The organism is Pseudomonas sp. SMV71 (genome assembly GCF_052042015.1).
GTDB lineage: Bacteria > Pseudomonadota > Gammaproteobacteria > Pseudomonadales > Pseudomonadaceae > Aquipseudomonas.
The window spans coordinates 55,310-166,737 of sequence record NZ_JBKGGU010000007.1 but is presented as its reverse complement, the minus strand read 5'-3'; the positions used below and the strand labels follow the sequence as shown (position 1 = coordinate 166,737).

The 111,428-nt window shown below is 61.1% G+C and carries 108 protein-coding genes, 5 tRNA genes and 1 pseudogene (2 of these 114 running past the window's edge); 86 read left to right on the top strand and 28 right to left on the bottom strand.

The window, feature by feature from the left end:
* The 3 genes in view from ACLEJQ_RS09350 to ACLEJQ_RS09340 are tightly spaced (each overlapping or abutting the next) and all read right to left on the bottom strand, a layout consistent with a single transcriptional unit that may run on beyond the window.
* Positions 1–1,343: the 5' portion of an ATP-binding protein gene (locus ACLEJQ_RS09350; RefSeq protein WP_440794263.1), read on the bottom strand. Its footprint begins 559 nt before the window's first position; 1,343 of the gene's 1,902 nt are visible here — the first part of the coding sequence; the start codon lies at positions 1,341–1,343; the stop codon falls past the left edge of the window.
* Entirely contained in the window at positions 1,340–2,272 is a 933-nt protein-coding gene (locus tag ACLEJQ_RS09345) for an ABC transporter substrate-binding protein (RefSeq protein WP_440794261.1), read from the bottom strand. The genes ACLEJQ_RS09350 and ACLEJQ_RS09345 overlap by 4 nt, the downstream gene beginning before the upstream one ends.
* Positions 2,273–4,396 carry a TonB-dependent receptor plug domain-containing protein gene (locus tag ACLEJQ_RS09340; RefSeq protein WP_440794260.1) on the bottom strand — a complete coding sequence of 708 codons (2,124 nt, stop codon included), beginning with the start codon at positions 4,394–4,396 and terminating at the stop codon, positions 2,273–2,275.
* Between the two features lie 199 nt (positions 4,397–4,595).
* Here ACLEJQ_RS09340 and ACLEJQ_RS09335 point away from each other — a divergent pair, with 199 nt between their 5' ends.
* The 9 genes from ACLEJQ_RS09335 (at position 4,596) to pyrF (ending at position 11,698) form a co-directional block, all read left to right on the top strand.
* Entirely contained in the window at positions 4,596–5,621 is a 1,026-nt protein-coding gene (locus ACLEJQ_RS09335) for an NAD(P)H-dependent glycerol-3-phosphate dehydrogenase (RefSeq protein WP_440794259.1), read from the top strand.
* A gap of 30 nt (positions 5,622–5,651) precedes the next feature.
* Positions 5,652–5,999 (top strand): DUF4389 domain-containing protein, encoded by a 348-nt coding sequence (locus ACLEJQ_RS09330; protein WP_440794257.1) that lies wholly within the window; start codon positions 5,652–5,654, stop codon positions 5,997–5,999.
* Positions 5,996–6,448: a phosphohistidine phosphatase SixA gene (gene sixA / locus ACLEJQ_RS09325; protein ID WP_440794255.1), complete on the top strand. Its 453-nt coding sequence runs from the start codon at positions 5,996–5,998 to the stop codon at positions 6,446–6,448. Before ACLEJQ_RS09330 ends, sixA begins: the two co-directional genes overlap by 4 nt.
* Positions 6,449–6,493: 45 nt before the next feature.
* Complete coding sequence (locus ACLEJQ_RS09320) at positions 6,494–6,937, top strand: hotdog fold thioesterase (protein WP_440794253.1); 444 nt, start codon at positions 6,494–6,496, stop codon at positions 6,935–6,937.
* Between the two features lie 290 nt (positions 6,938–7,227).
* Positions 7,228–8,022, top strand: coding sequence for an alpha/beta fold hydrolase (locus tag ACLEJQ_RS09315; RefSeq protein WP_440794251.1), 795 nt, complete (start codon positions 7,228–7,230; stop codon positions 8,020–8,022).
* Entirely contained in the window at positions 8,019–8,870 is an 852-nt protein-coding gene (locus ACLEJQ_RS09310; protein ID WP_440794249.1) for an alpha/beta hydrolase, read from the top strand. The genes ACLEJQ_RS09315 and ACLEJQ_RS09310 overlap by 4 nt, the downstream gene beginning before the upstream one ends.
* 129 nt (positions 8,871–8,999) lie before the next feature.
* Positions 9,000–9,818 carry a DUF4892 domain-containing protein gene (locus tag ACLEJQ_RS09305; protein WP_440794247.1) on the top strand — a complete coding sequence of 273 codons (819 nt, stop codon included), beginning with the start codon at positions 9,000–9,002 and terminating at the stop codon, positions 9,816–9,818.
* Between the two features lie 62 nt (positions 9,819–9,880).
* Positions 9,881–10,918 carry an AI-2E family transporter gene (locus ACLEJQ_RS09300; protein WP_440794246.1) on the top strand — a complete coding sequence of 346 codons (1,038 nt, stop codon included), beginning with the start codon at positions 9,881–9,883 and terminating at the stop codon, positions 10,916–10,918.
* Positions 10,919–10,999: 81 nt separating this feature from the next.
* On the top strand, positions 11,000–11,698 hold the full coding sequence (pyrF, locus tag ACLEJQ_RS09295; protein WP_245138620.1) for an orotidine-5'-phosphate decarboxylase: 699 nt from the start codon (positions 11,000–11,002) through the stop codon (positions 11,696–11,698).
* Between the two features lie 134 nt (positions 11,699–11,832).
* Here the strand turns inward: pyrF and ACLEJQ_RS09290 are convergent, their stop codons facing one another.
* On the bottom strand, positions 11,833–12,837 hold the full coding sequence (locus ACLEJQ_RS09290; protein WP_440794243.1) for an NADP-dependent oxidoreductase: 1,005 nt from the start codon (positions 12,835–12,837) through the stop codon (positions 11,833–11,835).
* Between the two features lie 223 nt (positions 12,838–13,060).
* On the opposite strand from ACLEJQ_RS09290, the gene ACLEJQ_RS09285 reads away from it, so the two are divergent.
* From ACLEJQ_RS09285 to ACLEJQ_RS09270, 4 genes and pseudogenes are all read left to right on the top strand, one after another.
* The gene (locus ACLEJQ_RS09285) at positions 13,061–13,822 is read left to right on the top strand and encodes an SDR family oxidoreductase (protein WP_440794241.1); all 762 of its coding nucleotides are present in this window, start codon (positions 13,061–13,063) and stop codon (positions 13,820–13,822) included.
* 207 nt (positions 13,823–14,029) lie between these two features.
* Positions 14,030–15,427, top strand: a complete 1,398-nt coding sequence (locus ACLEJQ_RS09280) for a PLP-dependent aminotransferase family protein (protein ID WP_440794239.1) — start codon at positions 14,030–14,032, stop codon at positions 15,425–15,427.
* Positions 15,428–15,537: 110 nt separating this feature from the next.
* A pseudogene (locus ACLEJQ_RS09275) lies at positions 15,538–16,644 on the top strand (HAMP domain-containing protein); the annotation flags it as partial.
* Positions 16,624–17,505 carry a methyl-accepting chemotaxis protein gene (locus ACLEJQ_RS09270; protein ID WP_440794414.1) on the top strand — a complete coding sequence of 294 codons (882 nt, stop codon included), beginning with the start codon at positions 16,624–16,626 and terminating at the stop codon, positions 17,503–17,505. The pseudogene ACLEJQ_RS09275 and the gene ACLEJQ_RS09270, both read left to right, overlap by 21 nt.
* Before the next feature lie 258 nt (positions 17,506–17,763).
* Here ACLEJQ_RS09270 and ACLEJQ_RS09265 read toward each other — a convergent pair whose 3' ends face one another.
* Positions 17,764–18,522, bottom strand: coding sequence for a hypothetical protein (locus ACLEJQ_RS09265; RefSeq protein ID WP_440794237.1), 759 nt, complete (start codon positions 18,520–18,522; stop codon positions 17,764–17,766).
* A gap of 361 nt (positions 18,523–18,883) precedes the next feature.
* Between ACLEJQ_RS09265 and ACLEJQ_RS09260 the strand changes: the two genes are divergently transcribed.
* The 4 genes from ACLEJQ_RS09260 to ACLEJQ_RS09245 all read left to right on the top strand — a co-directional run bounded on the left by ACLEJQ_RS09260 (position 18,884) and on the right by ACLEJQ_RS09245 (position 19,297).
* Positions 18,884–18,959 (top strand) — tRNA-Glu (locus ACLEJQ_RS09260).
* 2 nt (positions 18,960–18,961) lie between these two features.
* Positions 18,962–19,037, top strand: a tRNA-Gly gene (locus tag ACLEJQ_RS09255).
* A gap of 105 nt (positions 19,038–19,142) precedes the next feature.
* Positions 19,143–19,218, top strand: a tRNA-Glu gene (locus tag ACLEJQ_RS09250).
* 3 nt (positions 19,219–19,221) lie between these two features.
* Positions 19,222–19,297, top strand: a tRNA-Gly gene (locus ACLEJQ_RS09245).
* A gap of 255 nt (positions 19,298–19,552) precedes the next feature.
* Here ACLEJQ_RS09245 and ACLEJQ_RS09240 read toward each other — a convergent pair.
* Together ACLEJQ_RS09240 and ACLEJQ_RS09235 are read right to left on the bottom strand one after the other, a co-directional pair.
* The gene (locus ACLEJQ_RS09240) at positions 19,553–19,960 is read right to left on the bottom strand and encodes a PA2817 family protein (RefSeq protein WP_440794235.1); all 408 of its coding nucleotides are present in this window, start codon (positions 19,958–19,960) and stop codon (positions 19,553–19,555) included.
* Between the two features lie 273 nt (positions 19,961–20,233).
* On the bottom strand, positions 20,234–22,681 hold the full coding sequence (locus tag ACLEJQ_RS09235) for an acyl-CoA dehydrogenase (protein WP_440794233.1): 2,448 nt from the start codon (positions 22,679–22,681) through the stop codon (positions 20,234–20,236).
* 516 nt (positions 22,682–23,197) lie between these two features.
* Between ACLEJQ_RS09235 and ACLEJQ_RS09230 the strand changes: the two genes are divergently transcribed.
* From ACLEJQ_RS09230 to ACLEJQ_RS09220, 3 genes are all read left to right on the top strand, one after another.
* Positions 23,198–23,821 carry a glutathione S-transferase family protein gene (locus ACLEJQ_RS09230; protein WP_440794231.1) on the top strand — a complete coding sequence of 208 codons (624 nt, stop codon included), beginning with the start codon at positions 23,198–23,200 and terminating at the stop codon, positions 23,819–23,821.
* Between the two features lie 132 nt (positions 23,822–23,953).
* On the top strand, positions 23,954–24,886 hold the full coding sequence (locus tag ACLEJQ_RS09225; RefSeq protein WP_440794229.1) for an ABC transporter ATP-binding protein: 933 nt from the start codon (positions 23,954–23,956) through the stop codon (positions 24,884–24,886).
* Positions 24,883–25,662, top strand: coding sequence for an ABC transporter permease (locus tag ACLEJQ_RS09220; protein ID WP_072347169.1), 780 nt, complete (start codon positions 24,883–24,885; stop codon positions 25,660–25,662). The genes ACLEJQ_RS09225 and ACLEJQ_RS09220 overlap by 4 nt, the downstream gene beginning before the upstream one ends.
* A 139-nt stretch (positions 25,663–25,801) precedes the next feature.
* Here ACLEJQ_RS09220 and ACLEJQ_RS09215 read toward each other — a convergent pair whose 3' ends face one another.
* A complete protein-coding gene (locus tag ACLEJQ_RS09215) occupies positions 25,802–26,317 on the bottom strand; it encodes a DUF2062 domain-containing protein (RefSeq protein WP_440794227.1) in 516 nt (171 codons plus the stop codon).
* A 144-nt stretch (positions 26,318–26,461) separates the two neighbouring features.
* On the opposite strand from ACLEJQ_RS09215, the gene ACLEJQ_RS09210 reads away from it, so the two are divergent.
* The 12 genes from ACLEJQ_RS09210 (at position 26,462) to ACLEJQ_RS09155 (ending at position 37,965) form a co-directional block, all read left to right on the top strand.
* The gene (locus tag ACLEJQ_RS09210; protein ID WP_440794225.1) at positions 26,462–28,708 is read left to right on the top strand and encodes a DNA internalization-related competence protein ComEC/Rec2; all 2,247 of its coding nucleotides are present in this window, start codon (positions 26,462–26,464) and stop codon (positions 28,706–28,708) included.
* Positions 28,709–28,802: 94 nt separating this feature from the next.
* Positions 28,803–29,438 (top strand): MotA/TolQ/ExbB proton channel family protein, encoded by a 636-nt coding sequence (locus ACLEJQ_RS09205; protein WP_440794223.1) that lies wholly within the window; start codon positions 28,803–28,805, stop codon positions 29,436–29,438.
* Positions 29,435–29,863: an ExbD/TolR family protein gene (locus tag ACLEJQ_RS09200; protein ID WP_440794222.1), complete on the top strand. Its 429-nt coding sequence runs from the start codon at positions 29,435–29,437 to the stop codon at positions 29,861–29,863. The genes ACLEJQ_RS09205 and ACLEJQ_RS09200 overlap by 4 nt, the downstream gene beginning before the upstream one ends.
* Positions 29,863–30,873 (top strand): tetraacyldisaccharide 4'-kinase, encoded by a 1,011-nt coding sequence (gene lpxK, locus ACLEJQ_RS09195; protein WP_440794220.1) that lies wholly within the window; start codon positions 29,863–29,865, stop codon positions 30,871–30,873. The genes ACLEJQ_RS09200 and lpxK overlap by 1 nt, the downstream gene beginning before the upstream one ends.
* Before the next feature lie 21 nt (positions 30,874–30,894).
* The gene (locus tag ACLEJQ_RS09190) at positions 30,895–31,080 is read left to right on the top strand and encodes a Trm112 family protein (protein ID WP_003179363.1); all 186 of its coding nucleotides are present in this window, start codon (positions 30,895–30,897) and stop codon (positions 31,078–31,080) included.
* Entirely contained in the window at positions 31,077–31,841 is a 765-nt protein-coding gene (gene kdsB, locus ACLEJQ_RS09185; RefSeq protein ID WP_440794217.1) for a 3-deoxy-manno-octulosonate cytidylyltransferase, read from the top strand. The genes ACLEJQ_RS09190 and kdsB overlap by 4 nt, the downstream gene beginning before the upstream one ends.
* Entirely contained in the window at positions 31,841–32,305 is a 465-nt protein-coding gene (locus tag ACLEJQ_RS09180; protein ID WP_440794215.1) for a low molecular weight protein-tyrosine-phosphatase, read from the top strand. The genes kdsB and ACLEJQ_RS09180 overlap by 1 nt, the downstream gene beginning before the upstream one ends.
* Positions 32,302–33,321 carry a UDP-N-acetylmuramate dehydrogenase gene (gene murB, locus ACLEJQ_RS09175; protein WP_440794213.1) on the top strand — a complete coding sequence of 340 codons (1,020 nt, stop codon included), beginning with the start codon at positions 32,302–32,304 and terminating at the stop codon, positions 33,319–33,321. Before ACLEJQ_RS09180 ends, murB begins: the two co-directional genes overlap by 4 nt.
* Positions 33,322–33,600: 279 nt before the next feature.
* Positions 33,601–34,071, top strand: a complete 471-nt coding sequence (locus ACLEJQ_RS09170) for a (2Fe-2S)-binding protein (RefSeq protein WP_440794211.1) — start codon at positions 33,601–33,603, stop codon at positions 34,069–34,071.
* On the top strand, positions 34,068–36,383 hold the full coding sequence (locus tag ACLEJQ_RS09165; RefSeq protein ID WP_440794209.1) for a molybdopterin cofactor-binding domain-containing protein: 2,316 nt from the start codon (positions 34,068–34,070) through the stop codon (positions 36,381–36,383). The genes ACLEJQ_RS09170 and ACLEJQ_RS09165 overlap by 4 nt, the downstream gene beginning before the upstream one ends.
* Positions 36,383–37,354, top strand: a complete 972-nt coding sequence (locus ACLEJQ_RS09160; RefSeq protein WP_440794207.1) for an XdhC family protein — start codon at positions 36,383–36,385, stop codon at positions 37,352–37,354. Before ACLEJQ_RS09165 ends, ACLEJQ_RS09160 begins: the two co-directional genes overlap by 1 nt.
* 20 nt (positions 37,355–37,374) lie before the next feature.
* Positions 37,375–37,965: a nucleotidyltransferase family protein gene (locus ACLEJQ_RS09155; protein WP_440794205.1), complete on the top strand. Its 591-nt coding sequence runs from the start codon at positions 37,375–37,377 to the stop codon at positions 37,963–37,965.
* Between the two features lie 453 nt (positions 37,966–38,418).
* On the opposite strand, the gene rne is transcribed toward ACLEJQ_RS09155, so the two are convergent.
* Positions 38,419–41,652 carry a ribonuclease E gene (gene rne / locus ACLEJQ_RS09150; RefSeq protein WP_440794203.1) on the bottom strand — a complete coding sequence of 1,078 codons (3,234 nt, stop codon included), beginning with the start codon at positions 41,650–41,652 and terminating at the stop codon, positions 38,419–38,421.
* 698 nt (positions 41,653–42,350) lie between these two features.
* Here rne and rluC point away from each other — a divergent pair.
* From rluC to ACLEJQ_RS09135, 3 genes are read left to right on the top strand one after another with little or no spacing between them, the layout of a single operon-like run.
* Positions 42,351–43,307, top strand: a complete 957-nt coding sequence (gene rluC, locus ACLEJQ_RS09145; RefSeq protein WP_440794201.1) for a 23S rRNA pseudouridine(955/2504/2580) synthase RluC — start codon at positions 42,351–42,353, stop codon at positions 43,305–43,307.
* On the top strand, positions 43,297–43,959 hold the full coding sequence (locus ACLEJQ_RS09140) for an HAD-IIIA family hydrolase (RefSeq protein ID WP_440794199.1): 663 nt from the start codon (positions 43,297–43,299) through the stop codon (positions 43,957–43,959). Before rluC ends, ACLEJQ_RS09140 begins: the two co-directional genes overlap by 11 nt.
* A gap of 20 nt (positions 43,960–43,979) precedes the next feature.
* Positions 43,980–44,969: a S49 family peptidase gene (locus tag ACLEJQ_RS09135; RefSeq protein ID WP_440794197.1), complete on the top strand. Its 990-nt coding sequence runs from the start codon at positions 43,980–43,982 to the stop codon at positions 44,967–44,969.
* Positions 44,970–45,135: 166 nt separating this feature from the next.
* Here the strand turns inward: ACLEJQ_RS09135 and ACLEJQ_RS09130 are convergent, their stop codons facing one another.
* Positions 45,136–45,714 (bottom strand): Maf family protein, encoded by a 579-nt coding sequence (locus ACLEJQ_RS09130; RefSeq protein ID WP_440794195.1) that lies wholly within the window; start codon positions 45,712–45,714, stop codon positions 45,136–45,138.
* Positions 45,715–45,818: 104 nt separating this feature from the next.
* On the opposite strand from ACLEJQ_RS09130, the gene ACLEJQ_RS09125 reads away from it, so the two are divergent.
* The 23 genes from ACLEJQ_RS09125 to araH all read left to right on the top strand — a co-directional run bounded on the left by ACLEJQ_RS09125 (position 45,819) and on the right by araH (position 66,257).
* Positions 45,819–46,346 (top strand): YceD family protein, encoded by a 528-nt coding sequence (locus ACLEJQ_RS09125; RefSeq protein ID WP_003204262.1) that lies wholly within the window; start codon positions 45,819–45,821, stop codon positions 46,344–46,346.
* A gap of 13 nt (positions 46,347–46,359) precedes the next feature.
* Positions 46,360–46,542 (top strand): 50S ribosomal protein L32, encoded by a 183-nt coding sequence (rpmF, locus tag ACLEJQ_RS09120; RefSeq protein WP_003179396.1) that lies wholly within the window; start codon positions 46,360–46,362, stop codon positions 46,540–46,542.
* Positions 46,543–46,545: 3 nt separating this feature from the next.
* On the top strand, positions 46,546–47,556 hold the full coding sequence (plsX, locus tag ACLEJQ_RS09115) for a phosphate acyltransferase PlsX (protein WP_440794193.1): 1,011 nt from the start codon (positions 46,546–46,548) through the stop codon (positions 47,554–47,556).
* A 266-nt stretch (positions 47,557–47,822) separates the two neighbouring features.
* Entirely contained in the window at positions 47,823–48,761 is a 939-nt protein-coding gene (gene fabD, locus ACLEJQ_RS09110; protein WP_440794191.1) for an ACP S-malonyltransferase, read from the top strand.
* Positions 48,762–48,776: 15 nt separating this feature from the next.
* The gene (fabG, locus tag ACLEJQ_RS09105; RefSeq protein WP_440794189.1) at positions 48,777–49,520 is read left to right on the top strand and encodes a 3-oxoacyl-ACP reductase FabG; all 744 of its coding nucleotides are present in this window, start codon (positions 48,777–48,779) and stop codon (positions 49,518–49,520) included.
* 191 nt (positions 49,521–49,711) lie between these two features.
* The gene (gene acpP, locus ACLEJQ_RS09100; protein ID WP_440794187.1) at positions 49,712–49,948 is read left to right on the top strand and encodes an acyl carrier protein; all 237 of its coding nucleotides are present in this window, start codon (positions 49,712–49,714) and stop codon (positions 49,946–49,948) included.
* A gap of 108 nt (positions 49,949–50,056) precedes the next feature.
* A complete protein-coding gene (gene fabF, locus ACLEJQ_RS09095) occupies positions 50,057–51,301 on the top strand; it encodes a beta-ketoacyl-ACP synthase II (protein ID WP_440794186.1) in 1,245 nt (414 codons plus the stop codon).
* On the top strand, positions 51,301–52,116 hold the full coding sequence (pabC, locus tag ACLEJQ_RS09090) for an aminodeoxychorismate lyase (protein WP_440794184.1): 816 nt from the start codon (positions 51,301–51,303) through the stop codon (positions 52,114–52,116). The genes fabF and pabC overlap by 1 nt, the downstream gene beginning before the upstream one ends.
* A 3-nt stretch (positions 52,117–52,119) precedes the next feature.
* Positions 52,120–53,280: an endolytic transglycosylase MltG gene (mltG, locus tag ACLEJQ_RS09085; RefSeq protein WP_440794182.1), complete on the top strand. Its 1,161-nt coding sequence runs from the start codon at positions 52,120–52,122 to the stop codon at positions 53,278–53,280.
* 19 nt (positions 53,281–53,299) lie between these two features.
* Entirely contained in the window at positions 53,300–53,932 is a 633-nt protein-coding gene (tmk, locus tag ACLEJQ_RS09080; RefSeq protein ID WP_440794180.1) for a dTMP kinase, read from the top strand.
* The gene (locus ACLEJQ_RS09075) at positions 53,925–54,911 is read left to right on the top strand and encodes a DNA polymerase III subunit delta' (protein WP_440794178.1); all 987 of its coding nucleotides are present in this window, start codon (positions 53,925–53,927) and stop codon (positions 54,909–54,911) included. The genes tmk and ACLEJQ_RS09075 overlap by 8 nt, the downstream gene beginning before the upstream one ends.
* Before the next feature lie 42 nt (positions 54,912–54,953).
* A complete protein-coding gene (locus tag ACLEJQ_RS09070; RefSeq protein ID WP_440794176.1) occupies positions 54,954–55,310 on the top strand; it encodes a PilZ domain-containing protein in 357 nt (118 codons plus the stop codon).
* A gap of 11 nt (positions 55,311–55,321) precedes the next feature.
* Positions 55,322–56,116: a TatD family hydrolase gene (locus ACLEJQ_RS09065; protein ID WP_440794174.1), complete on the top strand. Its 795-nt coding sequence runs from the start codon at positions 55,322–55,324 to the stop codon at positions 56,114–56,116.
* A gap of 383 nt (positions 56,117–56,499) precedes the next feature.
* Positions 56,500–57,138 carry a TetR/AcrR family transcriptional regulator gene (locus ACLEJQ_RS09060; protein WP_440794173.1) on the top strand — a complete coding sequence of 213 codons (639 nt, stop codon included), beginning with the start codon at positions 56,500–56,502 and terminating at the stop codon, positions 57,136–57,138.
* 138 nt (positions 57,139–57,276) lie between these two features.
* Positions 57,277–58,245, top strand: a complete 969-nt coding sequence (locus ACLEJQ_RS09055) for a GTP 3',8-cyclase MoaA (protein ID WP_440794171.1) — start codon at positions 57,277–57,279, stop codon at positions 58,243–58,245.
* 214 nt (positions 58,246–58,459) lie between these two features.
* Positions 58,460–59,065, top strand: a complete 606-nt coding sequence (locus tag ACLEJQ_RS09050) for a DUF4823 domain-containing protein (protein WP_440794169.1) — start codon at positions 58,460–58,462, stop codon at positions 59,063–59,065.
* Between the two features lie 14 nt (positions 59,066–59,079).
* On the top strand, positions 59,080–59,640 hold the full coding sequence (locus ACLEJQ_RS09045) for a DUF1285 domain-containing protein (protein ID WP_440794167.1): 561 nt from the start codon (positions 59,080–59,082) through the stop codon (positions 59,638–59,640).
* Between the two features lie 178 nt (positions 59,641–59,818).
* A complete protein-coding gene (locus tag ACLEJQ_RS09040; RefSeq protein WP_440794165.1) occupies positions 59,819–60,565 on the top strand; it encodes a FadR/GntR family transcriptional regulator in 747 nt (248 codons plus the stop codon).
* Complete coding sequence (locus ACLEJQ_RS09035) at positions 60,562–61,437, top strand: SMP-30/gluconolactonase/LRE family protein (RefSeq protein ID WP_440794163.1); 876 nt, start codon at positions 60,562–60,564, stop codon at positions 61,435–61,437. Before ACLEJQ_RS09040 ends, ACLEJQ_RS09035 begins: the two co-directional genes overlap by 4 nt.
* A gap of 235 nt (positions 61,438–61,672) precedes the next feature.
* Positions 61,673–62,491 (top strand): SDR family oxidoreductase, encoded by an 819-nt coding sequence (locus ACLEJQ_RS09030; protein WP_440794161.1) that lies wholly within the window; start codon positions 61,673–61,675, stop codon positions 62,489–62,491.
* A gap of 173 nt (positions 62,492–62,664) precedes the next feature.
* A complete protein-coding gene (locus tag ACLEJQ_RS09025; RefSeq protein ID WP_440794159.1) occupies positions 62,665–63,669 on the top strand; it encodes a substrate-binding domain-containing protein in 1,005 nt (334 codons plus the stop codon).
* A gap of 65 nt (positions 63,670–63,734) precedes the next feature.
* Positions 63,735–65,279, top strand: a complete 1,545-nt coding sequence (araG, locus tag ACLEJQ_RS09020; protein WP_440794157.1) for an L-arabinose ABC transporter ATP-binding protein AraG — start codon at positions 63,735–63,737, stop codon at positions 65,277–65,279.
* A 9-nt stretch (positions 65,280–65,288) separates the two neighbouring features.
* Positions 65,289–66,257, top strand: a complete 969-nt coding sequence (gene araH / locus ACLEJQ_RS09015) for an L-arabinose ABC transporter permease AraH (RefSeq protein ID WP_440794156.1) — start codon at positions 65,289–65,291, stop codon at positions 66,255–66,257.
* A 258-nt stretch (positions 66,258–66,515) separates the two neighbouring features.
* On the opposite strand, the gene ACLEJQ_RS09010 is transcribed toward araH, so the two are convergent.
* The 3 genes from ACLEJQ_RS09010 to ACLEJQ_RS09000 all read right to left on the bottom strand — a co-directional run bounded on the left by ACLEJQ_RS09010 (position 66,516) and on the right by ACLEJQ_RS09000 (position 68,009).
* A complete protein-coding gene (locus ACLEJQ_RS09010; protein WP_440794154.1) occupies positions 66,516–66,896 on the bottom strand; it encodes a Rho termination factor N-terminal domain-containing protein in 381 nt (126 codons plus the stop codon).
* Positions 66,897–66,929: 33 nt separating this feature from the next.
* Positions 66,930–67,271: a hypothetical protein gene (locus tag ACLEJQ_RS09005; RefSeq protein ID WP_440794152.1), complete on the bottom strand. Its 342-nt coding sequence runs from the start codon at positions 67,269–67,271 to the stop codon at positions 66,930–66,932.
* 81 nt (positions 67,272–67,352) lie between these two features.
* Complete coding sequence (locus ACLEJQ_RS09000; RefSeq protein ID WP_440794151.1) at positions 67,353–68,009, bottom strand: HD domain-containing protein; 657 nt, start codon at positions 68,007–68,009, stop codon at positions 67,353–67,355.
* Between the two features lie 115 nt (positions 68,010–68,124).
* Between ACLEJQ_RS09000 and ACLEJQ_RS08995 the strand changes: the two genes are divergently transcribed.
* Positions 68,125–68,607: an N-acetyltransferase family protein gene (locus ACLEJQ_RS08995; RefSeq protein WP_440794149.1), complete on the top strand. Its 483-nt coding sequence runs from the start codon at positions 68,125–68,127 to the stop codon at positions 68,605–68,607.
* On the opposite strand, the gene ACLEJQ_RS08990 is transcribed toward ACLEJQ_RS08995, so the two are convergent.
* The 8 genes from ACLEJQ_RS08990 to ACLEJQ_RS08955 form a co-directional block, all read right to left on the bottom strand.
* The gene (locus ACLEJQ_RS08990) at positions 68,604–69,830 is read right to left on the bottom strand and encodes an MFS transporter (RefSeq protein ID WP_440794147.1); all 1,227 of its coding nucleotides are present in this window, start codon (positions 69,828–69,830) and stop codon (positions 68,604–68,606) included. The two genes, ACLEJQ_RS08995 and ACLEJQ_RS08990, sit on opposite strands and share 4 nt — an antisense overlap.
* 18 nt (positions 69,831–69,848) lie before the next feature.
* The gene (locus ACLEJQ_RS08985) at positions 69,849–70,457 is read right to left on the bottom strand and encodes a thiamine pyrophosphate-dependent enzyme (protein WP_440794145.1); all 609 of its coding nucleotides are present in this window, start codon (positions 70,455–70,457) and stop codon (positions 69,849–69,851) included.
* Complete coding sequence (locus tag ACLEJQ_RS08980) at positions 70,454–70,981, bottom strand: thiamine pyrophosphate-binding protein (protein WP_440794143.1); 528 nt, start codon at positions 70,979–70,981, stop codon at positions 70,454–70,456. Before ACLEJQ_RS08980 ends, ACLEJQ_RS08985 begins: the two co-directional genes overlap by 4 nt.
* A 9-nt stretch (positions 70,982–70,990) precedes the next feature.
* Positions 70,991–72,316 carry a hypothetical protein gene (locus ACLEJQ_RS08975; RefSeq protein WP_440794141.1) on the bottom strand — a complete coding sequence of 442 codons (1,326 nt, stop codon included), beginning with the start codon at positions 72,314–72,316 and terminating at the stop codon, positions 70,991–70,993.
* 101 nt (positions 72,317–72,417) lie between these two features.
* Positions 72,418–73,545, bottom strand: a complete 1,128-nt coding sequence (locus ACLEJQ_RS08970) for a hypothetical protein (protein WP_440794139.1) — start codon at positions 73,543–73,545, stop codon at positions 72,418–72,420.
* The gene (locus ACLEJQ_RS08965) at positions 73,542–74,570 is read right to left on the bottom strand and encodes a hypothetical protein (RefSeq protein ID WP_440794137.1); all 1,029 of its coding nucleotides are present in this window, start codon (positions 74,568–74,570) and stop codon (positions 73,542–73,544) included. Before ACLEJQ_RS08965 ends, ACLEJQ_RS08970 begins: the two co-directional genes overlap by 4 nt.
* Positions 74,567–75,331 (bottom strand): TauD/TfdA dioxygenase family protein, encoded by a 765-nt coding sequence (locus ACLEJQ_RS08960; protein ID WP_440794135.1) that lies wholly within the window; start codon positions 75,329–75,331, stop codon positions 74,567–74,569. Before ACLEJQ_RS08960 ends, ACLEJQ_RS08965 begins: the two co-directional genes overlap by 4 nt.
* The gene (locus ACLEJQ_RS08955; RefSeq protein WP_440794133.1) at positions 75,328–76,674 is read right to left on the bottom strand and encodes a DUF6002 family protein; all 1,347 of its coding nucleotides are present in this window, start codon (positions 76,672–76,674) and stop codon (positions 75,328–75,330) included. The genes ACLEJQ_RS08960 and ACLEJQ_RS08955 overlap by 4 nt, the downstream gene beginning before the upstream one ends.
* Positions 76,675–77,071: 397 nt before the next feature.
* Between ACLEJQ_RS08955 and ACLEJQ_RS08950 the strand changes: the two genes are divergently transcribed.
* The 7 genes from ACLEJQ_RS08950 to ACLEJQ_RS08920 all read left to right on the top strand — a co-directional run bounded on the left by ACLEJQ_RS08950 (position 77,072) and on the right by ACLEJQ_RS08920 (position 83,726).
* Positions 77,072–77,512, top strand: a complete 441-nt coding sequence (locus tag ACLEJQ_RS08950) for a ParB N-terminal domain-containing protein (RefSeq protein WP_440794131.1) — start codon at positions 77,072–77,074, stop codon at positions 77,510–77,512.
* A 19-nt stretch (positions 77,513–77,531) separates the two neighbouring features.
* A complete protein-coding gene (locus ACLEJQ_RS08945) occupies positions 77,532–78,398 on the top strand; it encodes an alpha/beta hydrolase (protein WP_440794129.1) in 867 nt (288 codons plus the stop codon).
* 168 nt (positions 78,399–78,566) lie between these two features.
* On the top strand, positions 78,567–79,538 hold the full coding sequence (locus tag ACLEJQ_RS08940) for a 2-dehydro-3-deoxygalactonokinase (protein WP_440794127.1): 972 nt from the start codon (positions 78,567–78,569) through the stop codon (positions 79,536–79,538).
* Positions 79,539–79,557: 19 nt separating this feature from the next.
* Entirely contained in the window at positions 79,558–80,178 is a 621-nt protein-coding gene (locus ACLEJQ_RS08935; protein WP_440794125.1) for a 2-dehydro-3-deoxy-6-phosphogalactonate aldolase, read from the top strand.
* A 48-nt stretch (positions 80,179–80,226) separates the two neighbouring features.
* Complete coding sequence (gene dgoD / locus ACLEJQ_RS08930; RefSeq protein WP_440794123.1) at positions 80,227–81,375, top strand: galactonate dehydratase; 1,149 nt, start codon at positions 80,227–80,229, stop codon at positions 81,373–81,375.
* Positions 81,376–81,552: 177 nt separating this feature from the next.
* Positions 81,553–82,863: an MFS transporter gene (locus tag ACLEJQ_RS08925; RefSeq protein ID WP_440794122.1), complete on the top strand. Its 1,311-nt coding sequence runs from the start codon at positions 81,553–81,555 to the stop codon at positions 82,861–82,863.
* Positions 82,864–82,922: 59 nt separating this feature from the next.
* Positions 82,923–83,726: an IclR family transcriptional regulator gene (locus ACLEJQ_RS08920; RefSeq protein ID WP_440794120.1), complete on the top strand. Its 804-nt coding sequence runs from the start codon at positions 82,923–82,925 to the stop codon at positions 83,724–83,726.
* A gap of 55 nt (positions 83,727–83,781) precedes the next feature.
* Here the strand turns inward: ACLEJQ_RS08920 and ACLEJQ_RS08915 are convergent, their stop codons facing one another.
* The gene (locus tag ACLEJQ_RS08915; protein ID WP_440794118.1) at positions 83,782–84,834 is read right to left on the bottom strand and encodes an NAD(P)-dependent alcohol dehydrogenase; all 1,053 of its coding nucleotides are present in this window, start codon (positions 84,832–84,834) and stop codon (positions 83,782–83,784) included.
* A 179-nt stretch (positions 84,835–85,013) separates the two neighbouring features.
* On the opposite strand from ACLEJQ_RS08915, the gene ACLEJQ_RS08910 reads away from it, so the two are divergent.
* Positions 85,014–85,904: an AraC family transcriptional regulator N-terminal domain-containing protein gene (locus tag ACLEJQ_RS08910; protein WP_440794116.1), complete on the top strand. Its 891-nt coding sequence runs from the start codon at positions 85,014–85,016 to the stop codon at positions 85,902–85,904.
* 183 nt (positions 85,905–86,087) lie between these two features.
* On the opposite strand, the gene ACLEJQ_RS08905 is transcribed toward ACLEJQ_RS08910, so the two are convergent.
* The gene (locus tag ACLEJQ_RS08905; RefSeq protein WP_440794114.1) at positions 86,088–87,752 is read right to left on the bottom strand and encodes an electron transfer flavoprotein-ubiquinone oxidoreductase; all 1,665 of its coding nucleotides are present in this window, start codon (positions 87,750–87,752) and stop codon (positions 86,088–86,090) included.
* Positions 87,753–88,295: 543 nt separating this feature from the next.
* On the opposite strand from ACLEJQ_RS08905, the gene ACLEJQ_RS08900 reads away from it, so the two are divergent.
* Both ACLEJQ_RS08900 and ACLEJQ_RS08895 read left to right on the top strand, forming a co-directional pair.
* Positions 88,296–89,045 carry an electron transfer flavoprotein subunit beta/FixA family protein gene (locus ACLEJQ_RS08900; protein WP_007908338.1) on the top strand — a complete coding sequence of 250 codons (750 nt, stop codon included), beginning with the start codon at positions 88,296–88,298 and terminating at the stop codon, positions 89,043–89,045.
* Positions 89,046–89,047: 2 nt separating this feature from the next.
* Positions 89,048–89,977 (top strand): electron transfer flavoprotein subunit alpha/FixB family protein, encoded by a 930-nt coding sequence (locus ACLEJQ_RS08895; protein WP_440794112.1) that lies wholly within the window; start codon positions 89,048–89,050, stop codon positions 89,975–89,977.
* 83 nt (positions 89,978–90,060) lie between these two features.
* Here the strand turns inward: ACLEJQ_RS08895 and ACLEJQ_RS08890 are convergent, their stop codons facing one another.
* The gene (locus ACLEJQ_RS08890; protein WP_440794110.1) at positions 90,061–92,019 is read right to left on the bottom strand and encodes a hypothetical protein; all 1,959 of its coding nucleotides are present in this window, start codon (positions 92,017–92,019) and stop codon (positions 90,061–90,063) included.
* Between the two features lie 271 nt (positions 92,020–92,290).
* On the opposite strand from ACLEJQ_RS08890, the gene ACLEJQ_RS08885 reads away from it, so the two are divergent.
* The 12 genes from ACLEJQ_RS08885 (at position 92,291) to ACLEJQ_RS08830 (ending at position 102,048) form a co-directional block, all read left to right on the top strand.
* Positions 92,291–93,115 (top strand): substrate-binding periplasmic protein, encoded by an 825-nt coding sequence (locus tag ACLEJQ_RS08885; protein WP_440794109.1) that lies wholly within the window; start codon positions 92,291–92,293, stop codon positions 93,113–93,115.
* Between the two features lie 9 nt (positions 93,116–93,124).
* A complete protein-coding gene (locus tag ACLEJQ_RS08880) occupies positions 93,125–93,484 on the top strand; it encodes a DUF4398 domain-containing protein (protein WP_440794107.1) in 360 nt (119 codons plus the stop codon).
* Positions 93,481–94,290, top strand: coding sequence for an OmpA family protein (locus ACLEJQ_RS08875; protein ID WP_440794105.1), 810 nt, complete (start codon positions 93,481–93,483; stop codon positions 94,288–94,290). The genes ACLEJQ_RS08880 and ACLEJQ_RS08875 overlap by 4 nt, the downstream gene beginning before the upstream one ends.
* Positions 94,291–94,487: 197 nt before the next feature.
* Positions 94,488–95,930, top strand: a complete 1,443-nt coding sequence (locus tag ACLEJQ_RS08870; RefSeq protein ID WP_440794103.1) for a PLP-dependent aminotransferase family protein — start codon at positions 94,488–94,490, stop codon at positions 95,928–95,930.
* 85 nt (positions 95,931–96,015) lie between these two features.
* Entirely contained in the window at positions 96,016–96,486 is a 471-nt protein-coding gene (locus ACLEJQ_RS08865) for a translation initiation factor 2 (protein WP_440794413.1), read from the top strand.
* Positions 96,487–96,634: 148 nt separating this feature from the next.
* Complete coding sequence (locus tag ACLEJQ_RS08860; protein WP_440794101.1) at positions 96,635–96,889, top strand: YkgJ family cysteine cluster protein; 255 nt, start codon at positions 96,635–96,637, stop codon at positions 96,887–96,889.
* A 51-nt stretch (positions 96,890–96,940) separates the two neighbouring features.
* Positions 96,941–97,549 carry an START domain-containing protein gene (locus ACLEJQ_RS08855; protein WP_440794099.1) on the top strand — a complete coding sequence of 203 codons (609 nt, stop codon included), beginning with the start codon at positions 96,941–96,943 and terminating at the stop codon, positions 97,547–97,549.
* 138 nt (positions 97,550–97,687) lie between these two features.
* Entirely contained in the window at positions 97,688–97,924 is a 237-nt protein-coding gene (locus ACLEJQ_RS08850) for a hypothetical protein (RefSeq protein ID WP_440794097.1), read from the top strand.
* 204 nt (positions 97,925–98,128) lie between these two features.
* Complete coding sequence (locus tag ACLEJQ_RS08845; protein ID WP_003179463.1) at positions 98,129–98,470, top strand: ribonuclease E inhibitor RraB; 342 nt, start codon at positions 98,129–98,131, stop codon at positions 98,468–98,470.
* Between the two features lie 405 nt (positions 98,471–98,875).
* The gene (locus ACLEJQ_RS08840; protein WP_440794095.1) at positions 98,876–100,285 is read left to right on the top strand and encodes a circularly permuted type 2 ATP-grasp protein; all 1,410 of its coding nucleotides are present in this window, start codon (positions 98,876–98,878) and stop codon (positions 100,283–100,285) included.
* 12 nt (positions 100,286–100,297) lie between these two features.
* Positions 100,298–101,248 carry an alpha-E domain-containing protein gene (locus ACLEJQ_RS08835; RefSeq protein ID WP_440794093.1) on the top strand — a complete coding sequence of 317 codons (951 nt, stop codon included), beginning with the start codon at positions 100,298–100,300 and terminating at the stop codon, positions 101,246–101,248.
* The gene (locus tag ACLEJQ_RS08830) at positions 101,245–102,048 is read left to right on the top strand and encodes a transglutaminase family protein (protein WP_440794091.1); all 804 of its coding nucleotides are present in this window, start codon (positions 101,245–101,247) and stop codon (positions 102,046–102,048) included. Before ACLEJQ_RS08835 ends, ACLEJQ_RS08830 begins: the two co-directional genes overlap by 4 nt.
* 15 nt (positions 102,049–102,063) lie before the next feature.
* Here the strand turns inward: ACLEJQ_RS08830 and ACLEJQ_RS08825 are convergent, their stop codons facing one another.
* The gene (locus tag ACLEJQ_RS08825; RefSeq protein WP_440794089.1) at positions 102,064–102,876 is read right to left on the bottom strand and encodes a c-type cytochrome; all 813 of its coding nucleotides are present in this window, start codon (positions 102,874–102,876) and stop codon (positions 102,064–102,066) included.
* Positions 102,877–103,479: 603 nt separating this feature from the next.
* On the opposite strand from ACLEJQ_RS08825, the gene ACLEJQ_RS08820 reads away from it, so the two are divergent.
* The 3 genes from ACLEJQ_RS08820 to ACLEJQ_RS08810 all read left to right on the top strand — a co-directional run bounded on the left by ACLEJQ_RS08820 (position 103,480) and on the right by ACLEJQ_RS08810 (position 107,663).
* Positions 103,480–104,685, top strand: coding sequence for an acetyl-CoA C-acetyltransferase (locus ACLEJQ_RS08820; protein WP_440794087.1), 1,206 nt, complete (start codon positions 103,480–103,482; stop codon positions 104,683–104,685).
* 26 nt (positions 104,686–104,711) lie between these two features.
* The gene (locus ACLEJQ_RS08815; RefSeq protein WP_440794085.1) at positions 104,712–106,856 is read left to right on the top strand and encodes a 3-hydroxyacyl-CoA dehydrogenase NAD-binding domain-containing protein; all 2,145 of its coding nucleotides are present in this window, start codon (positions 104,712–104,714) and stop codon (positions 106,854–106,856) included.
* 87 nt (positions 106,857–106,943) lie between these two features.
* Entirely contained in the window at positions 106,944–107,663 is a 720-nt protein-coding gene (locus tag ACLEJQ_RS08810) for an amidotransferase (RefSeq protein WP_440794083.1), read from the top strand.
* 77 nt (positions 107,664–107,740) lie between these two features.
* Here ACLEJQ_RS08810 and ACLEJQ_RS08805 read toward each other — a convergent pair whose 3' ends face one another.
* The 3 genes from ACLEJQ_RS08805 to ACLEJQ_RS08795 all read right to left on the bottom strand — a co-directional run bounded on the left by ACLEJQ_RS08805 (position 107,741) and on the right by ACLEJQ_RS08795 (position 110,766).
* Positions 107,741–108,712, bottom strand: a complete 972-nt coding sequence (locus tag ACLEJQ_RS08805; protein WP_440794081.1) for a magnesium and cobalt transport protein CorA — start codon at positions 108,710–108,712, stop codon at positions 107,741–107,743.
* A 275-nt stretch (positions 108,713–108,987) separates the two neighbouring features.
* Positions 108,988–109,710, bottom strand: coding sequence for a lysophospholipid acyltransferase family protein (locus ACLEJQ_RS08800; RefSeq protein ID WP_440794079.1), 723 nt, complete (start codon positions 109,708–109,710; stop codon positions 108,988–108,990).
* 366 nt (positions 109,711–110,076) lie between these two features.
* Positions 110,077–110,766, bottom strand: coding sequence for a crotonase/enoyl-CoA hydratase family protein (locus ACLEJQ_RS08795; protein ID WP_440794077.1), 690 nt, complete (start codon positions 110,764–110,766; stop codon positions 110,077–110,079).
* Between the two features lie 304 nt (positions 110,767–111,070).
* Here ACLEJQ_RS08795 and ACLEJQ_RS08790 point away from each other — a divergent pair.
* Both ACLEJQ_RS08790 and uvsE read left to right on the top strand, forming a co-directional pair.
* Positions 111,071–111,160 (top strand) — tRNA-Ser (locus ACLEJQ_RS08790).
* 201 nt (positions 111,161–111,361) lie between these two features.
* Positions 111,362–111,428, top strand: the start of a protein-coding gene (uvsE, locus tag ACLEJQ_RS08785; RefSeq protein ID WP_440794075.1) for a UV DNA damage repair endonuclease UvsE. It continues 971 nt past the right edge of the window; only the first 67 of its 1,038 coding nucleotides appear in the window; it begins with the start codon at positions 111,362–111,364; the stop codon falls past the right edge of the window.

The following is a 111,428-nucleotide window of genomic DNA, read 5'->3' as shown; positions in this document are numbered from 1 at the left end:
ATCGAGCTGTCGGCCTGTTGGAAAGCGTCGAACATCCGGTCCAGGCTTTCGGTGGCAATGCCGATACCACTGTCGCGCACGGTGCAGGTGAACCACAGCAGTTCGTGGTCCAAGGCCTGCCATTGGCATTGCACAGTGATCCGCCCCTGTTCGGTGAACTTCAGCGCGTTGCCGATCAGGTTGACCAGGATCTGCCGGATCCGCGTCGGATCGCCCTGGACCTGCAAGGCCTGCATGTCTTCAGGGATCTGCAGTTCCAGCTCCAGCTTGCGTTGCGCAGCGCTGTGTTGGAACGACTGGGCGCAACTGCCCACCAGTTCGGCCAGGTTGAACGCAATATGTTCCAGCTCCAGGGCCGAGCGTTCGATGCGCGAGAAGTCGAGGATGTCGTTGATCACCTTCAACAGGTGCTCGGTGGATTGCGAAGCCAGCGCCGTGTACTCGTGCTGCTCGTCGGTCATGCGCGTGGTTTCCAGCAGTTGCAACATGCCCAGCACGCCATTCATGGGCGTACGCAGTTCATGACTCATCATCGCCAGGAACTCGGACTTGGCGCTGTTGGCTTTCTCCGCTTCCTCCCGGGTCTGGATCAGTTGCGCCATGGCTTGGTGCTGTTCCCGGCTGGCCTGCTGCAAGCCTTCGGCCAGGTTATTGATGTGCCGCGACAACGCCCCCAACTCGCCGTCATCGACGATGGGCAGCGGTGTGCTGTAGTCCCCTTGTTGGATCGCCTTGACCGCGTTGCCGATGTCACGGATCGGTTGGGACAGGCTGGACGCCAGCCGCCGCGCCACCAAAAACGTGAACAGCAGTGCGAACAGCGCCAGGATTGCGGCCTTGAGCAGGATTTCCTGCTGACGCTGGCTGAACGCGTCGTTAGACATGCCGACAATGACCCGACCCAGATAATCCTCGAGCGGTGCCTCGATGGATGTGCTGGTGCCCTGCAGGAAATCATTGTTCAGGGCGATGCGTTGCAGGCGCACCGGCGCCTGGAACACTTCGACCTGCTGGGCGCGGCTGCGGGTCTGTTCGGGTTGCTCGACATACACCAACACTTTCCCGGCGCTGTCCTGGACTTCCAGAAAACGCACGTGAGGCGTCGCCAGGGTCGCGGTGAGCAGGCTTTCCAGGACCTCGTTGTTGCCGGAAATCACCCCGTACTCCGTGGCAGGAGCCAGTTGGTTGGCGATCAGTTGCCCGGTGTGATTGAGCTCCTGGCGCAGGTCCTGGATCCGCACGAAGGTAAAGAAGCTGATCAACAGTACGGTCAGCAGCAACGCCGGGCCGAGGGCGATGACCTGAGTGCGGGTGTTGATGTCCCAACGGCGACGCAAGGTCATGGGCGTTGTTCTCCTTCGGCCAGCATTGCCGCGACGGATTCGGCTTCGATCGGTTCGATCCCCAGCGAGCGGGCGACCTGGCGGTTGCCCAGGACTTTGAAGCGGGTCGGATAAAGGGTGCGCGGCCAACTGGCGGCGGGACGGTCGAGCAACTCGTCGAGAATCGCCAGCCAGTCTTCCTGGTCGCTGTAGCTGCTGGCCAGGCTGCCGGCCTTGACGAACGCAGCGCTCGGGCCGATCAGCGCACGCTGCCGGGCGTAGCTGCTGAGCAACAGGTTCTTGACCGTCTTGGGGTTGTACAGGTCGGGGTCATCGAGGCCCAGCAGCACATCGCTCTGGCCCAGCAGGTTTTGCAGGGGGCGGCTGTCGCTGGTGTCGTCCCAGCGCTCGGCGACGATCTCCAGGGCCAGTGGTGCGGCGGCCTGGCGAATGTCCTTGAGCAGGAATTCGCTGTGCCGGTCGTACAGCACGCCGACCCGCCGCACTTGCGGCAGGATCGTGCGGATCAGCCGCAATTGTCGCGCCACCGGCGGGTCGCTCCACAGCAGACTCAGATGCTCGGGTGTGGCGTCGCCGAGGCGCTCCCGGGCTTGCTGGCGACTGATGCGTAACACCAATGTCGCCGGTCCGCGGGCGTCCTGCAAACGCCAGTCGAGGCTGGGCATATCAAGCAGGATCAGGCGGACGCCGGCCGGCAGCTTGTCCGGCGCCGGCAGGCTGGCCAATGGCGTGAATCGCACCTCATCCTCGGGCCGCAGCGCTCTGAGGGCCTGGGTGAAGGATTGCACGCCGGGGCCGTCCTCGGCGCCGGTCAACAGAATGTCGGCGGCGCGGGCCTCGAACATCGCCAACCAGCCGGCCAGCAGCAGGCATAACGCCAGTGGCAGGCGGCCAGACAATGGCGTCTTGCGTGAGCGGCCCCGGGCCATCTAGAAGGACAACTCCGCACTGAAGTACAGGGTATGGCGCGAGTCGTAGCGGTTGTCGATGAACGTGGTGGGTTGATTATCCAGGCGCTCTTGCAGGACGCCGGCCAGCTCCAGGCTCGCCTTGCCCAGGGGGATGCGCCGGGCGAGGCGGGTGTCGACCCGTTCGAAGCGATAACCGTTGATGGCATCGGCGGCGTAGTAGAACACAGCGCTGTTCCAGCCTTGGCCCCAGTCCCGCAGCCAGCCGGCCGAACCGCTGTTGCGGGCTGTCAGTTGTTCGTCGAGCGGGTTGCTGGCCTTGGCGTCGACGTAGGCATAGGTCAGGCGCAGGCGGTCGGCGCTGGTCATGCGCCAGTCGAATTGGGTTTCGGCGCCGGAAAACTCTGACCGATTGCTGTTGCTGGCGATGTACTGATTGTTGCGCAGCGGTTCGCTGATCATGCCGGTTATTTCGTCATGGAACAGCTTTACGTCCATCGCCAGGCCCAGGTCCATGAAGAAACCGTTGTAGCCCAGTTCTCGGGAGCGCATGTGTTCCTGCTCCAGGTCGCCCGGGCCACGGGTTCGGACGAAGTAACGGGCACTGCGCTGGCCGAAGGCGGCGGGCTGCAGGCTGGTGACCTGATAGCTCCAGTTGACGTTGTTCTCGAACATGTCCGGCGAACGCACGGCTTCGGAGTACACCGCCCGCAGGCCGTGGCGCGGGGTGATCAGGTAATTGACCGCGACCCTCGGGGTCAGCGAGCTGCCGGTCAGGCGGGTGTCTTCGAACATCGCGCCGCCTTGCAGCAGCCAGTGTTCACTGGCTCGCCATTCGAGCTGGCCGAACAGCCGCCAGGTGGTGTCGTCCACGGTGCCGTTGAAATAGGTCTCGGAGTCGGCCCGGTCGTAGCGATAGTTCGCCCCGGTGACCAGGCGCAGGCTGTCGGACAAGCTCAGCGTGTCCTGGATTTCCAGGTCGTAGCGCGACTCCCGGGCGCTCTGGTCGATGTCCCCGCAGAGCGTGCGCGAAGCGCCGTTGCGCCACTGGTCGAGCACCTGGTTGCCGAGCGCCTGTTCTTGCGCGGTGCCGGGCGGCGCGCCGCTGGCGGTGAAGCTGGGCATATTGCGCGCCAGCTTCTCGGCGTAATAAGGGTTGAGTTGCCACAGGTCCGTCAGTTGCGGGCTGAAGGACACTTCGGCATCGCAGGCGCGCCAGGTCTGCTGGCGATCCCAGTGCTGGGCCGAGCCTTGTACATAAAGGCTGTGCTCGGGATTCAGGTCCAGGTTCCAGCGCAGGGAACCGGCATAGTCCTTGGCAATGACGTCGGAGTTATCCCCAGCGGCGGTGATCCCGGCAAATACCGGGCGGTAGGTGTAGGGCCGCTGGTTGGTCCCGTCCTTGGCATTGAGCTGCCAGTCGATGCTTTGCCGCTCATCGAGGGTCTGGCTGACGGACAGGTTGAAGCGGTTCAGGCGACGGCTGTCACGGTAGTCGGCGCCGTTGCGGTTGCTGTCAAAACCGTCGTCTTCCTGGCCGGACAATGACAGTCGCAGGTCGCCGCCGTCCCAGCCGCTGCCCTGGCTGGCGTACCAGTCGCTGATGCCGCGCTGGCCCCGGGTGATTTTCATCCGGGTGCCGTGGCTGTCGGCAGGCGCGCGAGTGATGATGTTGACCACCGCCATCAGCGCATTGGCGCCGTAGCTGACGGTATTGGGACCGCGGAAGACTTCGATTCTCTCGATGTCCTCCATGGCTACCGGAATATCGCTCCAGTCCACGGTCGCCAGGCCGGCGCGATACACCGAGCGGCCATCGATCAGCACCTGCATGCGCCGTGCTTCGCTGGCGTTGGTGCCGTGATAGTTCACGGCGGCCTGGTTGCCGCTGATATTGCCGACCATCATGCCCGGCACCAGGCGCAACAGTTCGCTGATGTCCCGGGCACCGCTGGACTTGATCAACTCGCTGTCCAGTACCGTCATGCTGCCTGGCACCGCCGCCGGCGATTGCTTCAGGCGCGTGGCCGTCAGCACTTGCGGCAACGGCTGGCTGTCGACAAACAGGTCGTCAGCCAGCACCGGCGGGCTGATGATCAGCGCCAGTAACAGCGACGAGCCTGGACGGAGGGGGCCAACTGACACGGCACAGCCTTCGGTAATGGAGGAATGGCGGGCATGGTAACTGAGCTGAACGACTTTTCCATTCACGTTGATGGCATTTTCCCAAGAGCTGAGAGTCAGCTTTCTACCATTGCAGGTAATTTTTGCCGGGGCTGGTCGCGCTCCGGCCGCTCCGTATAATGCCCCGCATTGCCACTTGGTATGGATGAACGGATTGCATATGACTGAACAGCGCCCGATTGCGGTCCTGGGAGGCGGGAGTTTCGGTACCGCCGTGGCCAACCTGCTGGCCGAGAATGGCCTTGTAGTGCGCCAATGGATGCGCGACCCGGAGCAGGCCGAGGCTATCCGGGTCAACCGCGAGAATCCGCGTTACCTCAAGGGCATCAAGATCCGCCCGGAAGTGGAGCCGGTCACCGATTTGCAGGCGACCCTGGAGGACAGCGAGCTGTTTTTCGTCGCCTTGCCGTCCAGTGCCTTGCGCTCGGTCCTGGCGCCCCATGCCGAACGCTTGAGCGGCAAGCTGCTGGTGAGCCTGACCAAGGGCATCGAGGCCCAGAGCTTCAAGCTGATGAGCGAAATCCTCGAAGAAATCGCCCCCAAGGCGCGGATCGGCGTGATCTCCGGGCCGAACCTGGCGCGGGAGATCGCCGAGCACGCGCTGACCGCCACCGTGGTCGCCAGTGAAGACGAAGCGCTGTGCCAACGAGTCCAGGCCGCGCTGCATGGCCGTACCTTCCGGGTCTATGCCAGCGCCGATCGTTATGGGGTGGAGTTGGGCGGGGCCCTGAAGAACGTCTATGCCATCATCGCCGGCATGGCAGTGGCACTGGGCATGGGCGAAAACACCAAGAGCATGCTGATTACCCGGGCGCTGGCGGAAATGACCCGGTTTGCCGTGAGCCAGGGCGCCAATCCGATGACCTTCCTGGGATTGGCCGGAGTGGGCGACCTGATCGTCACCTGTTCTTCGCCCAAGAGTCGTAACTATCAGGTCGGTTTCGCCCTCGGCCAGGGCTTGAGCCTCGATGAAGCGGTGTCGCGCCTGGGGGAAGTCGCCGAGGGCGTGAACACCCTCAAGGTGCTCAAGGCCAAGTCCCAGGAGGCGGGCGTCTACATGCCACTGGTCGCCGGGCTGCACGCGATTCTGTTCGAGGGGCGCACGCTGGAGCAGGTCATCGAACTGTTGATGCGGGGCGAACCGAAGACCGATGTCGATTTCATTTCCACCAGCGGTTTCAACTGAACCTTTACTGACCGCGAGCAGGAGCGAGCCATGAACGATCCGAAAGGGCAACCCCAATACGAGTCCATCCTGTTGCGTGTGCTGTGGATGGTGATCTACCTGCTGGTCTGGCAGGTGGCGCAGTTCATCCTCGGCGCCGTGGTGCTGGTGCAACTGGTTTATCGGCTGATCTACGGCGCCCCCAGCGCCAGCCTGATGAATTTCGGCGACAGCCTGAGCCAGTTCCTCGCGCAGATCGGTCGTTTCGGCACGTTCCACAGCGACCAGAAGCCTTGGCCGTTCGCGGACTGGCCGACCCCACGCGCACCGGACGGCGAAGCACCGCACGCCGTGGCGCCGGCGCCGCACCCGGTCCGCGATGAAGAGCCGAAGCTATGAAACTGTGGATATTGCGCCATGGTGAGGCCGAGCCTTACGGCGCTCGACCGGATCCTGAGCGAACCTTGACCTCCCACGGCCGCGAAGAAGTGCTGCGCAGTGCCGCCGGGTTGATCGGCCAGCCGCTGCTGGCGATTTACGCCAGCCCTTACCGGCGCGCCCAGCAGACGGCGCAACTGGTGCGCGAAGCGCTGGGGTTCGAGCCGGAACTGGTCACCGTGGATTGGCTGACGCCGGACACCCGGCCCCAAGCGGTGCTGGAGCACCTCGGGGACCAGGGCGATGTGCTGCTGGTCAGCCATAACCCGTTGGTGGGCAGCTTGCTGGGATTGCTGCAGCACGGTCATCTGCAACAACCCGAACAGGTGAAGACGGCCGGCCTGGCCGAGCTGGAAGGCGAGCTGCCGCTGGCCGGGGCGATGACGCTCAAGGGCCTGCGTCATCCGTGAGGTGGCACAATTGAATGCAACAAAAACAACAAAGGAAAGGCAACGATGAGTCTGTGGCGCACCACCCCCAACATCGAACAACTGAACGCGGCTGGTAAAAATACCATCAGTGAAGTCCTGGACATCCGTTTCGAGTCGTTCGACGACGAGTCCTTGACCGCCAGCATGGTGGTCGACCATCGCACCCACCAACCGTTCGGCCTGCTGCACGGCGGCGCTTCGGTGGTACTGGCCGAGACGGTCGGTTCCATGGCTGCCTACCTGTGCGTGGACACCAGCAAGTTCTATTGCGTGGGCCTGGAGATCAACGCCAACCACCTGCGCGGCGTGCGCAGTGGCCGGGTCACCGCCACCGCCCGGATGGTCCACCTGGGCCGCACCACCCAGGTCTGGGACATCCGCTTGACCAACGATGACGGCAAGGTCAGCTGCGTATCGCGCCTGACCATGGCCGTGGTGCCACTGGGCGAGCAGCCGCCGGCGCGTTGAGGTTTTGTGGCTGCCGAAGGCCGTATGGCTGGCAAATCCACCGTGGCGAGGGAGCTTGCTCGCGCTGGGCTGCGAAGCGGCCCCATACCTACCAACTCCATTCCCCTGGTACAGCGCGCATCCTGAAATAGGGCCTGCTACGCAGGCCAACGGGAGCAAGATCCCTCGCCACGGGGGATTCTGGGGCCATAGCCCAACCCCGCCTGTCATCATTCCTGTCACTTACGGTCATTGCCGCGCCAACGGCTTGTGCGGACAATCAGCCGCAGTTCCCCAATGGATCGGCTGTCATGTCGCAACAGGTATTTTTCGCCCACGCCAACGGTTTTCCATCGGCCACCTACGGCAAATTGTTCGCCGCGCTGGCGCCGCAGTACGAAGTCGCACACCTGGAGTTGCACGGGCATGACCCACGCTTTCCGGTGGACGACAACTGGCACAACCTGGTGGACGAGCTGATCCATCACCTGGAGCTGCAACCGGCACCGGTGTGGGGCGTCGGTCACTCCCTGGGCGGCGTGCTGCATCTGCACGCGGCCTTGCGTCGTCCGCAGCTGTACCGTGGCGTGGTCATGCTTGATTCACCGGTGCTGACCCGAGCCGACCAATGGGTGATCCTGGCCGCCAAGCGCCTCGGTTTCATTGATCGCCTGACCCCGGCCGGCCGGACGCTGGGGCGACGCGAGGAATTCGCGGACCTGGCGTCGGCCCGGCAGTATTTCGCCGGCAAGACCCTGTTCCGTGGTTTCGATCCGGATTGCTTCGACGCCTACTTGCAACATGGCCTGCGGCAGGACGGTGATCGACTGCGACTGCGTTTCGACCCTGCCACGGAAATCAGCATCTATCGCGGCGTACCGCACACCAGCCCCGGACGGGCGCGCAAGCTCAAAGTGCCGTTGGCGGTGGTGCGCGGGCGGCAGAGCCGGGTGGTGATGCGTCACCACACTCGTTCGGTGGGCCGCATGCCCCAGGGCGAGGCCTTGAGCATGCCCGGCGGTCACATGTTTCCCCTCGAACGTCCGCAGGACACCGCCAACCTGCTCAAGGACCTTTTCCAACGCTGGGAAGGGCGCAGCGCATGAGTGTGGTCGAAGAGGTCCGCCTGAGCCTGCCCCATATCGAACTGGCGGCGCATCTGTTCGGCCCGGAAAATGGCCGGCCGGTGATCGCCTTGCACGGCTGGCTGGACAACGCCAACAGCTTTGCCCGCCTGGCGCCGCGCCTGGAGGGCCTGCGGATCATTGCCCTGGACATGGCCGGCCACGGTCACTCCGGGCATCGGCCGCCCGGTGCCAGCTATTCCCTTTGGGATTCGGCCCACGACGTCCTGCAAGTCGCCGAACAATTGGGCTTGAAGCGTTTTGCGCTGCTGGGGCACTCCATGGGGGCCATCGTTGCGCTGGTGCTCGCCGGCTCTTTGCCGGAGCGGGTGACACACCTGGCACTGATCGACGGATTGATCCCTCCTACCGCCAAGGGTGATAACGCGGCCGAGCGCATGGGCATGGCCTTGCAAGCGCAGCTGGATTTGCAACACAAACGCAAACCGGTCTACGAGACCCTCGAGCGCGCCATCGAAGCGCGCATGAAGGGACTGGTCGCGGTGAGCCGCGAGGCTGCCGAGTTGTTGGCCCAGCGCGGCCTGATGCCGGTGCCCGGCGGGTATACCTGGCGCACCGACAACCGCCTGACCTTGCCGTCGCCCGTGCGCCTGACCGATGAGCAGGCCATGGCATTCGTGGCGCGGATCGGTTGCCCTGCACATCTGGTGGTGGCGTCCGGCGGCTTGCTCGTGCAACACCGTGCCCTGCTGGAGCGTCTACCCTTCAGTCATGAACAGCTGCCAGGCGGCCATCATTTGCACGTGAACGACGAGGCGGGTGCCGCGCTTGTAGCAGACTGTTTCAATCGGTTCTTCAGCGATTCTTGACTTGCGCCGGGCAACTGTCGAGGCTGGGCGGGTTGAAAGGGAGACAACCATGACAGATCTCTGTTTACTCGCCTCACGCTGCGTCGATGCCACCCGCCGTATCCAAGCCTTTCGGGCCAAGTCGACCCGATGAAATTATCCATTCGTATCTTTGTCCTGCTGATGCTGCCCTGCATCAGCCCGGCCTCGTTCGCCGCCGATGTGCCCGGCAGTCGCGACCTGGAACCTGTACCCCGCATGCCCGATGCGCAGATTGTCGATTATCGGCAATCCAGCGACGTGGAGCGGGTCTATCCCATGAGCGCGATCCGCAAGATCAGCGGCCAGTTGCGTTTCGACGGTCAGGTCGACAGCCGGGGTAATGTCACTTCGGTGACCTACGAGCTCCCGCCTGAGCATTCGGCCACCCACGGCTTTACCGCCGCTCGCGAAGCCTTGCAGAAGCAGGGCGCGCAGGCGTTGTTCTGGTGCCAGGCCCGGGATTGCGGCGAGAGCAGCCTGTGGGCCAATGAAGTGTTCGGCAATGCCAAGCTCTACGGCGCCGACAACGGGCAGGCCTACCTGCTGCTGCGCCTGGCGCCGCCGGCGGACAACACATTGATGGCGCTGTACGCCATCACCCGCGGCAACCGCAAGGCCTACCTGCACGTCGAGCAGTTCGAGGCCGGTGCACCGCTGGGAGAGCTGCTGCCAACCTCGGCCACGCTGCTGCGCCAGCTCAAGGACACCGGGGTGCTGGATCTGCCGCGCCTTTCCGGCGCGCCGGACGACGCCTGGGTTCGTCTGTTGTCCCGGGCACTGAACCTGAACACGGGCCTGCGGGTCAGTATCGCCGGACCCAACGCCGAGGACTGGCTGCAGGCCCTGGCGGCGCAGGGCGTGCGACTGGCGCGCATGGAGACCGCAGCGGGCGATGCGGTGGGCCTGCACCTAGAGTTGCTGCGCTAAGCTGTTGCGAGGCGACGAATACCACGCCGTTGCCTCGACCCTGTTCATTTCCGAGACCCTACATGCTCAATAACGATCGACTGTTGGTGCAGATCCTGCTCCTTGTATTGTTCGGCGCAAGCCTCTGGGTGATGGCGCCGTTCTGGTCGGCGCTGTTCTGGGGCGCGGTGCTGGCATTTGCCAGTTGGCCATTGATGCGCCTGCTGACCCGTTGGCTCAACGGTCGCGAATCTCTGGCGGCGGCACTGCTGACGGTGGGCTGGATGCTGCTGGTGGCGGTGCCGCTGGTATGGCTGGGTTTCAACCTGGCCGATCATGTGCGCGACGCCACGTCCTTCATCAGGGATGTCCAGGTCGATGGCCTGCCCGACGCCCCGGTATGGCTGGCCGACCTGCCACTGGTGGGCGGTCGACTGGTGGCGATCTGGAACAGCGTCGATCAGCAGGGCGCGGCGATGATGGTGTCCATCAAGCCGTACCTGGGGCAGGTCGGCAACTGGCTGCTGGCCCGCAGCAAGCAGATTGGCGGCGGCATGCTCGAACTGACCCTGAGCATCGTGTTCGTGTTCTTTTTCTATCGCGACGGCCCGCGCCTGGCGGCGTTTGTCCACGGGTTGCTGGAACGCTTGATCGGCGACCGTGCCGGTTACTACATCGAACTGGTAGCCGGTACGGTCCAGCGGGTGGTCAATGGCGTGATCGGTACTGCGGCGGCCCAGGCCTTGCTGGCACTGATCGGCTTCCTGATTGCCGGGGTGCCGGGCGCCCTGGTCCTGGGGATCGTCACGTTCCTGTTGAGCCTGATTCCGATGGGACCGCCGCTGGTCTGGATCCCCGCCACGGCCTGGTTGGCCTGGAAGGGTGAATACGGGATGGCGGTGTTCCTCGGCATCTGGGGCACGTTCATCATCAGCGGCGTGGACAACGTGCTCAAGCCCTATCTGATCAGCCGCGGCGGAAACCTGCCGCTGGTCATCGTGCTGCTGGGTGTGTTCGGCGGCTTGATCGCCTTCGGCTTCATCGGCCTGTTCATCGGCCCAACCTTGCTGGCCGTGGCGTACAGCCTGTTGACCGACTGGAGCAAAAGCCAGGCACGCTAGTTTTACCGATTACCGGGTCCCGCAAGGGCACCGGTTCCGCTACAATGCGCGCCGATTTCGACCTTGCCTGAGAGCCCGCTCATGTCCGCCTGCCAGACGCCCATCATCGTCGCCCTGGATTTCCCTACCCGTGACGCCGCCCTGAAGCTGGCCGACCAGTTGGACCCCAAGCTGTGCCGGGTCAAAGTCGGCAAGGAACTGTTCACCAGCTGCGCTTCGGAAATTGTCGGCACTTTGCGCGACAAAGGGTTCGAAGTATTCCTGGACCTGAAATTCCACGATATCCCCAACACCACCGCGATGGCGGTCAAGGCGGCGGCCGAGATGGGCGTGTGGATGGTCAACGTGCATTGCTCCGGCGGCCTGCGCATGATGGCGGCCTGCCGTGAAGTGCTGGACCAGCGCAGCGGCCCGCAACCGTTGCTGATCGGCGTGACCGTGCTGACCAGCATGGAGCGCGAGGACCTGGCCGGAATCGGCCTGGACATCGAGCCCCAGGAGCAAGTGCTGCGCCTGGCGGCGCTGGCACAGAAGGCGGGCCTGGATGGTCTGGTCTGTTCGGCGTTGGAGGCCAATGCCTTGAAGACCGCGCACCCGTCGCTGCAACTGGTGACCCCGGGTATTCGCCCGGCGGGCAGCGCCCAGGACGACCAGCGGCGCATCCTGACCCCACGCCAGGCCCTGGACGCCGGTTCCGATTACCTGGTGATCGGCCGTCCGATCAGCCAGGCGGCCGACCCGGCCAAGGCATTGGCAGCGGTGGTGGCAGAGCTGGCCTGAGCAAGTACCAGGCCCTGTCTGGCGCAAATCAACTGTGGGAGCGAGCCTGCTCGCGATGGCGATGCATCAGTCAACTTTAATGTGTCTGATAAACCGCTATCGCGAGCAAGCTCGCTCCCACCGTTGTTTGTGTGTCAGACCTTCAATACCAGTTTCCCGAAATTCTCCCCACTGAACAATTTGGTCAATGTCTCGGGGAACGTCTCCAGTCCTTCGACGATGTCCTCCTTGCTCTTGAGCTGCCCCTTGGCCATCCAACCGGCCATTTCCTGCCCGGCAGCGGCGAATTGCGAGGCGTAGTCCATTACCACGAAGCCTTCCATGCGTGCCCGGTTGACCAGCAGCGACAAATAGTTGGCCGGGCCTTTTACCGCTTCCTTATTGTTGTACTGGCTGATAGCGCCGCAAATCACCACGCGAGCCTTGAGGGCCAGGCGGCTGAGCACGGCATCCAGGATGTCCCCGCCGACGTTATCGAAATACACGTCTACACCCTTGGGGCATTCGCGCTTGAGCCCGGCCTGGACGTCTTCGCTCTTGTAGTCGATGGCGCCGTCGAAGCCCAGTTCATCAATCAGGAATCTGCATTTGTCGGCGCCACCGGCAATGCCCACCACGCGACAGCCTTTGAGCTTGGCGATCTGCCCGGCGATGCTGCCCACCGCACCTGCGGCGCCTGATAACACTACGGTTTCACCGGCCTTGGGCGCGCCGACATCCAGCAGTGCGAAATAAGCGGTCATGCCGGTCATGCCCAGCGCGGACAGATAACGTGGCAGCGGGGCCAGTTTCGGGTCGACCTTGTAGAAACCTCTTGGCTCACCCAGGAAAAAATCCTGCACGCCCAGCGCACCGTTGACGTAGTCCCCGACGGCGAACCCCGGATTGTTCGAAGCGATCACCTGACCGACACCCAGGGCCCGCATCACTTCACCGATGCCTACCGGCGCAATATAGGACTTGCCTTCGTTCATCCAGCCGCGCATGGCCGGGTCCAGGGACAGGTACTCGTTCTTTACCAGGATCTGGCCGGCGGCCGGCTCGCCGACCGGTACTTGCTGATAGGTGAAAGTCTCGCGGGTCGCCGCACCCACCGGGCGCTTGGCGAGCAGGAACTGGCGATTGGTCTGGGCAGTCATGGCTGGCACTCAAGATGAATGAAGCTTTGTTGATAGACCTTCGGCGCACTGGCCGCAAGGTTTGCCGACCCAGCGAATGCACGCCAATCCAACGCAGTGATAGTGCCTGCCGTCCCGTTATCACCGGCGCCCATGATCCCTTAACCGGTATCTGGATAGTGCTGCCGCGCTGCCCGGGGCTATGACTACACTTCGTCGATCCCGCATTTTCGAGGAACTGGCAATGAGCATGACGTTTTCCGGACAGGTCGCCCTGGTGACGGGCGCCGCCGCTGGCATTGGCCGCGCCACCGCCCAGGCGTTCGCGGCAGAAGGCTTGAAAGTCGTGGTGTCCGATCTGGACGCCGCCGGCGGCGAGGGCACCGTGCAAGCGATCCGCGAGGCGGGCGGTGAAGCGGTGTTCGTGCGCTGCGACGTGACGCTGGAAGCCGACGTGCAGCACCTGATGAGCGAAGTGATCAGTACCTACGGCCGCCTGGATTACGCGTTCAACAACGCCGGGATCGAAATCGAAAAGGGCAAGCTCGCCGATGGCACCCTCGACGAGTTCGACGCGATCATGGGCGTCAATGTGAAAGGCGTCTGGCTGTGCATGAAGTATCAGTTGCCGTTGTTGCTGGCCCAAGGCGGCGGGGCCATCGTCAACACGGCCTCGGTGGCCGGCCTGGGGGCGGCGCCGAAGATGAGCATCTATGCCGCCTCCAAACATGCAGTGATCGGCCTGACCAAATCGGCCGCCATCGAATACGCCAAGAAAAAGATCCGCGTGAATGCCGTGTGCCCGGCGGTGATCGATACCGACATGTTCCGGCGCGCCTATGAGTCGGATCCGAAAAAAGGCGAGTTCGCCAACGCCATGCACCCGGTAGGGCGGATCGGCAAGGTCGAAGAAATCGCTAGTGCCGTGTTGTACCTGTGCAGCGATGGTGCGGCATTTACAACCGGCCATTCCCTGGCGGTGGATGGCGGAGTCACTGCGTTCTGACGATGCACGCTGTTGAGTTTGCAGGAACAAGCCCGCACTGGTTGCGGGCTTTTTCTTGGGCGATGGCAAAACGATTGGATCGAGCAGCCATTGTGTTTCAAAGGTTGAAAATCAGCACTTTTGGCGACGTTGTCGTACATCGCCCTGCGACGGCCTGTGCTTAACTGTTTCCAGAAATAAAACAAATGCTTAGGAGTTTGGTTACTCATGGAATTGAGAATCGACCGACAGGCCCTGGTGCCAGTCGTGCAGCAAATCGTCGACGCCTTGATCGGATGGATCCGACAGGACGCAGTCGAGCCTGGGACACGCCTGCCCTCCATCCGCCAGTTGGCACGGGACAATCTGCTCAGCCAGTCCAGCGTCAGTGAGGCGTGCGAGCGTCTGGTGGCTCAAGGGCTATTGGCGTCCCGCCATGGGTCGAGCTTTTTTGTGGCGCCGCCCCCTTCGCCCGGGCCAGTGTCTGCCAGCAGTAATCAGCGCAAGAATCTACATCTCAACCGCCTCGACCTCGATGACGGCTCGCCATGGGAGCTGAAGCTGGGTGATGGCGGGCTGCCGGAGAGCTGGCGTGAAAGCGACGACTTGGGCTACGCGATTCGCCAGGTCACGCGCACCGACATGGCGGGGTTGTTCAATTACAGCACGCCGCTGGGGCTGCCCGCCTTGCGCGAGCAATTGTCCAGGCGCCTGAAGCAGTTCAATATCGACGTCGACAAAGACCTGGTCCTGACCACCTCCGGGGCCACCCAAGGGCTCGATCTGATCGTGCGGACGCTGTTGTCGCCCGGGTCCTGCGTGGTGGTGGAAAGCCCCGGTTATCCGAATCTGTTCGACCTGCTCCGACTGCACCGGATTGAAATGCTCGAACTGCCCAGGACCCCGCGCGGCCCGGACGTCGAGGCGCTGAAAAACCTGTTGGCGACTCGCCGGCCCAGTGCCCTGTTCATCAACAGCGCCTGCCACAATCCGACCGGCAGCAGCCTCGCTCCGGCAGTGGCTCAACGGCTGTTGGAACTGACCAGGCAATACGCCGTGCAGGTGATCGAAGATGACGTCTATGCCGACTTCCAGAGTTCGACGCGCACCCGCCTGGCGGCGCTGGACCCGGAGGTGATCTACCTGGGCAGTTTTTCGAAAACGCTCAGCAGCTCGTTGCGAGTCGGATTCATCGCGGCGCCGTCACCGATCATCACACGCTTGAGCGAGGTCAAGGGGGTGACCAGCATGGGCGGCTCGCGGTTCTGTGAGTCGGTGCTGGCCAGCCTGCTGGCCAATGGTGCCTACCGCAAGCTGGTCCAGCGCCAGCGCCAACGTTTGGCGGGCGATATGGCCTCTGTGTTGCAAGTACTGGAGGATGCCGACTGGGAGGTGTTCGGCAAGCCGGCCGGTGGGCTTTTCATCTGGGCACGTCCGCCATTGTGTGACTACGCTGGATTACAGCGCCTGGCCAAGCGGTTCGGCGTGCTGCTGTCTTCGCATACCGCTTTCAGCCCTTCAGGTGCCGACAGTGACTGGCTGCGGATCAACGTAGCGTGTGCCCACGATCCGAGGGCCAAGGCGTTTTTCCAGGCCGCGGCTCTGGATCGACCTCAAGCGTTCTGAAAACGACGAAGCTGTAGCTTTTTGCCATTATTCCGACGCCAGCATCTTGTGTTGCAGGGCGTCTCGTTGCGAATCTGCGAACAACACACACTGGCAGAGGACTGAGCGCAATGAATTCGGCCGTGCAAGGACGTTTTGCCAACCTGGGTATGGCAAAGAAACTGGGTATCGGATTTGTCCTGGTGCTGCTGCTGACTGCTGTAGTCGCGGCGATCGGCGTCTGGTCCCTGCAGACCATCAGTCAGCGTTTCGAGGGGCTGAAGCAGATGTCCTCCCTCAACAGTGGTTTGCTCAAGGTCCGGTTGCTGGAACAGGAATTCGCCTCGCGCTCGGACCCCAAGACGGCCGATGCTTTGCGCCAGGGCGTTGACCAGCTGGTTGTCCTGGCCGGCGAGCTCAAGGCCCAGTCGGCCGCCAATGTGCCGGTGATGAACGATGTGGAGCAGGCGCTGACGGCGTATCGCAAAGCGTTCGACGAATTTGTCGGTTTGAGTCAGAGCAAGGATCTGGCGCTGGAGATGGCGAGCTGGTCGGTGTCCAGCGTGGCCAATAACCTGGATGTTTTACAGGCAGGCCTGGCGGACGATGGCGCCTATACCTTGAAGGATTCCGAAGGCAAGGAAGGTGCCGAGTTCATCGAGCAGGCCAATCAGGTCAGCGAGGTTTCGCGGCTGATGCTGCAGGCCATGAACGAGGCGCGGGTCCGCTTGGACCAGAGCCGCAAAGGCAACGCCGAGGGCGCCGGCCAAGGCACCATCGAACAGGCCGAGCAGGCCATGAAGCAGGCCGAAGCTCTCAAGACGACCGTCAAGGATCCAGGCTACCAGACTGTGCTCAACGAAGTGGCTGGACACATCGCCGGTTTCAATCAGCAACTGGCTGAGTACACCGGCCTGTTGGACAAGGAAAAGGCTGTCTACCAGCAATTGCACGAGCGGGCCGCCCAAGTGGTGGAACGGGTTGACCAGGCCTACGCCGCCGAAGACCACGCCATGCAGGCCGAGCTGAAAAAGAACTCACTGCTGATCATTGGATCGTCGGCGCTGGCGCTGTTGGTGGGCTTGATTGCCGCCTGGGTCATCACCCGGCTGATCGTGGGGCCGCTGCGTAGCGTGATTCGTGTGGCCCAGCGAATCGCCGCAGGCGACTTGAGCGCCACGGTCGAAGTGACGCGGCGGGACGAGATCGGTCAATTGATGCTGGCGATGCAGCAGATGGGCGCTGGCTTGAGTGGCATTGTCAGCGGCTTGCAGGCGGGTATTGAACAATTGGCCAATTCGGCCCAATCGCTGTCGGCCGTGACGGAGCAGACCAACCTCGAAGTGAGCAGTCAGAAAGAGGAAACCGAACAGGTCGCCACGGCGATGAACCAGATGACCGCCACCGTGCACGATGTGGCGCGTAATGCCGAAGAAGCGGCCCAGGCGGCTCAGACCGCCGACGATAAGGTCGAGAGCGGACAACAGGTGGTGCGCCAGAGCATGGCGCGCATTGAGCAATTGGCCGATTCGGCCACGTCGGCCAGCTCCAGCATCGAAAGCCTCAGCGCCGAGATCCAGAACATCGGCACGGTGCTGAGTGTGATCAAGAGCGTGGCTGAGCAAACCAACCTGCTGGCGCTCAACGCCGCCATCGAGGCCGCACGGGCCGGGGAGCAGGGCAGGGGCTTTGCCGTCGTGGCCGACGAAGTGCGAGCCCTGGCCAGGCGTACGCAACAGTCCACCGAGGAAATCGAGCGGTTGGTCAGCGCCTTGCGTGCAGCGGCCCAGGCTTCCGTGCAGCAGATCCAGGGCAGCGGTGAGCTGGTGAAGATGGCGGTCAGCGATGCCTTGCAGACCGAAAGCGCCTTGGGCAGCATTGCGGCGGCGGTGTCGTTGATCCAGCAAATGAATCAACAGATTGCCGCAGCGGCCGAAGAGCAGAGCTCTGTGGCCGAAGAAATCAACCGCAGCGTCACCAGCATCCGCGCCAGCGCTGATCAATCGTCCCTGGCGATGCGCGGTAACGCGGCGTCCAGCATCGAGCTGGCGCAGTTGGGCGTTGAGCTGAAGGGGATGGTGGGGCATTTCAAGTTGTGAGCCGGCGATAGCCGATTCAACACAAAAGCAGTTTTGTCTGCCAGGAGTGAATGCGGGCATAACTGCGGGGAACACAACCCCCCGTGGCGAGGGAGCTTGCTCCCGCTGGGGCGCGTAGCGGCCCTGAAACCTGATGGCGCGATGGATCAGGTTGAGGAGGGGATTTTCTTGGGGCTGTTGCGCCCGAGGCGTCGGACCGGCCCAGCGGGAGCAAGCTCCCTCGCCACAGGAGCTCTACCGCCACAGGGTAGCGCCGTATCAGTCGTAAACCTTCTTCTTCTTCCACTCGTCGTTTATTTCGTCTTCCTTCAAGCCTTCGGTCAATTGGTTGACTTCGCCTTCGACCGGCTGGGTGCTGGCCAGGACCATTGCGTTGGCGCGGGCCAGGAGTTTTTCCAGGTAGGCCAGTTGTTCGGCGTAGGCCTGTGGTTCCTGCTGCTTGCGCAGATACTGCACGCCGCGTTCGAACGCCAGGCGCGCTTGCCCCGGTTGTTCCTGTTGCAAGGCTTGTTGGCCGAGGTTGTTGAAGAACTCGATGTGCAGCAGTACCAGGATGTGCCGCACTTCACGGATCCAGCGCTTGGCTTCGTTGGGCGGCAGAAAACCGTCCTGGGCGGCGCGGGTGATCTGGCCATGCAAGGCTTCGAGCAGGAATCGCACATCCTTGGCCTTGGCTTCGGTCAGGATCGGGGCGGGCGGGTTGGACACAGGGATCGATTCACCCTGGGCGGCCAGAGCGCTCAACTCGTCCAGGCGTGCCTTGACCGCGGTATTGTTCTTCTCCAGGTTCAGCAGGCGCTGGCAGACGTTCATCTCCAGACGTGTCATCAGCAATTTCAGGGCTGGGGTCATCAACTGCCCGGGGAAGGTTTCGGTGAGCTCGCCGCAGCGACGCATGCGGTCATTGAGTTCGACCTTGGTGCGGACCTTTTCCAGCTTATTGTTTTCCACCACATGGTTCATGTAGCCAATGGCGATCAACAGTGCGATCCCGGCTACGACGAGCAGGGTGATCATGAGTGGTGTCACCGGTAAGACCTCTTTATTGGGGTACGCATGTCATGAGTGTAGTGGCTAGGCTATTAGGCGCATAGGCCGATTAGACGGGCGTCGCGCTGTTTATGGGCTGGATCGTCAGATGAATGCACATTGCCACCATTTCCTGGAGGCAACTATAGCGTCTTGGCGGGCGACAGAATATAGGCGCCAGAGACCGGGCGGGGGAAATCTGCGAATCACCTGCAAACCGGGCGAAGTCATTGATTTAAATAAATTTATATCTGGGGGTTGACGACCCCCCAATCCATCCATAGAATGCGCGCCACTTACAGCGTAAAGCACTCAGCGAAACGCGGTAGGGAGTGAATGTAGTACGTGTGTCCCCTTCGTCTAGTGGCCTAGGACACCGCCCTTTCACGGCGGTAACAGGGGTTCGAGTCCCCTAGGGGACGCCAATGCGGGAATAGCTCAGTTGGTAGAGCACGACCTTGCCAAGGTCGGGGTCGCGAGTTCGAGTCTCGTTTCCCGCTCCAATTTTAAACAGCGTTGCCTTTGGGCAGGGCTGAGTGAAACCAGAACCGCCATCTTCGGATTCGGATCTGGGCACTGGAACACACACCATGTGTTCCGGGCAGCGTGTCCCCTTCGTCTAGTGGCCTAGGACACCGCCCTTTCACGGCGGTAACAGGGGTTCGAGTCCCCTAGGGGACGCCATTTGCGGGAATAGCTCAGTTGGTAGAGCACGACCTTGCCAAGGTCGGGGTCGCGAGTTCGAGTCTCGTTTCCCGCTCCAAATTCAAAAAAACGCCGCTCATCGAGCGGCGTTTTTTTATGCCTGTGGAAAGCCGCTCCAGTCCTCCAGGCTGTGCACTAGGTTCTCTGTTTTTTCCGACCTCATCGCGCGGGTTGTGGGTCCTCATTCTCCTTCGCAGCCATTCTCCTGTGGGAGCAAGCCTGCTCGCGAACGGATGCATGAACGCCCCCTTCGACCGGGCAGAAAAAAGCCCGCCGGGTCAACCATGCGGGCTTTTGAACAGCGCTTATAAAATCAGTGCTTGCTGTCTTGGTCCGACATCGCCAGCAACTGCTTTTCCTGGTTCCAGTCGAAGGGCTCGTCGTTTTGTTCGGCTTCGAAGCGACGCTCCTCCAGGGCCTGGTACAGGGCGATTTCGTCGTCGGGCATGTAATGCAGGCAATCGCCGCCGAAATACCAGAGCAGGTCGCGAGGCACCAGGTGGGCGATCTGTGGGTAACGGACGATGACCTGGCACAACAGATCCTGGCCCAGGTACTGGCTTTCGATAGGGTCTACAGGCAGTTGGGCACGCAGTTCGTCGAAACGCTCCACAAACAGGGCATGGCTTTCTTCGGGAACCTGTTCGGCCTCACCCACGGCGACCAGGATGCTGCGCAAGTGGTCGAGCAAGACGAGGTGATCGGCAACGACGTTGGACACGAGATAAGTCCTCAAGAGCAAAACGGGCGCAGGAGTATAAGGGGCCCGCGCGCGGTTTTATAGGGTTGGGCGGATTGGGCCGATGAGAGTCATGTGTGTTGGCTCCTGACAAAAGGGGATTGTGGCGAGGGAGCTTGCTCCCGCTCGGTCGGTCCGACGCCTCGGGCGCAGCAACCGCAAAAGTCGGGTGCCGCTACGCGCCCCAGCGGGAGCAAGCTCCCTCGCCACATAAAGTACAAACCCTCGACACGGGGTGTTTGAAATTCCTCTCTGTCAGCGCACTTTAGCCTCGGCGGGTGTCAGTTGCTCCTTGTCGAAGTCGTCCACGTCAATGACCTTGCGCCGGGCCGCTTCGGCCGCACGCAGGGCCTGGGCTTCGCCCGCCTGCAGTACACCCGCCTCAAGCGCAGTGTCGATCAGCGGTTCGCCAGGTGCCGGATTGAGCTGACCATGTTTGAACGCCTCATGCAGTTTCTTGTGCAAGGGACGGGCAGCCTCCAGCAGGTTACAGGCATGCTGCAGGGCTCCGACCGGATCTTCAGGCGATTGCGGGCGATAGCAGCCCTGCAGCAACTCTTCGAGGGTCGGGTCGCCTTTGGATCGACCGATGACCGCAGCCACCTCTGCATCCAACCTGTCGCTAGGTCCCTTGTGGCGACGGCCGAAGGGGAATACCACCAGGCGCAGCAGGCAACCGAGCACGCGGCTGGGGAAGTTGGCCAGCAATTCGTCCAGGGCCCGCTCGGCCTGGCCCAGGCTTTCTTCCATGGCCCAGGTGAACAGTGGCGTCATGTGATCCGGCGAACCGAGATCGTGGTAACGCTTGAGCGCGGCGGAAGCCAGGTACAGGTTGCTCAGCACATCGCCCAGGCGCGCCGATAACCGTTCCCGGCGCTTGAGCTCGCCCCCCAGCAGCATCATGCTCAGGTCTGCCAGCAAGGCGAACGCCGCCGCTTGCCGGTTGAGCGCTCGGAAATAACCTTGGCTCAAGCCGTTGCCGGGCGCCCGCTCGAAGTGGCCCAGGCCCAGGTTCAGTACCAGGGTACTGGCGGCGTTGCTGACGGCAAAACCGATGTGCTTGAGCAGCAACCCGTCGAACTCGATCAGCGCCTGGTCCTTGTCCTCGCGGGTGGCCAAGGCCATTTCCTTGAGCACGAACGGATGGCAGCGGATGGCACCCTGGCCGAAGATCATCAGGTTGCGTGAGAGGATGTTCGCGCCTTCGACAGTGATGAAGATCGGCGCGCCTTGCCAACTGCGCCCCAGGTAATTGTTCGGGCCCATGATGATGCCCTTGCCGCCGTGCACGTCCATGGCGTGGCTGATGCACTCGCGGCCGCGCTCGGTCAGGTGATACTTGAGGATGGCCGACAGTACCGAGGGCTTTTCCCCTAGGTCGACCGCATTGGCGGTCAGCATGCGCGCGGCGTCCATCAGCCAGGCGTTGCCACCGATACGCGCCATGGCCTCCTGGATGCCTTCGAAGGCGGACAGCGGTACGTTGAACTGTTCGCGCACCTGGGTGTACTGGCCGGTTACCAAGCTGGTGAACTTCGCCGCCCCGGTGCCCACCGCCGGCAGCGAGATCGAGCGGCCGACCGACAGGCAGTTCATCAGCATCATCCAGCCCTTGCCGAGCATCTCCTGGCCGCCAATGAGGAAATCCAGGGGAATGAACACATCCTTGCCCCAGTTCGGACCGTTCATGAACGCGGCGCCGAGCGGCAGGTGGCGCCGGCCGATCTGCACGCCGGGCGTGTCGGTGGGGATCAGAGCGAGGCTGATGCCCAGGTCTTCTTCGTCGCCCAGCAGATGATCCGGGTCATACGCCTTGAAGGCCAGGCCCAGCAAAGTAGCTACCGGGCCGAGGGTGATGTAGCGCTTTTCCCAGTTCAGGCGCAGCCCTAGGGTTTCCCGGCCTTGCCATTCGCCCTTGCAGACGATGCCGGTGTCGGGCATCGCCCCGGCATCGGAGCCGGCCAGCGGCCCGGTCAGGGCGAAGCAGGGGATGTCATCGCCACGGGCCAGTCGCGGCAGATAATGGTCGCGTTGTTCGTCGGTGCCGTAGTGCAACAGCAGTTCCGCCGGGCCGAGGGAGTTGGGGACCATCACCGTAGAAGCGAGGTCGCCGCTGCGGGTCGCCAGTTTCATGGCGACCTGAGAGTGGGCATAGGCGGAGAAGCCCTTGCCGCCGTATTCCTTGGGAATGATCAGTGCGAAGAAGCCATGTTCCTTTATGTGCGCCCAGGCTTCGGGCGGCAGGTCCATGGCCTGGCCGATCTGCCAGTCGCTGACCATGGCACAGAGCTCTTCAGTGGGCCCGTCGAGGAATGCCTGTTCTTCTTCGGTCAGTTGCACCTTGGGATAAGACAGTAGTGTGTCCCAGTCCGGACGGCCGCTGAACAGTTCGCCGTCCCACCACACCGTACCGGCGTCGATGGCGTCGCGCTCGGTCTGGGACATGGGCGGCAAGGTTTTCTGGAACCAGTCGAACATCGGTGCACTGAAATAGCGCCGACGCAGGTCCGGCAGCAGTAGCGGGGCTGCAACGGCGGCGAACAAAATCCAGAGGACCAGCATCAGCCAACCGGGCGCGTGGCTGAAAATTCCCATGGCCAGCAGGTAGACCGCGACGATGCCCAGCGCGGGCAGCGGGTCGGTGCGCCGATGCGCGAGCCAGGCGACCCCGACGACCAGGACCAGTATCCACAACAACAGCATATGTAATCCTCCGTGAACCAAGGCAAGCCGACCTTCAGAGCTTAGACGGCATCTGCAAAGCCGGCGGTAGGCGCGATGTGATTGAAATCGTGGGAAACCCTGGATGTATTGCGCCAGTCTGGTTGGCAACAGCCGTAGGAAATCGTTCGTCGCTGAGGTGAGAAAACGCCATTGTTTGGCTGAAATGTCGTGATTGCTGGGGCAGGGCTGTGGATGGACTCGAGCTGCACTGGTGCAGGTCAGCGCAGGCCCGCTTTGTGGCGAGGGAGCTTGCTCCCGTTGGCTGCGCAACAGCCCCGGGCTTTTTTGCGGTCGCTGCGCCCGAGGCGTCGGACCGACCGAGCGGGAGCAAGCTCCCTCGCCACAAAGGTAGCGCCAACTTCACCCATGCAGGTGCTGTTCAAGAGGCACCCCAATAGCTGAATCCTGTTTGCTACCGGTGTCATGCAGACCGATTTGAGTCACACCAGATCCGGCGTATGCTGCTGCGGCATTTCATCCATAGAGGAAGCCGTGATGCTGAAGATTTGGGGCCGGAAGAATTCATCGAACGTGCGCAAGGCGCTGTGGTGCGCCGAGGAGCTGGGGTTGGCCTACGAGGCGATTGACGCCGGTGGGGCGTTCGGTGTGGTGGACACCCCCGAGTACCGGGCGAAAAACCCCAATGGCAGGGTACCGATGATCGAAGACGACGGCTTCGTGCTGTGGGAATCCAATACCATCGTGCGTTACCTGGCGGCTCGCCATGCGTCGGGAACGACCTGGTATCCCGCTGACCTGCAGGCGCGGGCCAGCGCCGAAAAATGGATGGACTGGACCACTTCGACCTTTGCCGCACCGTTTCGCACGGTATTCTGGGGCGTCTTGCGTACCCCGGCCGAGCAACAGGACTGGGCGGCGATCAACGAGGCGATCAAGGTTTGCGACGAGTCGCTGGTCATGGTAGATCAGGCGTTGAGCCAGCAGCCGTACCTTTCGGGCGATGAAATCGGCATGGGTGATATCCCCCTCGGCTGTTTCATTTATGCCTGGCTGGAGATGCCTATCCAACGCGCCCCACTGCCTCATGTAGAGGCCTGGTACGCCCGGTTGCAACAACGTCCGGCCTACCGCAAGGCGGTCATGACCGCGTTGACTTAATACTTACTATCGACACGCTTGACTGTACTTGCGCGGCGACGCCACGCACCATGCCCTTCGTGCGCCATGGTTGTATTGCTCGCTGCGCGCCCTTATCTATCTTTTTCATCCCTTCTTGGTGCGTAATCCGATATGAGTTCCGCTCTGTCCATCCGGCAGCTAACCAAAACCTACGGCAACGGTTTCCAGGCCTTGAGTGGTATCGATCTGGACGTCGCCGAAGGTGACTTTTTCGCCTTGCTCGGCCCCAACGGTGCCGGCAAGTCCACCACCATTGGCATTCTTTCCACACTGGTGAACAAGACCAGCGGCACGGTAAATGTCTTCGGCCATGACCTGGATCGCCAGCCTGCCGCCCTCAAGCGGAGCATCGGCGTGGTGCCTCAGGAATTCAACTTCAACCAATTCGAAAAGACCTTCGACATTGTCGTGACCCAGGCCGGTTACTACGGCATCCCGCCGAAGATCGCCAACGAGCGTGCCGAGCAATACCTGACTCAACTGGGGTTGTGGGACAAGCGCGACGTGCCGTCCCGTTCGTTGTCCGGCGGCATGAAGCGGCGACTGATGATTGCCCGTGCGCTGGTGCATGAACCGCGACTGCTGATCCTCGACGAGCCGACGGCGGGCGTGGACATCGAGTTGCGCCGTTCGATGTGGACCTTCCTGACCGAGCTGAACCAGAAGGGCATCACCATCATCCTCACCACGCATTACCTGGAAGAGGCTGAACAGCTGTGCCGCAACATCGGCATCATCGACCACGGCACCATTGTCGAGAACACCAGCATGCGCCAGTTGCTCAGCCAACTGCATGTGGAGACCTTCCTGCTGGACCTCAAGCACGACCTGAAAGTCGCGCCGCAGATCGTCGGCTATCCGGCACGCCTGGTGGACAGCCGGACCCTGGAAGTCCAGGTGGATAAATCCGTAGGCATCACCGGACTGTTCACCCAGCTGGCATTGCAGAACATCGAAGTGCAAAGCCTGCGCAATAAAACCAATCGCCTCGAGGAGTTGTTCGTGTCCCTGGTGGAAAAAAACCTGGCGAAGGTGGCGGTATGAGTTCCGAGCTACGCCCCAACCTGATCGCCCTCAATACTATCGTCTACCGTGAAGTCCGGCGCTTCATGCGAATCTGGCCGCAGACCCTGCTGCCGCCGGCCATCACCATGGTTCTGTACTTCGTGATCTTCGGCAACCTGATCGGTCGGCAGATCGGCGACATGGGCGGCTTCACGTACATGGACTACATCGTGCCGGGGTTGATCATGATGTCGGTGATCACCAACTCCTACGGCAACGTGGTTTCGAGCTTCTTTGGCAGTAAATTCCAGCGCTCCATCGAAGAATTGATGGTCTCGCCGGTTTCGCCCCACACGATTCTTATCGGCTATACCCTGGGCGGTGTGTTGCGCGGCCTCGCGGTGGGCCTGATCGTGACCCTGCTGTCGCTGTTCTTCACTCATCTGCAAGTGCATCACCTGGGCGTGACGGTGCTGGTGGTGGTACTGACGGCCACGATCTTTTCGTTGCTGGGTTTCATCAATGCCGTGTTTGCGCGCAATTTCGATGACATCTCCATCATCCCGACCTTCGTGCTTACGCCGTTGACCTACCTGGGTGGGGTGTTCTACTCGATCTCGCTGCTGCCCCCGTTCTGGCAGACCGTGTCCCTGGCCAACCCGGTGCTGCACATGGTCAACGCCTTTCGCTACGGCATCCTCGGGGTCTCGGACATCAAGATCAGCATCGCGATTACCTTCATGCTGGTGGCGACCGTGGTGCTTTATATTGGCTGTGCGCGGTTGTTGGTCAGTGGGCGGGGGATGCGTACCTGATCCCCTGTTGGAGCGAGCTTGCTCGCGATGGCGTCGGCTCATTCAGTAAACTGTTGCCTGACACACCGCTATCGCGAGCAAGCTCGCTCCCACATTGAAATGCAAAAAAGGCCTCCATTCACTGGAGGCCTTTTGCATCTCACATCCGGCTTTTCTTGCGCCGCTTCCATTGCCGGGTCACCCACCAGCGCCAATAGCTCATGGTCATGAAGTAGGCCAGGGCACCCAGCACCAGTCCCGTCACTACCGAACCCAGCAGGAACGGCTGCCACAAGGTAGACAACTGGCCGCTGATCCATTCCCAGGTCAGTTCGTCCGGGAGCGTGCGGGCTGGCACGTCCATCAGCCAGGCGCCGGTCTGGTAGGTGCAGAAGAACACCGCCGGCATGGTGATCGGATTGGTCAGCCATACCAGGCTCACCGCAATCGGCATGTTGCCCCGGACGGCGACGGCCAGGGCGGCGGCCAGCAACATCTGCAGCGGGATGGGCAGAAAGGCGGCAAACAGGCCTACCGCCATCGCCCGGGCGACCGAATGCCGGTTGAGGTGCCACAGGTTGGGATCGTGCAGCAAGGTGCCGAGAAAGCGTAAGGATTTGTGTTCCCGAATGCTCTCTGGGTCTGGCATGTAACGTTTGAATAAGCGCCGGGGCATAAGGCTTCTCGGTCGGGTGCAAAGCAATAAGCGGCAAGTATGTCTGGATTCTACGATTGGCTGATTCAGACTTTGTGACAATTGATAACGTCCGCGGTGCCCCAGAGCGGCTAAGCCTGTAGAGGGCACTTTCAAGGATGGGTTATGCGCACAGGGTTGGTCGCGCTTGCACTGGGGTTGCTGACCCCGGTTTTTCTGCCGGCGCTGCCGCCGTTGTGGTTGATGGCGGCCATGCCGGTGCTGGCGCTGATGGTGTTGCCATTTCGAACTTACCCCCTGGGTTTGTTCCTGCTGGGGTTGGCCTGGGCCTGCCTGTCGGCGCAACTGGCCCTGGACGAGCGGTTGCCTGTCGCGCTGGATGGAGAGACCCGCTGGGTCGAAGGTCGCGTGGTCGGCTTGCCGCAGTACGGTGGCGATGGGGTGCGCTTCGAACTGGCCGATGGACATTCACGGCGTACCCGCCTGCCGAAGTCGATGCGCCTTGCCTGGTTCGGCGGTCCGCCGGTCAACAGCGGCGAGCGGTGGCGACTGGCGGTCAAGCTCAAGCGGCCCGTCGGGCTGCGCAACCCGCACGGTTTCGACTATCAGGCCTGGCTGTTGAGTCGCGGCATCGGCGCGACCGGTACGGTCAAGGACGGTCATCGCCTGCAACCGGCCCATGGCGCCTGGCGCGATGGTGTGCGCCGGGCGCTGGCGCACGTCGATGCCCAGGGCCGCTCCGGTGCGTTGGCCGCGTTGGTGCTGGGCGACGGCGCCGGGTTGAGCCGCGAGGATTGGCAGTTGCTGCAAGACACCGGCACCGTGCATCTGCTGGTGATCTCCGGGCAGCACATTGGCCTGCTTGCCGGCCTGATGTACCTGTTGGTAGCAGGCGCGGCGCGCTATGGATTATGGCCAGCGAGGCTGCCCTGGTTGCCGTGGGCCTGCGCACTGGCCTTCGGCGCTGCCCTGGGCTATGGCTTGCTCGCCGGGTTCGAGGTGCCGGTACGGCGGGCCTGCGCGATGATCGGACTGGTGTTGCTCTGGCGTTGGCGCTTCAAACATCCTGACCCCTGGTGGGCCTGGCTGCTGGCGTTCAACGGGGTGTTGCTGTTCGATCCGCTCGCCTGCCTGCGGCCAGGGTTTTGGTTGTCGTTTGCCGCCGTCGCGGTGTTGGTGTTCACCTTCGGCGGACGCCTGGGGCCCTGGCGTTGGTGGCAGACCTGGACCCGCGCCCAATGGCTGGTGGCGGTCGGGCTGTGTCCATTACTACTGATACTGGGCTTGCCGGTCAGCCTCAGCGGGCCGTTGGTGAACCTGCTGGCGGTGCCCTGGATCAGTCTGTTGGTGTTGCCACCGGCACTGCTCGGCACGGCATTGCTGCCGGTGCCCGGGGTCGGCGAAGGATTGCTGTGGGTCGCCGGCGGCTTGCTCGATCTGCTGTTCAAGGGCCTGGCGTTGATTGCCGGACGCCTGCCCGCCTGGGTTCCGGCTTCGGTGCCGTTGTGGGCCTGGTGCATTGCAACTCTCGGTGCTGGCTTGTTGCTGTTGCCCAAGGGCGTGCCGCTGCGCGTACTCGGCTGGCCGATGGTGTTGCTGATGGCGTTCCCGCCCAAGGAATCTCCATTGCCCGGGCAAGCGCAGGTCTGGCAATTGGACGTGGGCCAGGGACTGGCGGTGCTGGTGCGGACTCACGGTCACACTCTGCTGTACGACGCCGGGCCGCGGTTTGGCGAGGCCGATGTCGGTGAGCGCGTGGTGCTGCCGACGTTGCGCAGGCTCGGCGTGCGCGGGCTGGACCTGATGTTGCTCAGCCATGCCGACGCCGATCATGCCGGCGGTGCCCAGGCCGTGCGCAACGGGCTGCCGACGCTGCGGGTGATCAGCGGCGATCCGGCCGCACTACCTGAGGAATTGCAGGCCGCGTCATGCGACAGCGGGACTACCTGGGAATGGGACGGCGTCAGGTTCCAACTGTGGCGCTGGCCAGCGGCCCTCGAAAGCAATCAGAAGTCCTGCGTCCTGCTGGTGGAGGCGGGCGACGAGCGATTGCTGCTGACTGGCGACATCGACGTCCATGCCGAACGCGCCTTGCTCGACGGGCCCCTGGCCGTGCCCATCCACTGGCTGGCGGCGCCTCATCACGGCAGCCGCAGTTCCTCGTCGATGCTCCTGCTGTCGCGCCTCAAACCGCACTCTGTGCTGATTTCGCGAGGGCATGGCAATTCGTTCGGCCATCCTCATCCACAGGTCATGGCACGCTATCGTCGCTCGGGCATGGCGATTTATGACAGCGCCGAGCAGGGCGCCATTCGTCTGCAACTGGGTGCCTTCGAGCCGCCGCACACCCAGGCAGGTGTGCGGCGGTACTGGCGCGACCCGCCGCACACAGGGCCAGCGGGCGGGCGTTGATCCAGCTCAACGGGCAAGGTGCTTGTCGGCGTCGCGGGTCTCCAAGGCGAGTCGGTGTGATAAAGTGGCGCACTTTTTCGAGGGGGCAGTCACTGTGTGGGAATTGGTCAAATCCGGCGGCTGGATGATGTTGCCGATCATTCTGAGTTCCATCGCGGCACTGGGTATTGTTGCCGAGCGGCTGTGGACCTTGCGGGCCAGCCGAGTGGCCCCGGACCATCTGGTCGGGCAGGTATGGGTCTGGATCAAGGACAAGCAACTGAACAAGGACAAGCTCAAGGAGCTGCGCGCCAGTTCGCCCCTGGGGGAAATCCTTGCCGCCGGCCTGGCGAACTCCAAGCATGGCCGCGAGATCATGAAGGAATGCATCGAGGAGGCCGCTGCCCGGGTCATCCACGAGCTGGAGCGCTACATCAACGCCCTTGGTACCATCGCCGCGATGTCGCCGCTGCTGGGCCTGCTGGGTACGGTGCTGGGCATGATCGACATTTTCAGTGCATTCACCACCTCCGGCACAGCCACGAACGCCGCCGTGTTGGCGGGCGGTATCTCCAAGGCGCTGATCACCACCGCTTCCGGCCTGATGGTGGGGATTCCGGCGGTGTTCTTCCACCGGTTCCTGCAACGCCGTGTCGATGAGCTGGTGGTGGGCATGGAGCAGGAAGCTATCAAGTTGGTCGAGGTGGTGCAGGGTGATCGTGACGTGGACCTGGCCGGGGGCAAGAAGTGAAATTCCGCCGCAAGCCACGGGAAACCATCGACATCAACCTCGCGTCGCTGATCGACGTGGTGTTCATCCTGCTGCTGTTTTTTGTCGTGACGACCACCTTCACCCGTGAAACCCAACTCAAGGTCGAGTTGCCTCAAGCCGTCAGTGGCTCGCCGGCCGAAGACCAGCAGCTCAAAAGCATTGAAATCACCATCAGTGCCGAAGGCGCGTTCTCGGTGAATAACCAACTGCTGCCCAAGAGTGACCTGGCGAGCCTGATCGAGGCCCTGCAGAAGGAATCCGGCGGCGATACCAATCTGCCGCTGTCCATCAGCGCCGACGGCAAGACTCCCCATCAATCGGTGATCACCGCCATGGACGCGGCCGGCAAGCTCGGTTTCAGTCATCTGCGCATGACCACGGTCGAGGCGGCGCCGGCATCCTGATGGCCATTTCCGATCGATTGCTCGGCGCGTGGTATGAAGGTCATCCGGCCCTGGCCCTGTTGCGACCGCTGGAGTGGTTGTACCGGCGGGTGGTGGTCGGCAAGCGCGAGCGCTTCCTGGCGGGCGAGGGCAGCATTTATCAGCCGCCGGTGCCGCTGGTGGTGGTCGGTAATATCACGGTCGGCGGCACCGGCAAGACGCCGTTGATCCTGTGGATGATCGAGCATTGCCAACGCAGCGGCCTGCGGGTTGGCGTGGTCAGCCGGGGGTATGGCGCCAAGCCGCCGCAGTTGCCATGGCGCGTCGAAGCCGAGCAGGGCGCCGACGTAGCGGGTGACGAGCCGCTGCTGATCGTCCAGCGCACCGGTGTGCCGCTGGTGATCGACCCCGACCGCAGCCGTGCGATCCAGGCGCTGGTGGACGCCGAGCCGCTGGACCTGATCCTCTCCGACGACGGCATGCAGCATTACCGCATGGCCCGCGACCTTGAACTGGTGCTGATTGACAACGCCCGCGGCCTGGGCAACCAACGTTGCCTGCCCGCCGGGCCGTTGCGCGAACCTGTAGAGCGCCTGCAGTCGGTGGACGCCGTGCTGTTCAACGGCGCCAGCACGGATCGCGAGGACGGTTTCGCCTTCGAGCTACGACCGACTGCGCTGGTGAACCTGCTCAGCGGTGAACGGCGCGCCCTTGACCACTTCCCGGCAGGCCAGGCCTTGCACGCCGTGGCCGGTATCGGCAATCCCCAGCGTTTCTTCAAGACCCTCGAAACGCTACACTGGCGCCCCATACCGCACGGTTTCGCCGACCACGCCGAATACACGGTCCAGGCCCTGAGCTTCACGCCGCCGTTGCCCGTGGTCATGACGGAGAAGGACGCAGTCAAATGCCGAGCCTTCGCGGCGCCGGACTGGTGGTACCTGGCCGTGGACGCTGCACCATCGCCGGCCTTCGCAGCCTGGTTCGATACGCAGCTGATGCGCCTGTTGCCGGATCGACTTCTGCCTTAAACCTTTATTCAAGGGAATCTCATGGACACCAAATTGCTCGACATCCTGGCCTGCCCGGTCTGCAAAGGCCCGCTCAAGCTCAGCGCCGACAAGACCGAACTGATCAGCAAGGGCGCCGGCCTGGCCTATCCGATTCGCGACGGCATCCCGGTGATGCTCGAAAGCGAAGCCCGTACCCTGACCACCGATGAGCGCCTGGATAAATGAGTGCCGCCTTCACCGTTGTGATTCCGTCGCGTTTCGCCTCGACGCGCCTGCCGGGTAAACCGCTGTTGTCGATCGCCGGCAAGCCGATGATCCAACACGTGTGGGAACAGGCCAGCAAAAGCAGCGCCCAGCGCGTGGTGGTGGCGACCGATGATGCGCGCATCGTCGAGGCCTGCAAGGGGTTTGGCGCCGAGGTGGTCATGACCCGTGAAGACCATAACTCCGGTACCGACCGCCTGGCTGAAGTCGCGGCGAAACTGGGCCTGGCGCCCGACGCCATCGTGGTGAATGTGCAGGGTGACGAACCGTTGATCCCGCCGAGCGTGATCGACCAGGTCGCGGCGAATCTTGCCGCCCACACTGAGGCGCGCATGGCCACCCTGGCCGAGCCGATCGAAGATGTGCAAACCCTGTTCAACCCCAATGTGGTCAAGGTGGTCAGTGACCTCAACGGCCTGGCGTTGACCTTCAGCCGCGCCACGTTGCCCTGGGCCCGGGACGCATTCGCCCAAAGCCGTGACGTGATGCCCGAGGGCGTGCCGTATCGCCGTCACATCGGCATCTACGCCTACCGTGCCGGCTTCCTTCAGGACTTTGTCGCCTGGGGGCCGTGCTGGCTGGAAAACACCGAATCCCTTGAACAATTGCGTGCGCTCTGGCACGGCGTGCGGATTCATGTCGCCGATGCCGTGATTGCCCCGCCGACCGGCGTCGACACCCCTGAAGACCTCGAGCGCGTTCGTCGCCTGCTGGAGGCCTGATGCGGGTTCTGTTCGTCTGCCTTGGCAACATATGCCGCTCGCCCACCGCCGAAGGCATCCTGCGGCACAAGCTGCGCGAGGCCGGTTTGGCGGAGCAGGTGGAGGTTGCCTCCGCCGGCACCGGCGACTGGCACGTGGGCAAAGCCCCGGACAAGCGCAGCATGGCGGCGGCCTTGAAGCGCGGCTACGATCTGTCGGCCCAGCGGGCCCGGCAGGTGAGCCGCGCCGACTTCTCGGCCTACGACCTGATCCTGGCGATGGACAGCAGCAACCTGCGCAACCTCAAGGCGCTGCAACCGGCCAACGGCAGGGCCGAGCTGGACCTGTTCCTGCGGCGCTACGAAGCTGAACTCGATGACGTGCCGGACCCTTATTACGATGGCGAGCAGGGCTTCGAACAGGTACTGGACCTGATCGAGCGCGCCACGGATCGCCTGGTGATCGAATTGAAGGGGCGGTTATGACCTTACAGGTGCGGGCGGGCGTCAGCCTGAAGCCTTTCAACAGTTTCGGCGTGGATGTCAGCGCCCGACTGTTCGCTGAAGCCCATAGCGATGACGACGTTCGTCAGGCGCTGGCTTATGCTCGCGGCCATGACCTCCCGTTGTTGGTGATTGGCGGCGGCAGCAACCTGCTGCTGACCGGCGACATCGACGCCCTGGTGCTGCGCATGGCCAGCCAGGGAGTACGCGTGCTCGGTGATGACGGCGAGCGGGTGGTGGTCGAGGCCGAAGCCGGGGAGCCGTGGCATCCGTTTGTCCAGTACACGCTGGCCCAAGGCTGGTCGGGCCTGGAAAACCTCAGTCTGATTCCTGGAACCGTAGGCGCAGCACCGATGCAGAACATCGGCGCCTATGGCGTGGAGATCAAGGACGTATTCGCCGGCCTCACCGCTCTGGACCGCCAGACCGGCGAGCTACGGGAGTTCAGTCTCGAGGAGTGCTGTTTCGCCTACCGTGACAGCCTGTTCAAACAGCAGGCCGGTCGCTGGTTGATCCTGCGGGTACGCTTTGCGCTCAGTCGTGCCGCGCATCTGCATCTGGAATACGGCCCGGTTCGCCAACGCTTGACCGAGCAAGGTGTCGATCAGGCGACGCCCAGCGATGTCAGCCGGGCTATCTGCAGCATCCGCAGCGAGAAACTCCCCGATCCGGCCGTTCTGGGCAACGCCGGCAGCTTCTTCAAGAATCCGCTGGTGCCGGCCGCGCACGTGGCCCGGCTCAAGGAGCAATACCCGGACCTGGTGGCTTATCCACAGCCTGAGGGCCAGATGAAGATCGCCGCCGGCTGGCTGATCGAGCGGGCCGGTTGGAAGGGATTCCGCGAAGGCGATGCCGGTGTGCATAAGTTGCAGGCGCTTGTCCTGGTCAACTATGGCAGCGCCACGGGCCCGCAATTGTTGGACCTGGCCCAGCGCATCCAGAAAGACATCGCCGAGCGTTTCCAAGTTGAACTGGAAATGGAGCCCAACCGGTACTGAGCGAGTGAGAGTAAAGCTTGCTCGCGATCAACTGAAAAACGCCCTGTCTCAATCAGGCACACGATCATTTGTGCAGGATTGTGCAGGGCGTTTTGCTTCATCCTGGGTTAATTTAGCGAGCTGAAGATGCCATCATCGCATCATAGAAGGCCCGGTGCAGACGCCTTGCGTATCTGCACAAGAGAGCCCGATCAGCCTGAGCCAGTCTGCGACAACCGAACCGTTACCCACGCGGCAGATTGCTCGACCCCATAACTCCAAGACTATGCGGGCGTGCCCATGATTACCCTGAAACTCAATGGAAAAGACCATCAACTGGATGTGACCGAGGACATGCCGCTTTTGTGGGCGATCCGCGACGTCGCCGGTTACAACGGCACCAAATTCGGCTGCGGCATGGGCCTGTGCGGCGCGTGCACCATCCACATCGACGGTGCCCCGGCACGCAGCTGCATCACGCCGATCGGCTCGGTGAAAGGGCAGGCCATCAGCACCATCGACGAGCTTCATGCCGACCCGGTCGGGCAAATCGTCCAGAAAGCCTGGCTCGATACCGCCGTGGCCCAGTGTGGTTACTGCCAGGGCGGGCAGATCATGTCCGCGACCGCCTTGCTCAAGACCAACCCCAACCCGAGCGACGAGCAGATCGAAGAAGCCATGGTCGGCAACCTCTGCCGCTGTGGGACCTATAATCGGATCAAGACCGCCATCCGCCAGGCTTCCACGCATCTGAAGGAGGCCAAGGCATGAGCCGTCTGCCCAATGATTTTGTGCTGAGCAACCTCAGTCGTCGCGGCTTTCTCAAAGGCGCCAGCGCCACCGGGGTATTGGTACTGGCCGCCAGCTGGGGCTTGCCGGACGCCTTCGCCGAAGAGAAAAAATACGGTGCCGAGGGCATGCCCCACGGCGCGGTCGACGACCCGAAGGTCTATGTCAGCATCGCTGCCGACGGCAGCGTGACGGTGATTTGCAACCGCTCGGAAATGGGCCAGGGCATCCGCACCAGCTTGAGTATGGTGGTGGCCGATGAACTGGATGCCGACTGGGCGCAGGTCAAGGTACAGCAGGCGCCGGCGGATGAAGCGCGCTTCGGCAACCAGGACACCGATGGTTCGCGCAGTATGCGCCACTGGTACGAGCCGATGCGCCGCTGCGGCGCTGCCGCCCGGGCCATGCTGGAACAGGCCGCCGCTGCGCAGTGGAACGTCCCGGTGACTGAATGCCGGGCGCAATTGCACAAGGTGCTGCACCAACCGTCCGGGCGTGAACTGGGCTATGGCGCGTTGGCTGCCGCCGCCAGCGCCTTGCCGGTGCCGGCCCGTGACAGCTTGCGCCTCAAGCAGCCGTCGGAGTTCCGCTACATCGGCAAGGAAGCGAGCCGGGCCATCGACGGTGCGGACATCGTCAATGGTCGCGCGGTGTTCGGCGCCGATGTGCATCTGGAGGGCATGCTCTCTGCCGTCGTGGCCCGCCCACCGGTCTATGGCGGCAAGGTCAAGTCGGTGGACAGCAGCGCCGCGCTGAAAATACCCGGCGTGGTCAAGGTGGTGCAGATCGAGGGGCGGCCGTTGCCCTCGGAGTTCCAGCCCCTGGGCGGCGTGGCAGTGGTGGCAAAAAACACCTGGGCGGCGATCAAGGGCCGCGAAGCGTTGAAGATCGAATGGGACGACGGTCCGAATGTCGGCTATGACTCCGTTGCCTATCGCAAGGAGCTGGAGGCGGCAGCCCTCAAGCCCGGGAAAGTCGTGCGCAGCGCCGGTAACCTGGACGACGCATTGAGCAAGGCCGATTCGACCCTCGAAGCGACCTATTACCTGCCGCACCTGTCCCAATCGCCGATGGAACCCATGGTCGCCGTCGCCCGGTTCAAGGATGGCCAGCTCGAAGCCTGGGCGCCGAGCCAGGCTCCGCAGGTCACTCGCGAGCGTCTCGCTGAACGGTTGGGTATCCCCTTTGAAAAGGTTACGGTGAATATCACGCTGTTGGGGGGAGGGTTCGGGCGCAAGTCCAAACCGGATTTCGTCGTCGAGGCGGCAGTGTTGGCCAAGGAGTTTCCGGGCCAGCCCATACGGGTGCAGTGGACCCGCGAGGACGACATCCATCACTCGTATTTCCACACCGTGTCGGCGGAATACCTGAAAGCCGGGTTGAACCAGGACGGCATGCCCTCCGGTTGGTTGCACCGCACCGTGGCGCCGAGTATCACCGCGCTGTTTGCGCCGGGCATGACTCACGAGGCGCCGTTCGAGGTGGGAATGGGCCTGACCAACCTGGCCTACGCCATTCCCAATCTGCGCCTGGAGAACCCCGAAGCCGTGGCGCACGCCCGGGTGGGCTGGTACCGCTCGGTGTCGAACATCCCTCATGGTTTCGCGATCCAGAGCTTCATTGACGAGTTGGCCCACAAGGCCGGTCAGGATCCGCTGAAGTACCAGATCAAATTACTCGGCCCGGACCGCAGGATCGATCCCCGTACGTTGAGCGAAGAGTGGAACTACGGCGAATCCCCCGAGCGCTATCCCATCGACACGGCGCGGATCCGCACGGTGCTGGAGACCGCCGCCAAGGCCGCCGGTTGGGGGCGTCAACTGCCCAAGGGTCGCGGCCTTGGGCTGGCGGTGCACTACAGTTTCGTCACCTACGTGGCGGCAGTGCTCGAAGTCGAGGTCAAGGACGATGGGACGGTGATCGTGCACAAGGCCGACATCGCCGTGGATTGCGGCCCGCAGATCAACCCGGAGCGGATCCGCTCGCAATTCGAAGGCGCCTGCGTCATGGGCCTGGGCAATGCGATGGTCGGCGAGATCAGCTTCAAGGACGGCAAGGTCCAGCAGGACAACTTCCACATGTACGAAGTGGCGCGCATGTCCCTTGCGCCGAAGGAAGTGGCGGTGCACCTGGTCACGCCATCGGGCGAGGTGCCGTTGGGTGGTGTCGGTGAGCCGGGCGTGCCGCCGATCGCGCCGGCGCTGTGCAATGCGATTTTCGCCGCCACCGGCAAACGCATCCGCAACCTTCCCGTGCGTTACCAGCTGCAAGGCTGGCAACAGGCCCAGGCCTGATGGACAGCGTTGATCTGAACGTGCTGCGCAGCGTGCTTGAATGGCGCCGCGCCGGACAGCGGGTGGTGTTGTTCACGGTGGTCCAGACCTGGGGGACCGCGCCAAGACCTCCGGGGGCGATGCTGGCCTTGCGCGAAGACGGTGTGGTGATTGGCTCGGTGTCGGGCGGCTGTGTCGAGGATGACTTGATCGCCCGGCTGCACGACGGCCGTATTCCGGCCGAGGGGCCGCCGGTGCAGTTGATTACCTATGGCGTGACTCGCGAGGAAGCGGCGCGTTTCGGCCTGCCCTGCGGCGGTACTTTGCGCCTGACCGAGGAGCGGGTCGGCGATCCGCAATGGGTGGCGCAGCTGCTGGAGCGTTGTGAAGCCCATGAGATCGTGGCCCGTGAGCTGACAGTCGCCCGTGGTGATGTGGTGCTGACACCCGCCAGCAAGACTGACACCCTGACGTTCGACGGGCACGTTTTGCGGGCGATTTATGGCCCGCGCTGGCGGCTGTTGCTGATCGGCGCCGGGCAACTGTCGCGTTATGTGGCGGAGATGGCAAGGTTGCTGGACTTCGAAGTATTGATCTGCGACCCGCGCAAGGAATTCGTCTACGGTTGGGAAGAGCAGCATGGCCGTTTCGTCCCGGGCATGCCCGATGAAGCGGTGCTGAATATCCAGACTGACGAGCGCACAGCCATCGTTGCCCTGACCCACGATCCACGCCTTGACGACATGGCGTTGCTCACCGCGCTGGACTCCAGGGCTTTTTATGTCGGGGCACTGGGCTCGCGGGTCAACAGCCAGAAGCGCCGGGACAACCTGGCTCAGCTAGGCTTGTCGGCAGAGGCCATTGACCGCCTGCACGGACCGATCGGCCTGCACATCGGCAGCCACACCCCGGCGGAAATCGCCTTGTCGTTGCTGGCGGAAATCGTCGCCATCAAGAACGGTGTGGAGCTGCGTCAGAAAAAGCCGCTGTAACGCGTGGACGAGGAGGGCACATGGGCGAATCGATTGGCGTGATCATCCTGGCTGCGGGATCAGGCAGTCGTTTCCGGCAGGTTGCAGGTCCCGACAAGGATAAGTTGTTGGCCGACTGCACGGGACGTGATGGCGCTGTCCGTTCGGTGATCGAGCAGGTGCTGGTGAATCTGCCTGCATCGCTGGAAAAGCGCGTGTTGGTGACAAGTAGCGAACGGCCACAGGTCATGCGCATGGCCCAGGCTTACGGTTGCGATGTCGTGGCGCTGGATTCGCCGGGGCTGGGTGATAGCATCGCGGCTGGTGTCCAAGCCTGTCCGGACCTTGATGGCTGGTTGATGGTGTTGGGGGATATGCCTTTCATCTTGCCATCGAGCTATGAGCAGGTGACTGCCGGAATGCGCGAGGACGGCATCTGTGTGCCGGTCCTTGCGGGTGAGTACGGACACCCCGTGGGATTTGGCCGTGCCTTTGGTCCGAGATTAATGGCGCTGACGGGAGACCGCGGCGCCAAGGCTTTGTTTGCCGGGGCGTCAGTGGTTGAGGTAGTTGTGGACGATCCTGGCGTGACCTGGGATGTCGACGTGCCAGAGGCATTGGCCTTCAAATAACAACCATCACTGATTCCCCAGTCACAGCCTGGCAGCGGTCCTGTGCGGCCCGGCGCCAGGCTTTTGTGGCGAGGGAGCTTGCTCCCGCTCGGCTGCGAAGCCGTCGTGAACTGGCTGGCGCGGTCTGTCTGGGCAGTCGCATCGTCTGGATGGGGGCGGCTGCGCCACCCAGCGGGAGCAAGCTCCCTCGCCACAGCAGTCAAACAGTCCGAAACAAACCGCTCCCACATTTGAATTGAGATAGACAGTGATTCCATGGCCGTCGCAGATCCCCTGTGGGAGCGAGCTTGCTCGCGATTGCGGTCTGACATTCAGCATTGATGCAATCTGACCCGACGCCATCGCGAGCAGGCTCGCTCCCACAGGATTCTGGTGCGCCTGCTGCTTATGTTCCAGCCATGAAAAAGCCCCGCCTGGCATGACCGGGCGGGGCTTTTTTACTGGGCGATGGAATCAGGCGTGAGGTTTAGGCTCGTGCTCTTTTTCCAAGGCTTCAGTGTGACGCGGTGCGACTTCTTCGGCGAAGGGTTGAGGTTCGTCGATCACTGGAGCCGATTCCACCGGGGCTGGCTCGGCAGGCGCTTCGGCGACCGGGGCAGGGGCTGCCTCGACAACGTCCACTGCCGGAGCCGGCTCGGCGGCGGGTGTTTGAGCGGCAGCGGCCGCCAGTTCGGCTTCCTTCTGCAGGCGCTCGGCTTCGCGCTTGCGGCGACGCACTTCACGCGGGTCGTTCGGGGCGCGACCATTGGCTGTCAGGGCACTGGCAGGTGCCGGTTCCTGCACAGGGGTTGGCGCTTCGACAACCACCGGGGTTTCGACCACTGGAGCGGCCTCGACCACGGGTGTTTCGACCACGGGGGCTTCGACCGCTTTCACTGGCTCCGGAGTCGGCTCTGGCTCAGCGATCGGCGCCGGGGCGACCGGCTCGGCGTGCCAGTTGAACGCGGTCTGTTCCTCGCGGACCGGCTCGGCTGCCGGTGCTGGTGCAGCTGCCTCGACGGCCGGCTCAGCGGCAACCACTGGCTGCTCGATGACCGGCGCAGGCTCGGCAACGGCTTGGACGTCAGGCTGGGCTTCACGAACCGGAGCGAGCTCCACTTCCGGCGAAGCCGTCACTTCTACCGGGGTAGAAGCTTCAACCACAGGTGCTTCGACCGTCGGGGCGTTCTCCACAGCGGCAGTGGCGCGTTCGGCCTGCTCGTTGGCCTGGGCTTCAGCCGGGGCGCTGATCGTGCTGCTGGCAACCGCCGCAGTCACAGCCAGGCCGGCGGCCAGGTCGGCGGCGCTCGGCGCTTCGGCGTTCGCGGTGGATTCGGACTCTTCCGAACCTTCGATCACATTGCCGTTGGCATCGCGCTGACGCTCACGACGGTTGCTGCGGCGACGCTGGCCACGGGAGCGGCGGCGTGGACGATCGCCTTCGGCGGTGTCCTGGCCGTCTTCCGCTTGTTGCTCTTCGGCGCTCAGTACTTCTTCTTCGCTGGCTGCGGCGGCCTGTTCGGCGCGTGGTTGACGCTCTTCACGCGGTGGCCGCGGTGCGCGCTCTTCACGTGGCTGGCGAGCCGGACGTTCTTCAGCGGCAGTCGTGGCTACGGCCGGAGCGGCATCCAGTGGCTCGCGCAGTTCACGCACGCGTTCTTCACGCTCGCCACGTGGCTTGCGATCCTCACGCGGGGCGCGCGGTTGACGTTCTTCACGCGGCGGGCGCGGTGCGCGCTCTTCGCGAGCCACGGCTGGCGCGTCTTCACGGATTTCGCGAGGCTGGCGTTCTTCACGTGGCTCGCGCGGTGCACGCTCTTCACGCGGTGCACGCTCTTCACGAGGCCCGCGTTCTTCACGAGGCTTGCGCTCTTCGTCGCGGCGGCCATTGCGGTTGCGGGTCTGCTGGCGACCGTTGCGGCGTTCCTCGTTGCGAGCCGGACGCTCAGGAGCGGCAGGCTTGGCAACGACGGCAGGCGCGACGGGCTCTTCCTTGGTGGCGAACAGGCTGACCAGCGACTTCACCAGGCCTTTGAACAGGCTAGGTTCTGGCGCGGCGACCGGTGCCGCAGCCGGAGCAGCCACTTCGGTCGGGACCGGAGCGTTGGCGCGGGCCGGGGCAGTCTTGACCGCGGCTTCCTGGCGAACCAGGGTGCGGGTGGCGGCAGCCGGCTGGACGTCTTCGGCTTCGGCTGCGGCCGCGGCGATTTCGTAGCTGGACTGGTTGGTGTGGGCTTCCGGGCTGTCATCGCGCAGGCGCTGCACTTCGAAGTGCGGCGTCTCGAGGTGATCGTTCGGCAGGATGACGATACGTGCCCGGGTACGCAGTTCGATCTTGGTGATCGAGTTGCGTTTTTCGTTGAGCAGGAACGCGGCGACCGGGATCGGCACCTGGGCACGCACTTCGGCGGTGCGATCCTTCAGGGCTTCCTCTTCGATCAGGCGCAGGATCGCCAGGGACAGCGACTCGACATCACGGATGATGCCGGTGCCGTTGCAGCGTGGGCAGACGATGCCGCTGCTTTCACCCAGGGATGGACGCAGGCGCTGACGGGACATTTCCAGCAGGCCGAAGCGCGAGATGCGACCGACCTGCACACGGGCGCGGTCGGCTTCCAGGCATTCGCGGACTTTTTCTTCCACGGCGCGCTGGTTCTTGGCCGGCGTCATGTCGATGAAGTCGATGACGATCAGGCCGCCGATGTCACGCAGGCGCAGCTGGCGGGCGATTTCCTCGGCCGCTTCCAGGTTGGTCTGCAGGGCGGTTTCTTCGATGTCGCTGCCTTTGGTGGCGCGGGCCGAGTTGATGTCGATGGACACCAGGGCTTCGGTTGGATCGATGACGATGGAACCGCCGGACGGCAGTTCGACGACGCGTTGGAACGCAGTCTCGATCTGGCTTTCGATCTGAAAGCGGTTGAACAGCGGGACGCTGTCTTCGTAGAGCTTGATCTTGCTGGCGTACTGCGGCATCACCTGGCGAATGAAGGTCAGGGCTTCGTCCTGGGCTTCGACGCTGTCGATCAGTACTTCGCCGATGTCCTGGCGCAGGTAGTCGCGGATGGCGCGGATGATCACGTTGCTTTCCTGGTAGATCAGGAACGGAGCGGAGCGATCCAGCGAGGCCTCTTTGATGGCGGTCCACAGTTGCAGCAGGTAGTCGAGGTCCCACTGCATTTCTTCGCTGCTACGGCCAAGGCCGGCGGTGCGAACGATCAGGCCCATGTCGGCCGGGGCCACCAGGCCGTTGAGGGCTTCACGCAGTTCGTTGCGCTCTTCGCCTTCGATGCGACGGGAGATGCCGCCGGCGCGAGGGTTGTTCGGCATCAGGACTAGGTAACGGCCGGCCAGGCTGATGAAGGTGGTCAGGGCGGCACCCTTGTTGCCACGTTCTTCCTTTTCGACCTGGACGATGACTTCCTGGCCTTCGCTAAGGACGTCCTTGATGTTGACGCGGCCTTCAGGGGCTTTCTTGAAGTATTCGCGGGAGATTTCTTTGAGGGGCAGGAAGCCGTGGCGCTCGGAGCCGAAATCGACAAAGGCAGCCTCAAGGCTTGGTTCGATGCGAGTAATCCGGCCTTTATAGATGTTGGCCTTCTTCTGCTCGCGTGCACCGGATTCGATATCCAGGTCGTAGAGGCGCTGGCCGTCTACCAGTGCAACACGCAACTCTTCGGGTTGAGTTGCGTTAATCAGCATTCTTTTCATGTAGTACCGTCGGTTTCCGGGCTGCCGGAAACGGCGTTCGGCACACACGACTTCTCACGGTCGGTGTCAGGTGCGTCCTGGAAGTGGCGGGGCCGTTCCAGTGTCCAGCGAGTTCGACCCAATGATGGCGAAGTCGCGACGGACGCGTCCTGCTTGCTGGTACTCAAGCACTCAGTCAGGAGGAGGAATCAACCGGCGCCTGTGGACGAGATGAAGCGTCTAAATATAAGCCTAGTGCTACACAGTCCGACGGTTGTACATCTCCACCCTACACGTATCCCTGATAATTCGGGTGCTGCCGCGCGCAGAATCCGCAGCGGGTTGGCATTTACCGTGAGCTCCGAAAGGGGAGGTCACGCATCATGGCTCATTTAGGCGTTGTTTCCGAAGCTCTCGCTCGGGGTCGTTCATAGCTGACTGCACTTTGTGAACTGGCCGTGAATGTGGCGCGCAAGGCGAGTCAGAACTCTGCTTTGCGGCGTATTTCAGGCCTCATGTCACCTGCGCTCGTAACACCTGCAAACTCTACCGTTCGTAGCGAAAGCCCCGTAGGACGGCCTCTCGTCCTCGTGAATTGCGTTGGTCAGGGCCGGTTTTTGACCGTTGGTCCGCTGTCCAGCCACTTTTGGCGGCGTTCGCGACTATAGCAGCAATGATTAAGTGCTTCAATTCCATAAAAAATTGTTATGATCGCCGCCATGACAACTACTGCCCCTTCGACCCCTGGCGTTCAACTGCTCGAGGTCTCGCCGGAATATGCCGGCCAACGAATCGATAATTTCCTGCTGGCCCGACTCAAAGGCGTGCCCAAGACCCTGATCTACCGCATCTTGCGTAAAGGTGAAGTGCGGGTGAACAAGGGGCGGATCAAGCCTGAATACAAGCTCCAGGCGGGCGATGTCGTGCGTGTGCCGCCGGTTCGCGTGCCTGAGCGCGATGAGCCGGTGCCGGTGGCTCAAGGCCTGCTGCAACGCCTCGAGGCTGCGATCGTCTACGAAGACAAGGCCTTGATCGTGATCAACAAGCCCGCGGGCATTGCGGTTCACGGCGGTAGTGGGCTGAATTTCGGCGTGATCGAAGCCTTTCGTCAGCTGCGTCCGGACGCCAAGGAGCTGGAGCTGGTCCATCGCCTGGACCGCGACACGTCCGGCCTGCTGATGATCGCCAAGAAGCGCAGCATGCTGCGCCATCTGCATGAGCAATTGCGCGGCGACGGCGTGGACAAGCGCTACATGGCGCTCGTCCGCGGTCATTGGGCGACCTCCATCAAGCAGGTCCGTGCCCCGCTGCTCAAGAGCAACTTGCGTTCGGGTGAGCGCATGGTCGAAGTCAATGACGAGGGCAAGGAGGCGCTAACCGTGTTCAAGGTGCTGCGCCGCTTCGGCGAGTTCGCCACCCTGGTCGAGGCCAAGCCAGTGACGGGTCGTACCCATCAGATTCGCGTCCACACCCTCCACGCTGGACATTGCATTGCTGGTGACAGCAAATACGGCGACGATGATTTCACCAGGGAAATCCGCGACCTGGGCGGCAAACGCCTGTTCCTCCATGCCTACATGCTCACTGTGCCGTTGCCTGATGGCGGCGAGCTGAAGTTGCAGGCCCCGGTGGATGAAATGTGGGCCAAGACCGTGGAGCGCTTGAGTGCACCCTGATTACAAGTTGCTGATCTTCGATTGGGACGGCACGCTGGCCAATTCCATCGGCCGCATCGTGGAATCGATGCATGCCGCGTCGGACCGCTCGGGGTTCGCCCGGTGCGACGACTTGGCGGTGAAGGGCATTATCGGCCTTGGGTTGCCAGAGGCTATTCGCAGTCTCTATCCCGAGATCGATGACGAAGCGCTGGTGGTTTTCCGCCAGCATTACGCCGACCATTACATCGCGCTGGAAGCTGAGCCTTCGCCCTTGTTCGAAGGCGTAGCGGATACCCTGCACACCCTGCGTGCCGAGGGTTATCACCTGGCGGTCGCGACCGGCAAGGCGCGGCGCGGGCTGGACCGGGTGTTGAAATCCCATGGCTGGGATGATTATTTCGATATCACTCGCGCTGCCGATGAAACTGCCAGCAAGCCGCACCCTCTGATGCTTGAGCAGATCCTGGCGCACTGCAACGTGCGGCCGGAGCAGGCGTTGATGGTGGGAGATTCGTCGTTTGATCTCCAGATGGCGCGCAATGCCGGCATGGGCTCGGTGGCTGTCAGCTATGGAGCCCAGACTATTCAGGCGCTGCAGGCCTTCGAGCCGCGACTGTCGATTGATCATTTTCCTGAGTTGCACGCCTGGCTGAGCGGGCGGGCCTATTAAGTTTTGCTGGGGATGCACGCATGACCGATGAATGGAAGGCACCTGCCAAGGCAAGCGTAGAAAGCGGTGACGACAAAAGCTGGAAGCTGTTGGAAAAGACCTTGCTGGCCAGTGTGCAGGAGCAACGTCGCTCCCGTCGCTGGGGCATCTTCTTCAAGCTCCTGACGTTTGTTTATCTGTTCCTTGCGCTGGCGTTGTTCACGCCGCTGATGTCGGTGGAAAAGAGCGCCGTCAGCGGATCGGCCTACACCGCGCTGATCAATATCGAAGGCATGATCGCCGACAAGGAGCCCGCCAGCGCGGACAATATCGTCGGCAGCCTGCGGGCGGCTTTCGAGGACTCCAAGGTCAAGGGCGTGGTGCTGCGCATCAACAGTCCGGGCGGCAGTCCGGTGCAGTCAGGGTATGTGTATGACGAGATCGTCCGGCTGCGCGGTTTGCACCCTGATATCAAGGTCTACGCCGTGATTTCCGATCTCGGGGCGTCCGGCGCCTATTACATTGCCAGCGCCGCCGACCAGATCTATGCCGACAAGGCCAGTCTGGTCGGCTCCATTGGGGTTACGGCCGCTGGCTACGGGTTTGTCGGAACAATGGACAAGCTTGGGGTTGAGCGTCGGGTCTACACCTCTGGCGAACACAAGTCTTTCCTGGATCCGTTCCAGCCGCAGAAGCCTGAGGAAACCGCTTTCTGGCAGGGCGTGCTCGACACCACTCACAAGCAGTTCATCGCCAGCGTCAAGAAAGGACGGGGCGAGCGCCTGAAGGACAAGGAGCATCCTGAGCTGTTTTCCGGGCTGGTCTGGTCGGGGGAGCAAGCCTTGCCGTTGGGCCTGATCGACGGTCTCGGCAGTGCCAGCTCGGTGGCGCGGGATGTGATTGGTCAGAAAGAACTGGTGGACTTCACCATCGAAGAGTCGCCATTTGACCGCTTCTCGAAAAAGCTTGGGGCGAGTATCGCCGAGCATCTGGCGATGTGGATGGGCTTCCAGGGGCCGACGCTGCGCTGATTGGCGTGCGCTGTCATGTGGCGAGGGGATTTATCCCCGCTGGGGTGCGGAGCACCCCAAGTAAACAGGCACTGAGGTCTTCTTGGTGGATTGTTTTAGGCTGCTTCGCAGCTCGACGGGGATAAATCCCCTCGCCACAGGTTCAGTGTCTCTTGGGGCTGATGAATCAGGGGATCTGCATGCCCTCGGCCAGTAACATATCCACAAGGCGAATCAGCGGCAGGCCGACCAGGCTGGTGGCGTCCGGGCCTTCGGTGCTCTGGAACAGGCTGACGCCCAGCCCTTCGGCCTTGAAACTGCCAGCGCAGTCGTAGGGTTGCTCGGCGTGCAGGTAGCGTTCGACGCGCGCAGGCTCAAGGGTGCGCATAGTGACGGTGAACGGAACGCAATCGACCTGGCAAGCGCCGGTCTGGCTGTTGAGCAGTGCCAGCCCCGTCAGGAAAGTGACCCGGGTGCCGCTGGCGGCCAGCAATTGTTCACGTGCGTTTTCGAAGGTGTGCGGCTTGCCCAGGATGCGCTCGCCGAGCACGGCAACCTGGTCCGAGCCGATGATCAGGTGCGCCGGGTGGCTGGCCGCCAATGCCTGGGCCTTTTCCCGGGCCAGGCGCTTTACCAGTTCGACGGCGGGCTCGCCGGGGCGATGACTTTCGTCGATGTCTGGCGAGCTGCAGACGAATGGCAGTCCGAGTCGGGCCAGCAATTCCCGTCGGTAGACTGAGCTGGAGGCAAGTAATAAAGGCAGCATGGGCATCTCCTAGGGCAATGGCCGATTCTAGCGAGGCGTGCGAGTGACGCACAGGGCTGAATTTCCTTTGACATGGCCGGGGGCATCCCTATAATGCTGCGCCTATGTTGAATGACCCGATTCCACCTCACGTTGACCCGCGCAAATTGGCTGACCGTGGCACCACCCTCCAAGGTGAGTTGTTGCTGGCCGATTTGAAGAGACTCTGCGACCCACTTTCCGACGATGTCGGAACGGTCCAGGCCAAATTCGTTTTTGAACGAGATGAACGTAAATCTGTGGTGATCCACAGCTTTATCGACACTGAAGTCAAAATGGTTTGCCAGCGTTGTCTTGAGCTGGTCACCCTGCCGATCCACAGCGAATGCAGTTACGCCGTGGTGAAGGAGGGTGCGAATACCCAGTCGTTGCCGAAAGGTTATGACGTGCTGGAACTGGGCGAAGATCCATTGGATCTGCAGTCACTGATCGAGGAGGAGCTTCTGCTCGCCTTGCCCATTGTGCCTGCTCATCATCCGGAAGAATGCCAGCAGCCGGCGGGAGCAGATGAGCCCGAACCGAGCGAGGACGAGGTAACGCGGTCCAACCCGTTCAGTGTATTGGCGCAGTTAAAGCGTGACCCAAACGTTTAGGAGTTAATCAATTATGGCTGTTCAGCAGAACAAAAAATCCCGCTCTGCCCGTGACATGCGCCGTTCCCACGACGCTCTCGAGGCTAGCACCCTGTCTGTAGAAAAAACCACCGGTGAAGTTCACCTGCGTCACCACGTATCGCCAGAAGGCGTATACCGTGGTCGTAAAGTGATCGACAAGGGCGCTGACGAGTAATCCTTGTCCGCTCAAGTCATCGCGATTGACGCAATGGGCGGGGACTTCGGTCCCCGCAACATTGTTCAGGCCAGCCTCGCTTGTCTGAATGCTACGCCCTCGCTGCACCTGACCCTCGTCGGTCAACCCTCCCTCCTGGAAGGCATGCTCAGCGGCCAATCGGCTGTGGATCGCGCGCGCCTGACGATTACCCCGGCGTCCGAAGTCATCACCATGGACGAAAAGCCGGCGCAAGCCTTGCGCGGCAAGCCCGACGCCTCGATGCGGGTGGCCCTTGAGCTGCTGCGCGATGGCAAGGTGCAGGCCTGTGTCAGTGCAGGAAACACCGGTGCCTTGATGGCGCTGTCGCGTTATGTGCTCAAGACCCTTCCTGGTATCGACCGGCCGGCGATGGTGGCGGCGATCCCGACCCAGCGTGGCTTTTGTCAATTGCTCGATCTGGGCGCCAACGTCGATTGCAGCGCCGAACACTTGCTGCAATTTGCGGTGATGGGCTCGGTAGCGGCTGAAACCCTGGGTATCGTACGTCCGCGGGTGGCACTGCTGAACATCGGCACAGAGGACATCAAGGGCAACCAGCAGGTCAAGCTCGCGGCCACGCTGTTGCACAAAGCCCCCGGCATCAACTACATCGGCTTCGTCGAGGGGGATGGCCTGTACCGCGGCGAAGCGGATGTGGTGGTGTGCGACGGTTTTGTCGGCAATATCCTGCTCAAGTCCAGCGAAGGCCTGGCGACCATGATCGGTCAGCGCATCGAGAGCCTGTTCAGGCAGAGCCTGGCATCGAAAGTGGTGGGTGCGCTGGCATTGCCGCTGATGCGTCGATTGCAGGCTGACCTGGCACCGGCACGGCACAACGGGGCGAGTTTCCTCGGACTGCAAGGTATCGTGATCAAGAGTCATGGTTCGGCGGGTGCCGAGGGTTTCCAGAGCGCGATCAACCGGGCGCTGATCGAAATCCAGGAGAACCTGCCCAAGCGTCTGCATGGGCGCCTCGAAGATTTGTTAACTTAGGCGTTTTACTGTGACAGTGCTTAAATGTGACCGGTCGGTTCAAGCCGCCATCCAACTGTCAGTTTCCCAGGGCTCGTACGAAGGGCCGCCGAGCGGCGATCAGGCAGGGCGAAAACAGGCGAGGAGGCGCAGTTTACGGGTGGTAAATGAGCATCCGAGCCGGTTTTCAACGCGGCCTGATCGGCGCGCAGGCACTTTTCGTACAAAGCCTAGCGTCCCCAGGGGCGTCAATTTTTGACAACAAGATCATTAGGGGCTTTGTTTTCATGTCCGCTTCCCTCGCATTCGTCTTTCCAGGACAGGGCTCGCAGTCCCTCGGCATGCTGGCCGAACTGGGCGCGCAATATCCGCTGATCCTCGAAACATTCAAAGAAGCTTCCGATGCTCTCGGTTATGACTTGTGGGCACTGACCCAGCAGGGGCCCGAAGAGCAGCTCAACCAGACCGATAAGACCCAACCGGCCATCCTGACCGCCTCGATCGCGCTGTGGCGCCTGTGGCTGGCCGAAGGTGGTGCGCGCCCGGCGTTCGTCGCCGGCCATAGCCTGGGCGAATACAGCGCGCTCGTCGCCGCTGGCAGCCTGAGCCTGGGCGACGCGGTGAAACTGGTGGAGCGTCGTGGGCAGTTGATGCAGCAGGCCGTTCCGGCCGGGCAGGGCGCCATGGCCGCGATTCTCGGCCTGGAGGATGCCGACGTGCTGGCAGCCTGCGCCGAAGCGGCGCAAGGCGAGGTGGTCAGCGCGGTGAATTTCAACTCGCCGGGTCAGGTGGTGATCGCCGGTGCCAAGGCCGCTGTCGAGCGCGCCATCGAAGGCTGCAAGGCCCGTGGTGCCAAGCGCGCCATGCCGCTGCCGGTCAGCGTGCCGTCGCACTGTGAACTGATGCGACCGGCCGCCGAGCGCTTTGCCCAATCCATCGCCGCCATTGACTGGCAGGCCCCGCAGATTCCCGTGGTACAGAACGTCAGCGCCAATGTGGCGGCGGACCTGGAGACGCTCAAGCGTGACCTGCTGGAACAGCTCTACAAGCCGGTTCGCTGGGTCGAGTCGGTACAGACCCTGGCCGCCAAGGGCGCCACTGAACTGGTTGAATGCGGTCCTGGCAAAGTGCTGGCCGGTCTGAACAAACGCTGCGCCGAAGGCGTGTCGACTTCCAACCTCAACACCCCAGACGCTTTCGCTGCTGCCCGTGCAGCGCAGGCCTGAACAGGAGAAACTTGCATGAGTCTGCAAGGTAAAGTTGCACTGGTGACCGGTGCAAGCCGTGGCATCGGCCAGGCCATTGCCCTGGAATTGGGTCGCCAAGGCGCCATTGTCGTGGGCACCGCGACCTCCGCCGCGGGCGCCGAGCGCATCGCCGCGACGCTCAAGGAAAACGGTATCCAGGGCACCGGCCTTGAACTGAACGTCACCAGCGACGAATCGGTTGCGGCGGTACTGGCGAGCATCCAAGAGCAATTCGGCGCGCCGGCGATCCTGGTCAATAACGCCGGTATCACCCGCGATAACCTGATGATGCGCATGAAAGATGACGAGTGGTTCGACGTAGTCGATACCAACCTGAACAGCCTGTACCGGCTGTCCAAGGGCGTTCTGCGTGGCATGACCAAGGCTCGTTGGGGGCGGATTATCAGTATCGGCTCGGTTGTGGGTGCCATGGGCAACGCCGGCCAAGTAAACTATGCTGCGGCGAAGGCCGGTCTGGAAGGTTTCAGCCGTGCGCTGGCACGTGAAGTGGGCTCGCGCTCGATTACGGTAAACTCGGTTACCCCGGGTTTCATCGACACCGACATGACCCGTGAACTGCCGGAAGCACAGCGTGATGCCCTGCAGACGCAGATTCCGCTGGGTCGTCTGGGGCAAGCTCAAGAAATCGCGTCCGTGGTCGCTTTTCTTGCGTCGGACGGTGCGGCATACGTGACCGGGGCTACAATCCCGGTGAACGGCGGGATGTACATGAGTTAAATGTGACGGATTGCTTCAAAAAAATGTCATACGAGCTGTCTAAAATCCGTTATAAAGCTGCAACCAATTTATAGGCGGCGGGCCCCAGGGTTTGAGGAGTGAAGCTTTCGGTTGAAAAACCGAAAAGTTCTTCTATACACTTACCCACCGGCCAGCTGCCTGAATTTGTCCATTAGGAGTGAAAACAAGGTATGAGCACCATCGAAGAGCGCGTCAAGAAAATCGTTGCCGAGCAACTGGGCGTTAAAGAAGAAGACGTTGTGAGCACCGCTTCCTTCGTTGAAGACCTGGGTGCCGACTCCCTTGACACCGTTGAGCTGGTGATGGCTCTGGAAGAGGAATTCGAGACCGAGATTCCTGACGAAGAAGCTGAGAAGATCACTACTGTACAAGCTGCTATCGACTACGTTACCAGCCACCAGGCGTAATCGTTTTTAGTCGTCGCTAGCTGTCATGGAAAAACCGCACTGCCTTTCTGGCGTGCGGTTTTTTCTTTAGGCCTGATGCAAAGTCGTCATTAGAAAAAGGAGAGTGCTGTGTCGCGTAGACGCGTCGTAGTCACCGGTATGGGTATGTTGTCGCCACTGGGCACGGATGTGCCGAGCAGCTGGCAGGGCATTCTGGCTGGCCGCAGTGGCATTGGTCTGATCGAACACACCGACCTTTCTGCCTATTCCACCCGTTTTGGCGGCTCGGTAAAGGACTTCAATGTCGAGGAATACCTGTCGGTCAAGGAAGCCCGCAAGCTTGATCTGTTCATTCAATACGGCCTGGCAGCCGGTTTCCAGGCGGTGCGTAACGCCGGTCTTGAAGTCACCGATGCCAACCGTGAACGCATCGGCGTGGCCATGGGTTCGGGTATCGGCGGCTTGACCAATATCGAGGATACCAGCCGCACGCTGCATGATTCGGGGCCGCGGCGGATTTCACCGTTCTTCGTGCCGGGCTCGATCATCAATATGATTTCCGGTTTCCTGTCCATCCATCTGGGGGCACAGGGACCTAATTACGCCATCGCCACTGCCTGCACCACCGGGACGCACTGCATCGGCATGGCCGCTCGCAACATCATGTACGACGAGGCCGACGTGATGATCGCCGGCGGCGCCGAGATGGCGGCCTGTGGCCTGGGCATGGGCGGTTTCGGTGCCTCCCGTGCGCTGTCGACCCGCAATGACGAGCCGACCCGCGCAAGCCGCCCTTGGGACAAAGGACGCGATGGCTTCGTGCTGTCCGACGGCGCCGGTGCGTTGGTGCTCGAAGAACTGGAGCATGCCAAGGCTCGCGGTGCGACCATCTATGCCGAACTGATCGGCTTCGGTACCAGCGGCGATGCATACCACATGACTTCGCCACCGGCCGATGGCGCCGGTGCTGCCCGTTGCATTGCCAATGCCCTGCGCGACGCGAAAATCAACGGCGAGCAGGTGCAGTACATCAATGCCCACGGTACCTCGACTCCGGCCGGCGACCTGGCCGAAGCCCAGGCGATCAAGACTGTCTTCGGCGAGCATGCCTATAAGCTTGCGGTCAGCTCGACCAAGTCCATGACCGGCCACCTGCTGGGTGCGGCAGGGGCAGTTGAGGCGATCTTCAGCGTACTGGCGATCAACAGCCAGGTCGCACCGCCGACCATCAACCTGGACGAACCGGACGAAGGCTGTGACCTGGACTTCGTGCCCCACACCGCCCGCGGCATGGACATCGATGTGGTGCTGTCCAACTCCTTCGGCTTCGGCGGGACCAACGGCTCGCTGGTGTTCCGCCGGTTCGCCGGCTGATGGAAAGCTGGGTCGACGGTCAGCCGGCCGACGTCCTGTCGCTGAAAGACCGTGGCCTGGCTTATGGCGACGGACTGTTTGAAACCATCGCCGTGCGCAATGGCACGGCGGTGTTGCTGGAGCGTCATCTGCAACGCCTGGAGACGGGCTGTCGGCGGCTGGCGTTGCGGATTGACTGGGGCACGTTGAACGCGGAGCTGGATAGCTACGCCCGGTCCCTGGGCGACGGAGTGCTCAAGCTGATCGTCACTCGTGGCGACAGCCTGCGCGGTTATGCCGCTGATCCTTCGAGCGAGGCCCGGCGCATCTTGCAGGGCAGCCCTCCGGCGGCCTATCCGGCGACCCATGCCGAACGCGGCGTGAACCTCTTCCCATGCTCCGTGCGCTTGTCCGAGCAGCCCTTGCTCGCCGGTCTCAAGCATCTCAACCGCCTGGAACAAGTGCTGGCTCGGGCCGAGTGGAACGACGCACAGTATGCCGAAGGCTTGATGCTGGATACGTCCGGGCGGGTGGTCGAAGGGGTCTTCAGCAACCTGTTCCTGGTGCGCGAGGGTGTCTTGATCACGGCGGACCTGGGCCGTTGCGGTGTGGCCGGGGTCATGCGTGCGGAATTATTGTTTCAAGCCGAGTCTTGTGGCATTGCCACCCGGATCACCGATGTGTCCCTTGAACAGCTGCACCAGGCCGATGAAGTCTTTGTCTGCAACAGCGTTTATGGCGTCTGGCCAGTGCTGAGCTGTGGTTCGGCACGCTGGTCGGCTGGGCCGCTCACCCGTAAACTGCAGACCCTTGCCCGCGCGTTATTGGATGTTTGATTCGTGAGACGTAAATTCTTGCTACTGCTGGAAACCGGACTGGTTCTGGCAGGGCTGCTGTTGGGTGCTTCGGCCTGGAAGATTCATTCGGCGCTGCAACAGCCGCTGAACATCACCCAGGAAGAATTGCTGGATGTGCCTAACGGGACCACCCCGACCGGGACCCTCAAGCGCCTCGAAGCCGATGGTCTGATCAAGGACGCTTTCTGGCTACGGATCTATTGGCGCTTCAATCTCGCCGACCAGCCGTTGCACTCCGGTGAATACCGGATGGTGCCGGGCATGACCATGGACGGCCTGATCGAAGTCTGGAAGCGCGGGGAAGTGGTGCAATACAGCGTCACGCTGGTGGAAGGCTGGAACTTTCGCCAGGTACGTGCGGCGCTGGCCAGGGACGAAAAGCTCCAGCAGACCCTGGCCGGCTTGAGCGACAGTCAGGTGATGGAGCGCCTGGGACATTCCGGGATATTTCCCGAAGGTCGGTTTTTTCCGGACACCTATCGCTTCGTGCGCGGTACTTCGGATGTCGACCTGCTGAAAAAAGCCTATGACCGTCTCGAGGATGTGCTTGCCAAGGAGTGGGCACAGCGAGCCGACGATGCGCCTTATACCCAGCCCTATCAAGCGTTAATCATGGCGTCGTTGGTAGAGAAGGAAACCGGCGTGCCCCAGGAGCGTGCCCAGATCGCCGGGGTATTCGTACGGCGGATGCGCCTGGGCATGCTGCTGCAGACCGACCCCACGGTGATCTATGGCCTGGGCGAGCGCTACACCGGCAAACTCACCCGTTCCCATTTGAAAGAAGACAATCCTTATAACACCTACCTGAACCCGGGTTTGCCGCCAACGCCGATTGCCATGGTGGGGCGCGAAGCGATTCATGCCGCCTTGAACCCGGCCTCGGGCAACAGCCTGTACTTTGTCGCGCGTGGCGATGGGAGCCACGTGTTTTCCGATGACCTGGAGACGCACAATAACGCGGTGCGCGAGTTCCAGCTCAAGCGCCGTGCCGACTACCGCTCCAGCCCGGCCCCGGCGACGCCGGACGAACAGGCCCCGATTCCTGCCGCATCGCCTGACACGGCACCGGAGGCCGTGCCCCAGGTGCCGGCGCAACAACCTGCTCCCGAACCGAATGCCAGCGAGCCGCCGAGCCCGCAATGACCCTGATTAAGGACCGCCCGTGACTGGCTTGTTTATAACGCTGGAAGGCCCTGAAGGCGCCGGCAAGAGCACCAACCGCGAATACCTGGCCGAGCGCCTGCAAGCCGCCGGCATCGAGGTGGTATTGACGCGCGAGCCGGGCGGTACACCGCTGGCCGAGCGGATCCGCGAAGTGCTACTGGCACCTGCCGAAGAGATCATGACCCCTGACACCGAGCTGTTGCTGGTATTCGCTGCCAGGGCCCAGCATCTTGCCGAGGTGATTCGCCCGGCGTTGGCCCGTGGCGCGGTCGTGCTTTGCGATCGCTTTACCGATTCCACTTTTGCCTATCAGGGTGGCGGTCGGGGCTTGTCCTTGGAGCGTATCGCTGCACTGGAGGCGTTCGTGCAGGGTGACTTGCGGCCGGACCTTACGCTGATATTCGACCTGCCCGTAGAAATCGGCCTGGCCCGCGCCAGCGCCCGTGGTCGGTTGGATCGTTTCGAGCTTGAGGGCCAGGTATTCTTCAATGCCGTGCGCAATGCCTTCCTGAGCCGGGCCAAGGCCGATCCGGTGCGCTACCTGGTGATCGATGCCGCGCAATCACTGAGCGAGGTCCAGCAGTCACTGGACGAATTGCTGCCGCGTTTGCTGGAGCGTGCCCGTGGCTGAAGCCTATCCCTGGCAGGACAGCCTCTGGCAGCAACTTGCCGGGCGCGCCCAGCATGCCCATGCATATCTGTTGCATGGCCCGGCGGGAATCGGCAAGCGCGCCCTCGCCGAGCGCTTGATGGCCAGCCTGCTGTGCCACAGCCCGAATGCGTCGAACGCCTGCGGTGAATGCAAATCCTGCCTGCTGCTCAAGGCCGGCAGCCATCCCGACAATTACGTGCTGGAGCCGGAGGAGGCGGACAAGGCGATCAAGGTCGACCAGGTCCGGGACCTGGTCAGCTTCGTGGTCCAGACCGCGCAGATGGGCGGGCGCAAGGTGGTATTGATCGAGCCAGTCGAGTCGATGAACATCAACGCCGCGAACGCCTTGCTCAAGAGTCTCGAAGAGCCTTCCGGAGACACCGTGCTGTTGCTCGTCAGCCACCAGCCGAGCCGCTTGCTGCCCACCATCAAGAGCCGCTGCGTGCAGCAGGCCTGCCCGCTGCCGAGCGAAGCGATGAGCCTGCAATGGCTGGCCCAGGCCTTGCCCGACAGCAGCGATGAAGAGCGTGTCGAGTTGCTGACGCTGGCCGCCGGTTCGCCCCTGGCGGCGGTCAGTCTCCAGGCCCAGGGCGTGCGTGAGCAGCGTGCGTTGGTGGTGGATGGGGTCAAGAAATTGCTCAAGCAGCAACAATCCCCCACGCAATTGGCCGAGGGCTGGAACGCCATCCCGTTGCTCTTGCTGTTCGACTGGTTCTGCGATTGGTCGAGCCTGATCCTGCGTTACCAACTGACCGAGGACGAGGCGGGCCTGGGGCTGACGGACATGCGTAAGGTCATCCAGTACCTGGCGCAGAAAAGCAGCCAGGATAAAATCTTGAACATTCAGGACTGGATTCTTGCCCAACGTCAGAAGGTGCTGAGCAAGGCGAACCTCAATCGGGTGTTGTTGCTCGAAGCGCTGTTGGTGCAGTGGGCGAGTTTACCTGGCCGAAACTGACAGCCTGCGCCTAGACTCAGCTCAATCGCAGCGGAGATCAGCATGAACGAACCCGTCAGCCCCGGACCACGCAACGGCATCCTGTCCCTGACCATCAAAGACAAGTCGGTGCTCTATGCCGCCTATATGCCCTTCATCAAGAATGGTGGCCTGTTCATTCCCACCAACAAGAACTATCGCCTGGGCGATGAGGTGTTCATGCTGTTGAGCCTGATGGACGAGCCGGACAAGATCCCGGTGGCCGGCAAGGTGATCTGGATGACCCCCAAGGGTGCCCAGGGCAACCGGGCCGCAGGTGTTGGCGTGCAGTTCAACGACGGCGATAATTCGGCGCGCAATCAGATCGAAACCCACCTGGCCGGCGCTTTGAAGTCCGACCGTCCCACTCATACGATGTAGCCCGTCTCTTTATGCTTGTAGATTCCCATTGCCATCTTGATCGTCTCGACCTCGCTGCCCATGACGGCTCACTGGATGCCGCGCTGGACGCCGCTCGCCAGCGGGGTGTCGGGCATTTCCTGTGCATCGGTGTCAGCGCCGACAACGCCGCCGATGTCAAGGCATTGGCCGAACGCTACGCGGATGTCGATTGTTCGGTCGGCGTCCACCCGCTGGATGTCCAGCCCGACGCCGCGCCGGCGCTCGATTGGCTGCTGCGTGAGCTCGACCATCCGCGGGTCGTCGCCATTGGCGAAACCGGCCTGGATTACCACTACGAGCCGGAGGCCGCCGAGGTGCAACAGGCTTCCTTCCAGTTGCACCTGGAGGCTGCCCGGCAGACCGGTAAACCCGTGATTATCCATACCCGGGGTGCCCGGGCCGACACGTTGGCCTTGTTGCGCTCTGCCGCGCTGCCCCAGGCTGGGGTGCTGCATTGCTTCACCGAGGATTGGGACATGGCCAAGGCTGCGTTGGACATGGGCTATTACATTTCCTTGTCCGGAATCGTCACGTTCCGCAATGCCGACGCCCTGCGCGACGTCGCCAGCAAAGTACCGGCCGACCGCTTGTTGGTGGAGACCGACTCGCCATACCTTGCGCCGATCCCGTATCGCGGCAAGCCGAACCTGCCGCAATACGTACGGGAGGTGGCGGAATTCCTGGCCATGCTACGTGGCGAGTCCTATGAGCGATTTGCCGAACAGACCACAGAAAATTTTAAGCAATTATTTCCACTGGCCCATGTCCGCTCGGCAGAAGCCTGAATTTTATGCAAAAAAAACCCGGGTTCTGGGGGGTGAATCCGGGTTAAGACCATTAGGAGTAAAACAAAGGCACGCGGTCCGTTGGTACCTTTATCAGGGCGTCACTTGGGGGAGATGTCGCCCCGACAGTTCAAGTATTGATCAGTATGCCGACCCGTCCAGTCTGGGCCGGGTGGTTTTTAAACGGATTTGGAATACGTTCGCTTCGGATAAGTTCTCACCGGCGCAGAGCCTGCCGCCGTGGCCTGCCAACAACCCAAGCGAAACCCGTAAAGCGATCGGTTTTGTGAAGAACTGCTGCCGGGAGCGGATGATCCGTGCATTTTTACGTAAGTTAGGCATAATACCCGGCTTCGAATTTTGACCCTTCAGACCTTTTTCTTATGCACAAAGAACCTCGTAAGGTCCGTGAGTTTCGCCGCCGCGAGCAGGAAATTCTCGACACCGCGCTCAAGTTGTTCCTCGATCAGGGCGAAGACAGCGTCACCGTCGAGATGATTGCGGATGCCGTGGGTATCGGCAAAGGCACCATCTATAAACACTTCAAGTCCAAGGCAGAGATCTACCTGCGCTTGATGCTCGACTACGAGCGCGATCTGAATGAGCTCCTGCATTCGGCCGATGTGGATAAGGACAAGGAGGCGCTGTCCCGTGCCTACTTCGAATTCCGCATGCGCGACCCGCAACGCTACCGCTTGTTCGATCGCCTGGAAGAGAAGGTGGTCAAGGGCAACCAGGTGCCGGAAATGGTCGAGGAGCTGCACAAGATCCGTGCCTCGAATTTCGATCGACTGACCCTGCTGATCAAAGGCCGTATCAGCGAAGGTAAGCTCGAGGACGTACCGCCTTACTTCCATTACTGCGCGGCATGGGCGCTGGTGCACGGCGCCGTGGCGCTGTATCACTCGCCGTTCTGGAGCAATGTGCTGGAAGATCAGGAAGGCTTCTTCCAGTTCCTGATGGACATCGGTGTGCGCATGGGCAACAAGCGCAAGCGCGATACGGACGTGCCGAGCAACTGACATTCAGCTGTCTGATTGCGCCATGTCTGCTTACATGGCGCAGTGCCCCAGGAATATACTCAGGCTTGGGTCTTGTTAAAACTTGATTTATAGGTCAAGTTTCGTCAGTCCGTTCCCTCTTTCCCGCCGGAGTGATCCATGATCGTTGACCGTCAAGGTAGGCGCTTTCGCAATTTGCGGATCAGCCTGACGTCAGCCTGCAACTATGCCTGTACCTACTGCGTGCCCGATGGCAAGCGGCTGGTGGCTGCGCAGGATGAGCTGTCGGCCGAGGCCATGGCGCGCGGCGTGGAATATTTGATCGAGGCCGCCGGCATCGAGCGGTTGCGCATCACTGGCGGCGAGCCGCTGGTCAGCCCCAAGCTCGAGCGGTTCATGACGGCGGTGGGGCAGATGGGCCTGGAAGACATCAGCCTGACCACCAATGGGCAGTTGCTGGCAAAAAAACTGCCGTTGCTGGTCGATGCTGGCATCCGGAGGATCAACGTTTCCCTCGACACCCTGGATCCCCTGGCGTTTCGCAGCATTGCCCGGGGCGGTGACCTGGCGACTGTGCTCAGCGGCATGGAGCAGGCCCGCGCCGCTGGAATGAAGATCAAGGTCAACATGGTGCCGCTGCGCGGGCAGAACCTGGACCAGGTGATGCCTTTGCTCGAATACTGCCTGGAGCGCGGCTATGAGCTGCGTTTCATCGAGTTGATGCGCATGGGCCACCTGGCCCGGGACTCGAATGCGTTTTTGCAGCAGTTCGTCAGCCTCCAGCAGTTGCTCAGTCTGATCGGCGATCAGTACGAGTACCTGCAGGCCAACGCGCCGGTGGATGCCACAGCGGTGCGCTATGAAATTCCAGGGCAGGGGTATTTCGGTGTGATTGCCAACGAAAGCGTGCCGTTCTGCCGCACCTGTTCTCGTTTGCGCTTGTCGTCCACAGGCTGGTTGCATGGCTGCCTGTCTTCGAGCAATCGGCACTTCGTCGGTGATTTGCTGGACAAGCCCCGCCACCAGGCGTTGCCGGCCCTTCAGCGCTTGCTGGTCAAGGCGCTGGGGGATAAGCAGGAAGTGGCGTTTTCCGGTGGTGCGACCATCATGAAGATCATCGGCGGCTGACAGCCCTTTGTGGCGAGGGAGCTTGCTCCCGCTCGGCTGCGAAGCTGTCGTAAGGCTTCAGACCGAAGAGGGCTGCTTTGCAGCCCAGCGGGAGCAAGCTCCCTCGCCACGGACATATTCCGAGACTGAAGACCCGACAAGTCGCTGAGCTGGCGCAAAAGCTGCATCCCACGACCATTCGCCGGTTTTCCGACACCGGTTTCTGGAGGGTAGGATGCGTAGCCTGGTTTTGCTGCTGGCCGTTTTAGCGCTTGGCGGTTGCATGAATGTCAGCGACATGGGGGAGGGCGTTCGTTATCACATGAGTGACGCCGGCCTGTTGGACCACAGCGACAGCCGTCGTATAAACAACCTGCGTATCCAGCCGGACTCGTTCATCTATATTGCCCAGGGCGCTTTCGCTCCGCCGGGCGGTGCCTATCCACGGCCCAATGTCGTGGCCGAGGAAGCCTTCAACGGTTTCATCGAATATTTCCCCATGGTCCGTCGTGCCCGAGTGCCCGAAGGGCTTGACCAGGCAATGGGCGAGGCCCGTGCCGCCGGCGCTCATTACCTGCTGTACACCCGGTTCGCCAAGGCCGACAACCGTATCGGCAACAGCGACGAGTGGGCCGACGAAGAGGCCGTGGATCGACTGGGCGTCGACACCAGCGTGATTCAGATCATGTTGATCGAGACCAGCACCCAGTATTTGATTGATACTGCACGGATCAAGAGTCGTGGCGGTTTACTGACGTTGCACGACAAACAACCCCAAGACCTCATCGCCGCGCCTTTGCGTGAGTATGCCCGCAGCCTGCTGGGGATGAGCGACGAATAATTCAAGGAGTCACCATGAGCGGACCGCAAAAAGCCAATGACTTGCTGGGGCAGATCCCCAAGACCAAAGGCCTGCCGCCGGTCCACTTGTGGAACCCCGACTTCTGCGGCGACATCGACATGCGCATCGCCCGTGACGGTACCTGGTACTACTTGGGCACGCCCATCGGGCGCAAGCCGATGGTCAAGTTGTTCTCCACCATCATCCGCCGCGACGGCGATGATTACTTCCTGATCACTCCAGTGGAAAAGGTCGGCATCAAGGTCGACGATGCGCCCTTCGTGGCCGTGACCCTCGATGTCGAAGGCGAGGGAGAAGGGCAGCTCCTGCGCTTTACCACCAATGTCGAGGAAACCACCGAAGCGGGCCCCGAGCATCCGATGCGGGTGGTGATCGATCCTCAGACCCAGGAACCCGCGCCCTACGTGCATGTGCGCAGTAATCTCGAGGCGCTGATCCACCGTAATGTGTTCTACCAGTTGGTGGAATTGGCAGTCAGTCGTGAGGTGGACGGACAACGCTGGTTGGGCGTGTGGAGTGGGGGTGAGTTCTTTCCGATAGGCCTGGAACCCTGATTTGCCCCTGTGGGAGCGAGCTTGCTCGCGATGGCGTCGGATCAGTTGACTCATGTGTTGCTGAAACACCGCTATCGCGAGCAGGCTCGCTCCCACAGTGGTTACCCAAAATTCGGATTGACACCCAATCATATGATGATTAGCGTGGGCCACCATAAGAACAGCCCGCGGGGTTTCCATGTCCAGCAGTTTTCACGCATCGACCGTCGATTGGCTGGGTGGCTGGATAGCGGCCGGCCAGGTCAAGCCTGGGCAGGCCATCAAGGTTGAAGCGGACCTCGGCGAGCAACTGGGGGTCAGCCGCACGGTGATCCGCGAGGCGATCAAGACCCTGGTGGCCAAGGGCATGCTGGAGGTCGGGCCGAAAGTTGGCACCCGGGTCCTGCCGGTGCGGCGCTGGAACCTGTTCGACCCGCAAGTGGTGGGGTGGCTGTCACGCAGCGGCCTGCCGGAAAACTTCGTCGACGATCTGCTGGACTTGCGCCGGACCATCGAGCCGATGGCGGTGCGCTGGGCTTGCGAACGGGCCACCAGCGAGCAGGTGCAAGCGATCCGCCTGGCCTACCATGCGCTGGAGAGGGCGGTGGACAGCGGTGCCGATTACAACCGCGCCGACCAGTTTTTCCACGAGTGCATCCTCGCCGCGAGCCATAATCAATTCATCGAACAGATGGTCCCGGCCCTGGGCGCCTTGCTGGCGGTGTCGTTCGAGGTCTCGGCGGCCGACCCCGATGAACTGCGCCGCACCTTGCCTATCCACAAGGATATCGCCGAAGCCATTGCTGCTCGCGATGCCACGCGAGGTGTCTGGGCCTGCATGACCCTGATCGATAACGCCGACCTGGCGATCAAACGTTTTTACCCCAATGTCATGGCCGGTCGAACCGACACCGCCAGGCACACCGGGAATGGGAGATTTCAATGAAGTGGACGGCAGTGACGGAACACCGGGCGCAACTGGGCGAGGGGCCGTTCTGGGATGAGCCGACCCAGGCGCTGTACTGGGTCGATATCGCCGGCAAGCAGGCGCTGCGGCTGATCGGTGCCAATGTGCAGATCTGGCAGATGCCCGAGCATGTGTCGGCCTTTATACCCACCCAAAGTGGCGACGCGTTGGTAACCCTGAGCAGTGGCGTCTATCGGCTGGACCTGGATTCGCCGGGCCTGGAGCCCAGGCTGACGCTGCTGTGCATGGCCGATCCCCAGCCAGGCAATCGGCCCAACGAGGCTCGCTGCGATGCCCTGGGCCAACTCTGGCTCGGCACGATGCAGAACAATATTGGTGAAAACGGCGAAGACTTGCCCATCGAGCAACGTTCCGGCGGACTGTTTCGCGTCGCTGCTGATGGTCGTGTGATGCCGCTGCTGCGCGGGTTGGGGATCCCGAACACCTTGCTGTGGAGCCCTGACGGCACCACGGTGTACTTCGGCGACAGCCTCGATGGCACGTTGTACCGGCACTTCATCTACCCTGAAGGCAACCTGGCGCCTGCCGAGGTCTGGTTTGGCCCGCATTCCCGTGGCGGGCCGGACGGTTCGGCGATGGATGCCCGGGGTTATATCTGGAACGCTCGTTGGGACGGCAGTTGCCTGCTGCGGCTGCACCCGGACGGTCACGTTGATCAGGTAATCGAACTGCCGGTCAGTCGTCCCACCAGTTGCGTGTTCGGTGGACCGGACCTCAAGACACTGTACATCACCAGTGCGGCGAGCCCGTTGGGCCATCCGCTGGACGGAGCGCTGCTGTCGATGCAAGTCGATGTTCCAGGCGTGGCCTGTACCCGGTTTGCAGGCTGAATCCCATAATATGGGATGTAAATATATATATTGAGATTATCCGGTGGCCGGGTTTATAGTCGGCTCCATAGCAATACGCACTCACACTAAAAAAACAAAACAGGTGAAGCGATGCAACGATCTCCCTCCGTGCGCTCTGGCGGTGTACGTGAACCCATGTTGTTCAAGCTTGCGTTGAGCCGGTCATCCTCGGGTGCCCGGCTTTTGTCGTGCCTGTACGTTGGGGACGTGGTCCATGGCTGAGCCACTGTCCCTGCCGCCAGTGCCAGAGCCACCCAAGGGCGAGCGCCTGAAAAACAAGGTGGTGTTGCTGACCGGTGCCGCGCAAGGTATTGGCGAGGCGATTGTCGCTGCGTTCGCTTCACAACAGGCGCGACTGGTCATCAGTGACATCCAGGCTGACAAAGTCGAGCAAGTGGCCGCCCACTGGCGGGAGCGTGGTGCGGATGTGCAGGCGCTGAAGGCCGATGTGTCGAAGCAGCAGGACCTGGTGGCCATGGCCCGGCTTGCCGTCGAGCGGCACGGGCGCATCGACGTGTTGGTCAACTGTGCCGGGGTCAACGTCTTCCGTGACCCGCTGCTGATGACCGAAGACGACTGGCGCCGCTGCTTCGCTATCGACCTGGATGGCGCCTGGTACGGTTGCAAGGCGGTATTGCCACAGATGATCGAGCAGGGCGTGGGCAGCATCATCAACATTGCATCGACCCATTCGTCCCACATCATTCCCGGCTGTTTCCCATACCCGGTAGCCAAGCATGGCTTGCTCGGCCTGACGCGTGCCCTGGGCATCGAATATGCCGCCAAAGGGATTCGCGTCAACGCCATTGCACCGGGCTATATCGAAACCCAACTGAACGTCGACTACTGGAACGGCTTTGCCGATCCCCATGCCGAACGCCAGCGTGCGTTGGACCTGCACCCGCCACGGCGAATCGGCCAGCCGATCGAAGTGGCAATGACGGCCATATTCCTGGCCAGCGATGAAGCACCGTTTATCAACGCCTCATGCATCACCATCGATGGTGGACGTTCGGTCATGTATCACGACTGAATATTCTTGAGTGGCAGCGGGAAACTTCGCCTGTCATTCAATCATCATACGATATGACTATTTAGCCCTATGCTGTAGCAACTTGTTGTACCGCCCAGCCTGCGTGAGTCCACCCTAGGTGGAGCAGAATCCTGGACGTTTTGGCTTTCAATAAAAAAAACAAGGAGTCAACTATGAAGCATCGTCGTGGGATCCGTTCCCTGTGTCGCGCCGCCCTGGCGGTAACCGCGGTCAGCCTGAGCTGCAACCTGCTGGCGGCTGAAGAAGTGAAAATCGGTTTTCTGGTCAAGCAGGCCGAGGAGCCCTGGTTCCAGACCGAATGGGCGTTCGCCGAGAAGGCGGGCAAGGACAAGGGCTTCAAGGTGATCAAGATCGCCGTGCCCGATGGTGAGAAAACCCTCTCGGCCATCGACAGCCTCGCCGCCAACGGCGCCAAGGGCTTCGTGATCTGCCCGCCGGACGTGTCGCTCGGCCCGGCCATCATGGCCAAGGCCAAACTCAATGACTTGAAAGTCATCGCCGTCGACGACCGTTTCGTCGACGCCAGTGGCAAGTTCATGGAGGACGTCCCGTACCTGGGCATGGCCGCGTTCGAAGTGGGCCAGAAGCAGGGCGCCGCCATGGCCGCCGAAGCGAAAAAACGCGGCTGGGACTGGAAAGAGACCTACGCGGTGATCAACACCTTCAACGAGCTGGACACCGGCAAGAAACGCACCGACGGTTCGGTCGACGCGCTGAAAAAAGCCGGTTTCCCGGAGGATCACATCCTCTACTCGGCCCTCAAGACCCTCGACGTACCGGGCAGCATGGACTCCACCAACTCCGCGCTGGTCAAACTGCCCAGCGGCGCGAAGAACCTGATCATCGGCGGCATGAACGACAACACGGTGCTGGGCGGTGTGCGCGCCACCGAAAGCGCCGGCTTCAAGGCGGCTAATGTAATCGGTATCGGTATCAACGGCACCGACGCCATCGGCGAGTTGAAGAAACCTGACAGCGGCTTCTTCGGCTCGATGCTGCCAAGCCCGCACATCGAAGGCTACAAGACCGCCGAGATGATGTACGAGTGGGTCACCACGGGTAAGGAACCACCGAAATACACCGCCATGGACGAGGTGACGCTGATCACCCGGGAGAACTTCAAGCAAGAGTTGGAAAAGATCGGCCTGTGGAATTGACGGCGGGTTGATTCAAAGCGGCCCTGGCAACCGGGCCGCTTGATCTCTGTAAGTTCGAGGTGGTTATGCAAGCGCAAACAGCGACACAACAACAAAGCATCGGCGGCAGCCTGCGCTTCAACGGGATCGGCAAGACCTTTCCCGGCGTGCAGGCGCTGGCCAATATCAGTTTCGTTGCGCATCCGGGGCAGGTCCATGCCCTGATGGGCGAGAACGGCGCGGGCAAGTCCACGTTATTGAAGATTCTTGGCGGTGCCTACATCCCGAGCAGCGGCGAGCTGCAGATCGGCGAGCAGACGATGGCCTTCAAATCCACCGCCGACAGCATCGCCAGCGGCGTGGCGGTGATCCACCAGGAACTACACCTGGTGCCGGAAATGACCGTCGCGGAGAACTTGTTCCTTGGCCATTTGCCGGCGCGGTTCGGCCTGGTCAATCGCGGGCTGCTGCGTCAGCAGGCGTTGAAACTGCTCAAAGGCCTGGCGGACGAAATCGACCCCCAGGAAAAAGTCGGTCGTCTGTCCCTCGGCCAGCGCCAACTGGTGGAAATCGCCAAGGCGCTGTCCCGCGGCGCCCACGTCATCGCTTTCGATGAGCCCACCAGCAGCCTTTCGGCGCGGGAAATCGACCGTCTGATGGCGATCATCGCCCGCCTGCGGGACGAGGGCAAAGTGGTGCTCTACGTCAGCCACCGTATGGAAGAGGTGTTTCGGATCTGCAATGCGGTGACGGTGTTCAAGGATGGCCGCTACGTGCGCACGTTCGAGAACATGAGCGAGCTGACCCATGACCAACTGGTGACCTGCATGGTCGGTCGCGATATCCAGGACATCTACGACTATCGGACTCGTGAGCGCGGTGAGGTGGCGCTGCAAGTCGAGCGCCTGCTGGGGCCGGGCCTGCGCGAGCCGGTGAGTTTCCAGGTGCACAAGGGGGAAATCCTTGGGTTGTTCGGGCTGGTAGGGGCCGGTCGGACCGAGCTGCTGCGCATGCTCAGTGGCCTGGAACGCCAGACGGAAGGGCGGCTGGTGCTGCACGGAAGGGAACTGAAGCTGCGCTCACCCCGCGATGCCATCGGCGCCGGCGTGCTGCTCTGCCCGGAAGACCGTAAGAAAGAAGGCATCATGCCGCTGGCGAGTGTGGGCGAGAACATCAATATCAGCGCCCGCAGCAGCCATTCCACACTGGGTTGCCTGTTGCGCGGCGAGTGGGAGCGAGGCAACGCCGAGAAACAGATCAAGGCGCTGAAAGTGAAGACCCCGACGGCGGGGCAGAAAATCATGTACCTGTCCGGCGGCAACCAGCAGAAGGCGATCCTCGGTCGCTGGCTGTCGATGCCGATGAAGGTCTTGCTGCTGGACGAGCCGACCCGCGGCATCGACATCGGCGCCAAGGCCGAGATCTACCAGATTATCCACAACCTGGCGGCGGACGGCATCGCGGTGATTGTGGTGTCCAGCGACCTGATGGAAGTGATGGGCATTTCCGACCGGATCCTGGTGCTCTGCGAAGGGACCCTGCGCGGCGAACTGCCGCGTGACCAAGCCAATGAATCCAACCTGCTGCAACTGGCGCTGCCACGCCAACGCGTTGCCGACGCGGCGAACTGAGAGGTAAACATGACCATTCAAAACAATGCACTGCCAACGGCACGCAAACCCCTGGATATGCGTCGTTTCCTCGACGACTGGGCGATGTTGCTGGCGGCCATCGGGGTCTTCGTGCTGTGCACGCTGATGATCGATAACTTCCTGTCGCCACTGAACATGCGCGGCCTGGGCCTGGCGATTTCCACCACCGGCATTGCGGCTTGCACCATGTTGTACTGCCTGGCCTCCGGGCACTTCGACCTTTCGGTCGGCTCGGTGATCGCCTGCGCCGGCGTGGTCGCGGCGGTGGTGATGCGCGACACCAACAGCGTGTTCCTTGGCATCAGTGCGGCGCTGGTGATGGGGCTGATCGTCGGTCTGATCAACGGCATCGTCATCGCCAAGCTGCGGGTCAATGCGCTGATCACCACGTTGGCTACCATGCAGATCGTCCGCGGCCTGGCCTACATCTTCGCTAACGGCAAAGCGGTGGGCGTCTCCCAGGAAGCGTTCTTCGTCTATGGCAACGGCCAGTTGTTAGGTGTGCCGGTCCCGATCCTGATCACCATCGTGTGCTTCCTGTTCTTCGGCTGGCTGCTGAACTACACCACCTATGGGCGCAACACCATGGCCATCGGCGGCAATCAGGAAGCGGCGCTGCTGGCGGGGGTGAACGTTGATCGCACCAAGATCATCATTTTCGCCGTGCACGGCGTTATCGGCGCCCTGGCCGGGGTGATCCTGGCCTCGCGCATGACCTCGGGCCAACCGATGATCGGCCAGGGGTTTGAACTGACCGTGATCTCGGCGTGCGTCCTGGGCGGGGTTTCGTTGAGCGGTGGTATCGGCATGATTCGCCACGTCATCGCCGGCGTGCTGATCCTGGCGATCATCGAGAATGCGATGAACCTGAAAAACATCGACACCTTCTACCAATACGTCATCCGCGGCTCGATCCTGCTGCTGGCAGTGGTGATCGACCGCTTGAAACAGCGCTGAAACCTGCATCGCCCGGGCGGGCCCCTTCGCGGGCAAGCCTGACTCCCACAGGGAACTGTGCCGGCCAAAGTTCTCTTGTGGGAGCGAGCCTGCTCGCGATGAGGCCTGCAGATCCAACATCAAAGTAACCTGAGCCACCGCTATCGCGAGCAGGCTCGCTCCCACCTCAGGGAACAGTGCCGGCCGCAAAACTGATACACGCCGCATAACCTGTGGGAGCGGGCTTGCTCGCGAATGCGTCATCCCTGACACCCACCATCACCCAGCCTTGCGCAACGCTTCAACCAACTCCTGCTTACGCATCTTCGAACGCCCTGGAATGTTTTTCGCCCGGGCTTCCTTCATCAGGTTGTCCACCGTCTGCGTCGCATGGGAGGCCTTGCTGCTGCGCGGATGGCCTTCGCGGGTCTTGGCCGCGCGCCGGGCGGATTCCTTGCGATCGGTGTTCTTCTCAGCGGCCGGTTTCTCTTTCCCCGAACCGCCGGAGCGTTCGCCGCCGCCCGACTGCTTGTTCACCGTCGCCCACGCGCGTGCCTCGGCCTTGTCTTCGGACAAGCCCTTCTTCTCGTAGCTTTCTTCGATGTGTTCGGCCTTGCGCTTTTGCTCGGCGGTGTATTTGTCTTTGCTTCCACGAGGCATGGGATCTTCCTCCTCTTGTGTGTGAGCAGAGGGCTACTGGCTGGCGCCACCGCCTTCAGAGCCCGAACCACCGGTGGTGGTCTTGGAACCCACGCCTGTCTCGGCGTTATCAGGAGCGGTGGAGTCCGGCGTGGTCACACCCTGACGCCCCATGTCATTGCCCTGCACTCGTGGATCGGTGCCGGTAGCGGGTGGCTGGCCATTGTTCAACGTGCCGCCGGTACCGTCAGTGTTCAGCTTGGGCAAGCCTTGGGTGGCTGGCGAGTTGGGTGCCTGCACCGGGTCGGTCGGCCCGGTGCCGGAAGTGGTCGCCGCGAACGCCGCCGAGGAAAGCAGCGTGGCAAGTGTGAATGCAGTCAGCCTTGAAGTGATCATGGTGTCGCCTCCATTTTTTGAATGCTTGCCTGATCTTGGGCTGCGCCCGAGCCGCGTGGTGCCTTGGCGGCGACGAATGGTCTAATCGCTCAGGCCGGCTTCCTCCATGAACTGCCTGAGGAAGTCTTTGAGTCGCTCGTGGCGGATCAGCGCCATACGTTGCCCCGTAGCGGTCTGGAAGCCATCGCACAGGTGCAGCAATTTGGTCTGGAAGTGATCGAGGCAGTAACGCTTGTCGTCATAATCCCTGGCGATGGCCAAGGGGTCCTGAGGGTCATAGAGCACACTGCCCATGCGTCCCGCGACATAAAACGTTCGCGCAACGCCGAGCAAGCCCAGTGAGTCGAGGCGATCAGCATCCTGGAGGATTTTTGCCTCCAGCGTGACTGCAGCAATATTGGCTGAAAAGCTGTGAGCTTCAATGGCATGGGCAACGGCGCTGATTTTTTCGCCGGGCCAGTCGAGTGTCGACAACAGCGTCGCTGCTTTGTCCGCCGCCAGGCGAGATGCCTGGTCGCGCAACGGCGAATTCTTTTCCACTGCCACACAGTCGTGCAGCAATGTTGCCGCGAGGAGGATGGCCATATCGCCGCCCTCATGGCGCTCAAGTGCGCGAACGTTGCTCCAGACCCGTTGCAAATGCGACAGATCGTGAGCGCCGTCCCCGGAAGATTCCAGCGCATGAGGCAGCAGTTGAGTGGCTAGGGCCTGCAATGGAGCGAAGTCGGCAGCGAACATGACAGTTTCTCGGATGCACGCGTCCGATGACTCGGGGCGCGAGATTGTTTTCATATGTGACGAGCGGCTGTTAGCGGCTTAGTATGGCGCTTTCAATTGGCTACAAGGCCTGTTCATGTCGATCGAGATCCGTCCCGCGCAACCCAGCGATGCGCCGCAAATCCTTGCTTTCATCACCGAATTGGCCGATTACGAAAAGGCTCGTCACGAAGTCATCGCCAGTGTGGCCGACATCGAGCGCAGTCTGTTCAGTGAGGGCGCGACCGCCCATGGCTTGATCTGCCTGCGCGATGGCGTGCCGATCGGGTTTGCGGTGTTCTTCTTCAGCTATTCCACCTGGCTGGGCAGCAACTGCCTGTACCTTGAAGACCTGTACATCACGCCGGATCAACGCGGCGGCGGGGCGGGCAAGACGTTGTTGCGGCACCTGGCAAAGATCGCCTGCGACAACGATTGCGGTCGTTTCGAATGGAGTGTCCTGGACTGGAACACCCCGGCGATCGAGTTCTACAAATCCCTCGGCGCGCAGCCACAGGAAGAGTGGGTGCGCTATCGGATGGACGGCAAGGTCTTGAGGGATTTTGCCCAAGGTAACTAAGACTCCTGCGCGGCACGTGTTGTCGGTGGGCCAGCTTCCTGCAGGGTGTTCACGCGTGCCAAACGAGGCATCAAGGATGCGGTCACCAGCAGCGATAGGGCACCGAATAGCGTAATTGTGTAGCCGGCTCCGAGGAGTTCGGCCGTGCCGCCCGCTGCCAAGGCAAAAATGCCCTGGGCCGCCAGCCGGCCGGAGGACTCCAACCCCTGGACCTGTCCGATACGATCCTGGGGAATGTGGGCCACTAGGCGTTCTTGAAGCCCCAGCGACGCAGAAAACCCGAGGCTGGCGAGCAAGACCAGCAGCGCGGCTACCATCCAAGGCAACTCGATGAAAAATATCAGGTAGGGTGCTGCCAGCAACACTCGCTGGTAAAGGTTGATCCTGCTGCGGGTGTCGGAGCGCATCCACCGGCCAACCATCAGATCACCGAACAGCATGCCAACCGCTCCTGCCGCCAGTAGATAGCCGGCATTGTCGTGAGCGTAGGGGATAAACAAGCTTTCGGCACCGACCACGATTCCGTTGGGTACCCACAGCGCCAGCAGCAAGACCCTGACGTTGGGGTGGCGTAGCGCCCACTTGTTAACCGCCTGGGTGGCAGCGAACCCGGTTGATCGACGTACAATGCCTGGTTCAATGCCTGGGCGGGGCGTGGGCGGTATCCCCCACAGCACCACGCAGGCACCCAGAGCCATGAGTATTCCCAGAGCCACGAACATGGGCGGGGGATCCACGAACTGGATAAGCGCCCCTGCGAAGGCGAAGCCACAGATCTGCATTGCCCCGTTCGTCAGGTTCAGAAGACTGCGAGCCATGGCATAGTTGTCACGTCCGACGCTGGTCACGACCAAGCCTAGTTGCAATCCACTGCTGATCGCCGCGAGCAGCCCACTGAAGATCAGGAGCACAAACCGCATCCACAAGGGCAGTGGCAAGGCCTGAGCGCCCATGCAGATGGCGCTGAGGAGCTGCAGGGCGGTCATCAGCGCACGAGGCGAGGAGGTGTCGGCCAGCGACATCAGGCTCGCCGCACCCAAAAGGCTGGCCAGCGACGGCGCAAACATCGCAAAGGATGTAAGAAATGTTGACCCGGTCGCGGCGTCGACTACGGTGCCCAGGTAAAGGCCGGATATGGAGGTGGCCAGCACATTGGTAACTTGCGTGGCGAACAAGCTGCCGAACTGACGTTCGCGCAGCAGCGAAAGGTATCCTGCTGACATCAACTACTCACTCCCTGTTCATGATCGCGCCGTCGAAGTCTCTCGTGCAGAGCCGTCCTTGACGAAGGCTTGGAACTGCCTGGCGATGTCCGGAAGCGACAAGCCTATACGGCCCACGGGATCGGGACCAGGCTGCACACGACAATTAAGTAGGGCACTGCTGCCGCCCGAAATAGCCGCTGCCGCGACGGGAAGCGCTTCGGCGAACGTCGTCGCTGACGTTTTCAGCTCTGTTACAAAGCCATACCCGGCGGCCCTGGCCAGGTCGCAGATGGAGTCAACGCTGGGCGGGATATCCTGGCCTCCCGTGGAGGCGTAACTGGAATCGTTGGCGACGATGTGCAGGATGGCGCTGGCGGTTTCCTGCTCAAGCAGCAGGCAATGGAGCCCCATGAGCATTGCACCGTCGCCATCGACGATCACCGGATGTCTAGAGCCGCTCCCCAACCCCCTCACTACGCCACGGCCGATGGCGGAGGCCATCCCCATGCTCCCCACCATGTAGAAGTGATTGGTGGAGGCGGGTCGCAAAGCGAACGCAATGCGCGACGCGTACCCGGTTGTGAAAATGATCGGATGTCCCTCGAAGCGAGTGACTATTTCGGCGATGAGTTCTGTCTTGTTCATGGGCACCATCCAAAATACTCGGGAGCGATCAGCACGGCACTGGGGCCGTTCCTGGCGAGATTTCGTGGAATAAGCAGGTCTTCGGGAGCTGCCAGGAGGGTCGTCGCGACGCCCCAATGAGAAAGAATCGACGCGGTTGTCGCACCCATGGCGCTGTTCTCGGGTGTCGTGTCGTTGCCGGTTCCCCTGAGGCTGATGACCAAGGTCACGTGGAGGTCATAAGGACATATGAGCGAGGCCATGACGTTGACGCAGTTCCCGAACCCGGAATTCTGCATAAGCACGGCCGGATGGCCGCCAGCGAGCGCCTCACCGGCAGCGAAAGCGAGCGCTGTATCCTCGCGGGACACTGTAACCAGGGAAAGGTCACTGTTTTTGTCGCGTGCCTGGCGCCACAAAGGCGCCAGGATTCCGCACGGGGTACCCGTCAGAGAGGTGGTGCCTGCGTCCCTCAGGACGCCGAGCAGATGTCTGGCTCGTTCAGCGGGTGAGTGCAGATCGATAGGGTGAATGGGCGTTGTCATGGCTTCTCCTTAATCGGGGGCGATGGCGGTTTCAAATGCTCCGAACCCTTCGCAACTGACGACACCGTAGCTGTCGTCGGGTCGGAACCGTGCCCAGCCACTGCCGGGACGGCCGCCGAACACGAAGAAGCTGATGATGGGGCGCATCTTCAGCAGCTCCGTCTGATCGTCGTGGGCCCCATGGCTCATCCACACCTGCTGCAGGCACGGTTCGACGTACGCTTGCACGATGGAGTTTCCAGACGCGGCCGCTGTTGTGACCAAGTCATGCCATTGCGCCTGCGACACCTCACGTCCGACTGTGACCTGGCGCCCCTGCATGCCGATCGCCTCTTTCAGGACCAGGCGCTCTTGATGCGTGATACAGAAAGGTAAGAGCGCTCCTTCGGCGCCGCCAAGCAGGGTCGTATTGCGATCCGTGAGGCAACGCGACCAAGGGACAAACTCCGCCACTGTTTCACGGTCCTGGCGTGTCATCCAAGGCAGGCCCTCGGAAAGCCAGGCAAGGGTTTTTTTGTTCGCCAGAAACGCCGAGGTCTGTGGGCCGAGGAGCAGTGAGCCACCGTCCAGCCAACGCCGCACGGTGGATAGGTCGATACCGAGCTCGGCCCATTCAGGAATGGTGAACATGCGCAGGCTGAGCGGGAACGCCGCGTGGCTATCGCCGTGGGTCGCTTCGAGAATGTTATCGAGGTGTTCCGGTTCGCAGAAATCTGCGACCAGGCCTTGGCGATGCAGGGCTTCGACTTCCAGGTCGAAAACCTTGGTGCTGTTGGTGTATTCAAGGTCGCGTACCGACCCTACTACCAGAACCCGGCCCTCCAGGTCCGTGCGCGTGGCGATCTCGCGAAAGGCCCTGGCGCGGTCGTCATAGGGACTGCTCCACTTGAAACGAATGGGTTCTCGCCGACCATAAGCGGCCTGGAGGCCGGCCTGGAGGCACGCCAGCTCGGGCACCCCACCCACGGCGCCACTGACGTTGAACTCTAGTACCTTGGGACCGGACGTGGTCAGGACAAAGTCAGGGCGGGCAAATACATCACTGTATGGATCCTCGAAATGCAGGTCGGTGCTGAACAATGGGTAGTCTTGCTCGGTAGCGCCGTAAGCGTTGAGTCTCGCCTGGGTGCAATCACCCACTGACAGTGCGGCGCGTTTCAAGAGCTTGAGCAGAGACACCGCCGCATTCTGTAATTGGTGGTGGACGCGACGATCAAGGATTATCGGCGAAATCGGGCAGGACTCCCGGGCCTGGATCCCAGTATCGGCCAGGTGACACTGCAGGATGCGACGGGTGAGTTCGATGGGCGTAGCGGGGCGCGGAGTATGGGGCATATCAGGACCTTCTCGCGTGAAAGCGGGTGTTGTTGGCAATGACGATGGCAAGCGAAGCGTTGCCCGAACGTCCTTCGACGGGCGGGACATGACGCCTGAATTCAGGTATCGCGTGGCCTTTCGGCGTATTGATTTACAGCACCCTCCGAGGACAGGAATTCATCAATCGGAATATGCAGTGGCGGATTCAACCCACCCATCCGGGCGCTGAATTCACACGCCGCGCCTTGCTCCCCTGCCGTGAAATACACCGGAGCGAAGCCGGTAGGCGTATCGATCAGCATCGGATTGTGCAGCAGGAATTGGCGTACCCCCGGGCTGTCGCGGTGGACCTTCAGCCGCAGGAATTTGTGCCGGAAATGGTTGGGGGCCGGACGTACCTGTGCGCCTAGTTTTCGTTTCCACTGGAATATGCCTTTGGCGATGAAGGCCTCGGTTCCAAAAAGATCCATAGCCTGGATAGCGCTGCTCCTGGCGCAGTGCTGGAGCATCAGGTGATAGAGGTTCTTGAACGCGCCGTTGTCATAGTGCTCATCAGCCCCTTCATCGACGCCCAGCAGTCGTGTGGTGAACACGCCGCCACGCTGGGTAAACAGGCATCCGGCTACCGGGCCTGCGGACGATTCGGACAAAAACAACCCGCCTTGCCTGGCGATGTGCAACGCCAGTGCCAAGGGCTCGGTCCGCGCTGCGTCAGCGTGCCGTTTGGCCATGGTTGGCAAGTGCATTCGAAAGTAGAAACGGCGTACTTCAGCCTCATCCGTCGTGATTCGCGCGCGCCATTGCTTTTGGTCGAACGACGACGAGAAGCGTGGTCGCTCGCGTTTTGAAACGGCTTGCTTGACCGATTCGAGGTCGGGAGTCGGAATCGCAAGGTGAACGCGAAAAGGCAGGATCAGCTCGCGTGGGCCCGCGGGAGACCCGCGTACCGAGGTGCCTTGCAGCGAGATATCGGCTGCGGCGCCGTCGTGGTCATCCTGCCAATGTACTGGCCCGGGAAAGTCTCGTGACCGCAGGACATCCATGAGCTTGAGAATGTTGGTCAGCCCTTGGGAAAGGCCCGCGTAGGAAATGGACGGCGCGTGCGGACACGTCGGAACTGTACTGGTCACGGTGCCGGTTTTCGGCGCCCATGAATCCAGTAGCCTGTGCATGTGAATGACCCCGGGATGGGACGAGTTTCTCCAACCATATCGTATCGCCGTCGCAAGTCTTGCTGGCATCGTCATAGCAATCCCTCCAGCGAGCTCACCCAGGTCCCAAGGTCAGTGCCGTTTAGCCGGTTGTCGGGCGGCGCCATCATCCCCATGCCAGCGCGAGCGTCTGATGAAAGCTCCAGTACGTCATCAAAAATATCCCATCCCTCGGCCATGCATTCCTGACGGTGTCTGGCGCGGACTTGATTCAGGTCCGCCCCCGAAAGCTTGATACATGGCTTCGCTGCGCGCCCCAATCCCAGGCTTACAGGCATCGCCCCGGTTTCCACGCCGACGCCGGGCAGGCATGCGTTCACCGAGGGCGACATGGCCAACTCGGCTATCAGCGATGCCGCCGCCGTGGCGCCTATGTCGTTGCGTTCCTCTCGGGATAAGGCCCGCCGCCGGTCAAGCGCTTCGATGCATGCCGCCAGGGGTTCGTGGATCAGGCCATTCGTTGCGTCGTACATCAACGGTATTTTCCTGGGGTTTTTCCCAAGGTGCGAATGGTGAGCCAGAGCCTGGAAACGGTCACCTTGAGCGCCAAAGTCCTGAGCCCAGTTCAAGGTCTGGGCGTTTCCCAGGCCCGCGTCGAACGGGGTTCCGAGCAAGCGAGCGACAGGGTTGACGAGTTCGGGGTAACAGGCGTTGAGCAACAACCCGTCGTTGCCGCATGAATGCGCCGCCCTGGCGACGTTGGTTGCGATGGGAAGCTGGAGCGGCAGTGTCGAGCCGAAAGGCGCTCCGGCCCCAGGTCCCGAGCCGTACGGCGAGTACGCCGATGCTGCAGACACGATCACGTCCGGCTTGAACGAGACCATCAACGCCTGAAGGTTCGCCAACCCTTCCTCGCCCAGCAGGGTATGCATCGGAGCCTGCCGGACGTGCGGTGCCGCAAAGGCGTTGCCCGCAGAGGAGGCGAGCCGGGCATCCCGGTAACATTGGACGATCTGCGCACCTTCATCGAGTACACCGCAAAGGTGTGCAAGCAGGGTCCGCGCAAACCGTCCACGTCCGATAACAAGAACCTTTACCGCAGCGTTTTCATTGCCGCTCATCGGGCGCATCCTTGCAGCCCACCGCTCGCGCTGATTTGCAGGCGCCGCAGGTGGCGTCGACTGTCCTGGAACGCGTTGCGTGCATGGAGCACACGCCAGTTGTCCCATAGCAAGATGTCGTTCTGCGCATAACGAACCCACACCGAGTCCGACTGATAGCGTGACTGCCAATCTTGTTGCAGGGTCGTCGCGATCACGTCGTTCTCGTGCAAGAGGTTATTGCAGGAAAACCGCACGATGCGGCCTGAGCCGGTGTCCTCGAGAATCGGATGCTCGGTGCGTAGATCCAGCCCCTGCCGTTGTATGCCCTCGGTGGTTTTCCAGGCATAGACGGTCTTCAACAGATGCTCGCGCGAAATGTCATCGAGCGCATCGATCCATGGCTGGGTCAGTGCAAGCGTGGTTTCCCCACCGTCGCCCTCTGCTGGGACCACACACCAAAGCATGATGTAGCGGGGCGGCAGGTGCTTGAAGTCGTATCCCTCGGTGTGCGGGGTGAGCGGTTGATGGTTGCCAGCGTGGTAGACGTCATCCATGCCCGGTTCGGGACGTACATTGCCTACCACCGCTCCGCCATAGTTCGGCACGAAGCTGCCCAACCGTCGACCGAAGCGGATGTAGTCAAATCCATCCGCAATGTTCACGACTTGTACGTAGCCGTGCTCCTCCAGGAGCGACTGAGCGGTGGCATGCAGGTTTTCAAGAGGGATGGGCTCATCGTTGAAGTCGATGGCCGAGACAATACTAATCGGCGAGTTCATCCAAGCATTCTCCCTCTGGTTCGCTCGATAAGGTCATCAAGCGCTTGGGGTTGGTCCTGGTGCAGGCGTGTCAGGTGTCGATGGGGTACTGGGTCAAAATCGCTATCGGTATAGCTGCCACTGTTATGGAGCACGACCGATCCGACACCCTCCAGCAACCCCCGCGTATGGGCCAGCCTTGCTCCGGTAGCTGCCATTAATAACGAGTGCTCTCGCAGGCGACCCGGATCGTCTGGCAAGCGCACGTCGGTATGCGCGAGCGCCTTTCGGACCTGGTCATAGCCTCTTTCACATTCGATACGGCTGACGACGATCCCGGTGCCTCCATGCCGAGCGATGTAGCCTTCCATCTCCGGCTGCGTTACAGGTGCGGAGGTGTAGAACGTTGTGTCGATGCATTCGTCAATTCGGTGGGTTTCAGTGGGGAAATGCGCCGAGTCTGTTTGCTTGAATCGCCCATTGGCGCTGGGCTGGTACTGGGGGAGCTGCGTTCGGTCAAAGGTGCCTCGCGTCAGATGCAAGACCATGTCAGGGGTATCGAGGTGTTGAACGAGCAGGTAACCGGGCCGTAACGGTGCGTCTGACCACCTTCGCTCCCACCCTCGACTATGTCCTATCAACCCGAACGCACTGGATACGCTGTGTGCGTGCCAGCGACGGACCTCCGGTGCGAAACGGTCAATCTCCAGAAAGGCCCGCAGTTGATCGGCGAGAACGTAGTTGTCCAGCGAGAGCGTGAACCACAATCGTCGCTTCGATGCCAGGGAGGGAAGCCTGCGAGCGGCGCTGGAAACCATTTTCTTGACGGTGTCACGAGTCGACGTTTCAACGGTCACGAGTGGATTGAGGGCGCGCAGCCGGTCGTCCGACGATAGGGGGCTATCCCACAGTTTGAGCTCCGCATCCGCTGGCACAACGCACACGATATTCAGCGTGTCTGGAGAGGCCAGTCCGAGCTCGTAGGCGCGGTATACCGCAGCGCGCAATGCGGTCGCTTTATTTCCTGAAGAGGGGGTGACTATGGTGACCGCCTCGCCGCTGCGACGACTATGTTCGATCGCTCGCGCCACCATGAGCAGGGAAGGATTGGTTTTAGTCGTACGGGTTCGTTCGAATCTCGACATATTGAGCAAGATGGTTTCAATTCCCAAACCCAAGTCAATCAGTGAGTAACTTATCGAAGACGCTGCAAAAAACTGCTTTATTTGCTGGTCCAGTTCCGGAAGGTATCGGGGACTGAATAATCCGTCCCCAGCCTGCTCCAGATGGTCAGTGGAGGCACGCAATTGGTTACAGATATGATCGTAATAATCACAAATCGGATTTTCAACAAGAGTGGTCATGTGAATACTCCCTAGCGAATAGCTAAGTTCTGGCGGTAGCCATTAGTGTGATATTGGATCCAAAATTCAAATGCCTCAGCGAGACTAGACGTGAAGTTTTTAAAAAACAAAATTTTTTTTGACTTTATTAAGTGAGCGGCCATAACAGGTTGGTAAACAAGATTTTTTTACAAAAATTGGAATGCAGTAACGAAATGGTACGTACGCTCGAATAAACGAAGCGGTGCAAGGTTCAATCTTTTTAAGCAATATTTTTTTATTTAAATCTATCTTGTAAAAATAAGAACTTATAAGTAAGTCTTGCCATGACTCAAGATGCGACTAGGCTATCCGTCAACTTCTTCGGCACGCACCAGCGTTGTGTCGTGAGATGAGAACAAGCTAGAGTGAGTTGACTATGAACACTAAATTCTTTGCAGAGGCTCGACGTGAAAATAGGGGCATTATGCTCTTGCCTCCGGACGCGCTTCTGCCCACTGAGCAGTTTATTGAAGCGCGGGTGCAGCAAGTCGCCTACGAAATTGCAAGCCGCGGCTTTTGGTTGCAACCGATTCTGGTAGAGCGCGGATCATGGGTCATAATGGACGGTCACCATCGGCGTGAGTTTGCACGGCGAACGTCGTTGAAAGTGGTTCCCTGCTTATTGCTCGATTATTCGCAGGTCGAACTTGAATCCCGTCAAGCGGGCATTGAAGTGACAGCCCACGAGATTATCGCCAGGGGCCTGGAAGGCCGTCCTTATCCACCCAAGACCACTCGGCATATCATGAACTCAAGGCTGCATGTCGAGTGCAGATATGCGTTGGCCGACTTGGCCAAGTCAATGCCTGTCGATTGAATAACCAGGAAGGAACTTGATGTTCGAACAATTCTCTCTCGATACCGTCGTCCTGCCTGAGGCGACGTTGAGGGTCAGGCATGGAGGCAGGGGTTCTCCCGTTCTACTGCTCCATGGTCATCCTCGTACGCACGCGACTTGGCACCGGGTAGCGCCGTTGTTGGCGCGGCACCACACGGTGGTTTGCCCCGATCTGAGAGGTTTCGGTCGTTCCTCCAAACCTGCCGATACGCCGGACCATGCCGGCTCGTCGAAACGTGCCAAGGCCCGTGATTGTATTGCGCTGATGCGCCATCTAGGACACGAGCGGTTTTCGGTTATCGGCCATGATCGGGGCGCTTATACGGCCTTTCGCATGGCCATGGATCATCCCGACGCCGTAACCCACCTCGGTGTACTGGACGGCGTACCTATAATCGAGGCACTGGAACGCTGCGACGAGCGATTCGCCGCCATGTGGTGGCACTGGTTCTTCTTCATGCAGGCCGAGAAACCGGAACAAGCCATCCTGGTCGATCCAGATGCATGGTATGGCGGCTCTCCCGAGAAAATGGGGGCACTTGCCTATGAAGACTACAGGGCCGCTATTCATGATCCCGAGACGGTCCATGGCATGCTTGAGGATTATCGCGCAGGTCCGGGGATCGACCGCGACCACGATGAGGCGGACCGGCGCGCGGGGCACCGGATTGCGTGTCCCACCATGGTCCTGTGGTCTCAGCGTGATGATTTGAAACTGATCTATGAGGATGTGTTGGCCGTTTGGGAGCCGTGGACGACGAAATTGCAAGGGCGTGCTCTGGACTGTGGTCATCACATGGCGGAAGAAGCGCCCGAGGCGTTGGCTGCCGAAATCCTCGGGTTTTTGAACGGCGAATCACGCTAGGGCATACCGGCACTTACTTGCATGATTGCCGGCTGTCCGCGACGTCACGGTTACACATCAAGCTACATTTCCCAATATATGAGATGCATTTTTATATATTGAGATTTGTGCGGGTCCAGGTTTATAGTCCGCCTCACTCACTGCCAAAAAACAAAACAGGTGAAGCGGATGCAGGCGCAATTGATTGCGCTCGACTGGGGGACCACCTCATTACGGGCTTACAAACTCGCAGCCGATGGCGAGGTGCTCGACCAGCGCTCGCTGTCGTCGGGGATCATGCAGTTGCCGGCGGGGCCGCGCACCGTGGCCGGTCGGCTATGCAGCGATGGTTTCGAGCTGGCGTTCGACGAGGCCTGTGGCGACTGGCTCGATGCACAGCCAGGCTTACCGGTGATCGCCTGCGGCATGGTGGGCAGCGCCCAGGGCTGGCGCGAGGCGCCTTACTGCGACACGCCGGCCAACGTGGCCAATCTCGGACATTCCCTACAAGTCATTCGTAGTCTTCGCGGTATCGAGGTGCACATCGTGCCCGGCGTGATCCAGCGTTCCCGCTTGCCCAATGTGATGCGCGGTGAAGAAACCCAGGTGCTCGGCGCCTTGCACAGCCTGCCGGACGAAGCCGTGTTGATCGGCCTGCCCGGCAGCCACTCGAAATGGGTCGAGGTGGCCGACGGCTGCATCGTGCATTTCGATACCTTCATGACCGGCGAGATCTTCGCCGTGCTCAGTGACCACAGCATTCTCGGCCGCACGCAGCAGCGGGGCGCGACGTTCGACGGCGAGGCCTTCGATCGCGGCGTGCAGGTGGCGCTGTCTACGGACGGCCAGATCGGCCCGCTGTCGACGGTGTTCAGCGCCCGAAGCCTGGGCCTGACCGGTGAACTCGGCGCCGCAGCCCAGGCGGACTACCTTTCCGGTCTGTTGATCGGTCACGAATTGACGGCCCTGGCCGCCGTGCAACGCCAGCGGCGCAACAGCGTCCACTTGCCGACGGTGGTGTTGATCGGCAATTCCCAACTCTGCGCCCGTTATCGACGAGCGCTCGACGCCTGCGGTTTCGCCCGGGTAACCCTGGCCGAACAGGCCACCGAACGTGGGTTGTGGCAGCTGGCCCTGGCGGCCGGGCTACTCGATCGCTGAATTTGACTGGAGGTCTGAAATGCTCACTCAAGCACTGGCACAAAACGGATTGATCGCGATCCTGCGCGGCTTGCGTCCCGAAGAGGCCGCCGCCATCGGCGAGGTTCTCTACAGCGCCGGATTTCGCGTCATCGAAGTACCGCTCAATTCCCCCGAGCCGTACGAAAGTATCCGCATCCTGCGCAGTACCTTGCCCGCCGATTGCCTGATCGGTGCCGGCACCGTGCTTACGCCGGAGCAGGTGGAACAGGTCAAGGCCGCCGGCGGCCAGGTGATCGTCATGCCCCACAGCGACCCGAAAGTCTTGCGTGCGGCGAAAGCGGCGGGGCTGTACCTGTCGCCGGGGGTCGCCACGCCTACCGAGGCTTTTGCCGCGTTGGCTGAAGGCGCTCATGTATTGAAGATGTTTCCCGCCGAGCAAATGGGCCCAGCGGTGGTCAAGGCCTGGCTCGCGGTGCTGCCGGCCGGGACCGTGCTGGTGCCGGTGGGCGGGATCACGCCGGACAACATGGCGGTGTTTATCGAGGCTGGCGTCAAGGGCTTCGGCCTCGGTTCCGGGTTGTTCAAACCTGGGCTGACCTGCGACGAAGTGGCGGTGCGCGCCAAGGCCTATGTGGCTGCGTGGAATGCCTTGAACTGAAGATTTTTCCGGCGCTGCAGGCGCTGCATCGACAAGAGAGACAACAAGATGAAAATCACCAAACTGACCACGTTTATCGTTCCGCCGCGCTGGTGCTTCCTCAAGGTCGAAACCGACGAAGGCGTGACCGGTTGGGGCGAGCCCGTGGTTGAGGGCCGTGCCCACACGGTGGCGGCTGCCGTTGAGGAATTGTCCGACTACCTGATCGGCAAAGACCCACGCAATATCGAAGACATCTGGACCGTGCTGTATCGCGGTGGCTTTTATCGCGGTGGCGCGGTGCACATGAGCGCCCTGGCCGGCATCGACCAGGCATTGTGGGATATCAAGGGCAAGGCCCTCGGCGTGTCGGTCAGCGATTTGCTCGGCGGACAGGTCCGCGACAAGATCCGCGTGTATTCGTGGATCGGCGGCGACCGCCCGGCCGACACCGCTCGCGCGGCGAAAGAAGCGGTAGGGCGCGGGTTCACCGCCGTGAAAATGAACGGCACTGAAGAGCTGCAATTCCTCGATACCTTCGAGAAAGTCGACCTGGCCCTGGCCAACGTCGCGGCAGTGCGCGACGCGGTCGGGCCGAACGTCGGCATTGGCGTGGACTTTCATGGCCGGGTCCACAAGCCGATGGCCAAGGTGCTGATGAAAGAGCTCGATCCCTTCAAGCTGATGTTTATCGAAGAGCCCGTGCTCAGCGAAAACTACGAAGCCCTCAAGGAGCTGGCGCCGCTGACCAGCACGCCGATTGCCTTGGGCGAGCGCTTGTTCTCCCGCTGGGACTTCAAGCGGGTGCTCAGTGAAGGCTACGTGGACATCATCCAGCCGGATGCGTCCCATGCAGGTGGCATCACCGAAACCCGCAAGATTGCCAACATGGCCGAAGCCTATGACGTGGCGCTGGCATTGCACTGCCCGCTGGGCCCGATTGCCCTGGCGGCCTGCCTGCAACTGGACGCGGCCTGTTACAACGCGTTCATCCAGGAGCAGAGCCTGGGCATCCACTACAACGAGAGCAACGACTTGCTGGATTACATCAAGGATCCGCAGGTGTTCGACTACGACAAAGGCTTCGTGAAGATCCCCAACGGCCCGGGCCTGGGCATCGAGATCAACGAGGAATACGTCATCGAACGCGCGGCCATCGGACACCGCTGGCGCAACCCGATCTGGCGGCATGCCGATGGCAGCTTCGCCGAGTGGTGATTCACGCCTGACCCAGTGGGACGAGCTTGCTCGCGATGGCGATGTATCAGTCACGCATGTGCCAACTGACACACCGTCATCGCGAGCAAGCTCGCTCCCACAAATTGATCTTCGCAAGCAGGAAGATCTTCTTCGATGCGCCCGTTTCCTCAATAACCATAAAAAGAGGCACCTCACATGCAAGCGCACACCTTGAGCGCGCAGGCGTCGTTGGTGACGCCCAGCCGCAAGCGTTTTTTCATCATGGTCCTGCTGTTCATCACTGTGGTGATCAACTACCTGGATCGCAGCAATCTATCCATCGCCGCCCCGGCGTTGACCAGTGATCTGGGCATCGATCCCATCCATGTCGGGCTGATTTTCTCGGCGTTCGGCTGGACCTACGCGGCCATGCAGATCCCCGGCGGCTGGCTGGTGGACCGGGTGCCGCCGCGCATCCTGTACAGCGTGGCGCTGCTGTTGTGGTCCGTGGCGACGGTGATGCTCGGTTTCGCGGCCAGCTTCATCGCACTGTTCGTCCTGCGCATGGCCGTCGGCGCTCTGGAAGCCCCGGCGTACCCGATCAACAGCCGTGTAGTCACCACCTGGTTTCCCGAGCGCGAGCGGGCCACGGCCATCGGCTTCTACACCTCCGGGCAGTTCGTCGGGCTGGCGTTCCTGACGCCGGTGCTGGCCTGGCTGCAACACGCGTTCGGCTGGCACATGGTGTTCGTGGTGACCGGTGCGGTGGGGATTCTCTGGGCGGTAATCTGGTACGCGGTCTATCGCGAGCCACGCGATTTCAAGGGCGCCAACGCCGCCGAAATCGAACTGATCCGCGACGGCGGCGGGCTGGTGGATATCCAGGCCGATACAGCCAAGGCCAAGGCGAAATTCAATTGGGCTGACCTGGGCATCGTCCTGACCCAGCGCAAACTGTGGGGCATCTATCTGGGGCAGTTCTGCCTGAATTCCACGTTGTGGTTCTTCCTGACCTGGTTCCCGACCTACCTGGTGAAATACCGCGGCATGGACTTCATCAAGTCCGGCCTGCTGGCGTCGCTGCCGTTCCTCGCGGCGTTTGTCGGCGTGTTGTGTTCCGGGTTCTTTTCCGACTGGCTGATCCGTCGTGGCAGCAGCGTGGGCTTTGCACGCAAGCTGCCGATCATTGGCGGTCTGTTGATTTCCACCGCAATCATTGGTGCCAACTTCGTCGAATCGACGCCGCTGGTGATCGCTTTCCTGGCCCTGGCGTTCTTTGGCAATGGCCTGGCCTCGATCACCTGGTCGCTGGTGTCGACCTTGGCGCCAGCGCGCCTGCTCGGGTTGACGGGTGGGGTGTTCAACTTCATCGGTAACCTGGCCGCCATCGCCACGCCGATTGTCATTGGTTTCCTGGCCAGCGGTGATTCGTTCGCCCCGGCCATTACCTACATTGCCGTCTTGGCGCTGGTTGGCGCGCTGTCCTACATCCTCCTGGTGGGAAAGGTCGAGCGCATCGAGTTGTAGTCCGACGGGGCGGGCGACCATAATGCCGCCCGTTCCCCGCTCACTGTTGAAGGCCGGATATGCAGCAAGACGATCCAAAAACCACCAAGGACGCGGCACCTACGGGCACACAGACGTTGCTGCGTGGCTTGGGCGTCGTCCAGGCGGTTGCCAGCGGCGCCCGTGACTTGAAGGAAATCGCCCGGCTGATCGGCACTACCCGCAGCACCACCCACCGGCTGGCCAGTTGCCTGGTGGATGAACGCTACCTGCGCGTGGTGCCGCAAGTGGGTTACCTGCTGGGGCCGAAGTTGATCGAGCTGGGTTTCCAGGCCCGGGAAGAGCTGCCATTGGTGAGCCTGGCGGGGCCGTATCTGGACGAATTGTCGGCACTCACCGGGGACACCGTGCACCTGGCGATTCGCGAGGGCGACGAGGTTTTGTACCTGCTGAAGAATCCGGGACGCAACGGCCCGGAGATGCGCTCGCGGGTCGGCCATCGCATGCCGCTGGCGCGCACCGGGATCGGCAAGGCGCTGATGCTCGATGACACTCAGGAACAATGGCAACGGCTGTATGAAATCAGCCTGCCATCGGGTGGGAAGAATCAGTTCTGGCCCCAGCACCAGGAGCAATCCTGGGAACAGTTCCAGCAGCGAATGATGGAATATGTGGCGGGCGGCTATGCGTTCGACCTGGAAGACAACGAACCGTCGATTCGTTGCGTGGCGGCGCCGATTCGTGACGCCGGCAAGCGGATCGTCGCTGGTATCAGCATTGCCAGCACCGTGCCGTACATGCCGCTGGAAAAAATGGCCGAGCTGATCCCCCTGGTCAAAGGGGTCACAGCCCGGCTGTCGGCGGAGTTGGGCGCCAAGGTCTGATGAGTGGCCTGGGTGGCTGATTCATGCACTCAACTTAACCGTACAGGCCACTGCGTCAGGCCTTGAGCGTGGCCATGTCGATGACGAAGCGGTATTTCACGTCCCCGGCAATCATGCGGCTGTAGGCCTCGTTGATCTGACGGATGTCGAGCATCTCGATGTCGCAGCTGATGTTGTGTTCGGCACAGAAATCCAGCACTTCCTGGGTTTCTGCGATGCCACCGATCAGCGAGCCGGCGAGGACCCTGCGGCCCATGATCAAGTTGGCCGCATGAACAGGTGGATCAATCGGTTCGACCAGGCCCACCAGGATGTGCACACCGTCGAAACGCAGGGTACTGAGGTAGGGGTTGAGGTCGTGCTGGACCGGGATGGTGTCCAGCAGGAAGTGGAAGCGCCCGGCCGCGGCGGCCATCTGCTCGGCGTCGGTGGACACGATCACATGGTCCGCACCCTGGCGACGGGCTTCTTCTGCCTTGCTGGCCGAGCGGGTGAACAACGTGACTTCCGCCCCCATCGCCTTGGCGAACTTGATGCCCATGTGGCCGAGACCGCCCATGCCCAGCACGCCGACCTTGTCGCCGGCTTTCACGCCATAGTGCTTGAGGGGCGAGTAGGTGGTGATGCCGGCACAAAGAATCGGTGCGGCGCCGGCCGGGTCCAGCGCGGCCGGGATGCGCAACACGAAGTGCTCCTGGACCACGATGCTGTTGGAATAGCCGCCCATGGTATGGCCACCGCTGACGCGGTCCGGGCTGGCATAGGTCTGGGTCATGCCCTGATAGCAGTATTGCTCCAGGTCGGCATGACAGGCTTCGCACTCACGGCAGGAGTCCACCATGCAGCCTACGCCCACCAGATCTCCGACTTTATGGCGGGTCACATTCGCACCAACGGCGGTAACCTTGCCAACGATCTCGTGGCCGGGCATCAGCGGGTAGACGGCGATGCCCCACTCGTTGCGCGCCTGGTGGATGTCGGAGTGGCAGACGCCGCAGTAGAGGATTTCGATCGCCACATCGTCGGCTCGCGGGTCGCGGCGTTCGAACTTCATAGGGGCAAGGGGCGCGGTGGGTGATTGAGCGGCGTATCCGATGGCGGTGTACATAGTGGACCTCGCTTAGCAGTGAACAGTGAGGTGATCTATTCTGGGAGCCATGGCGGCATCCGGCGATGGCGATTCCTACGGGTGTCATGCCTAATCCTCCGACCTTGGCGGTGGATTGATCCTATGGGGCGCCAGACCTGCGATGATGTTTCCATCCCTTTTTTCGTGAAGTTTTACCCATGTTGCTGACCCGTCATCTCGATGCCAACGCGGCGCTGGTTTCGTTGATCGAACCCTTGGCGACCCGTGACGGCTTTATCCCTACACGTCTTCCTGGGGTGCAAGTGCTGCGGTGCAGCCAGGACATTGCCCGTGGCCCGCAGCTCTACGAGCCGAGCCTGGTGATCATTGCCCAGGGCAGCAAATTGGCCTACCTGGGCCCGCGCACGCTGGAGTACGGCGCCGGGCATTACCTGATCCAGGCGCTGCCGGTGCCGTTCGAGTGCGAAACCTACGCCATGCCCGATGCTCCGCTGCTCGGGATATCCGTGGCGATCGATCGGGCGCTGTTGGGCGAACTCGTGCTGGCCATGGGATTGATGCCGGGGCGAAGCCTCGCGGCCCAGACGCCGGAGTCGATGACCAGCGCCGTACTCGATGGCGCCATGCGCGGCTGCGTCGAACGTCTGCTGCAATGCTTGCATGATCCGCTGGAGTGCCAGGTCATGGGCCAGGCGCGACTGCGCGAATTACTCTTCGCCGCCTTGCGCGGGCCTCAGGCGGATGTGCTCCGGGCGTTGGTGGAGCAGCACGGGCAATTCGCCCGGATTGCCGCAGCCCTGAGTCATCTGCACGCCCATTTCACCGAGCCGCTGAACGTCGAGACCCTGGCCAATTGCGCCAACATGAGTGCTTCGACATTTCATGAGCATTTCAAGCGCAGTACGCTGCTCTCGCCGGTGCAGTACCTCAAGCGCTTGCGTTTGCTCAAGGCCCAGCGGTTGTTGCTCATCGATGGCATGGGGGTGGCGCAGGTGGCGCATCAGGTGGGGTATCAGAGCTCGTCGCAGTTCAGCCGAGAGTACAAGCGCTACTTCGAGCGCAGCCCAGGGGAAGAACGCGCAGCTTGATCCACTGATGTCATCCTGTGGGAGCGAGCTTGCTGGCGATAGCGGTGTGTCGGTCGACATCTGTGTTGAATGAAAAATCGCCATCGCGAGCAAGCTCGCTCCCACATCGGGCTGTGGCGCTGCTTGGATGGCACGCAACAAAAAGGCCCCCATTGCGGGAGCCTCGTTGTTCAGCGAATCGGCTTACATGTTCGGGTAAGTCGGCCCGCCAGCGCCTTCCGGGGTTACCCAGGTGATGTTCTGCGAAGGATCCTTGATGTCACAGGTCTTGCAGTGGACGCAGTTCTGGGCGTTGATCTGGAAGCGCTTCTCGCCGTCTTCCTGGGTCACCACTTCGTAGACGCCGGCCGGGCAGTAGCGTTGGGCCGGTTCGTCGTACAACGGCAGGTTCTTGCCGATCGGGATGCTCGGGTCGGTCAGCTTCAGGTGGCAGGGTTGTTCTTCTTCATGGTTGGTACCGGAGATGAACACCGAGCTGAGTTTGTCGAAGCTGAGCTTGCCGTCCGGTTTCGGGTAGTCGATCTTCTTGCAGTCGGCCGCCGGCTTCAGGCAAGCGTAGTCGGGCTTGTTGTCGTGCAGGGTGAACGGCAGCTTGCCGCCGAAGATGTTCTGGTCGAGCCAGTTGAAACCGCCGCCGATGATCGCGCCGTACTTGTGGATCGCCGCGCCGAAGTTGCGGCTGGCGAACAGTTCCTCATGGAGCCAGCTGGCCTTGAACGCATCGACGTAGCTGGTCAGCTCATCGCTGCCTTCGGCACCGGCGAACAGTGCGTCGGCCACCGCATCGGCAGCGAGCATGCCGGACTTCATCGCAGTGTGGCTGCCCTTGATCTTGGCGAAGTTCAGGGTGCCGAGGTCGCAGCCGATCAGTGCGCCGCCCTTGAACACCATCTTCGGCAGTGAATTCAGGCCGCCCTTGCAGATGGCACGCGCGCCGTAGCTGACGCGCTTGCCGCCTTCCAGGTACTGCTTGAGCACCGGGTGGTGCTTGAGGCGCTGGAACTCGTCGAACGGCGACAGGAAGGTGTTGCTGTAGGACAGGTCGACGATCAGGCCGACCACCACCTGGTTGTTCTCCAAGTGATAAAGGAAGGAGCCGCCGGTGTTCTCGGTGCCCATGATGTCCAGCGGCCAGCCGGCGGTATGAACCACCAGGCCGGGTTGATGCTTGGCCGGGTCGATTTCCCAGATTTCCTTCAGGCCGATGCCGTAGTGCTGGGCGTCGGCTTCGCTGTCCAGGTTGAAGCGCTTGATCAGTTGCTTGCCGATGTGACCGCGGCAGCCTTCGGCGAACAGGGTGTACTTGGCACGCAGTTCCATGCCCGGTGTGTAAAGGCCTTCCTTCGGGTGACCCTCGCGGTCGACACCCAGGTCGCCGGTAATGATCCCGCGGACCACGCCGTTTTCGTCGAACAACGCTTCCTGAGCGGCGAAGCCGGGGTAGATTTCAACACCCAGATTCTCCGCCTGCTGAGCCAGCCAGCGGCACAGATTGCCCAGGGAAATAATATAGTTGCCTTCGTTGTGCATGGTCTTGGGCACGAAGAAGTCAGGGATTTTGCTCGCAGTGTCGGCACTTTTCAGGACATAAATGTCATCGCGCTTGACTGGGGTATTGAGCGGTGCGCCGAGTTCTTTCCAGTCCGGGAACAGCTCGTTCAGGGCGCGGGGTTCGAACACCGCGCCGGAGAGAATGTGCGCACCGACTTCGGAGCCTTTTTCGACCACGCAGACGCTGATTTCGTTACCGGCTTCGGCGGCCTTCTGTTTCAGTCGGCAAGCGGCAGACAGGCCAGCGGGGCCGGCGCCGACGATGACCACGTCGAATTCCATGTATTCGCGTTCCACAGGCTATCTCCTACTCAAGGCTCACGATTTTTCTAATTGGAGGTTTGGCGTTGCATCCATTGCTTCCTTCACGAAGCGGGCGAAAGCGACAATGGATGACACGCGGTTCTCTCTTGGCGGCGCATTATATCTACACCACTCTCAGGGTCCAATACAAACGTTTGTTTGAAATTGCCGCAGCCCAGATAAATCACTGACGTACGGCTTATGACTGACCATTTTGCCGTATTGACCGGAATAGGTGTTCCGGTCAAGATACGGGCGGTTTTGCGCTCGCCGTAGGCTGACTGTTGGTTTCAAGAGCACCTCTAAAGACAGGGCGAAGGCAGCACAAAGTGACGTAATGCGTGGTTTGGACGCGCAGTTTACACGCCGCGATAATGAATGACTCATCGGTCATCACTGACGAATGGTCTTCACTCCCGTGAGCAGGGTCATGTGTGGTTCATGCCGGCGTTTTTAGAGGTGCCCTTGCGCCCATGAGCATCAACCGCCAGGTTCGCCTAGGCGACTTTCTTTTCACCGGAGAGTAACGAGGAATCCATGAAGGTTCTTGTAGCTGTCAAACGAGTGGTCGACTATAACGTCAAGGTTCGCGTCAAGGCGGACAACTCCGGCGTCGACCTCGCCAACGTCAAGATGTCGATGAACCCTTTCTGCGAAATCGCCGTAGAAGAAGCCGTACGCCTGAAAGAAAAAGGCGTGGCGACTGAGATCGTCGTCGTCTCCATCGGCCCGACCACCGCCCAGGAACAACTGCGCACCGCGCTGGCACTGGGTGCCGATCGCGCCATCCTCGTCGAATCCGCCGAAGACCTGACTTCCCTGGCCGTGGCCAAGCTGCTCAAGGCCGTCGTCGACAAGGAACAGCCACAGCTGGTGATCCTTGGCAAGCAAGCCATCGACAGCGACAACAACCAGACCGGCCAGATGCTCGCTGCGTTGAGCGGCTACGGCCAGGGCACGTTCGCCTCGAAAGTCGAAGTCAGTGGCGACAGCGTTGCCGTGACCCGCGAAATCGACGGCGGCGCGCAGACGGTTTCCCTGAAACTGCCAGCCATCGTCACCACCGACCTGCGTTTGAACGAGCCGCGCTACGCGTCCCTGCCAAACATCATGAAAGCCAAGAAGAAGCCGCTTGAAGTGCTGACTCCTGACGCTTTGGGCGTTTCCACCGCCTCCACCAACAAGACCCTGAAAGTCGAAGCGCCGGCAGCACGCAGTGCGGGCATCAAGGTCAAGTCGGTGGCTGAACTGGTCGAGAAACTGAAAAACGAAGCGAAGGTGATCTGAACATGACTATCCTCGTAATCGCCGAACACGATAACAAGGCGCTGGCTCCGGCCACGCTGAACACTGTTGCAGCCGCTGCCAAGATTGGCGGTGATGTCCATGTCCTGGTAGCCGGGCAGGGCGCTGGTGCCGTTGCCGAAGCCGCCGCGAAAATCGCTGGCGTGGCTAAAGTGCTCTCGGCCGACAACGCCGCTTACGCGCACCAGTTGCCGGAGAACGTTGCCCCACTGGTAGCCGAGCTGGGCAAGGGCTACAGCCACATCCTGGCCGCCGCTACGTCCAACGGCAAGAACATCCTGCCGCGCGTTGCCGCTGCGCTGGACGTCGATCAGATTTCCGAGATCATCTCGGTAGAAAGCGCCGACACTTTCAAGCGCCCGATCTACGCTGGTAACGCCATTGCCACTGTGCAATCGACCGCTTCGGTCAAGGTCATCACCGTGCGCGCCACCGGTTTCGACCCGGTTGCAGCCGAAGGTGGTTCCGCCGCTGTCGAAGCCGTCGGCGCTGCCCACGACGCCGGCACTTCCAGCTTCGTCAACGAAGAACTGGCCAAGTCCGATCGTCCTGAACTGACCGCTGCCAAGATCGTCGTTTCCGGCGGCCGTGGCATGCAGAACGGTGACAACTTCAAGCACCTGTACGCCCTGGCCGACAAGCTGGGCGCTGCCGTCGGCGCTTCCCGCGCAGCGGTGGACGCAGGTTTCGTACCCAACGACATGCAGGTCGGCCAGACCGGCAAGATCGTTGCGCCACAGCTGTACATCGCCGTCGGTATCTCCGGCGCGATCCAGCACTTGGCCGGTATGAAAGACTCCAAGGTGATCGTTGCGATCAACAAGGACGAAGAGGCGCCGATTTTCCAAGTGGCCGACTATGGCTTGGTGGCGGATCTGTTCGAAGCCGTTCCTGAGTTGGAGAAGCTGGTCTAATCCGGCGCCTTCACAAAAAGTCCGATGCCAGATCATTGGCATCGGACTTTTTTGTGCCCGCTCGATAGGTGCGGCGGCGCACCTCAGGGCCAGTTTTTGACCAGCAGGCCGTCGGGCCCAACCGTGTAATTCGAAGGACGTCCCAGGCCAGGGATAATCGGCTTTCTTCCGAAGCTGTTGAAGTCCTCGCTGTCATGGGTGCCGTGGCAGTCAATCGCAACGTTATTGCCCGATCGATGAGCTGTCGAGCCGCCCAGGCTCAACGTGTGTCCTGTGGCTGCCTTATAGGCCGACGCATCGAAGACGCAGTTAACGACGCTGACAAAGCCCACTTGCGGGGTGTCCAGCGAAATATCGTTATCGTTATAGTTGCTTCCCAGCTTCACCTGGACATTGTCGAGGCTCAAGACCTTTAATTGGGCGTGCCCACCCCAATAGCACCTGAGGCGAGTGGCGCTGGAGTCGCGAATATGGATTTCCGACTTTTTGCTTCCCATCAGAAAGCCATAAACGGCGTCGGCATCGATCACTTTCAAGCAGAAGTGAACTTTATTCTGGCGAATGTCTGCTGCTCCTACGCGCAAAACAAAGCCTCGCGACGGTGGCATTCTTATGTTTTCCAATCTGATATTGACCACTGCGGAGTCAACGCCATTGAATGGCAGGAAGGCATAGTCGAACGAGATGCCTCCCAGGGCTGTCGTAGCATCTACACCTTGGATACTGATATTTCTGGGGGGCAGTAGTTTTCGCTGCGCAGTGTAGTGATCCTCGGTGGAAAAACTGATTAATTCGCAGGCTTCCTTGCTGAAGATTTTTATATTTCTGATAAAAATGTTTGACGGTAAGGCATAAGTTTCAGGTTGATCCGTCAATCTGATCGCGCTGTCTTCCAGGACGAGAATGCACGTGGTTCGTGTCTGCGCTTTATCCACGAACTGGAAAGTGCAGTTTTCTACGACCAGTGTCCCTCGTAGTTCGCCATAGTCGGTTCGCATGCCCAGGGCGCTCCAGGAGCGTGTCATGAACTTGCAATCGAGTATCCGGATGACCGAGTCGTCGCTGCCTGTTCCAAATGAACAGCCTTTACCATGGAAGACGCAATTTCTGACCTCAATATCCTGAGCATTGAAATGGCAGTGGAAGGCTTCCAGTTCGGAGTCAACGACACTGATGTTCCGTACGTTATTGCCGTCAATGGTTTTCCAGCCGGTATTCCCCGCGATATTAGCGAAGCTGATGTTCAAACATTTGTTGAGAATCACGTCATAGATGGCTTTGGACGAGACGCCTGGTTGGTAAGCTGGCCATCCGTATCCAGGTAAATTGGCACCCTGAAAGGAGACACCGTAACAATCGCTGCAACTGGTGAGCGCGTAGTAAGTGTCATCGAAGTTTCTACAGATGCACCGAAGGCCGATTACCTCAACCAGGTCGCGACTCACTTGAAAAATCGGGAAGGTGACCGGTCCCTGGACTTCCATGGAGGGTGCCTTGATCCTCAGCCTGTTTCGCGGAAGTTTGCGCAATTTGATCGTTACGGTGGAAGACCTGGAGTAGTCAAAGCTCAACGGGTAGACCAATCGTCCATACTTGGTCATCAGCGTGACCGTGCTTTTTTTCTGAGGTGCATTGCGGTCGCCGTTGCGGTAAATATAAATATCGTCACTGGATACTACGACAAAGCTTTCGGCGTACTGCTCAATCGTGTCATTGGGCAGGGTACTACTAAGGTCTGTGCCCAGATAAGTCAGTCGTGCCGGGACAAAATCACCTTTGGCTACGGACAAGGTCTGTTGCTTGCGCTGATCCGGATGTTCCAGGATCGCAATACCACCTGAGTCCATGATCAAATGAGCGCGGGTGAAATCGACGTCGGTATAGATCATGACTCGCTGTTTTATTAGAAACTGACCCGACGCCGAAATAGCTTTGTTCTCGAGGTAGGCAGCATCGGAACACTGTTGAAAGGCACGGGAGTCGTCGGTTACACCATCACCAACAGCCCCGAAATCCCGAACGTCAAGATAGGAATAGCTCATATTCTTTTTCCTCAAGTTTCTGGTTGTTGACAGTGCGTAGAATCCGGCCGTGATCAGGATTGGTTGGCAAGGATTACAGAATAGGTGAGCGACGATACGCAGAGGTGTTTTTCGGTATTACGTTAAGTTTCGGCCGGTGACTGATTGGCAGCAACTCAGTTAAGTTTGTATTTCCGGTAGCGGCTGTGCCCGTGACATTTCCCTCTGGAAACAGCGATCATCACGTTCGGAGCGACATTCGCTTCCAGCCGGTATCTGCACAGGAATCGTTATGGACAGGTTTTACATCGTTGCGCTGTCGCTACTGCTGGCCTTGCCCGTGGTGTCTTCGGATGTCCTGGCGTCGGGCAAATGTGAGCGCCTGGTCGCCACCGGCAGTCCGGATGCGCCGCCGTACCTCTGGCAGGATCCGCAGGATCCCAAGCATCTGATCGGCGCTGGCGCCGATCTGCTGGAGAAAGTGGCAGGGGAGCTGGGGATCAAGGTTGAACTGCTGTATGCCGGCAAGCGTGCCCAGGCCCTGGATGAAGTGCGCAGCGGGCGCATGGACCTGCTCACCGACGCGCCATTGACCAGCGCCGGTCTCGAAGCGCTGGACTACGTCCATCCGCCGCTGCTGGAAAACGATTACCTGGTCTGGACCCGCAAGGATTCGACACTGGTCATCAATCGACCCGAGGACCTTCATGGTCATCCCGGCGCATTGTCGGAAAAGTCTCGTATGACTGCCGGATTTGGCGTCTTTGCAGAGCAGCAATTGTCCCTGACCCGCACGCCCAACCTTACCCAGGCCTTTCAGAAATTGCTGCTGGGGGAGGTGGAATATGTCCTGGCCGGGCGCTATTCCGGCCTGGCAATGGCGCAGACACTGGGAATGGCCAACGACCTGCAAGCCGCACCACAGCCGGTGGATAAACCGGGGCTGTTTCTCGCGGTTTCCCATAACTCCGCCTGCAATGACCCATGGTTACGCGGACAGCTGGCGCAAAAGATGACAGAATTGGCCGCGTCCGGCCTGACGGAGGCTGTGTTGCAGCGCAATCTGGAGCGTTGGAGAACACAGTTGCAGCCACCTGTCGGTGCCCCAAAACAGTAGGGAACATTAGTGACTATTCGACCTCTTTTCGCTGCCCTGGCCGTTCTGGCTCTGGCGGGTTGCGCAGCCGATCCGGCGCCGAATGAACAGATCCGCCTGACCGAACGGGCGCTGGAACAAGCCCGAGCCGTGGGCGCCAATGCCGATGAAGTACCCGAATTGAAACTGGCCGAGGAAAAGTTCGCCCGGGCCCAGTCGAACATGGCCGACGAATCCTACAAAAAGGCCCGCATGCGTGCCGAACAGGCTGAACTGGATGCACGCCTGGCGGAAGCCAAAGTGCTGACGCTCAAGAGTCAGGAGCAACTGAACGTGCTCGATACCCGTATCAAGCGCCTGCGCAAGCAACTGCGGGAGGACGCTCAATGAAGCACTCCTATTTGCTGGGCGGCCTGGTACTTGTTGGATTGAGCGGTTTGTATGGCTGCGCCGGTCAGCGTAGCGAAGCAGCATTGGAACAGGCCGGTGCGAGCTTTCAGAAGGTAAAGGAAGATGCCAATGTCTTGCGTGCCGCACCCAGGGACGTGATACGTGCCGGCGAATCCCTGGCCCGTGCCGATCGCTTGTCGACCTACTGGGGCAGCGGCGAGGATGTGCAGCATTACGCCTACCTGAGCCAGCGCTACAGCGAGATCGCTCGGGAGCATAGCAACCAGGTGCTCAACGAAGAGCGTGCGGCGAAGCTGGAGCTGGAGCGTCAGCGCTTGCAGTTGGCCTTGCGTGAATCAAAGCTGCTGAGCGTGCAGCAGCAGGGCAAGTGGCTCGAAGAACAGATCATGGCGATGGCCACCACCCAGACCGATCGCGGCCTGGTGATGACCCTCGGCGACGTCCTGTTCGACACCGGCGAAGCCGAGTTGAAGAACTCGGCGAACCGGGTCGTGCTCAAGATCGTTCAATTCCTGCAACTCAATCCCAAGCGCGTCGTGCGTATCGAGGGATATACCGACAGCACCGGGGGCAAGCAGGAGAATCTCAAGCTGTCCCGTGACCGCGCGCAAGCAGTGGCAGATGTGCTGGTGGACCTGGGGATCGATGAGAAGCGTATCCAGGTCGAAGGCTACGGTGATGAATATCCGGTAGACGTCAACGCTACCGAGCGTGGTCGGGCGCAGAACCGCCGCGTTGAAATCGTCTTTTCTGACGAAAAGGGCCAGCTCGGCGCGGCCCGCTGAGGGACGCGTCACTGGAAAACCCGGCCCCTTTGACGGCGCCGGGTTTTTTTCGATCTGCCCGTTGGACAATCGATACAGTTGGGGCTGTCACTGCACTGTACGGTCGAGTAATCTGGCAACTGTCCCAGTACACTTCTAAACTGTTCCGGTATCGTTTCCTACAAGAATAAAATGCCCGTGAAATCGAGTGCTGTGTCATGACCAATCTCCTGCTCTATCAACGTATTGCGCAACAGTTGGCTGAAGACATCCGGCGTGGTGTGTACCAGCCTGGCGAGCGTGTACCTTCGGTGCGCAAGATGAGTTCGCAGCTCAACGTCAGCCATGCCACGGTGTTGCAGGCCTACGCGAACCTTGAGGACCAGGGGCTGATTCGCGCACGGCCGCAATCGGGCTACTACGTGCACCAGACACCGGCCCTGACGGCGCCGACGCCGGACATTGCACGGGTCGAACGTCCGGGGCTGGTGACACGCAGCAGCATCATTCAGCAGGTCCTGGTCGAATCGCGACGCGAAGGGGTGTTTCCCCTGGGCGCAGCGGTGCCGAGCGTCGATTATCTGCCGGTGCGGGCATTGCACCAGCAATTGGCCAAGGTCACCCGCTTCCACAGTCCGCGGGCGTTCAGCTACATGTTCAGCCCGGGCTTCGAGCCGTTGCGGCGCCAGGTGGCGATTCGCATGCGCGATGCGGGTGTGGTGGTGGACCCTTCCGAAGTGGTGATCACCCACGGCTGCGTCGACGCCCTGCAAATGTCCCTGCGCGTGCTGACCCGGCCCGGAGACCTGATCGCGGCCGAGTCACCTACATACTACGGTTTGCTGCAACTGGCCGACCTGCTGGGCCTGAAGGTCATCGAGATCCCCAGCGATCCAGTCACCGGCATGAGCCTTGAGGCATTGCAACTGGCCGCCAACCAATGGTCGATCAAGGCGCTGGTGCTGACCACACGACTGAGTAATCCCCTTGGCGGCACCATGCCGGAAGAGCGGCAGAAACAGTTGTTGCGCCTGGCCTCGGACTTCGACATCCAGATCGTTGAGGATGACATCTATGGCGAGCTGATGTTCGAACAGGGGCGCACCAAGGCCCTCAAGGCCTACGACCGACTGGACCGGGTCATCTACTGTTCGAGCTTTTCCAAGACCTTGTCGCCGGGTGTGCGCATCGGGTGGATGATTGCGGGCAAATTCCAGCAGGAGATCCAGCGGCTCCAGACTTTCAGCACGCACTCGGCGTGCAGCGTCACGCAGATGGGCATTGCGGCGTATCTGGAAAATGGCGGCTATGATCGGCACCTGCGCTATATCCGTCAGGAGTACCGCAAGAACCTCAGCGCTTTCCAGCTGGCGGTGCAGCAGTATTTCCCTGAAGGCACCCAGATGAGTCGTCCTACCGGGGGCTTCATCCTGTGGGTCAGCCTGCCGGGGCGGGTCAACACCCAGGAACTGCATGTGCGGGCGTTGCAGCAGGGCATCAGCATTGCGCCCGGGCTGATTTTCAGTAACACCGAACAGTTCAACCACTGTATCCGCTTGAACTGCGGCATACCCTGGAATCGCGAGGCAGAGCGGGCGCTGATGACGTTGGGGTTGCTGGCTACCCAGTTGTGCCAAGAGACGGCGAACGGAATTTTTTAAGAATCAGCGGCTTAGCCTGAGGTGCTTGTCAGCGCGTCATTATCAGGCGAGCATGGGCTTCTCTGTCATGACTGCCGTTGTATTTATGAAAGCCATTGCTCCTGCTGCCTGGGTTTTGATCGGTCTGTTGACTACCTTCCATTGCGCAGGTGTCTCGGCCGCTGCAGCGCAGGAAAAACCGACCGCCAGCGCCACGAAAGAGACGCCAAAAAAAGCGGCTACGGCCAAGAAGACGCCAGCCAAGAAAACCGTTTCCAAAAAGAAACGCGCGCCCATCGCCTCCAAGAGTAAGTCCGCCCGCGAGGTCGCCAAGACCCCACTGCCGCCGGCCAAGCTGGACTTGAGCCTGCCCCATGATATGGTCGAAGACCTTGAGCCGCCGGGTAAAGTGCCCTTGCCCAAGCGTGAACCCTTATTGCCGTCCATGTTTGATCAGAAGCCCGGGCCGTTCCAGCTCAACGGTCGGCTGCTGAGCAACGAGATGCAGCTGCCGTTGCGCAATCAGGAGCGCAACGAGGTGGAAGGCGCCGCGCTGGATTTCGAGTTCAAGCAGTAAGTCTTCAGTTTGAGTGCAGTTCGTTACTGACTGTTCGGTCATCCGGCCCAAGGCGAAAAAACACTCGGACGGTAATTTAAAACGGGTGTTTTAGCCGTTACTCTGTGTCCCGTTACTAACCACTACCTGTCGTGAGGATGTCGTCGTCATGAAATGCCGTGAAGGCTGTGGCGCCTGTTGCATCGCCCCTTCCATCAGCTCGCCGATTCCCGGGATGCCCCAAGGCAAGCCGGCGGGAGAACGTTGCGTTCAGTTGTCGGTCGATAACATGTGTCGGATTTTTGGCCAGCCAGAGCGTCCAGCGGTGTGCTCGGCATTCGAGGCCGACGTCGAGGTCTGTGGCAGCGGCAGTGAAGAAGCCATCCGGCTGATCGGCTGGTGGGAGCAAGTCACGGCGGCATGATGATCAATGACCGCGATTGAATGATCGAACTTGGACAATAAGGAAAAGATTATGGGTTCGCTGCATCGTATGGCTGTGTTGTGTGGGATGACCGTGCTATTGGCGACGGCCACTGCCCAGGCAGAAGACTGGCAGGTCGCGAAGGAAAAGGACGGTATCAAGGTCTCTCTCACTGAAGTGCCCGGCTCCAAGTACAAGGCTTACCGTGGCGTGACGGTCATGAAGACCACCATGGAAAAACTGCGGGCCCTGCAAGAAGACGTGCCCGGCGCCTGTGCCTGGATTCATGAGTGCAAGAGCCAGAAGCTGCTCAAGCACGAAGGTGACAAGAGCTGGACCTACACTCAATTCAACACGCCTTGGCCGGTCACCTCCCGAGACTCGGTGCTGGAAGTCACCACTGAACAGGGCGTCGATGGCAGCCTCACCCGCCACCTCAAAGGCGTACCGACCTACTTGCCGGAGGAGAAGGGATTCGTGCGGGTGACTCAGGTCGACGGGTTCTGGAAATTCGTACCCAAGGGCGCCGACCAGATCGAAGTGACCTATCAGGTCCATACCGAGCCGGGTGGCGATGTACCGTCCTGGCTGGCTAACAAGTTTGTCGTGGATGCCCCGTTCAACACTCTGAAAGAGCTGAAGGAACGTGCCGAAAAATAAACGGCCAAGTCAGTCTTCGAGACCGCCCGCGAGGCGGTCTTTTCATGTTTGCCGTCCGCCAATTCGGCGGAACGAATAATCAGCGCTCAATGTCGAGATAGAGGTAAGCCAGGCCCTGAATTGATCGAGGAGACACCGATGCAGAAGTGGGAAATCACTTTCGTGGATGATCACGGCGAAGCCATCGCCGAGCAGTTCAACTATGAGCAGGAGCCCACCATGGAACAGGCTGCACAATTGATTCGCGAAAGGCTGTTGCCCGTACCCGCCAAGCTGGACCTCAACGATCTTGAAGGGCGGACCGAAGAGCCTACGGTCAAGAACCTGAAGACTCAGCACAGCATCGAGATCATCAGCATTACACCGATTTCATGAAAACCCTGGCTGGCCTCGCTTGGCAGCGGCGATCACTTGCGGCTACTCTGCAATTGAGATCAGCGAAGAGGATCGCCAAGGTCCGGTCTTGTCAGCTACATGCTTGTGTCCCGACGGTCATTTGATGCCGTACCACGTGCAGCCCTGCGGCTGCACGTCCGGGAAGAAGGAAAGTCTATCCATTGCGTTTCAGGAGGACGTTTCATGAGCACAGCCTATCAAGAAGACATCAGCACCAGCGTGTTGCGCCGCATGAAAGAAGGCGGTTTCGATTTTTCCAGATTCCATCCCATTGAGTTCTACGCCATTTTCCCGGACGAGGAGCGGGCGCGCAGGGCGGCGGGGCATTTCCGGGGTGAATCGCTGAATGCACAGATCAGTGCACGGGACGATGGTGCCTGGTCATTGGAATTGAGCCGGGTGATGTACGCTACCTACGATGATATTGGAGACTTTGAGCAAGACTTCGAAGCCGTCGTCGAACCCTTGGGTGGGGTCATCGAAGGCTGGGGTGTCAAGCAGGAGATCCGGCGCCTGCAGGCTTGATGTTCCCCTACCGCCATACTGCAACGGCTGACCGTCGGGTCGGCCGTTTTCATTGGCGTCAGGTCATCACCGCTGAGAGGTGAGCCTTGAGGATTACCTTGTGGGAGCGAGCCTGCTCGCGATGACGACCGCACCTCCAACACGTCTCAACTCCTCACCGCCATTGGGTAAGCCCAGCTTTTGTAGCTAACTGTATCCAAATCCGCCTGCATGGCTTTTCCATGACTATGCTCAGGGAAGCGACTCCCTGCGTCGTAATGAAGCGGGGGCGGCGGAGTGGGACGTTGGCTGCACGACAAGGGTGCATAGCCGATCACTAAAAAATCCAACCCGTTGATCATAAAGCGTTTATGCCGATGGCACGGGCCTTGCGATGCCTGCTGCCAGGGTGACAAGGAGTACGGCATGATCCGCACGGGTTTTGATGAAATGTACGATGCCGACGGCCAGGTCCGTCCGCATTACCGGGCCTTTGCCCGCTGGCTGGCCGAGACGCCTGATGAACTGCTGGCCCAACGCAGGCGCGAAGCCGACCTGTTGTTCCATCGCGCCGGCATTACCTTCACGCTCTACGGGGACGAGCAGGGCACGGAGCGCCTGATCCCGTTCGATACCATCCCGCGCAGTATCCCCGCCAGCGAATGGCGGGTGGTCGAGCGCGGCTGTATCCAGCGGGTCAAGGCACTGAACATGTTCCTGGCCGACCTCTACCACGAGCAACGGATCATCCGCGCCGGGGTCATACCGGCGGAACAGGTGCTGGCCAACGAGCAATACCAACTGGCGATGCAGGGGCTGGATCTGCACCGGGACGTCTACGCGCACGTTTGCGGGGTCGACCTGGTGCGCGATGGCGATGGCACGTACTACGTGCTGGAAGACAATCTGCGTACCCCCAGCGGCGTCAGCTACATGCTTGAAGACCGCAAGATGATGATGCGCCTGTTTCCCGAGTTGTTCTCCGCCCAGCGCATCGCGCCGATCGACCATTATCCGAACCTGCTGCTCGATACTCTGAGAAGCGCCAGTGCGTTGGATGACCCCAGCGTCGTGGTGCTCACCCCGGGGCGCTTCAACAGCGCGTTCTTCGAACATGCCTTTCTGGCCCGTGAGATGGGCGTGGAGTTGGTGGAGGGGGCCGACCTGTTCGTGCGCGACGACAAGGTGTTCATGCGCACCACCGACGGGCCGAAAGCAGTGGATGTGATTTACCGTCGCCTGGACGACGCCTTCCTCGATCCACTGGCCTTCAATCCGCAGTCGATGCTCGGGGTGCCGGGGCTGTTGGCGTCCTACCGCTCCGGCAACGTAGTGCTCGCCAATGCCATCGGCACCGGCGTGGCGGACGACAAGTCGGTGTATCCATTTGTCACCGACATGATCCGTTTCTACCTGGACGAGGAGCCGATCCTGCAGAACGTTCCGACCTGGCAGTGCCGCAATCGCTCTGAACTTTCCCACGTGCTGGCGAATCTTCCGAGTCTGGTGGTCAAGGAAACCCAGGGCTCCGGCGGCTACGGCATGCTGGTGGGACCTGCCGCGACGACAGAGCAGATCGATGCCTTCCGCGAGCGGATCAAGGCCAAGCCACACGCCTACATCGCCCAGCCGACGCTGTCACTTTCGACATGCCCGACCTTCGTCGAGAACGGCATTGCCCCGCGCCATATCGACCTGCGTCCGTTCGTGCTGGCGGGCCTGGAAACCCGGGTGGTGCCTGGCGGCCTGACCCGGGTGGCGTTGCGCGAAGGCTCGTTGGTGGTCAACTCATCCCAAGGTGGCGGCACCAAGGATACCTGGGTGGTCGAGGATTGAAGGAAGCAAGCAATGCTGAGTAGAACCGCCTCTGACCTGTACTGGATGTCGCGTTACCTGGAGCGTGCAGAAAACCTCGCACGCATGCTCGACGTCAGCTACTCGCTATCGCTGATGCCCCAGGACGGGCGCGGCGACGGCCTCCACGAACTGGCGATGCCGCTATTGATTACCGGCACGCTGGAAGACTACCGCGAACGACATGGCGACCTGCACGCCGAGCGGCTGCTGCAATTCTTTGCTTTGGAGGCCGCCAACCCGGCCAGCATCTATAGCTGTCTGGGCGCTGCGCGAGCCAGTGCCCATGCCGTCCGGGGGCGAATCACCGCCGACATGTGGGAAAACATCAATGCCACCTGGCTGGAAATACGCGAGATTGCCGGGCAAGGCTTGAATCGCTACGGCATGAGCCGTTTCTGCGAGTGGATCAAGGAACGCTCGCACCTGTTCCGAGGCGCGACCTACGGCACGATCATGCGTAACGACGCGTTCAGGTTCATTCGCCTGGGGACCTTCATCGAGAGGGCCGACAACACCCTTCGCCTGCTCGACGCCCGCTACGAAATGGCCGGCGACCAGGCCGACGCCGTCAGCGACGGCACGGCCCACGCGTATTACCAGTGGAGCGCCTTGCTACGGGCCTTGTCCTCCTTCGAGGCCTACACGGAGATCTACCGCGACGCTCCCGGTGCCCGTCATGTGGCGCAACTGTTGCTGTTGCGTGCCGACGTACCGCGCTCGCTGCGTGCCTGCACCGAAGAAATCGACCAGATCCTCGCGAGCCTGCCGGGCACCAATGGCCGACAGGCTCAACGCCTGGCTGCAGAAATGGACGCGCGCCTGCGCTACACCGGCATCGACGAAATACTCGACGGTGGCCTGCACGCCTGGCTCACCGAATGCATCCCGTTGGTCCGCGAACTGGGCAATGCCATCCACAGCTCCTACCTGGAGGTCATATGAGACTCTCGATCAGCCATGAAACGGCGTACCACTATGAAGACCAGGTTCGCGCCAGCATCCAGTACCTGCGCCTGACGCCCCACGACAGCGAGCGCCAGCATGTGCTGAGTTGGCAACTCGACCTGCCGCGACCGGTACGGGCGCAACTGGATCCGTTCGGCAACATCCTGCACGTACTGACCCTGGACGAACCCCACGAGACGGTCATTATCGGAGCCCGAGGGCAGGTGGATATCGATCCGTCCCGCGAAGCCGAGCATGAAAGCCAATCGGCGCTGCCATTCCTGCGCTTTACCCGACTGACCGAGGCAGACGATGCCCTTCGGGATTTCGCCAACCAGCAATGCAAACGGCGTCGCGATCGTACGGCGCTCATCGACCTGATGCATGGGCTCAACCAGCACATGGTCTACACCCCCGGCGTCACTGACGTCGAGACCAGTGCCGTCCAGGCTTTTGCCGGACGTCGCGGAATCTGTCAGGACCATGCCCACGCATTCCTGGCTTGCGCCCGCAGCCTGGGTGTGCCAGCGCGGTACGTGTCAGGCTATTTGTTCAACGAGCAGAGCGAACACCTGGCCAGCCACGCCTGGGCTGAAGCCTGGCTCGATGACGCCTGGTACAGCTTCGACGTGACCAACCAGCTCGCACGCCCGGAGCGGCACCTCAAACTGGCCGTGGGCCTGGATTACCTTGATGCCTGTCCGGTGCGTGGCATGCGCCGTGGCGGAGGTTATGAGCAGATGCATGCCAGGGTGGTCGAGGCACCGGCTCCGGTGATCAAGGTGCAGCAGCAATAGTTGTATGGTGCATGGTCATTGGCCCAGCGGCTGCTTGCGCCCGGCCATGTGCTTCAAATATCCCACCAGCAAATCCAGCTCGGCATCCGGCAGCACGGCTTCCGAAAACCCTGGCATCTTGCCTTGGGGCCAATGGCGCAGGCCTTGCGGATCGCGGATATAGCGCTTGAGGAAGTCACCGGAGAAGTACTCGGTCGGGTTGAACGGTACGTTCAGGTCGGGACCGAATTGTGCGTCGCCAGCACCATTGAGCCGGTGGCACGCCAGACAGTTTTTCTGAAACAACGCAAAGCCTTTGTTGACCGGGTCTTCCTTCGTCAGGCTGGGGGCCGGCAGCAGGGCAGGGAAGCGTTCAGCGACGCCGGACAAACGCTTGATGCTCGCTACGGCGTAAGGCCATTGTTCCGGGCCGATATGCCCCGCCTGGGGATCGGTCCAGACCAGATAGAACGGCCCGGCGCTTTGCTTGCCCTCGCCGAGCGATGGCCAGGGTTTGGCCGGGTCCTCGATCGCCAGCCAGGCGCGGGAGCCATTCTTGTTCAGCAGCGGCGCAGCAGGCATCTCGGCGGCGAAGCCGTCCAGTGCAATCGCTTGCAGGTGTTCGTTCGGCTGGACGCCCGCCAGCAGTGCCGTCAGCGGCACGGCGCGATAGGTCATCGGCTTCTTGTAGGAAACGTCATCATCGACCCGGACCGTTCGGGCTTCAGGATGCTTGAGCAGTTCCTCGGTCTGCCAGGTACGCGTATTCGCGCCCAGCTCCATGACCAGTTGCGCGGCGGACAAGGGCGTGCTGAGCAGCAACGCCCCGAACACGATGAGAGCTTTCAAGTGGTGTGCCTTCCATGTCTTGGGAGTGCCGCAAAGGTTGGCACAGCCACCTCGGCTCGAACAGCAGACCCGCGAAATTTTCTGGAAGCACACAAATCATTGATGCAGGCGCCCACGCGCAGGGTTCAGCCGATCACCTTAGGGATATTCGGCAAAATCAACAGCAGCGTCGTGGCAAAGAGAATGAGTCCGGCTTGACGAACTTTCGAATGTTTGAACATGGCTGACCCGCCTTTATTGTTATTTCCTGAGGCCAGCCTGCATATCCATGATGGCTGGCGTTGCACTTCCTGTTCGACAAGCGCCCCGGCAAAACCCGACGACTTTTCTTGTACTAGGAATACATTAGGGGCCGCAGCCGCGTTGACTTAGAACCAATTCACATCAACATCAGACTATTTACTATCAAAACGGCATGAGGCCTATTGCCAGCTACGTGGAGGCCCGTTTGCTAGACAGCTCGCCCTCCTGAAACGGTTAACCCGATAGCTCGCTACCGTTCGTCTGAGCGTGGCCGTCAACGTCATTGAGCACTGTGGTCATTGAATCCAGCGCCGCTGGGCTTATGGTGAACGCATTGGATTACCCAGGTTCGAGGACGCCATGACCCAAGCTTTGATTTTCGATGCGCTGCGCACACCTCGTGGCCGGGGCAAGCCTGATGGCGCGCTACATAGCGTCAAGCCGGTGAGCCTGGCGGGCGGTCTGCTCAGTGCCTTGCAGCAGCGGATGGACCTGGACACCAGCCAGGTCGACGACATTGTGCTTGGTTGTGTAACACCGGTGGGTGAGCAGGGCGCCGATATCGCCAAGACCGCGGCGCTGCTGGCCGACTGGGACGTGTGTGTCGCGGGCGTGCAGCTCAACCGGTTCTGCGCCTCGGGCCTGGAGGCGGTGAACCTGGCGGCGATGAAAGTCCGCTCCGGCTTCGAGGACCTGGTGGTTGCCGGCGGCGTCGAATCCATGTCCCGGGTGCCCATGGGCAGCGATGGCGGCGCATGGGCACTGGATCCGCAATCCAACCTGCACGGTCATTTCATTCCCCAAGGCATCGGTGCCGACCTGATCGCCACCCTGGAAGGGTTCAGCCGCGAGGATGTCGATACCTATGCATTGCGCTCCCAACAGAAAGCCGCACGCGCTCGGGCCGATGGGTCATTCGACAAATCCCTGGTCGCCGTACGGGACCAGAATGGCATCGTGCTGCTGGACCACGATGAGTTCATACGCGCCGACGCTTCGCTAGAGGGCCTGGGCAAGCTCAAGCCGAGTTTCGAAGCCATGGGCCAGATGGGGTTCGACGGCACGGCGTTGCGAGTCTACAGCCATGTCGAACGGATCGATCATGTGCACACGCCTGGCAATAGCTCTGGCATCGTCGACGGTGCAGCACTGATGCTGATCGGCTCCGAAGCCAAGGGCCGTGCGCTGGGCCTGCAACCCCGGGCGCGAGTCGTCGCCACGGCCGTCACCAGCACCGACCCGACCATCATGCTCACCGGCCCGGCGCCCGCCACGCGCAAGGCATTGGCCAGGGCCGGGTTGCGGGTGGACGACATCGACCTGTTCGAGGTCAACGAAGCCTTTGCCTCGGTGGTGCTCAAGTTCATCAAGGACATGGCCATCGACCCCGCCAAGGTCAATGTCAACGGCGGCTCCATCGCCCTGGGCCATCCCCTGGGCGCTACGGGATGCGCGATTCTTGGCACGCTACTCGATGAAATGGAAGTGCGTGGCCTGCGCTATGGCCTGGCGACGCTCTGTGTCGGCGGCGGCATGGGCATCGCCACCATTATCGAACGCCTCTGAGCCCCGACTTGAAGGAAGCAATTTTGATGACCGACGCCATTCGTTATGAAATCGACCAGGACCGCATTGTTGTTCTGACGTTCGACATGCCGGGGCAGAGCGCCAATACCATGAATGCGGTCTACCGCGAGGCCATGGCGGCCTGCGTCGCTCGCTTGCAGGCAGAAAAGGACTCGATTGCCGGTGTGATCATCACCTCGGCCAAGAAGACCTTCTTTGCCGGTGGTGATCTCAATGAGCTGGTCAAGGTCGGCAAGCCCGAGGCGCAGGCGTTCTATCAGATGGTCCTGGGCCTGAAGGCGCAACTGCGTGCTCTGGAAACCCTGGGCAAGCCGGTGGTGGCGGCGATTAACGGCGCGGCTTTGGGCGGCGGCTGGGAGATTTGCCTGGCGTGTCATCATCGTGTGGCGCTGGACCAGCCGTCGGTGCAGATGGGCCTGCCGGAAGTCACCTTGGGCCTGCTTCCGGGCGGCGGCGGGGTGGTGCGCATGGTGCGGTTGCTCGGGCTGGAAAAAGCCTTGCCCTATCTGCTCGAGGGCAGGAAGGTCGGCCCGCAACAGGCGCTGCAGGCGGGGCTGGTGAATGAGCTGGCGCGAGATCGTGATGAGCTGCTGGCCAAGGCCCGGGCCTGGATCCTGGCTAATCCAAGTGTCGTGCAGCCTTGGGATACCAAAGGCTACCGGATCCCGGGCGGCGGTCCATCCGACCCGAAGGTGGCGCAGATGCTGGCCATCGCACCTTCCATACTGCGTCACAAGACCCAGGGTTGCCTGCCGGCTCCGGAGAAAATCCTTTGCGCAGCCGTAGAAGGCGCCCAGGTGGATTTCGACACCGCGCACCTGATCGAGACCCGTTATTTCACCGAATTGACCACAGGCCAGGTGGCGAAGAACCTGATCGGCACGTTCTGGTTCCAGCTCAACGAGATCAAGGCCGGCGGTTCTCGCCCACAGGGTCCGGCGCCGTTTCTGACAAAGAAAGTCGGCATCCTTGGCGCAGGCATGATGGGGGCCGGCATTGCCTATGTCTGCGTGGCGGCTGGTATCGAGGTGGTGCTCAAGGACGTCGATCTGGCCGTCGCCGAGAAAGGCAAGGCGCGTTCGGCAGCGCTATTGGATAAACAGGTCGCCCGCGGCCGGTTCAGCACCGAACAACGCGAAGCCATCCTGTCGCGCATTCACCCCACCGACAGCAACGCGGACCTGGTCGGCTGTGACATGATCATCGAAGCGGTGTTTGAGGATCGTGCCCTGAAAGGGAAGGTATCGGCCGCCGCCGAAGCGATAGCGGGCCCTGAGGCGGTGATCGCTTCCAACACCTCGACCCTGCCCATCACTGGCCTGGCCACGGCCATGGCTGACCCGACCCGGTTCATCGGCCTGCATTTCTTCAGTCCGGTGGAAAAGATGCCCCTGGTGGAAATCATCAAGGGCGCCCGTACCAGCGATGAGACGCTGGCCCGCGGGTTCGATTTTGTCCTGCAGATCAACAAGACGCCCATCGTGGTGAATGACAACCGGGGCTTCTTTACCTCGCGGGTCTTCGGCACCTTCATCAACGAAGGCATCGCCATGCTCGGCGAGGGGGTCAGCGCACCGATGATCGAGACCGAGGCGCGCAAGGCCGGGATGCCGGTCGGGCCTCTGGCGGTCTCTGATGAAGTCTCACTCAGCCTGATGAGCCATATCCGCACGCAAACAGCCAAGGACTTACAGGCAGAAGGTAAACTGCCGGTCGAACACCCGGCGTTCGCGGTGATCGACTTGCTGCTCAATGAATACAAGCGCCCAGGCAAGGCAGCGGGCGCGGGATTCTATGACTATCCGGCCAATGGGCAAAAACACCTGTGGCCGGCGCTCAAGAGCCGGTTCGAGAAGGCTGATGGGCAAATCGCAGCGCAGGATATCCGTGATCGGCTGCTGTTTATCCAGGCCCTGGAAACCGTGCGCTGCGTGGAGGAGGGCGTGCTCTTGTCCACAGCCGATGCCAACGTCGGCTCGATCTTCGGCATCGGCTTTGCGGCCTGGACCGGTGGCGCGTTGCAATTCATCAACCAATACGGCCTGCGGGACTTCATCGCCCGGGCCCAGTACCTGGCCGAGCAATACGGCGAGCGCTTCTTGCCGCCGGCCTTGTTGGTGGAGAAGGCTGCGAGGCAGGAACTGTTCTGACCGCTTGGGAGGGGGCTTGCTTGGGACCGTGTTTCAGGGCAGGCTCTGGGGTGTGCAATATTCCCATCATCGTGTCAGGTATTTTTTATGTCGCTACGCATCTGCATTTTGGAAACCGATATTCTGCGTCCGGAACTGGTCGATCAATATCAGGGTTACGGGCAGATGTTCCAGCGGCTGTTTTCCCAACAGCCTGTCGCGGCGCAATTTGTCGTGTACAACGTGATGCAAGGGCACTACCCCAGCGATGACGAACAGTTCGACGCCTATCTGATTACCGGCAGCAAGGCCGACTCCTTCGGCAGCGACCCGTGGATTCAAACCCTCAAGACCTACTTGCTTGAGCGCTACCAGCGGGGCGACAAACTGTTGGGTGTGTGCTTCGGCCATCAATTACTGGCGCTGTTGCTGGGCGGCAAGACCGAGCGCGCGAGTCAAGGCTGGGGCGTGGGCACCCATCGCTATAAAATGGCCGCCAAGGCGCCATGGATGAGCCCGGTGATGGAAGAACTGACACTGCTGATCAGCCATCAGGACCAGGTCACCGAGTTACCCGAAAACGCCACGGTCATCGCCTCCAGCGATTTCTGCCCGTTCGCCGCCTACCATATCAACGACCAGGTGTTGTGCTTCCAGGGGCATCCGGAATTCATCCACGATTATTCCCGGGCCTTGCTGGAGATCCGCCAGCAGCACCTCGGCGAACAGATCTACAGCCAAGGCATGGCCAGTCTCGATCAGGAGCATCACGGCGCGACCGTAGCGGAGTGGATGATGCGCTTTGTCGCCCACCAACCACAGGCCTGAACAAACCGGACTCCCCTGTGGGAGCGAGCCTGCTCGCGATAGCGGCTGACGAATCTCCCACAGGATAGCCATCCACCCTACAACCACCCCGACCGCTTGAAACTGGCCCACAGCGCGGTGCATCCCACAGTAATCACCCCCAGCACCATGAAATAGCCATAGTGCCAGCTCAACTCCGGCATATTCTGGAAATTCATCCCATAGATCCCGGCAACCGCTGTCGGAAATGCCAGGATCGCCGCCCACGCCGCAAATTTACGCTGCACCACGCTCTGGCGTGACGCTTCGAGCAGCACACCGACTTCAATGGTCTGGCTGGCAATGTCCGCCAGGGTCGCCAGGTCTTCCATCTGCCGCGTGACATGAATTTGCACGTCGCGAAAATACGGACGCATGTTCTTGTCGATAAAAGGGAAGCTCAGCTTCTGCAATTCTTCGCTGATCTCCACCATCGGCGCCGCATAGCGGCGCAGGCGCAGCACATCCCGGCGCAAACTGTGCAGGTTCTGGATGTCCCGTTCGTTCAAGGCGCTGCACAGCACGTGGCGCTCCAGCTCATCGATCTCGGCATGAATGGCTTCGCCCACTGGCTGGTAGTTTTCAATGACGAAATCGAGAATGGCATAGAGTACGAAATCTTCCCCATGCTCAAGCAGAAGCGGACGCGCCTCACAGCGTTGTCGGACATAGGCGTAGGACGCGGAGTGGCCATTGCGGGCGGTGATGATGTAGCCCTTGCCAGCGAAGATATGGGTTTCGATGAATTGCAGTTTGCCGTCCTCGCGGATCGGCGAATACGTGACGATGAATAGCGCGTCGCCAAAGGTTTCCAGCTTGGGACGGCTGTGCTTCTCCATCGCGTCTTCGATCGCCAGTTCATGCAGGTTGAACTGGCGCTGCAGGGTGGTCAGCTCGTGGGCGCTGGGTTCTTCGAGGCCGATCCAGACGAAATGTCCGGGTTTGGCAGCCCAGGCGCTGCCTTCTTCGAGGGTGATATTGGTGACTTTCTTACCGGCGCTGTAAACCGCAGCAGCAACGACTCTACCCATAGTGGTGATCACTTCTTCTTGGAAAATGGCAGTGACAGGCACGGTTCAGCTTAGCGTGCCCTGCTGCTTGAGAGTCAGCAGAATCTCTGGAGTTCGTCGATCTCAGGCTGGAGCGCGGTACTTGTGGCGAGGGAATTTATCCCCCCGTTGGGCTGCGTAGCAGCCCCAACACAGCCAACTTGATCTGCCTGATACTTCGAGTCGTCAGCTTTCAGGGCTGCTGCGCAGCCCAACGGGGATAAATCCCCTCGCCACAAGAGGGTGTAGGGGGGTATTCAGACAGGTTGCAACTGCCGATCCATTGACTCGATACACTCACGCATTTGCTCGCGGCATCGGGCCATGAGCTGGGGCATGTCATCCATGGTCAGCCCCGCCGTAGGAATAGCCGGCAACGAGCGTATGAGAATGTCGCCGCTGCGCCAGCGATTGAGTCGCATATGCTTGATGTAATTGCTGGCACACACCGGAACAATCGGCACGCCGGCGGCAATCGCCATCTGGAAGGCGCCTTTCTTGAACGGCAACAATTCTCCGCCAAGATTGCGCGTCCCTTCAGGGAACACCCAGATAGAGGTGTCCTCATGTTGCAGGGTGTGCGTGGTGGTCAACATCGACCGGCGTGCCTTGATCGCATTACCACGGTCGATCAATACGTTGCCGGACAGCCAGAACAATTGCCCGAACAGCGGCACCCATTTCAGGCTTTTCTTGCCGATGCACACGGTACGGCGCGGCACCACGTTGCCGAACACGAACAAATCATAGTTGGACTGGTGGTTGGCGATGACCACGCAGTTATCGGGCATATTTTGCAACGTGCCGACGTCGGCCTTTACCCGCAGGCGCAAAATCCACATGGCGGGCAGCGCGTACAGCCTTGCGCATAAACGGCTGTTGTCCGGATTGAACGGTCGGCATAGACCCAGGATGATTCCCAGCACGCCCGCCAATACAAAGTGCAGGCCCATCAACGACATACGCAGTACAAACAGCATCTACAGGCCCCATTGGGACAAAAGGTGGCGCAGTGTACGAATGTGCACTGTTTTCGGCAATTGTCCCTATAGAGGTAGGAGATGGACGATGTTTAAGCGTATGTTTCGCAATAGCGTGTCGGAAGCGGACTAGAGCGGCCGCTAGTTTTTATACGTTGCTTGTAGGAAATGCCGACGCCGGGGGGCGGTTCACTCGGTTAAACGCTTGTCCCGTGGCGAGGGAGCTTGCTCCCGCTGGGCTGCAAAGTAGCCCTAAGATCAGCAAGCACGATATTTCAGGCCGGATCTGCTAAGGCCTTATCGCGCTGCTGCGCAGCCCGGCGGGAGCAAGCTCCCTGACCACGGGGTTATGCCGGTCCTGGGACCTCAGCCCATATGTTCCTGATCCAGCAAAATCGCACTGTCCAGGGTCTCCAGCAGGGCCTTGCGCACTTTCAGCTTGGTGTTCTTGTGAGCGCTCATGTTGATTTTCTTCAACTGCCGCGCCGCTTCCAGGGCGGCACTTTGCAACTCTTCGGCCGCCACCACCTTGTCGAGGAAGCCGGCATCCACAGCCGTCTGCGGATTGAACATCTCGCCATTGATTACCGAGCGGTGAAACGCCGATTTGCGCAGGCGATCACGGGCCAGCTCGATGCCGGCGTGGTGCATGGTCATGCCGATCTGCACCTCGTTCAGGCCGATACTGAACGGCCCGTCCACACCGATGCGGTAGTCCGCCGACAGCAGCAGGAACGCGCCCTTGGCCACGGCATGCCCGGGGCAGGCGACAATAATGGGGAAGGGGTGTGACAACAGGCGGCGAGCTAATGTCGAGCCGGCCGTGACCAGGTTCACCGCTTCCTTGGGGCCGGCAGTCATCACCTTCAGATCGTAGCCGCCCGACAGAATCCCGGGCTGTCCGGTAATGATCACCACCGCCCGATCCGCTGTCGCCTGGTCCAGCGCAGCGTTGAACGCGGTAATGACATCCGGCGAGATGGCATTGACCTTGCCGTTGTTCAAGGTCAGGGTCGCGATACCGTCTTCGAGGTGGTAGGCAATCAAATCGCTCATGGCGCTATTTCCTGGTAGAGAATTGACGCTGACGTTACCCACCGCCGCAAGTCAGGTAAAGCGTTGTGACTGACTCACCGGTCAGCCCGGTATTCTGCAAACGGTCTGGCCGGCCCATCCCGCCACGCGTCTGTCTATAAGCGCAGCGCCAGAGCCACCGAAGATTGGCCGGTTTGCCATGCCCGGTTCGTTTGAAACGCCGGTTACCTTAACCGCATGAAAATTCTGAAAAAAACCTTTGCCATTGGAAAAGCTTTCGACTACATTAGCGCGCCTCGACAGACTGAACAGGTCGTCGAGATACGGTGAAGTGTCCGAGTGGCTTAAGGAGCACGCCTGGAAAGTGTGTATACAGGAAACTGTATCGAGAGTTCGAATCTCTCCTTCACCGCCAAATTCTGCAAACACAAACCCCTGATTTTCCTAGAGAAAGTCGGGGGTTTGTGGTTTTTGGCGTCTGGAAAAAGAGCCTGATGAGACAGTCCCAGACTGCCAGGAAAGACAGCTGAATCGATCACGAGTCGTCCCTTATGCGAAGGGACGACTGGCCGCCCCAGGGGTCTACCCCATATCCCCATGACGGCCAGGATTTCCCATGACGCATCCCCGAATCGGCTTCGCCTGCCAATACCGACACCCCGAGCGAGGCCTTTCCACCCGCG

Excerpts from the sequence above, each read along its gene's own strand:
- ACLEJQ_RS09055 (WP_440794171.1), top strand. The coding sequence starts at position 57,277 with ATGATCGTTGACCGTCAAGGTAGGCGCTTTCGCAATTTGCGGATCAGC.
- ACLEJQ_RS09010 (WP_440794154.1), bottom strand. The coding sequence starts at position 66,896 with ATGCCTCGTGGAAGCAAAGACAAATACACCGCCGAGCAAAAGCGCAAG.
- ACLEJQ_RS09045 (WP_440794167.1), top strand. The coding sequence starts at position 59,080 with ATGAGCGGACCGCAAAAAGCCAATGACTTGCTGGGGCAGATCCCCAAG.
- ACLEJQ_RS09060 (WP_440794173.1), top strand. The coding sequence starts at position 56,500 with ATGCACAAAGAACCTCGTAAGGTCCGTGAGTTTCGCCGCCGCGAGCAG.
- ACLEJQ_RS08945 (WP_440794129.1), top strand. The coding sequence starts at position 77,532 with ATGTTCGAACAATTCTCTCTCGATACCGTCGTCCTGCCTGAGGCGACG.
- ACLEJQ_RS08960 (WP_440794135.1), bottom strand. The coding sequence starts at position 75,331 with ATGAACTCGCCGATTAGTATTGTCTCGGCCATCGACTTCAACGATGAG.
- ACLEJQ_RS08795 (WP_440794077.1), bottom strand. The coding sequence starts at position 110,766 with ATGAGCGATTTGATTGCCTACCACCTCGAAGACGGTATCGCGACCCTG.
- ACLEJQ_RS08800 (WP_440794079.1), bottom strand. The coding sequence starts at position 109,710 with ATGCTGTTTGTACTGCGTATGTCGTTGATGGGCCTGCACTTTGTATTG.
- ACLEJQ_RS08860 (WP_440794101.1), top strand. The coding sequence starts at position 96,635 with ATGAAATGCCGTGAAGGCTGTGGCGCCTGTTGCATCGCCCCTTCCATC.
- ACLEJQ_RS09310 (WP_440794249.1), top strand. The coding sequence starts at position 8,019 with ATGAGTGTGGTCGAAGAGGTCCGCCTGAGCCTGCCCCATATCGAACTG.
- ACLEJQ_RS09180 (WP_440794215.1), top strand. The coding sequence starts at position 31,841 with ATGCGGGTTCTGTTCGTCTGCCTTGGCAACATATGCCGCTCGCCCACC.
- rluC (WP_440794201.1), top strand. The coding sequence starts at position 42,351 with ATGACAACTACTGCCCCTTCGACCCCTGGCGTTCAACTGCTCGAGGTC.
- ACLEJQ_RS09315 (WP_440794251.1), top strand. The coding sequence starts at position 7,228 with ATGTCGCAACAGGTATTTTTCGCCCACGCCAACGGTTTTCCATCGGCC.
- ACLEJQ_RS08870 (WP_440794103.1), top strand. The coding sequence starts at position 94,488 with ATGACCAATCTCCTGCTCTATCAACGTATTGCGCAACAGTTGGCTGAA.
- ACLEJQ_RS08845 (WP_003179463.1), top strand. The coding sequence starts at position 98,129 with ATGAGCACAGCCTATCAAGAAGACATCAGCACCAGCGTGTTGCGCCGC.
- ACLEJQ_RS08855 (WP_440794099.1), top strand. The coding sequence starts at position 96,941 with ATGGGTTCGCTGCATCGTATGGCTGTGTTGTGTGGGATGACCGTGCTA.
- ACLEJQ_RS09125 (WP_003204262.1), top strand. The coding sequence starts at position 45,819 with ATGTTGAATGACCCGATTCCACCTCACGTTGACCCGCGCAAATTGGCT.
- fabG (WP_440794189.1), top strand. The coding sequence starts at position 48,777 with ATGAGTCTGCAAGGTAAAGTTGCACTGGTGACCGGTGCAAGCCGTGGC.
- ACLEJQ_RS08835 (WP_440794093.1), top strand. The coding sequence starts at position 100,298 with ATGCTGAGTAGAACCGCCTCTGACCTGTACTGGATGTCGCGTTACCTG.
- rpmF (WP_003179396.1), top strand. The coding sequence starts at position 46,360 with ATGGCTGTTCAGCAGAACAAAAAATCCCGCTCTGCCCGTGACATGCGC.
- fabD (WP_440794191.1), top strand. The coding sequence starts at position 47,823 with ATGTCCGCTTCCCTCGCATTCGTCTTTCCAGGACAGGGCTCGCAGTCC.
- ACLEJQ_RS09230 (WP_440794231.1), top strand. The coding sequence starts at position 23,198 with ATGCTGAAGATTTGGGGCCGGAAGAATTCATCGAACGTGCGCAAGGCG.
- pabC (WP_440794184.1), top strand. The coding sequence starts at position 51,301 with ATGGAAAGCTGGGTCGACGGTCAGCCGGCCGACGTCCTGTCGCTGAAA.
- murB (WP_440794213.1), top strand. The coding sequence starts at position 32,302 with ATGACCTTACAGGTGCGGGCGGGCGTCAGCCTGAAGCCTTTCAACAGT.
- lpxK (WP_440794220.1), top strand. The coding sequence starts at position 29,863 with ATGGCCATTTCCGATCGATTGCTCGGCGCGTGGTATGAAGGTCATCCG.
- araH (WP_440794156.1), top strand. The coding sequence starts at position 65,289 with ATGACCATTCAAAACAATGCACTGCCAACGGCACGCAAACCCCTGGAT.
- ACLEJQ_RS08925 (WP_440794122.1), top strand. The coding sequence starts at position 81,553 with ATGCAAGCGCACACCTTGAGCGCGCAGGCGTCGTTGGTGACGCCCAGC.
- ACLEJQ_RS09070 (WP_440794176.1), top strand. The coding sequence starts at position 54,954 with ATGAACGAACCCGTCAGCCCCGGACCACGCAACGGCATCCTGTCCCTG.
- rne (WP_440794203.1), bottom strand. The coding sequence starts at position 41,652 with ATGAAAAGAATGCTGATTAACGCAACTCAACCCGAAGAGTTGCGTGTT.
- ACLEJQ_RS08980 (WP_440794143.1), bottom strand. The coding sequence starts at position 70,981 with ATGACAACGCCCATTCACCCTATCGATCTGCACTCACCCGCTGAACGA.
- ACLEJQ_RS09305 (WP_440794247.1), top strand. The coding sequence starts at position 9,000 with ATGAAATTATCCATTCGTATCTTTGTCCTGCTGATGCTGCCCTGCATC.
- ACLEJQ_RS08995 (WP_440794149.1), top strand. The coding sequence starts at position 68,125 with ATGTCGATCGAGATCCGTCCCGCGCAACCCAGCGATGCGCCGCAAATC.
- ACLEJQ_RS09135 (WP_440794197.1), top strand. The coding sequence starts at position 43,980 with ATGACCGATGAATGGAAGGCACCTGCCAAGGCAAGCGTAGAAAGCGGT.
- ACLEJQ_RS09215 (WP_440794227.1), bottom strand. The coding sequence starts at position 26,317 with ATGCCCCGGCGCTTATTCAAACGTTACATGCCAGACCCAGAGAGCATT.
- ACLEJQ_RS09155 (WP_440794205.1), top strand. The coding sequence starts at position 37,375 with ATGGGCGAATCGATTGGCGTGATCATCCTGGCTGCGGGATCAGGCAGT.
- ACLEJQ_RS08850 (WP_440794097.1), top strand. The coding sequence starts at position 97,688 with ATGCAGAAGTGGGAAATCACTTTCGTGGATGATCACGGCGAAGCCATC.
- ACLEJQ_RS09285 (WP_440794241.1), top strand. The coding sequence starts at position 13,061 with ATGAGCATGACGTTTTCCGGACAGGTCGCCCTGGTGACGGGCGCCGCC.
- ACLEJQ_RS08865 (WP_440794413.1), top strand. The coding sequence starts at position 96,016 with ATGAAAGCCATTGCTCCTGCTGCCTGGGTTTTGATCGGTCTGTTGACT.
- ACLEJQ_RS09335 (WP_440794259.1), top strand. The coding sequence starts at position 4,596 with ATGACTGAACAGCGCCCGATTGCGGTCCTGGGAGGCGGGAGTTTCGGT.
- ACLEJQ_RS08920 (WP_440794120.1), top strand. The coding sequence starts at position 82,923 with ATGCAGCAAGACGATCCAAAAACCACCAAGGACGCGGCACCTACGGGC.
- ACLEJQ_RS09065 (WP_440794174.1), top strand. The coding sequence starts at position 55,322 with ATGCTTGTAGATTCCCATTGCCATCTTGATCGTCTCGACCTCGCTGCC.
- ACLEJQ_RS09320 (WP_440794253.1), top strand. The coding sequence starts at position 6,494 with ATGAGTCTGTGGCGCACCACCCCCAACATCGAACAACTGAACGCGGCT.
- ACLEJQ_RS08830 (WP_440794091.1), top strand. The coding sequence starts at position 101,245 with ATGAGACTCTCGATCAGCCATGAAACGGCGTACCACTATGAAGACCAG.
- ACLEJQ_RS08915 (WP_440794118.1), bottom strand. The coding sequence starts at position 84,834 with ATGTACACCGCCATCGGATACGCCGCTCAATCACCCACCGCGCCCCTT.
- ACLEJQ_RS09030 (WP_440794161.1), top strand. The coding sequence starts at position 61,673 with ATGGCTGAGCCACTGTCCCTGCCGCCAGTGCCAGAGCCACCCAAGGGC.
- ACLEJQ_RS08985 (WP_440794145.1), bottom strand. The coding sequence starts at position 70,457 with ATGAACAAGACAGAACTCATCGCCGAAATAGTCACTCGCTTCGAGGGA.
- ACLEJQ_RS09225 (WP_440794229.1), top strand. The coding sequence starts at position 23,954 with ATGAGTTCCGCTCTGTCCATCCGGCAGCTAACCAAAACCTACGGCAAC.
- ACLEJQ_RS09330 (WP_440794257.1), top strand. The coding sequence starts at position 5,652 with ATGAACGATCCGAAAGGGCAACCCCAATACGAGTCCATCCTGTTGCGT.
- ACLEJQ_RS09300 (WP_440794246.1), top strand. The coding sequence starts at position 9,881 with ATGCTCAATAACGATCGACTGTTGGTGCAGATCCTGCTCCTTGTATTG.
- sixA (WP_440794255.1), top strand. The coding sequence starts at position 5,996 with ATGAAACTGTGGATATTGCGCCATGGTGAGGCCGAGCCTTACGGCGCT.
- ACLEJQ_RS08895 (WP_440794112.1), top strand. The coding sequence starts at position 89,048 with ATGACTATCCTCGTAATCGCCGAACACGATAACAAGGCGCTGGCTCCG.
- ACLEJQ_RS08900 (WP_007908338.1), top strand. The coding sequence starts at position 88,296 with ATGAAGGTTCTTGTAGCTGTCAAACGAGTGGTCGACTATAACGTCAAG.
- ACLEJQ_RS09050 (WP_440794169.1), top strand. The coding sequence starts at position 58,460 with ATGCGTAGCCTGGTTTTGCTGCTGGCCGTTTTAGCGCTTGGCGGTTGC.
- ACLEJQ_RS08940 (WP_440794127.1), top strand. The coding sequence starts at position 78,567 with ATGCAGGCGCAATTGATTGCGCTCGACTGGGGGACCACCTCATTACGG.
- ACLEJQ_RS08955 (WP_440794133.1), bottom strand. The coding sequence starts at position 76,674 with ATGACCACTCTTGTTGAAAATCCGATTTGTGATTATTACGATCATATC.
- ACLEJQ_RS08805 (WP_440794081.1), bottom strand. The coding sequence starts at position 108,712 with ATGGGTAGAGTCGTTGCTGCTGCGGTTTACAGCGCCGGTAAGAAAGTC.
- ACLEJQ_RS08890 (WP_440794110.1), bottom strand. The coding sequence starts at position 92,019 with ATGAGCTATTCCTATCTTGACGTTCGGGATTTCGGGGCTGTTGGTGAT.
- ACLEJQ_RS09345 (WP_440794261.1), bottom strand. The coding sequence starts at position 2,272 with ATGGCCCGGGGCCGCTCACGCAAGACGCCATTGTCTGGCCGCCTGCCA.
- ACLEJQ_RS09220 (WP_072347169.1), top strand. The coding sequence starts at position 24,883 with ATGAGTTCCGAGCTACGCCCCAACCTGATCGCCCTCAATACTATCGTC.
- ACLEJQ_RS09165 (WP_440794209.1), top strand. The coding sequence starts at position 34,068 with ATGAGCCGTCTGCCCAATGATTTTGTGCTGAGCAACCTCAGTCGTCGC.
- ACLEJQ_RS09210 (WP_440794225.1), top strand. The coding sequence starts at position 26,462 with ATGCGCACAGGGTTGGTCGCGCTTGCACTGGGGTTGCTGACCCCGGTT.
- ACLEJQ_RS09235 (WP_440794233.1), bottom strand. The coding sequence starts at position 22,681 with ATGCTGTTGTTGTGGATACTGGTCCTGGTCGTCGGGGTCGCCTGGCTC.
- araG (WP_440794157.1), top strand. The coding sequence starts at position 63,735 with ATGCAAGCGCAAACAGCGACACAACAACAAAGCATCGGCGGCAGCCTG.
- ACLEJQ_RS08840 (WP_440794095.1), top strand. The coding sequence starts at position 98,876 with ATGATCCGCACGGGTTTTGATGAAATGTACGATGCCGACGGCCAGGTC.
- ACLEJQ_RS09130 (WP_440794195.1), bottom strand. The coding sequence starts at position 45,714 with ATGCTGCCTTTATTACTTGCCTCCAGCTCAGTCTACCGACGGGAATTG.
- ACLEJQ_RS08875 (WP_440794105.1), top strand. The coding sequence starts at position 93,481 with ATGAAGCACTCCTATTTGCTGGGCGGCCTGGTACTTGTTGGATTGAGC.
- ACLEJQ_RS08990 (WP_440794147.1), bottom strand. The coding sequence starts at position 69,830 with ATGTCAGCAGGATACCTTTCGCTGCTGCGCGAACGTCAGTTCGGCAGC.
- ACLEJQ_RS09035 (WP_440794163.1), top strand. The coding sequence starts at position 60,562 with ATGAAGTGGACGGCAGTGACGGAACACCGGGCGCAACTGGGCGAGGGG.
- ACLEJQ_RS09000 (WP_440794151.1), bottom strand. The coding sequence starts at position 68,009 with ATGTTCGCTGCCGACTTCGCTCCATTGCAGGCCCTAGCCACTCAACTG.
- acpP (WP_440794187.1), top strand. The coding sequence starts at position 49,712 with ATGAGCACCATCGAAGAGCGCGTCAAGAAAATCGTTGCCGAGCAACTG.
- pyrF (WP_245138620.1), top strand. The coding sequence starts at position 11,000 with ATGTCCGCCTGCCAGACGCCCATCATCGTCGCCCTGGATTTCCCTACC.
- ACLEJQ_RS08815 (WP_440794085.1), top strand. The coding sequence starts at position 104,712 with ATGACCGACGCCATTCGTTATGAAATCGACCAGGACCGCATTGTTGTT.
- ACLEJQ_RS08950 (WP_440794131.1), top strand. The coding sequence starts at position 77,072 with ATGAACACTAAATTCTTTGCAGAGGCTCGACGTGAAAATAGGGGCATT.
- ACLEJQ_RS09040 (WP_440794165.1), top strand. The coding sequence starts at position 59,819 with ATGTCCAGCAGTTTTCACGCATCGACCGTCGATTGGCTGGGTGGCTGG.
- ACLEJQ_RS09170 (WP_440794211.1), top strand. The coding sequence starts at position 33,601 with ATGATTACCCTGAAACTCAATGGAAAAGACCATCAACTGGATGTGACC.
- ACLEJQ_RS08885 (WP_440794109.1), top strand. The coding sequence starts at position 92,291 with ATGGACAGGTTTTACATCGTTGCGCTGTCGCTACTGCTGGCCTTGCCC.
- dgoD (WP_440794123.1), top strand. The coding sequence starts at position 80,227 with ATGAAAATCACCAAACTGACCACGTTTATCGTTCCGCCGCGCTGGTGC.
- ACLEJQ_RS08820 (WP_440794087.1), top strand. The coding sequence starts at position 103,480 with ATGACCCAAGCTTTGATTTTCGATGCGCTGCGCACACCTCGTGGCCGG.
- ACLEJQ_RS08810 (WP_440794083.1), top strand. The coding sequence starts at position 106,944 with ATGTCGCTACGCATCTGCATTTTGGAAACCGATATTCTGCGTCCGGAA.
- ACLEJQ_RS08935 (WP_440794125.1), top strand. The coding sequence starts at position 79,558 with ATGCTCACTCAAGCACTGGCACAAAACGGATTGATCGCGATCCTGCGC.
- ACLEJQ_RS09190 (WP_003179363.1), top strand. The coding sequence starts at position 30,895 with ATGGACACCAAATTGCTCGACATCCTGGCCTGCCCGGTCTGCAAAGGC.
- ACLEJQ_RS09290 (WP_440794243.1), bottom strand. The coding sequence starts at position 12,837 with ATGACTGCCCAGACCAATCGCCAGTTCCTGCTCGCCAAGCGCCCGGTG.
- ACLEJQ_RS08965 (WP_440794137.1), bottom strand. The coding sequence starts at position 74,570 with ATGAGCGGCAATGAAAACGCTGCGGTAAAGGTTCTTGTTATCGGACGT.
- ACLEJQ_RS08970 (WP_440794139.1), bottom strand. The coding sequence starts at position 73,545 with ATGACGATGCCAGCAAGACTTGCGACGGCGATACGATATGGTTGGAGA.
- ACLEJQ_RS09005 (WP_440794152.1), bottom strand. The coding sequence starts at position 67,271 with ATGATCACTTCAAGGCTGACTGCATTCACACTTGCCACGCTGCTTTCC.
- ACLEJQ_RS09280 (WP_440794239.1), top strand. The coding sequence starts at position 14,030 with ATGGAATTGAGAATCGACCGACAGGCCCTGGTGCCAGTCGTGCAGCAA.
- ACLEJQ_RS09025 (WP_440794159.1), top strand. The coding sequence starts at position 62,665 with ATGAAGCATCGTCGTGGGATCCGTTCCCTGTGTCGCGCCGCCCTGGCG.
- kdsB (WP_440794217.1), top strand. The coding sequence starts at position 31,077 with ATGAGTGCCGCCTTCACCGTTGTGATTCCGTCGCGTTTCGCCTCGACG.
- ACLEJQ_RS09265 (WP_440794237.1), bottom strand. The coding sequence starts at position 18,522 with ATGATCACCCTGCTCGTCGTAGCCGGGATCGCACTGTTGATCGCCATT.
- ACLEJQ_RS09270 (WP_440794414.1), top strand. The coding sequence starts at position 16,624 with ATGCTGGCGATGCAGCAGATGGGCGCTGGCTTGAGTGGCATTGTCAGC.
- ACLEJQ_RS08975 (WP_440794141.1), bottom strand. The coding sequence starts at position 72,316 with ATGCCCCATACTCCGCGCCCCGCTACGCCCATCGAACTCACCCGTCGC.
- ACLEJQ_RS09160 (WP_440794207.1), top strand. The coding sequence starts at position 36,383 with ATGGACAGCGTTGATCTGAACGTGCTGCGCAGCGTGCTTGAATGGCGC.
- ACLEJQ_RS08910 (WP_440794116.1), top strand. The coding sequence starts at position 85,014 with ATGTTGCTGACCCGTCATCTCGATGCCAACGCGGCGCTGGTTTCGTTG.